This is a genomic window from Ensifer adhaerens (assembly GCF_000697965.2).
Classification (GTDB): Bacteria; Pseudomonadota; Alphaproteobacteria; order Rhizobiales; family Rhizobiaceae; genus Ensifer; species Ensifer adhaerens.
In genome coordinates, this window is sequence record NZ_CP015880.1 from 2,420,796 (window position 1) to 2,531,780 (window position 110,985).

General features: G+C 63.3%; 113 protein-coding genes, 1 tRNA gene and 4 pseudogenes (1 of these 118 cut by a window edge). 63 read left to right on the forward strand and 55 right to left on the reverse strand.

From position 1 onward, the window contains the following. The 3 genes from FA04_RS11705 to FA04_RS11715 all read left to right on the forward strand — a co-directional run. Positions 1–649, forward strand: partial view of a DUF1194 domain-containing protein gene (locus tag FA04_RS11705; protein ID WP_034791962.1) — the 3' portion only. Its footprint begins 146 nt before the window's first position; only the last 649 of its 795 coding nucleotides appear in the window; its start codon lies off the left edge, out of view; it ends in the stop codon at positions 647–649. A 104-nt stretch (positions 650–753) separates the two neighbouring features. Then, entirely contained in the window at positions 754–1,476 is a 723-nt protein-coding gene (locus FA04_RS11710; RefSeq protein WP_051659285.1) for a GntR family transcriptional regulator, read from the forward strand. Between the two features lie 245 nt (positions 1,477–1,721). Next, positions 1,722–1,961: a DUF982 domain-containing protein gene (locus FA04_RS11715; RefSeq protein ID WP_034791960.1), complete on the forward strand. Its 240-nt coding sequence runs from the start codon at positions 1,722–1,724 to the stop codon at positions 1,959–1,961. A gap of 158 nt (positions 1,962–2,119) precedes the next feature. Here the strand turns inward: FA04_RS11715 and FA04_RS11720 are convergent, their stop codons facing one another. Both FA04_RS11720 and FA04_RS11725 read right to left on the reverse strand, forming a co-directional pair. Continuing rightward, entirely contained in the window at positions 2,120–3,136 is a 1,017-nt protein-coding gene (locus FA04_RS11720; protein ID WP_051659238.1) for a glycoside hydrolase family 26 protein, read from the reverse strand. A gap of 186 nt (positions 3,137–3,322) precedes the next feature. Further along, complete coding sequence (locus tag FA04_RS11725; RefSeq protein ID WP_034791958.1) at positions 3,323–3,676, reverse strand: hypothetical protein; 354 nt, start codon at positions 3,674–3,676, stop codon at positions 3,323–3,325. Positions 3,677–3,718: 42 nt separating this feature from the next. Between FA04_RS11725 and FA04_RS35125 the strand changes: the two genes are divergently transcribed. Then, the gene (locus FA04_RS35125; protein ID WP_143106220.1) at positions 3,719–4,117 is read left to right on the forward strand and encodes a hypothetical protein; all 399 of its coding nucleotides are present in this window, start codon (positions 3,719–3,721) and stop codon (positions 4,115–4,117) included. A 389-nt stretch (positions 4,118–4,506) separates the two neighbouring features. After that, positions 4,507–5,696: pseudogene (locus tag FA04_RS11730) on the forward strand (glycosyltransferase family 4 protein). 74 nt (positions 5,697–5,770) lie between these two features. Here FA04_RS11730 and FA04_RS36685 read toward each other — a convergent pair. From FA04_RS36685 to FA04_RS11745, 3 genes and pseudogenes are all read right to left on the reverse strand, one after another. After that, positions 5,771–6,188, reverse strand: a pseudogene (locus FA04_RS36685) (hypothetical protein); the annotation flags it as partial. Positions 6,189–6,209: 21 nt separating this feature from the next. Then, positions 6,210–6,536, reverse strand: coding sequence for an ATPase inhibitor subunit zeta (locus FA04_RS35615; RefSeq protein WP_034803424.1), 327 nt, complete (start codon positions 6,534–6,536; stop codon positions 6,210–6,212). A gap of 200 nt (positions 6,537–6,736) precedes the next feature. Beyond that, a tRNA-Ile gene (locus FA04_RS11745) sits at positions 6,737–6,812 on the reverse strand. A 259-nt stretch (positions 6,813–7,071) separates the two neighbouring features. Here FA04_RS11745 and FA04_RS11750 point away from each other — a divergent pair. Then, on the forward strand, positions 7,072–7,812 hold the full coding sequence (locus FA04_RS11750; protein WP_034803426.1) for an SIMPL domain-containing protein: 741 nt from the start codon (positions 7,072–7,074) through the stop codon (positions 7,810–7,812). 749 nt (positions 7,813–8,561) lie between these two features. On the opposite strand, the gene FA04_RS11760 is transcribed toward FA04_RS11750, so the two are convergent. The 4 genes from FA04_RS11760 to FA04_RS11775 all read right to left on the reverse strand — a co-directional run bounded on the left by FA04_RS11760 (position 8,562) and on the right by FA04_RS11775 (position 10,763). After that, the gene (locus FA04_RS11760) at positions 8,562–8,948 is read right to left on the reverse strand and encodes a hypothetical protein (protein ID WP_034803430.1); all 387 of its coding nucleotides are present in this window, start codon (positions 8,946–8,948) and stop codon (positions 8,562–8,564) included. 407 nt (positions 8,949–9,355) lie between these two features. Further along, the gene (locus FA04_RS11765; RefSeq protein WP_034803432.1) at positions 9,356–9,760 is read right to left on the reverse strand and encodes a ketosteroid isomerase-related protein; all 405 of its coding nucleotides are present in this window, start codon (positions 9,758–9,760) and stop codon (positions 9,356–9,358) included. A 100-nt stretch (positions 9,761–9,860) separates the two neighbouring features. Next, positions 9,861–10,283, reverse strand: a complete 423-nt coding sequence (locus FA04_RS11770) for a secondary thiamine-phosphate synthase enzyme YjbQ (protein ID WP_034803443.1) — start codon at positions 10,281–10,283, stop codon at positions 9,861–9,863. Between the two features lie 126 nt (positions 10,284–10,409). Next, positions 10,410–10,763 carry a DUF1428 domain-containing protein gene (locus tag FA04_RS11775; protein ID WP_034803445.1) on the reverse strand — a complete coding sequence of 118 codons (354 nt, stop codon included), beginning with the start codon at positions 10,761–10,763 and terminating at the stop codon, positions 10,410–10,412. A 159-nt stretch (positions 10,764–10,922) separates the two neighbouring features. Here FA04_RS11775 and FA04_RS11780 point away from each other — a divergent pair, with 159 nt between their 5' ends. Beyond that, a complete protein-coding gene (locus tag FA04_RS11780) occupies positions 10,923–11,375 on the forward strand; it encodes a VOC family protein (RefSeq protein WP_034803434.1) in 453 nt (150 codons plus the stop codon). A 44-nt stretch (positions 11,376–11,419) separates the two neighbouring features. Here the strand turns inward: FA04_RS11780 and FA04_RS11785 are convergent, their stop codons facing one another. Then, positions 11,420–11,989, reverse strand: a complete 570-nt coding sequence (locus FA04_RS11785) for a transglycosylase SLT domain-containing protein (protein ID WP_034803436.1) — start codon at positions 11,987–11,989, stop codon at positions 11,420–11,422. Between the two features lie 251 nt (positions 11,990–12,240). Between FA04_RS11785 and FA04_RS11790 the strand changes: the two genes are divergently transcribed. Continuing rightward, entirely contained in the window at positions 12,241–12,654 is a 414-nt protein-coding gene (locus FA04_RS11790) for a lysozyme inhibitor LprI family protein (RefSeq protein WP_082572739.1), read from the forward strand. Beyond that, on the forward strand, positions 12,630–13,475 hold the full coding sequence (locus tag FA04_RS11795; RefSeq protein ID WP_051659655.1) for a DUF2066 domain-containing protein: 846 nt from the start codon (positions 12,630–12,632) through the stop codon (positions 13,473–13,475). Before FA04_RS11790 ends, FA04_RS11795 begins: the two co-directional genes overlap by 25 nt. 55 nt (positions 13,476–13,530) lie before the next feature. Here the strand turns inward: FA04_RS11795 and FA04_RS11800 are convergent, their stop codons facing one another. The 3 genes from FA04_RS11800 to FA04_RS11810 all read right to left on the reverse strand — a co-directional run bounded on the left by FA04_RS11800 (position 13,531) and on the right by FA04_RS11810 (position 16,882). Continuing rightward, the gene (locus FA04_RS11800) at positions 13,531–13,824 is read right to left on the reverse strand and encodes a GYD domain-containing protein (RefSeq protein WP_034803438.1); all 294 of its coding nucleotides are present in this window, start codon (positions 13,822–13,824) and stop codon (positions 13,531–13,533) included. Positions 13,825–14,017: 193 nt separating this feature from the next. Continuing rightward, complete coding sequence (gene rpoD / locus FA04_RS11805; RefSeq protein WP_034803439.1) at positions 14,018–16,075, reverse strand: RNA polymerase sigma factor RpoD; 2,058 nt, start codon at positions 16,073–16,075, stop codon at positions 14,018–14,020. Positions 16,076–16,537: 462 nt separating this feature from the next. Further along, positions 16,538–16,882, reverse strand: coding sequence for a GFA family protein (locus FA04_RS11810; protein WP_034803441.1), 345 nt, complete (start codon positions 16,880–16,882; stop codon positions 16,538–16,540). 217 nt (positions 16,883–17,099) lie between these two features. On the opposite strand from FA04_RS11810, the gene FA04_RS11815 reads away from it, so the two are divergent. Beyond that, on the forward strand, positions 17,100–17,558 hold the full coding sequence (locus FA04_RS11815; protein WP_034803450.1) for a GyrI-like domain-containing protein: 459 nt from the start codon (positions 17,100–17,102) through the stop codon (positions 17,556–17,558). 38 nt (positions 17,559–17,596) lie between these two features. Here the strand turns inward: FA04_RS11815 and tdh are convergent, their stop codons facing one another. The 3 genes from tdh to recQ all read right to left on the reverse strand — a co-directional run bounded on the left by tdh (position 17,597) and on the right by recQ (position 21,914). Continuing rightward, positions 17,597–18,631 carry an L-threonine 3-dehydrogenase gene (gene tdh, locus FA04_RS11820; protein ID WP_060611193.1) on the reverse strand — a complete coding sequence of 345 codons (1,035 nt, stop codon included), beginning with the start codon at positions 18,629–18,631 and terminating at the stop codon, positions 17,597–17,599. 11 nt (positions 18,632–18,642) lie between these two features. Continuing rightward, positions 18,643–19,830 carry a glycine C-acetyltransferase gene (locus FA04_RS11825; RefSeq protein ID WP_064817003.1) on the reverse strand — a complete coding sequence of 396 codons (1,188 nt, stop codon included), beginning with the start codon at positions 19,828–19,830 and terminating at the stop codon, positions 18,643–18,645. A gap of 206 nt (positions 19,831–20,036) precedes the next feature. Then, positions 20,037–21,914: a DNA helicase RecQ gene (recQ, locus tag FA04_RS11830; RefSeq protein ID WP_034788661.1), complete on the reverse strand. Its 1,878-nt coding sequence runs from the start codon at positions 21,912–21,914 to the stop codon at positions 20,037–20,039. 194 nt (positions 21,915–22,108) lie between these two features. Between recQ and FA04_RS11835 the strand changes: the two genes are divergently transcribed. After that, positions 22,109–22,948 carry a glycosyl transferase gene (locus FA04_RS11835; RefSeq protein WP_210338234.1) on the forward strand — a complete coding sequence of 280 codons (840 nt, stop codon included), beginning with the start codon at positions 22,109–22,111 and terminating at the stop codon, positions 22,946–22,948. A 52-nt stretch (positions 22,949–23,000) separates the two neighbouring features. Here the strand turns inward: FA04_RS11835 and dnaG are convergent, their stop codons facing one another. Further along, positions 23,001–25,013, reverse strand: a complete 2,013-nt coding sequence (gene dnaG / locus FA04_RS11840; protein ID WP_034788664.1) for a DNA primase — start codon at positions 25,011–25,013, stop codon at positions 23,001–23,003. 215 nt (positions 25,014–25,228) lie between these two features. Between dnaG and FA04_RS11845 the strand changes: the two genes are divergently transcribed. Beyond that, positions 25,229–26,134 carry a hypothetical protein gene (locus FA04_RS11845; protein ID WP_034788667.1) on the forward strand — a complete coding sequence of 302 codons (906 nt, stop codon included), beginning with the start codon at positions 25,229–25,231 and terminating at the stop codon, positions 26,132–26,134. A 6-nt stretch (positions 26,135–26,140) separates the two neighbouring features. On the opposite strand, the gene FA04_RS11850 is transcribed toward FA04_RS11845, so the two are convergent. After that, positions 26,141–26,590: a GatB/YqeY domain-containing protein gene (locus FA04_RS11850; protein ID WP_034789028.1), complete on the reverse strand. Its 450-nt coding sequence runs from the start codon at positions 26,588–26,590 to the stop codon at positions 26,141–26,143. Between the two features lie 326 nt (positions 26,591–26,916). On the opposite strand from FA04_RS11850, the gene carA reads away from it, so the two are divergent. Next, on the forward strand, positions 26,917–28,122 hold the full coding sequence (carA, locus tag FA04_RS11855; protein ID WP_034788670.1) for a glutamine-hydrolyzing carbamoyl-phosphate synthase small subunit: 1,206 nt from the start codon (positions 26,917–26,919) through the stop codon (positions 28,120–28,122). A gap of 82 nt (positions 28,123–28,204) precedes the next feature. Here carA and FA04_RS11860 read toward each other — a convergent pair whose 3' ends face one another. After that, a complete protein-coding gene (locus FA04_RS11860; RefSeq protein WP_034788672.1) occupies positions 28,205–29,095 on the reverse strand; it encodes a LysR substrate-binding domain-containing protein in 891 nt (296 codons plus the stop codon). 116 nt (positions 29,096–29,211) lie between these two features. On the opposite strand from FA04_RS11860, the gene FA04_RS11865 reads away from it, so the two are divergent. From FA04_RS11865 to FA04_RS11875, 3 genes are all read left to right on the forward strand, one after another. After that, positions 29,212–29,973 (forward strand): SDR family oxidoreductase, encoded by a 762-nt coding sequence (locus FA04_RS11865; protein ID WP_034788675.1) that lies wholly within the window; start codon positions 29,212–29,214, stop codon positions 29,971–29,973. Positions 29,974–30,011: 38 nt separating this feature from the next. Beyond that, positions 30,012–30,878 (forward strand): NAD(P)-dependent oxidoreductase, encoded by an 867-nt coding sequence (locus tag FA04_RS11870; protein WP_034788678.1) that lies wholly within the window; start codon positions 30,012–30,014, stop codon positions 30,876–30,878. Positions 30,879–31,043: 165 nt separating this feature from the next. Further along, the gene (locus tag FA04_RS11875; RefSeq protein WP_034788680.1) at positions 31,044–31,349 is read left to right on the forward strand and encodes a hypothetical protein; all 306 of its coding nucleotides are present in this window, start codon (positions 31,044–31,046) and stop codon (positions 31,347–31,349) included. Between the two features lie 128 nt (positions 31,350–31,477). Here the strand turns inward: FA04_RS11875 and FA04_RS11880 are convergent, their stop codons facing one another. Then, entirely contained in the window at positions 31,478–32,680 is a 1,203-nt protein-coding gene (locus FA04_RS11880; RefSeq protein ID WP_034788681.1) for a pyridoxal phosphate-dependent aminotransferase, read from the reverse strand. A 458-nt stretch (positions 32,681–33,138) separates the two neighbouring features. Between FA04_RS11880 and FA04_RS11885 the strand changes: the two genes are divergently transcribed. From FA04_RS11885 to FA04_RS11895, 3 genes are all read left to right on the forward strand, one after another. After that, positions 33,139–35,493 carry a marine proteobacterial sortase target protein gene (locus FA04_RS11885; protein WP_034788682.1) on the forward strand — a complete coding sequence of 785 codons (2,355 nt, stop codon included), beginning with the start codon at positions 33,139–33,141 and terminating at the stop codon, positions 35,491–35,493. Beyond that, on the forward strand, positions 35,483–36,151 hold the full coding sequence (locus FA04_RS11890; RefSeq protein WP_371273175.1) for a class GN sortase: 669 nt from the start codon (positions 35,483–35,485) through the stop codon (positions 36,149–36,151). The genes FA04_RS11885 and FA04_RS11890 overlap by 11 nt, the downstream gene beginning before the upstream one ends. An 84-nt stretch (positions 36,152–36,235) precedes the next feature. Continuing rightward, a complete protein-coding gene (locus FA04_RS11895; RefSeq protein WP_034788686.1) occupies positions 36,236–37,423 on the forward strand; it encodes a PQQ-dependent sugar dehydrogenase in 1,188 nt (395 codons plus the stop codon). A gap of 18 nt (positions 37,424–37,441) precedes the next feature. On the opposite strand, the pseudogene FA04_RS11900 reads toward FA04_RS11895, so the two are convergent. Further along, a pseudogene (locus FA04_RS11900) lies at positions 37,442–37,874 on the reverse strand (hypothetical protein). Positions 37,875–38,046: 172 nt separating this feature from the next. On the opposite strand from FA04_RS11900, the gene FA04_RS11905 reads away from it, so the two are divergent. Further along, positions 38,047–38,943: a DMT family transporter gene (locus tag FA04_RS11905; RefSeq protein ID WP_034788688.1), complete on the forward strand. Its 897-nt coding sequence runs from the start codon at positions 38,047–38,049 to the stop codon at positions 38,941–38,943. A gap of 198 nt (positions 38,944–39,141) precedes the next feature. Here FA04_RS11905 and FA04_RS35130 read toward each other — a convergent pair whose 3' ends face one another. Continuing rightward, entirely contained in the window at positions 39,142–39,414 is a 273-nt protein-coding gene (locus tag FA04_RS35130) for a hypothetical protein (protein WP_127889314.1), read from the reverse strand. Between the two features lie 207 nt (positions 39,415–39,621). On the opposite strand from FA04_RS35130, the gene FA04_RS11910 reads away from it, so the two are divergent. Both FA04_RS11910 and FA04_RS11915 read left to right on the forward strand, forming a co-directional pair. Continuing rightward, positions 39,622–39,837: a cold-shock protein gene (locus FA04_RS11910; RefSeq protein ID WP_034788690.1), complete on the forward strand. Its 216-nt coding sequence runs from the start codon at positions 39,622–39,624 to the stop codon at positions 39,835–39,837. 144 nt (positions 39,838–39,981) lie between these two features. Next, a complete protein-coding gene (locus tag FA04_RS11915) occupies positions 39,982–40,428 on the forward strand; it encodes a BA14K family protein (RefSeq protein ID WP_034788692.1) in 447 nt (148 codons plus the stop codon). A 76-nt stretch (positions 40,429–40,504) separates the two neighbouring features. Here the strand turns inward: FA04_RS11915 and FA04_RS11920 are convergent, their stop codons facing one another. After that, positions 40,505–41,146: an MBL fold metallo-hydrolase gene (locus tag FA04_RS11920; RefSeq protein ID WP_034788694.1), complete on the reverse strand. Its 642-nt coding sequence runs from the start codon at positions 41,144–41,146 to the stop codon at positions 40,505–40,507. 172 nt (positions 41,147–41,318) lie between these two features. Next, positions 41,319–41,486 (reverse strand): hypothetical protein, encoded by a 168-nt coding sequence (locus FA04_RS35620; RefSeq protein WP_089044992.1) that lies wholly within the window; start codon positions 41,484–41,486, stop codon positions 41,319–41,321. A gap of 148 nt (positions 41,487–41,634) precedes the next feature. Between FA04_RS35620 and FA04_RS11925 the strand changes: the two genes are divergently transcribed. Continuing rightward, positions 41,635–42,258 carry a DUF1236 domain-containing protein gene (locus FA04_RS11925; protein ID WP_034788696.1) on the forward strand — a complete coding sequence of 208 codons (624 nt, stop codon included), beginning with the start codon at positions 41,635–41,637 and terminating at the stop codon, positions 42,256–42,258. Positions 42,259–42,579: 321 nt separating this feature from the next. Next, positions 42,580–42,846: a hypothetical protein gene (locus FA04_RS11930; protein ID WP_034788698.1), complete on the forward strand. Its 267-nt coding sequence runs from the start codon at positions 42,580–42,582 to the stop codon at positions 42,844–42,846. Between the two features lie 79 nt (positions 42,847–42,925). Here FA04_RS11930 and FA04_RS11935 read toward each other — a convergent pair whose 3' ends face one another. Beyond that, positions 42,926–43,816, reverse strand: a complete 891-nt coding sequence (locus FA04_RS11935) for a branched-chain amino acid aminotransferase (RefSeq protein ID WP_034788707.1) — start codon at positions 43,814–43,816, stop codon at positions 42,926–42,928. A 268-nt stretch (positions 43,817–44,084) separates the two neighbouring features. On the opposite strand from FA04_RS11935, the gene FA04_RS11940 reads away from it, so the two are divergent. Genes FA04_RS11940 through FA04_RS11955 form a run of 4 tightly spaced genes read left to right on the forward strand, consistent with a single transcriptional unit; the run spans position 44,085 to position 47,285 of the window. Beyond that, complete coding sequence (locus FA04_RS11940; RefSeq protein ID WP_034788710.1) at positions 44,085–44,564, forward strand: MarR family winged helix-turn-helix transcriptional regulator; 480 nt, start codon at positions 44,085–44,087, stop codon at positions 44,562–44,564. Positions 44,565–44,609: 45 nt separating this feature from the next. Then, entirely contained in the window at positions 44,610–45,311 is a 702-nt protein-coding gene (locus FA04_RS11945) for a response regulator (RefSeq protein WP_034788713.1), read from the forward strand. A gap of 32 nt (positions 45,312–45,343) precedes the next feature. After that, positions 45,344–46,726: an ATP-binding protein gene (locus FA04_RS11950; RefSeq protein ID WP_034788716.1), complete on the forward strand. Its 1,383-nt coding sequence runs from the start codon at positions 45,344–45,346 to the stop codon at positions 46,724–46,726. Between the two features lie 55 nt (positions 46,727–46,781). Then, complete coding sequence (locus FA04_RS11955) at positions 46,782–47,285, forward strand: tetratricopeptide repeat protein (RefSeq protein WP_034788719.1); 504 nt, start codon at positions 46,782–46,784, stop codon at positions 47,283–47,285. Between the two features lie 5 nt (positions 47,286–47,290). Here the strand turns inward: FA04_RS11955 and FA04_RS11960 are convergent, their stop codons facing one another. The 6 genes from FA04_RS11960 to FA04_RS11990 all read right to left on the reverse strand — a co-directional run bounded on the left by FA04_RS11960 (position 47,291) and on the right by FA04_RS11990 (position 51,580). Continuing rightward, positions 47,291–47,854 carry a protein-tyrosine phosphatase family protein gene (locus FA04_RS11960; RefSeq protein ID WP_034788722.1) on the reverse strand — a complete coding sequence of 188 codons (564 nt, stop codon included), beginning with the start codon at positions 47,852–47,854 and terminating at the stop codon, positions 47,291–47,293. 5 nt (positions 47,855–47,859) lie between these two features. Then, a complete protein-coding gene (locus FA04_RS11965) occupies positions 47,860–48,201 on the reverse strand; it encodes a tRNA-binding protein (RefSeq protein ID WP_034789031.1) in 342 nt (113 codons plus the stop codon). Between the two features lie 38 nt (positions 48,202–48,239). After that, complete coding sequence (locus FA04_RS11970; RefSeq protein ID WP_034788727.1) at positions 48,240–49,199, reverse strand: LysR family transcriptional regulator; 960 nt, start codon at positions 49,197–49,199, stop codon at positions 48,240–48,242. Positions 49,200–49,550: 351 nt separating this feature from the next. After that, positions 49,551–50,369, reverse strand: a complete 819-nt coding sequence (gene proC, locus FA04_RS11980) for a pyrroline-5-carboxylate reductase (protein ID WP_034788732.1) — start codon at positions 50,367–50,369, stop codon at positions 49,551–49,553. Between the two features lie 2 nt (positions 50,370–50,371). After that, a complete protein-coding gene (locus FA04_RS11985; protein ID WP_034788736.1) occupies positions 50,372–50,872 on the reverse strand; it encodes a type III secretion system chaperone family protein in 501 nt (166 codons plus the stop codon). A gap of 447 nt (positions 50,873–51,319) precedes the next feature. Continuing rightward, positions 51,320–51,580 (reverse strand): accessory factor UbiK family protein, encoded by a 261-nt coding sequence (locus tag FA04_RS11990; protein ID WP_034789034.1) that lies wholly within the window; start codon positions 51,578–51,580, stop codon positions 51,320–51,322. A 216-nt stretch (positions 51,581–51,796) separates the two neighbouring features. Here FA04_RS11990 and lgt point away from each other — a divergent pair, with 216 nt between their 5' ends. The 6 genes from lgt (at position 51,797) to FA04_RS12020 (ending at position 57,966) form a co-directional block, all read left to right on the forward strand. Further along, on the forward strand, positions 51,797–52,633 hold the full coding sequence (gene lgt, locus FA04_RS11995; RefSeq protein ID WP_034788738.1) for a prolipoprotein diacylglyceryl transferase: 837 nt from the start codon (positions 51,797–51,799) through the stop codon (positions 52,631–52,633). A gap of 61 nt (positions 52,634–52,694) precedes the next feature. Further along, positions 52,695–53,798 (forward strand): class I SAM-dependent methyltransferase, encoded by a 1,104-nt coding sequence (locus tag FA04_RS12000; RefSeq protein WP_034789036.1) that lies wholly within the window; start codon positions 52,695–52,697, stop codon positions 53,796–53,798. Between the two features lie 151 nt (positions 53,799–53,949). Continuing rightward, a complete protein-coding gene (gene pgeF / locus FA04_RS12005; protein ID WP_034788741.1) occupies positions 53,950–54,744 on the forward strand; it encodes a peptidoglycan editing factor PgeF in 795 nt (264 codons plus the stop codon). 1 nt (position 54,745) lies between these two features. Continuing rightward, the gene (locus FA04_RS12010; RefSeq protein ID WP_034788744.1) at positions 54,746–55,897 is read left to right on the forward strand and encodes a M24 family metallopeptidase; all 1,152 of its coding nucleotides are present in this window, start codon (positions 54,746–54,748) and stop codon (positions 55,895–55,897) included. 89 nt (positions 55,898–55,986) lie between these two features. Then, entirely contained in the window at positions 55,987–56,826 is an 840-nt protein-coding gene (locus tag FA04_RS12015) for a hypothetical protein (RefSeq protein WP_034788747.1), read from the forward strand. A gap of 207 nt (positions 56,827–57,033) precedes the next feature. Then, the gene (locus tag FA04_RS12020; protein WP_034788749.1) at positions 57,034–57,966 is read left to right on the forward strand and encodes a ribose-phosphate pyrophosphokinase; all 933 of its coding nucleotides are present in this window, start codon (positions 57,034–57,036) and stop codon (positions 57,964–57,966) included. A 72-nt stretch (positions 57,967–58,038) separates the two neighbouring features. Here FA04_RS12020 and FA04_RS12025 read toward each other — a convergent pair whose 3' ends face one another. Further along, positions 58,039–59,067 (reverse strand): aldo/keto reductase, encoded by a 1,029-nt coding sequence (locus FA04_RS12025; RefSeq protein WP_034789039.1) that lies wholly within the window; start codon positions 59,065–59,067, stop codon positions 58,039–58,041. A 117-nt stretch (positions 59,068–59,184) separates the two neighbouring features. Between FA04_RS12025 and FA04_RS12030 the strand changes: the two genes are divergently transcribed. Next, positions 59,185–60,090: a LysR family transcriptional regulator gene (locus FA04_RS12030; RefSeq protein ID WP_034788752.1), complete on the forward strand. Its 906-nt coding sequence runs from the start codon at positions 59,185–59,187 to the stop codon at positions 60,088–60,090. Positions 60,091–60,099: 9 nt separating this feature from the next. On the opposite strand, the gene FA04_RS12035 is transcribed toward FA04_RS12030, so the two are convergent. The 3 genes from FA04_RS12035 to FA04_RS12045 form a co-directional block, all read right to left on the reverse strand. Beyond that, positions 60,100–60,498, reverse strand: coding sequence for a DUF779 domain-containing protein (locus tag FA04_RS12035; RefSeq protein ID WP_034788755.1), 399 nt, complete (start codon positions 60,496–60,498; stop codon positions 60,100–60,102). A 157-nt stretch (positions 60,499–60,655) separates the two neighbouring features. Continuing rightward, positions 60,656–62,164: an aldehyde dehydrogenase gene (gene adh, locus FA04_RS12040; RefSeq protein ID WP_034788758.1), complete on the reverse strand. Its 1,509-nt coding sequence runs from the start codon at positions 62,162–62,164 to the stop codon at positions 60,656–60,658. A 353-nt stretch (positions 62,165–62,517) separates the two neighbouring features. After that, positions 62,518–63,474 carry a helix-turn-helix domain-containing protein gene (locus FA04_RS12045; RefSeq protein ID WP_034788760.1) on the reverse strand — a complete coding sequence of 319 codons (957 nt, stop codon included), beginning with the start codon at positions 63,472–63,474 and terminating at the stop codon, positions 62,518–62,520. A gap of 249 nt (positions 63,475–63,723) precedes the next feature. Between FA04_RS12045 and FA04_RS12050 the strand changes: the two genes are divergently transcribed. The 6 genes from FA04_RS12050 (at position 63,724) to FA04_RS12075 (ending at position 70,999) form a co-directional block, all read left to right on the forward strand. Next, the gene (locus tag FA04_RS12050) at positions 63,724–64,905 is read left to right on the forward strand and encodes a benzoate/H(+) symporter BenE family transporter (RefSeq protein ID WP_034788762.1); all 1,182 of its coding nucleotides are present in this window, start codon (positions 63,724–63,726) and stop codon (positions 64,903–64,905) included. A 154-nt stretch (positions 64,906–65,059) separates the two neighbouring features. Further along, entirely contained in the window at positions 65,060–65,668 is a 609-nt protein-coding gene (locus FA04_RS12055) for a 50S ribosomal protein L25/general stress protein Ctc (protein ID WP_034788765.1), read from the forward strand. Positions 65,669–65,928: 260 nt separating this feature from the next. Further along, positions 65,929–68,313, forward strand: a complete 2,385-nt coding sequence (locus FA04_RS12060; RefSeq protein ID WP_034788767.1) for a putative bifunctional diguanylate cyclase/phosphodiesterase — start codon at positions 65,929–65,931, stop codon at positions 68,311–68,313. A gap of 113 nt (positions 68,314–68,426) precedes the next feature. Next, positions 68,427–69,161: a substrate-binding periplasmic protein gene (locus FA04_RS12065; RefSeq protein WP_034788770.1), complete on the forward strand. Its 735-nt coding sequence runs from the start codon at positions 68,427–68,429 to the stop codon at positions 69,159–69,161. Positions 69,162–69,228: 67 nt separating this feature from the next. Beyond that, on the forward strand, positions 69,229–69,948 hold the full coding sequence (gene pth, locus FA04_RS12070; protein WP_034789041.1) for an aminoacyl-tRNA hydrolase: 720 nt from the start codon (positions 69,229–69,231) through the stop codon (positions 69,946–69,948). Positions 69,949–70,006: 58 nt separating this feature from the next. After that, positions 70,007–70,999 (forward strand): hypothetical protein, encoded by a 993-nt coding sequence (locus tag FA04_RS12075; RefSeq protein ID WP_034788773.1) that lies wholly within the window; start codon positions 70,007–70,009, stop codon positions 70,997–70,999. A gap of 35 nt (positions 71,000–71,034) precedes the next feature. Here the strand turns inward: FA04_RS12075 and FA04_RS12080 are convergent, their stop codons facing one another. Continuing rightward, the gene (locus tag FA04_RS12080) at positions 71,035–71,664 is read right to left on the reverse strand and encodes a TetR/AcrR family transcriptional regulator (RefSeq protein WP_034788776.1); all 630 of its coding nucleotides are present in this window, start codon (positions 71,662–71,664) and stop codon (positions 71,035–71,037) included. A 118-nt stretch (positions 71,665–71,782) separates the two neighbouring features. On the opposite strand from FA04_RS12080, the gene FA04_RS12085 reads away from it, so the two are divergent. Both FA04_RS12085 and FA04_RS12090 read left to right on the forward strand, forming a co-directional pair. After that, positions 71,783–72,343, forward strand: a complete 561-nt coding sequence (locus FA04_RS12085; RefSeq protein WP_034788778.1) for a GFA family protein — start codon at positions 71,783–71,785, stop codon at positions 72,341–72,343. Further along, on the forward strand, positions 72,327–72,629 hold the full coding sequence (locus FA04_RS12090; RefSeq protein WP_034788781.1) for a DUF6958 family protein: 303 nt from the start codon (positions 72,327–72,329) through the stop codon (positions 72,627–72,629). Before FA04_RS12085 ends, FA04_RS12090 begins: the two co-directional genes overlap by 17 nt. 58 nt (positions 72,630–72,687) lie before the next feature. Here the strand turns inward: FA04_RS12090 and clpS are convergent, their stop codons facing one another. Then, positions 72,688–72,999 carry an ATP-dependent Clp protease adapter ClpS gene (clpS, locus tag FA04_RS12095; protein WP_034788786.1) on the reverse strand — a complete coding sequence of 104 codons (312 nt, stop codon included), beginning with the start codon at positions 72,997–72,999 and terminating at the stop codon, positions 72,688–72,690. 151 nt (positions 73,000–73,150) lie between these two features. Then, complete coding sequence (locus tag FA04_RS12100; protein ID WP_034788801.1) at positions 73,151–73,717, reverse strand: hypothetical protein; 567 nt, start codon at positions 73,715–73,717, stop codon at positions 73,151–73,153. Between the two features lie 189 nt (positions 73,718–73,906). Here FA04_RS12100 and ychF point away from each other — a divergent pair, with 189 nt between their 5' ends. Next, positions 73,907–75,010 (forward strand): redox-regulated ATPase YchF, encoded by a 1,104-nt coding sequence (ychF, locus tag FA04_RS12105; protein WP_034788804.1) that lies wholly within the window; start codon positions 73,907–73,909, stop codon positions 75,008–75,010. A gap of 59 nt (positions 75,011–75,069) precedes the next feature. On the opposite strand, the gene FA04_RS12110 is transcribed toward ychF, so the two are convergent. Further along, the gene (locus tag FA04_RS12110; protein ID WP_034788807.1) at positions 75,070–76,176 is read right to left on the reverse strand and encodes a hypothetical protein; all 1,107 of its coding nucleotides are present in this window, start codon (positions 76,174–76,176) and stop codon (positions 75,070–75,072) included. 188 nt (positions 76,177–76,364) lie between these two features. On the opposite strand from FA04_RS12110, the gene FA04_RS12115 reads away from it, so the two are divergent. From FA04_RS12115 to FA04_RS12125, 3 genes are all read left to right on the forward strand, one after another. Next, on the forward strand, positions 76,365–76,817 hold the full coding sequence (locus FA04_RS12115; protein WP_034789044.1) for a MaoC family dehydratase: 453 nt from the start codon (positions 76,365–76,367) through the stop codon (positions 76,815–76,817). Next, positions 76,817–77,287: a MaoC family dehydratase gene (locus FA04_RS12120; RefSeq protein ID WP_089045006.1), complete on the forward strand. Its 471-nt coding sequence runs from the start codon at positions 76,817–76,819 to the stop codon at positions 77,285–77,287. The genes FA04_RS12115 and FA04_RS12120 overlap by 1 nt, the downstream gene beginning before the upstream one ends. A 138-nt stretch (positions 77,288–77,425) precedes the next feature. After that, complete coding sequence (locus tag FA04_RS12125; RefSeq protein ID WP_034788810.1) at positions 77,426–77,638, forward strand: hypothetical protein; 213 nt, start codon at positions 77,426–77,428, stop codon at positions 77,636–77,638. A gap of 46 nt (positions 77,639–77,684) precedes the next feature. On the opposite strand, the gene FA04_RS12130 is transcribed toward FA04_RS12125, so the two are convergent. Then, positions 77,685–78,230, reverse strand: a complete 546-nt coding sequence (locus tag FA04_RS12130) for an adenine phosphoribosyltransferase (RefSeq protein WP_034788812.1) — start codon at positions 78,228–78,230, stop codon at positions 77,685–77,687. Between the two features lie 194 nt (positions 78,231–78,424). On the opposite strand from FA04_RS12130, the gene FA04_RS12135 reads away from it, so the two are divergent. Next, entirely contained in the window at positions 78,425–78,610 is a 186-nt protein-coding gene (locus FA04_RS12135; protein ID WP_034788815.1) for a DUF1059 domain-containing protein, read from the forward strand. A 45-nt stretch (positions 78,611–78,655) separates the two neighbouring features. Here the strand turns inward: FA04_RS12135 and FA04_RS12140 are convergent, their stop codons facing one another. From FA04_RS12140 to FA04_RS12150, 3 genes are read right to left on the reverse strand one after another with little or no spacing between them, the layout of a single operon-like run. After that, positions 78,656–79,915 (reverse strand): CCA tRNA nucleotidyltransferase, encoded by a 1,260-nt coding sequence (locus FA04_RS12140; protein WP_034788818.1) that lies wholly within the window; start codon positions 79,913–79,915, stop codon positions 78,656–78,658. Further along, positions 79,912–80,544: a CoA pyrophosphatase gene (locus FA04_RS12145; RefSeq protein ID WP_034788821.1), complete on the reverse strand. Its 633-nt coding sequence runs from the start codon at positions 80,542–80,544 to the stop codon at positions 79,912–79,914. The genes FA04_RS12140 and FA04_RS12145 overlap by 4 nt, the downstream gene beginning before the upstream one ends. Further along, on the reverse strand, positions 80,541–81,164 hold the full coding sequence (locus tag FA04_RS12150) for a DUF1285 domain-containing protein (protein WP_034788824.1): 624 nt from the start codon (positions 81,162–81,164) through the stop codon (positions 80,541–80,543). Before FA04_RS12150 ends, FA04_RS12145 begins: the two co-directional genes overlap by 4 nt. A 273-nt stretch (positions 81,165–81,437) precedes the next feature. Here FA04_RS12150 and FA04_RS12155 point away from each other — a divergent pair, with 273 nt between their 5' ends. The 6 genes and pseudogenes from FA04_RS12155 to FA04_RS12180 all read left to right on the forward strand — a co-directional run bounded on the left by FA04_RS12155 (position 81,438) and on the right by FA04_RS12180 (position 89,184). Continuing rightward, positions 81,438–82,451: an AAA family ATPase gene (locus FA04_RS12155; protein WP_034789050.1), complete on the forward strand. Its 1,014-nt coding sequence runs from the start codon at positions 81,438–81,440 to the stop codon at positions 82,449–82,451. 3 nt (positions 82,452–82,454) lie between these two features. Beyond that, positions 82,455–83,375, forward strand: a complete 921-nt coding sequence (locus FA04_RS12160) for a DUF58 domain-containing protein (RefSeq protein WP_034788827.1) — start codon at positions 82,455–82,457, stop codon at positions 83,373–83,375. Beyond that, the gene (locus tag FA04_RS12165) at positions 83,372–86,200 is read left to right on the forward strand and encodes a DUF4159 domain-containing protein (protein WP_034788830.1); all 2,829 of its coding nucleotides are present in this window, start codon (positions 83,372–83,374) and stop codon (positions 86,198–86,200) included. The genes FA04_RS12160 and FA04_RS12165 overlap by 4 nt, the downstream gene beginning before the upstream one ends. A gap of 10 nt (positions 86,201–86,210) precedes the next feature. Then, a complete protein-coding gene (locus tag FA04_RS12170) occupies positions 86,211–88,280 on the forward strand; it encodes a membrane protein (protein ID WP_034788833.1) in 2,070 nt (689 codons plus the stop codon). Continuing rightward, positions 88,277–88,756, forward strand: coding sequence for a GNAT family N-acetyltransferase (locus FA04_RS12175; protein WP_034788837.1), 480 nt, complete (start codon positions 88,277–88,279; stop codon positions 88,754–88,756). The genes FA04_RS12170 and FA04_RS12175 overlap by 4 nt, the downstream gene beginning before the upstream one ends. A 6-nt stretch (positions 88,757–88,762) precedes the next feature. After that, positions 88,763–89,184 (forward strand): annotated as a pseudogene (locus FA04_RS12180) (GNAT family N-acetyltransferase). 9 nt (positions 89,185–89,193) lie between these two features. Here the strand turns inward: FA04_RS12180 and FA04_RS12185 are convergent. Further along, complete coding sequence (locus tag FA04_RS12185; protein ID WP_034788838.1) at positions 89,194–89,739, reverse strand: GNAT family N-acetyltransferase; 546 nt, start codon at positions 89,737–89,739, stop codon at positions 89,194–89,196. 260 nt (positions 89,740–89,999) lie between these two features. Between FA04_RS12185 and FA04_RS12190 the strand changes: the two genes are divergently transcribed. After that, complete coding sequence (locus FA04_RS12190; RefSeq protein WP_034788840.1) at positions 90,000–90,977, forward strand: glutathione S-transferase family protein; 978 nt, start codon at positions 90,000–90,002, stop codon at positions 90,975–90,977. A gap of 26 nt (positions 90,978–91,003) precedes the next feature. On the opposite strand, the gene FA04_RS12195 is transcribed toward FA04_RS12190, so the two are convergent. After that, positions 91,004–91,471: an NUDIX domain-containing protein gene (locus FA04_RS12195; protein ID WP_034788845.1), complete on the reverse strand. Its 468-nt coding sequence runs from the start codon at positions 91,469–91,471 to the stop codon at positions 91,004–91,006. Between the two features lie 110 nt (positions 91,472–91,581). Between FA04_RS12195 and FA04_RS12200 the strand changes: the two genes are divergently transcribed. Then, positions 91,582–92,484 (forward strand): metallophosphoesterase family protein, encoded by a 903-nt coding sequence (locus FA04_RS12200; RefSeq protein ID WP_034788848.1) that lies wholly within the window; start codon positions 91,582–91,584, stop codon positions 92,482–92,484. A gap of 183 nt (positions 92,485–92,667) precedes the next feature. Further along, the gene (locus FA04_RS12205) at positions 92,668–93,216 is read left to right on the forward strand and encodes a tetratricopeptide repeat protein (RefSeq protein ID WP_082566327.1); all 549 of its coding nucleotides are present in this window, start codon (positions 92,668–92,670) and stop codon (positions 93,214–93,216) included. Between the two features lie 73 nt (positions 93,217–93,289). Here the strand turns inward: FA04_RS12205 and FA04_RS12210 are convergent, their stop codons facing one another. Then, positions 93,290–94,309: a DUF3313 domain-containing protein gene (locus tag FA04_RS12210; protein WP_082584603.1), complete on the reverse strand. Its 1,020-nt coding sequence runs from the start codon at positions 94,307–94,309 to the stop codon at positions 93,290–93,292. A gap of 285 nt (positions 94,310–94,594) precedes the next feature. On the opposite strand from FA04_RS12210, the gene FA04_RS12215 reads away from it, so the two are divergent. Both FA04_RS12215 and FA04_RS12220 read left to right on the forward strand, forming a co-directional pair. Next, complete coding sequence (locus FA04_RS12215) at positions 94,595–95,113, forward strand: RNA polymerase sigma factor (protein WP_034788854.1); 519 nt, start codon at positions 94,595–94,597, stop codon at positions 95,111–95,113. 3 nt (positions 95,114–95,116) lie between these two features. Next, positions 95,117–95,944: an anti-sigma factor family protein gene (locus FA04_RS12220; RefSeq protein WP_034788856.1), complete on the forward strand. Its 828-nt coding sequence runs from the start codon at positions 95,117–95,119 to the stop codon at positions 95,942–95,944. A gap of 83 nt (positions 95,945–96,027) precedes the next feature. On the opposite strand, the gene leuA is transcribed toward FA04_RS12220, so the two are convergent. Then, a complete protein-coding gene (gene leuA / locus FA04_RS12225) occupies positions 96,028–97,737 on the reverse strand; it encodes a 2-isopropylmalate synthase (RefSeq protein ID WP_034788858.1) in 1,710 nt (569 codons plus the stop codon). Between the two features lie 410 nt (positions 97,738–98,147). After that, positions 98,148–98,732: an ATP-dependent Clp protease proteolytic subunit gene (locus tag FA04_RS12230; protein WP_034788862.1), complete on the reverse strand. Its 585-nt coding sequence runs from the start codon at positions 98,730–98,732 to the stop codon at positions 98,148–98,150. 239 nt (positions 98,733–98,971) lie between these two features. Between FA04_RS12230 and FA04_RS12235 the strand changes: the two genes are divergently transcribed. Together FA04_RS12235 and FA04_RS12240 are read left to right on the forward strand one after the other, a co-directional pair. Continuing rightward, a complete protein-coding gene (locus FA04_RS12235; protein ID WP_034788864.1) occupies positions 98,972–99,550 on the forward strand; it encodes a HupE/UreJ family protein in 579 nt (192 codons plus the stop codon). 12 nt (positions 99,551–99,562) lie between these two features. Then, a complete protein-coding gene (locus tag FA04_RS12240) occupies positions 99,563–100,084 on the forward strand; it encodes a chloramphenicol phosphotransferase CPT family protein (protein WP_034788866.1) in 522 nt (173 codons plus the stop codon). A gap of 16 nt (positions 100,085–100,100) precedes the next feature. Here FA04_RS12240 and queF read toward each other — a convergent pair whose 3' ends face one another. The 3 genes from queF to FA04_RS12255 form a co-directional block, all read right to left on the reverse strand. Beyond that, positions 100,101–100,565, reverse strand: coding sequence for a preQ(1) synthase (gene queF / locus FA04_RS12245; RefSeq protein WP_034788869.1), 465 nt, complete (start codon positions 100,563–100,565; stop codon positions 100,101–100,103). Positions 100,566–100,709: 144 nt separating this feature from the next. Continuing rightward, positions 100,710–101,630, reverse strand: coding sequence for a cation diffusion facilitator family transporter (locus tag FA04_RS12250; RefSeq protein WP_371273174.1), 921 nt, complete (start codon positions 101,628–101,630; stop codon positions 100,710–100,712). 123 nt (positions 101,631–101,753) lie between these two features. Continuing rightward, positions 101,754–103,328 carry an MFS transporter gene (locus tag FA04_RS12255; RefSeq protein WP_051659140.1) on the reverse strand — a complete coding sequence of 525 codons (1,575 nt, stop codon included), beginning with the start codon at positions 103,326–103,328 and terminating at the stop codon, positions 101,754–101,756. Between the two features lie 179 nt (positions 103,329–103,507). On the opposite strand from FA04_RS12255, the gene FA04_RS12260 reads away from it, so the two are divergent. Next, complete coding sequence (locus FA04_RS12260) at positions 103,508–104,434, forward strand: LysR family transcriptional regulator (RefSeq protein WP_034788874.1); 927 nt, start codon at positions 103,508–103,510, stop codon at positions 104,432–104,434. An 88-nt stretch (positions 104,435–104,522) separates the two neighbouring features. On the opposite strand, the gene FA04_RS12265 is transcribed toward FA04_RS12260, so the two are convergent. From FA04_RS12265 to FA04_RS12270, 3 genes are all read right to left on the reverse strand, one after another. Beyond that, positions 104,523–106,712, reverse strand: a complete 2,190-nt coding sequence (locus FA04_RS12265) for an anthranilate synthase (protein ID WP_034788877.1) — start codon at positions 106,710–106,712, stop codon at positions 104,523–104,525. Between the two features lie 111 nt (positions 106,713–106,823). Further along, positions 106,824–106,868 (reverse strand): trpE operon leader peptide TrpLE, encoded by a 45-nt coding sequence (gene trpLE, locus FA04_RS35795; RefSeq protein ID WP_178385070.1) that lies wholly within the window; start codon positions 106,866–106,868, stop codon positions 106,824–106,826. A 124-nt stretch (positions 106,869–106,992) separates the two neighbouring features. Continuing rightward, positions 106,993–109,095: a TonB-dependent hemoglobin/transferrin/lactoferrin family receptor gene (locus FA04_RS12270; protein ID WP_034788880.1), complete on the reverse strand. Its 2,103-nt coding sequence runs from the start codon at positions 109,093–109,095 to the stop codon at positions 106,993–106,995. Between the two features lie 296 nt (positions 109,096–109,391). Here FA04_RS12270 and FA04_RS12275 point away from each other — a divergent pair, with 296 nt between their 5' ends. Further along, positions 109,392–110,300, forward strand: a complete 909-nt coding sequence (locus tag FA04_RS12275) for an extensin-like domain-containing protein (protein ID WP_034788882.1) — start codon at positions 109,392–109,394, stop codon at positions 110,298–110,300. A gap of 27 nt (positions 110,301–110,327) precedes the next feature. Here FA04_RS12275 and FA04_RS12280 read toward each other — a convergent pair whose 3' ends face one another. Further along, positions 110,328–110,780: a thioesterase domain-containing protein gene (locus tag FA04_RS12280; protein WP_034788886.1), complete on the reverse strand. Its 453-nt coding sequence runs from the start codon at positions 110,778–110,780 to the stop codon at positions 110,328–110,330. Positions 110,781–110,985 lie beyond the last annotated feature (205 nt).

Below are 110,985 nucleotides of genomic sequence, written 5' to 3' on the forward strand. Positions count from 1 at the left end.
CGGCTATGTCGAGGCACTCCGGCATCGCGACTTCCTTGATGCGGTCGAAAGCGGCCAGCTGGGCAAGATCGCCATCGGCTATTTCGAATGGGCCGGAACGGTGAACGAGTCCTCCGTTGTCGCCTGGAAGGTCATCGACAATGCCGCCGACGCCGACGCCTTCGCCAAGCTGATCGAAGCGCGGCCGGTCGGCACACGCCGCGGCACCTCCATCTCCAACGCCATCACCTATGGCACGGCGCTGATCGATTCCAACGCGTTCAGCGGCGTGCGAAGGGTCATCGACATCTCCGGCGACGGGCCGAACAACATCGGCCCGCCGGTGCTTCCAGCCCGCGAGATCGCGATCACGCGCGGCATCACCATCAACGGGCTTGCCATCCTCATCCGCCCGTCGGTTTCGACCGGCCCGCTTGACCAATATTATGCCGAATGTGTCATCGGCGGCCCCGGCTCCTTCGTGCTGCCGGTGCACGAGCCCGAAGATTTCTCCATCGCGATCCGCCAGAAACTGGTGCTCGAAGTCAGCGGCCTGCCACCACCGCCGACCATACGCTATGTCGATGCCTTCCCGGCGCCCGACTGCCTGATCGGCGAGAAATTGCGACCGGGCTTCCTCGACCGGGTCTATCCGGAGCTCGACAAGTAGCCTCGCTCGACCTGACGATGCCCCCGCAACCTTTGCGCGTCAGATTGTCGTTTCCCTTCGCTTCGTCCGACGATAAGATGGCGCGTTGCTTCGCGGATCGATTCATGTCCTTGACCACCACGCCCCATCAGGCCGAACTGGCCACAGACCCGACCACCGACACCGGCAGTCAGCACATCCGCGATACATTGCGCGATGCGATCGTCGAGCGGCGGCTTGCGCCTGGCACGAAGCTTTCGGAAAGCGACGTCGGCGAACTCTTCAACGTCAGCCGAACGCTGGTGCGCGCCGCCCTGCAGGCGCTGTCCTATGAGGGCCTCGTCAACGTCGAGAAGAACCGCGGCGCCTTCGTTGCGCACCCTTCGATCGACGAGGCGCGCCAGATCTTTGCGACCCGCCGGCTGATCGAACCCGGCGTCGTGCGCGCCGCCGCCGCCCAGATCGGCAAGGCGGAGCTTTCCGAACTCAGGCGCATGCTGGCAGCCGAGCGCCAACTGACCGAACAGCGCGGTCAATCGGCCCGTCGTGCGGAAATCAAGGCATCGGGCGATTTCCACCTGGCGCTTGCCGACCTCTCGGGCAACACCATTCTGCGCCGCTTCATGGACGAGCTCGTCGCCCGCTCCTCGCTGGTCATCGCGCTTTACGGACAATCGACCGTTTCGAGCTGCGGCCACAGCGAACACGACGAGATCGTCAACGCGATCGAGCGTGGCGACATCGACGCGGCCGCGCGGCTGATGATCCACCACATCGACCATATCGAAGCCGACCTCGACCTGCGCGTTCTGAAGTCGACCGACCTCAAGGCAGCGCTGGAACTCTAGTGCCGCCACCTGCGCCGGGCCTGGATTTTCAAAACTTTTCAACACCGGTCCGAGCTCGATGGAGCTCCCCGCCGCACCTCCCTTCGTCCGCCGTCGGCAAAAGCGACGCAACCAAAAGATCAGGTTCGCAAAGCCGGAGAGAACTCGCCTGCCGTCAGCGCGAATAAAATCGGTCGACAACATGGAACCATCCCGCTGCTCTCGCGTTGCCCTCTCGCTCGAAAAGACTGTGAACGAGGAATGCAATGAGCGAGAAACTCTTTCCCACTCCCATCCCCCTGAAACTTTCGGCACGACGGCAGACCGTGGTCAGAACGGTGTTCGAAGCCGTGGAACTGCTCAGGCAGTGGCCGGGCCGTCGTGGCCGGGAATATCGCGCAGCCCTCAGACGCTGCCTGGATGCGCTGGATGGATTGACGAGTACGGACCGGGCGAGCCGCTGCTTTGCCGCAGCCGCCCGGGAATCGGGCCTGTTGCTGGCCTGATCCGGGCGACCGGGATGATCCGGAACCGCAAAGGTGATCCGGGATATCAAGGGCTCGGAGTTTGAAGCTTTCACGATGCGCCGAAGGACGATCGGCGCATCGCCCCGACCGAAAGCACCTCAGCTGCGATCAGCAAGATTTCATGCCACGCGCGGCGATCAGTCGGCGAGTTCGGCCGCTTCCTTCGGTCCACGGTCGGCAAGCGCCTTGAGCGCCGCCTTGTCGAGCCGCCAGTCCGGCGCGCCGTAACCGAGCGGCCACTTGTACGGCTCCTTGTCGTTGAAGAAGACGACGGTCGTCAGAAGCGGGAAGGCCTGGCGGTAGGTCTGCTGATCCAGGATTTCGGCATACCATGCACGCTTGTAATCGGCCGAGCCGGAGACCCCGAGTTCGGCAACGATCACGGGCTTGCCGTAACGCGAAACGCGCTGGTACTTTTCCTTGAGCGCTTCGCCGAAGCGACGCTCGCGGCCCCAATAGTCGACGTCCATCTTCTGCAGGCCCCAGACCGGGATGCCGATCGCATCGACGACATCGTCGCCCGGATAATAGGCCGCGAGATTGCGATGGCCCTTCGGCGACCAGACGTAGCGGGCGGCCGGCGCGAGTTCCCGGCACTTGCTGACGAAGTAGCGGAACGCCGTCTTGTAGCCTTCGCTGTCGCGCCGCGCCCAGGGATAGCGCTCGCCGGGCTCTTCCATCTCATGGCCCCAGCGAATGTAGACCGGCCCGCGGAAGTCGGCGGCGCGCGTGCAAATATCGGTAATCTCGCGATCGAAGCGGCCCTTGCCGATATCGGCAAACAGCCGGTTGCCGCCGGCGCGCCAGTCGGCGGCATGGGTATAGGGCTCGACCGAAAGCATCAGCGCCCGCCCCTGTCGCGCGGCATTTGCGAACTTCCGTTTCAGCTGCGCCCGATCCGGCTTCTGCCAGTAGACGAAGACATGCTCGAGTGTCAGCGCGTCGCTGGATGCGACCGCATCATGCGGATCGTAAACACCGATTTCGACCGTGCGTGTTTCCCGCTCCCTTGCCTCAGGCGTGATGGCGGCGGTCGTCAGCGACCGGTCGATACCATCTACGGGATCCTGCGCGCGGCCCGGCGTGACACCGGCAACCGCCAGAAGCGCCAGCGCGCCAGCACCGAGGACCGATCTTGGGACAGCAATAGGCAACGATTTTCTCCGGCGTGCCACATCTGGCACCGCATAAAACCAGACATGGCTTGCTGCGCGCTGGAAGCCGGTGCGATCGCGAGGCCGTGGGCGTCATGCCCGGATGGCAAAAAGGCCGCCGCCAAGGCTGGCAACCGCCCCGTCTCCATGATCGATTGCGCCTGCCTTCCCGAACGCGACAGACTGTTAGAGCGAGGCTCTGAGGAAACAGTGCGACGTGCGCCCGAAGCCGCTCGGCGAGCAGATATAGGGCGCGCGGCCGAGGTAGGTTGCCGTGCGCCTGCGCGTCGGTGCCGGCTCGACGATGTCTTCATCCGCCTCGGCGATCTTCAGCTGCTTCTCTTCCTTGCGGACCTTGATCGAAGGGCTCGCATAGGCACTCGAATGGCCCGATGCAAACAGCGGCGTTTCGCTGACGACCGTCGACGAGCAGCCGGCGGACAGAAGCAGGAGGCTTAGAACTGATGTCGTCGGTACGAGAAACTTGAAACCCGAAACGGCGGTGCGGCCTACGCCGGCACATGCGGTTTTGATTCGCATAAACGTCCTTTCGAATAGCGGTCCAGCCGCCTGGGGCTTCCTTTGGGCGAAAAGGCGGCGATCTTCAACCCCCTTTTTCATTATTCATTGCTTAAATTAACAATTCCTTTCTTAGAGATTCCGCCATGGTTGTGCCGCCGCTTTCGCCCTGCGCTGGCGAACATCGACGCCATGCGGACGGCGGACGCAGGCATCGGCGCGGGCTATGAGCGAAACAAATACGGAAAAGCAAAGGCTTGCCGGGCCCCCTGTATCACGGCATCGGCGAACGGCGACCCGTCTCTGCCGCTTCCGCGCCACCACGCCCGGTGGCAATATCCGGCCGATGCTACGGCTGATGTCCCCGGACAAAAAAATCGACCCCACCCACCGGTTCTCCGCTGGAATCCGGACGGCGGCGGCTGGCGGGGACGACGGGCCGCTGCCATTCGCTATTTTTAGCTATCGCGCATTTACGGATCCTTGACCTCTGCCGGCCACCTTGGAGCGAGGCGCAACATGTTTGAGCGTATGCGCCCACTCCAAAACTGCCCGCCTCCCGCGGGCATTTTTTTGCGCGCACGGTAGCCCTGCGAGCACCAGCCGCCCGGTATTCCCAGAAACGACGCCTTCCCCCGCGCGCCGCTTCATCCCGCCCCATCCTCGACGCCCATTGCACGGGCTGAGGCCTTCCAACGTCTGGCCTCGCCTTGCCGATGGGACATGCGAACTGCGCGCCGGCCAGCCGCGATCGGCTGCTCGCCAGCGCGTTTACCACACTGCGAAAGTCCCATTGCGCGAATTTAAGGAGTTGTTAATAATAGAAAGCGGAGAGCGAGGGGCAATCCAAATTGGATCAAGATACAGGTGCCGACATCGTCGGAGCCGCCGGCATCGCTGGCGCGCGCATAACCATCATTGTTTCTGCACTCGGCGCCGGGGGTACCGAGCACGTCGTCAGTCTCGTTGCCAGCCACTGGGCCCGCCTCGGCTGCACGTCACGGTCATTACACTCGAAGCGCCGACCTCCGAACCCTATTACAGGCTCGATCCGCGCGTCACCATCGAGCGGCTCGACGTGCCGGTTCAGAAGGCTGGCAAGCTGCGGGCCGCCTGGCTGGTGGCAAGGCGGCTCTACCGACTGCGCTCGACGATCAGCCGCACCCGTCCCGACTTCGTGCTGAGCTTCCTGACGCGCACGAACGTGTTGACGCTGCTCGCAACACGAGGCCTCAGGCTCCCGGTGATCGTGTCCGAGCGCAACAACCCGGCGGTGCAGCCCTTCGGCCCCTTCTGGAAATGGCTGCAGCTTCGTCTCTACCCGCGCGCCTTTGCGCTGGTGACGATGACCAAGGGCGCGCTGGACTATTTCCCGCCGAATGTTCGCCGCTCCAGCCGGGTGATCGCCAATGCGATCAATCTGCCCGACGGCTGGCAAAAGAAGCGCGGCAACAATGTGCTCACCGCCGTCGGGCGCCTGACTGAGCAAAAAGGCTTCGATCTGCTGCTCGAAGCCTTCGCCAAGGTGGCCAGTGACCACCCCGAATGGAAGCTCGTCATCTGGGGCGAAGGCGAGGCGAGAAAAGCGCTGGAAGCCCAGCGCAATGCGCTCGGATTGGCCGACCGGGTGGAAATGCCCGGCGTCACCGCGAAACCCGGCCTCTGGGTCGAAACCGCCGACCTCTTCGTCCTGTCATCCCGCTACCAAGGCTGGGGCATCGCCCTGCTTGAAGCGATGGCCGCAGGCCTCCCCGTCGTCTCCTTCGCCTGCGAATGGGGCCCGACCGACATGATTGCCAACGGCGACGACGGCATCCTCGTCGAAAACGGCGACATCAACGCCCTGGCCGAAGCCCTCTCCAACCTGATGGGCGACGAGACCCTGCGCGCCCGTCTCGCGGCCAACGCCGAAGCCAATGTCCGACGCTACGACGCCGAACATATCCTCTCCCAATGGGACGCCGTGGCGCTCTCGGCACTGGAAAACTCGAGCACCCCGAGGGCCACGATGAAGCCCCGGGCCATCCCCGCTTCCGGCTAAGGATCTGGCCGCGTTGGCGGAGACAACTGCGAACGTGGCCTCGGAAAGGGTATGTCCTGTCAAACCGGTCGCGACAGGCGAGCGCTTTGTAGACCAATGCTGGTCAGCGTGCCGCCATAGTTGAAGACCCGGTAGATGCCGGCGCCGAAGCTGCCGCCGGAGGAGACGGAAACGTTGAGCGTGCCGTCGAGCACCAGGTTGCCACCGACATCGACAAGATCGTTGAGCGCGCCACCGGCGACATTGGCCTGGCCGAATTCGAAATCGACGATGGAAGCGGCAGCGAGCGACAGATTGCCATTGATCGTCAACGTTCCGGGCTGTTGCCGAGCGCCAGCGTGCCGCGTCGTTCACGACGACGCTGCCGCCGATCGTGCCGTTGCCGCCGAGCACGGCGCCAGAACCAACCGTCGTCAGTCCGGTTGCAATCGACTGGTTGCCGTTGACCAGCAGCTTGCCGGCATCGACGTTCGTGGCACCCGAATAGCTGTTGCGCCGGAGAGGATCCGTCGCTCACGATCCTTGCATGAGGTGACGTGCAATCTGCACCAGCGCTGCATCGCTGCCGTCTGACCCCTTTGTTCGTTTTCCCGCCTCCAGCCAGCAAACGTTCATGACCGCCAGAATGTCGTCATCCGACTGGACCACGCCTGCCGCGTCAAAGTCTCTTCGAATGATCGCAAGAATGTCGCTGCGTTCGACCTCCAGCGCCGCCATCGCAAGACCATCCGAGTAGGTCTTGGCATTTTCGCCGGCAAGGGCCAGTTTCTCCGCCGCCCAAAAGCCAACCAGCTTGTTGCGACGTACGATTCGCACCATTTCCGCGCCCGGACCAGCCATCGAAATTCTCCATTGCCGCCTGGCCGGCCATCCTAGCAGAAACCACGAGGAAGAGGGTTGGATTATCCGACGTTGGCGGAACATGCCGTGCGCAATTTCGCGTCGTGCAAAGTCGCTGGAAGTGTCCCCAACCTGCGCGCACATCAAATCTGGGCAAAAATCAGCCAGAAAACCTAGAAAACTCAATGTTCGCAAGTGACTGGTGGGCCCGGAGGGACTCGAACCCCCAACCAAGCGGTTATGAGCCGCCGGCTCTAACCATTGAGCTACAGGCCCACTCTGGATCCGCTCCTGTCCTTAAACCGTAACGGTCCAGGGATAAGACACGGGGCAGCAACTTTAAGTGCTACGGTGGCCTTTGCGCTTCTGAACGAGGCGTGGCACCGTCGTGATCCAGGCCCGCGAACCAATGGCAGTTTGCGGGTGGCCAAGGCTCTAGCGGAAAACCTTTTTGCGGACAAGCCATTGCCGCAATGCTCACACAATCGATAGCCAAGAAGACGCTTGGGACGGAACAACCGGAGAGACATTGAAGATGATTTCCACACGCACTGCCCGCACGCTTTCGATCGCCGCCTTCGCTGCGGCTTTTGCTGGCGTTGCCGCCGCTCAGGCGCAGGAGACGGACAAGGACAAGGCCACCATCGTCGTTGCCGGCGAAGGCCGCGCGACGACCGCGCCGGACATGGCAGTCCTGCAGCTGAGCGTCGTCAAGGATGGCAAGACCGCGCGTGAAGCGCTGGACGCCAACAACAAGACCATGGCCGAAGTGCTGAAGGCGCTGAAGGACGGCGGCATTGCCGATCGCGACCTGCAGACGAGCGGCTTCATGCTCAACCCGCAATACAGCTACCCGACCAACACCGACGGCAGCAACCGCGCGCCGGAGTTGATCGGCTACCAGGTGACGAACGGCGTCAGCGTCCGCGTTCGCGATCTCGCCAAGCTCGGCGAAGTGATCGACAAGTCGGTTTCGCTCGGCGTCAACCAGGGTGGCGGCGTACAGTTCACCAACGACAAGCCGGAAGCCGTGATCACCGAAGCGCGCAAGGCAGCCGTTGCCGATGCCGTTGAGAAGGCCAAGGTGCTGGCCGAAGCGGCCGGCGTCTCGGTCGGCAAGATCGTCAACATCTCCGAGCAGGGCTTCCGCCCCGAGCCGGTGCCGATGATGCGCGCCGGCATGGCCAAGGAATATGCCGCCGACGCCGTTCCGGTCGCAACCGGCGAAAACAGCTACAACGTGACGGTCAACGTGACCTTCGAAATCAAGCAGTAAGGCTTGTCAGCAACGCCCGCGGCCAAGCGCGGGCGTTCAGCGATCGAACGCCCCTGGTGCCAAGGATGGGTGCCGGGGGCTTTTCTTTTGGGCGCTGGTGCTCGCGATGCACTCGACTAAGACCGGGCCCGGCGCTGAACGCCGTCCGACCTCCAGGCTTAAATTTGCCGGCACCTGCTTTGACATCGCTTCCCGCGCGCGATTTGCTGCCGCCCCTAGCCCTTCGGCATCGCCCGCGACCGCTCCGCGATCTCCGCCTGGCGTCGCCCTCGCCTCCACGTCCTCGTCATCTTCGCCGCTAAAGCGGACCTCCAGCCACATCGCATGGATCGTTGGTCCCGAGTGTTCGGTCGAGGAGATCCTTGGCAGGTATTCCGGGCGATGGCTGACACATGGGCTGGATCTGGTCTGAAGAAGATCAGCCGATGCCTAGGCCGCAGATGTCCGCGATGGAATTGCGCCGCGCGTTCATTCGTCTGGCAATGCTAGAGGGCAAACCGGCCGGAACCTTGCCGTCGGTTCGGCAACTACGGTGCCTGACACGACGATCGCCCGAGCGGACGATTCGCACGTGTGGACCGCGCTGTCGGCCTGATCCACTTCGCTTCGTTCACGCGTCCCGACCAGGACTGCGCGCAACCGGCGCCCCTTGGTCGCTGCGGCGTCAAACAAAAAGCCCCCCATGCCTTGGCATGAGGGGCCATTCTTCCGCCGGCCGGGGGAGACGAGGCGGGAAGATTGCTTAGGTGTTACCAGCGGCCGATCGTCGGGCAGCCGCGGGCGTTCGCAAACACGATCGTCTGGCGTTGGCCGTGGCGACGGCCTTCGACGACGACGCGGCGCGAAGAGACGTCGGCGACATAGGCGCGGCGGAGTCCACGATCGCGGGCCTTGTCGACGGCCATCCAGGGCGCGCAACGGCCGCGGCGGTCACGGTCCCAGTGGCGGTCACGGCCGCGACCCCAGTCGCGCTCGTCACCGTAGCCGCCGTCGTAGTCGCGATACTGGACATCGACGCCACCGCGCGGGCCGAAACCGAATTCGATCGATTCCGCCGAAGCGGTGGAGGCGGCACCCAGCAGGCCGGTAAGTCCGATGACGGCGGCGGCAGCGGCGTTAAAAAGGCGGTTCTTCATAAGATCTCTCCAAGCTTGAAGGGTTCGAGGGGCAATCACCGTCCCAAGCGATTGATCAGAGAATAGGGTCGCCAAGCTGAACGACAGCGGAACCCGATGTTCATGGGACGTTCAGATTGCCAGAACGTGATGACCACACGCGCGTGGAGGAGACTTTCGTGCAAGTCACAGTCGATAAGGCATTGCTTATAAACAAGTATTTCGAAGGGCTTTGACCGCGGCCAAGGCGCTGGGACGCGCCTTCGCCTGCGCTTGGACAAGCGGCGAATCAGCCGCCGTCATCGGCGTGCCAGAGGTGATTCGCGCCCGTATTTTCCCGATCAAGACATGATCGGTCATCCGGCGGTCAGTAAGAAAACTTGAAAATGAAGGGGCGCGACCGTCAGGAGCGGTCGGCTACGCGTCGCTCAGCCGGCAAGCGCCCGCTCAAAGACGCGAATATTGCGATAATGGCTGAGGCGGGTGATGGCGCCGTCCTCGATCTCGAAGACGAGCACGCTGGGAATGGAGTAGCTCTGGCCAGTCGCAGGGGGAAAGCCTTCCATGGTCTCGCGGTAGGTGCCCCGTACCGTCAAATCGGCGGCCACGCGCTGGCCGAAGGCATCGCGCATCAGTACCACGTCTCCGAACTGCTCGTCGAATCGGCGCAGATAGTTCATCAGCCAGGCGCGCAAGGGGCCGACGCCGACGGTGCGTTGACCGGTCAGCGAATCGAGTTCGATGTCCTCATGCACGAGCCGCGCCAGCGCCTCGAAATCCCGCTGGTTCAGCGCCTCGATAAAGCCGCTGGCAATCGTCTGTGCATCGGTCATTCCGGTTCCTCCCTAGCCTCGAAGGCCGGTTCCCAAGCCCTTGCTCTCGCCCCTTTATCTAGAACCCTTGCGCCGCCGTTCAATCGTCGGCGCCGGCCAATCAGGCGGAAAGATGCAGGACGATCTCGCGGCGATGCGGGCGGTCGCGATGCTCGAAGAGGTAGAGCCCCTGCCAGGTGCCGGTGAGCATCCGGCCACCACTGACGGGAATGCCGAGCGATACCGGCGTCAACGCCGCCTTGATATGTGCCGGCATATCGTCGGGGCCTTCCTGGGTGTGCACGATCCAGCGCATGGAGGGATCCGAGGACGGCGGCACGAGGCGGCGGAAAAAGGCGTCCAGATCGCGCTTCACGTCCGGGTCGGCGTTTTCCTGGATGAGAAGCGAACAGGAGGTGTGCCGCACGAAGACCGTGAGCAGCCCCTCGCCTGCCGCGTTGGCGCGCACGAAGGCCGCCGCCTCGTCGGTAAATTCATAGAGCCCCTGGCCATGGGTGGCGATGGTGATGCGCGTTTGCGGCATGAAGGCCTCCGGCAGGCGGTCGCATCCGCCCGAGAGGCGGTGCGACCCGTTGATATGCCCAATGCTTTTATCCCCGGACCGTTCCCGGTCCAAGGCGATCTGCCGCAATCCGTCGCGGTGGCGTGCCTACATCTCCAGGAAGGTCTCGAAGCCGCCATAGATCATGCGCTTGCCGTCGAACACCTGCTTCCAGGCATCGCCCTGCAGCCGCGGATCGGCCATGACCTTGGCAACGATCGCGTCGCGCTCGGCGCGGGATTTGTAGGTGATCCAGGAGAACACCACCGTCTCATCGTCCTTGGCCTGCACCGAGCGGGGAAAGGACGTCACTTCGCCATAGGGCGCGTCATCCGCCAGGCATTCGGTGTAGGCGAGCGCGCCGTGCTCCATCCACACCGCACCCGCCGCCTTCGCCATCGCCTTGTAGGCCTCGATATTCGCCTTCGGCACGGCAACGATAAAGCCATCCACATAGGTCATCGACATAGTCTCCTCTGTTCGTTCTACGAGCATAGGACGCAGGACGGCCAAGAGTTCCGACATCGGGACGGAATTTTCTTTCAAGTGCGGCGCTGCTTTTGTCGGAACCGCGCTTCCCCGTTCGTCCTTGGCCGGTAGCATCCAAATCGGGAGACACCCATGCAGAAGATCACGCCGTTTCTCTGGTTCGACGATCAGCTGGAGGACGCCATCGCTTTCTACACCGCCATTTTCCGCAACAGCCGCATCACCGACGTGAAGCGGGGCCCCGACGGCAGGGCCTTTACCGCGTCCTTCGAGATCGAGGGGCAGCACTTCATGGGGCTCAACGGCGGGCCGCATTTCAAGTTCAGCGAGGCCGTGTCGTTCTTCCTACGCTGCTCCGACCAGGCGGAAGTCGACTACTTCTGGGAAAGGCTCTTGGACGGCGGCACGCCGCAGCATTGCGGCTGGCTGAAGGACAGGTTCGGTCTTTCCTGGCAGATCATCCCGGACGCCCTGATGCGTCACCTCGGCGATCCTGATCCGGCGCGTGCGGCCCGCGCCCAGCAGGCGATGATGGGCATGGTGAAGATCGATGTCGCGGAACTTGATCGCGCAGCCGCTGGTTAAGCGGAAGAACGGTCCCCTGGCGCCGGCTCAACCGGGCTGCGGCGTCAGCTGCCGCAGCCTCTGAGCTGCTTGCTGTAGACCTGGGCCATGCCGGCCGCCCGCTTGGCGCCGTTCTTGGCCGTATCGCTCCAGTTGCCTCGGGAATAGCCGCCGTGGCCATGGTAATAGGCGATGTAGAGCCTGTAGGCGTCGTTGAGGGCGATGCCGTTCCGCTGGGCACTTTCGCGATGGTACCAGGCGATGAAGCGGATCGCGTCGCCGAAGTCCGAACGCCGCGCTGCCCAGCGGCCGGTCTCGCTCTGATAGCGCGCCCAGGTGCCGTCGAGCGCCTGGGAATAGCCGTATGCTGTCGAAGCGCGCGTCCAGGGGATGAAGCCGAAAAGCTTGGTGCGTGGCGGACGGGCATTATGGCGGAAGCCGGATTCGGTGTAGATCGTCGCCATCAGGATCGGCACGGGCACGCCGTATTCACGCTGGGCGCTATAGGCTTCCCGGCGCCAATTGTTGAAAAGGCCATCTTGCTGCTCGAAAACCGCGCAGGCATTCCGGGTGTCTCTCGGCACCGTTCCGCAGCCGGCCAGCAACAGGAGGACGACGACAAATACGCAACGCATCGCAGAACCTCTTGCTTCCCCGCAGCACGGCGATTGCGCGCAAGGCAATGCCGCGGGAAAAATGCTCGAACACCACGGGCCGCCCGTCGGGGCCGCGGCGCTCCAGAGATTGATAAAACGTAAACCTTAAGGATCTCTTTTGATTCAAAGGAGAACCATCGAAGGCCCGGCCATTGAACTTTCGCCACCGGAGGTTTTACGATCCACGGGAGACATGCAGCGCCAGCCATAGGGCGCAAAGGAGCGTATCGATGAAAATATCCGCCTTGATGGTGCTCGCCTTCACGGGCTTGTTCGCCGCGACTGGCCTTGCGCGCGCCGACGAATGCGCCGATGCGAGCGACCAGGCGACGATGAATGTCTGCGCCGACAAGGCGCTGAAGGCCTCCGACGCCGAACTGAACGCCCTTTACAAGCAAATCCAGGGACGCCTGAAGGACGATGCCGACAAGACGAAGCTGCTGGTTGCCGCGCAAAGGGCCTGGATCGCCTATCGCGATGCCGAATGCGATTTCGCAAGCTCGGGCGTTGCCGGCGGCTCGGCCCAGCCGATGATCACGCTTGAATGCCGCGACGATCGCACACAGAAGCGCGTCGCCGACTTCAAGACCTATCTGAGCTGTGAGGAGGGCGATCTCAGTTGCGTCCTGCCGCCGGCAAACTGATCCGGAAAAGAGCGACGGTCACGGCGCTCGTAGCGGCGCTTCTCTGCCACGCCGGCAGCAACGCCGGGGCGGCAGATATCGACGCGCTTTATCGCAGTGACGCGATCGTCACCGGCACGGGTGAGGCCAACCGTGCTATCGGTTTTCGCGAATGCCTGCGTGAAGTGCTCGTCAAACTATCCGGCGATCCGATGATCACAGAGGCGCCTCGGTTTGCTGCAGCGGAGGCCAAGGCCGGCAGCTTCGTCTCGACCTTCTCCTACCGCGATCGCCTCGAAGGCATCCCGATCCATGACGAACAGGGCACGCACGACCGCCCGCATGACCTCACCTGCCGGTATCACCCGGCAACGCTGGACCCGCTTCTCGCAGAACTCGGCCGCAAGCCATGGCTCTCCCCTCGCCCGGCGATCGCCGTATGGCTGGCGGTCAAGGACCAGAAGCGCCGCTTCGTGCTGACACGCGACAGCAGTGAAAGTCCCTATATGGCGGATTCGCTTGAGGCAGCTGCAAAGCCGCTGGCGCTTTCGACCGTGCTGCCGGATGCGGCGACCGTAACCGCCCGGAAACCCGCGCTCGACACCCTGCCGCAAGCGGATCCGGCGCAGCTCTTTTCACCCGTGACACAAACCGACGGCGACGTGCGGCTCATCGGCACGCTCGTCTGGTCCGACGCCGCCCGTGGCTGGATCGCCCAATGGCAGATGGACGCGGGCGGCAAGCGTTACCGTTGGCAGTTGAGCGGCATCAGCTTTGACGACGCCTTTCGCAACGCCATGCGCGGCGCGGCCCGCATCCTCTCGGGAAACGGTGCGCCGTGAACGAGGCATCTGGCGTTGTGGCCGCGATTATCCTCACGGCCGCAACACCGGCTGTTCATCCAAGCGAGGCAATCAGTTCGCGATAGGCAGCCTCAGGGAAGGCTTTCAGCGTCGTCGAGCGCACATTGCCGGCCATGCCAAGCGTGAGCGCGAAGCGTGCGGCCACCGCATCGTCAGGCGCTTCGACGATGGCCACCATGTCGTAGTCACCCATGGTCAGGAAGAAATGCTTGAAGGAGCCGCCCATCTCGCCGAGCACATTCCGTGCGAGGTCGAGCCTCTTCGGGGAATCACGCACATTCTTGACGCCCTGCTCGGTCCAGTTGAGGAGCATGACATACGTCGTCATCTGACACCTCCACGGGGGCACGCTTCACGCCCGCGGTGCGATTGCTCCCGCGTACAAGACGGGGTGCCCCAGATTACTGCGAAGGGGCGACTATACTCCCCGGCGAAAGCGCCCACAATAAATCGCATGGGTGAGGCGGAAACGAAAAAGCCGGGCACGTGGCCCGGCTTTCGATCTTTCCATGTACCCGACTTTAGCTGTCGAGGAAGCTTCTGAGCTTCCTGGAGCGGCTCGGATGCTTGAGCTTGCGGAGCGCCTTCGCCTCGATCTGACGGATACGTTCGCGGGTAACCGAGAACTGCTGGCCGACTTCTTCGAGCGTGTGGTCGGTGTTCATGCCGATGCCGAAGCGCATGCGCAGAACGCGCTCTTCGCGCGGCGTCAGCGAGGCGAGAACGCGGGTGGTTGTCTCGCGCAGGTTCGCCTGGATGGCGGCGTCGATCGGCAGCAGTGCGTTCTTGTCCTCGATGAAATCGCCGAGGTGCGAATCCTCTTCGTCACCGACAGGCGTTTCGAGCGAGATCGGCTCCTTGGCGATCTTCAGGACCTTGCGGACCTTTTCGAGCGGCATGGCGAGCTTTTCGGCCAGTTCTTCCGGCGTCGGCTCGCGGCCGATCTCGTGCAGCATCTGGCGCGAGGTGCGGACGATCTTGTTGATCGTCTCGATCATGTGCACCGGGATGCGGATCGTGCGGGCCTGGTCGGCGATCGACCGGGTGATCGCCTGACGGATCCACCAGGTGGCATAGGTCGAGAACTTGTAACCGCGGCGGTATTCGAACTTGTCGACCGCCTTCATCAGGCCGATGTTGCCTTCCTGGATGAGATCGAGGAACTGCAGGCCGCGGTTGGTGTACTTCTTGGCGATGGAAATGACGAGGCGCAGGTTCGCTTCGACCATTTCCTTCTTGGCGATACGCGCTTCGCGCTCGCCCTTCTGCACCATCGAAACGATGCGGCGGAACTCGGCGATCGAGATGCCGGTTTCCGTGGCCAGATTCTGGATCTCCTGGCGGATGTCGCGGATCGTCTGGTTTTCGCTCTTGGCGAATTCCTTCCAGCCCTTGCCGGCCAGGTTGCTGATCGACTTCATCCAGTTCGGATCAAGTTCGGCGCCCGAATACTGCTCCAGGAACGAGTCGCGCTTGACGCCGTAGGATTCTGCGAGACGCAGCAGGCGGCCTTCGTTCTGCATCAGGCGCTTGGAGATGTCGTAGAGCTGCTCGACCAGGCTGTCGACGCGGTTCTGGTTGAGCGACAGCGACTTGACCGCCTTGATCAGCTCGTCCTTGAGTTCCTTGTAGCGGCGCTCCTGGGCGGGCGACAGCGTGCCGGTGGCAGCAAGGCGGGCTTCCACCTGCTGGTCCTGCAGCTTGCGCAGCTTCTTGTAGGTCTCCGCGATGATGTCGAGGGTTTCCATGACCTGCGGGCGCAGTTCCGCTTCCATGGCGGCGAGCGAGAGGTTCGACTCGTCGTCGTCTTCCTCTTCCTCCTCGGCCGGCATGACGTCGCCGCCGACATTGGTGATGTCGTCGTCGTTGGCAGGCGAGCGAACCTTGCGGGTCTTTTCCTTTTCCTCGGCAGCCTTGCGGTCGGCCTCGATCTTTTCCGGGCTCTGGAACTGCGGAGCAGCCTTGGCCTCGGGACCGGAATAGGTGGTCTCGAGATCGATGATCTCGCGCAGAAGCGTCTGGCCTTCATTCAGTTCGTCGCGCCAGATAATCAGCGCCTGGAAGGTCAGCGGGCTCTCACAGAGACCGGCGATCATTGTCTCGCGGCCAGCCTCGATGCGCTTGGCAATCGCGATTTCGCCTTCGCGCGACAGAAGCTCGACCGAACCCATTTCGCGCAGGTACATGCGAACCGGGTCGTCAGTGCGATCGGTCGGTTCCTTCTTCTTGCTGGTCGCAAGCGAAGTACCGCTGGAAGGGGCCAGTTCGCCGCCTTCGCTTTCGTTATCGTCGTCGCTGGCCTCATCGTCGCCGCCGCCGGCAGCTTCTTCGGCTTCCTCGTCCTCGATCACGTTGATGCCCATGTCGGACAGCATTGCCATCGTGTCTTCGATCTGTTCGGAGGTGACTTCCTCGGACGGAAGGACCGAGTTCAACTCGTCCATCGTCACGTAGCCGCGCTTCTTGGCGGCCTTGATCATCTTCTTGACAGCGTCATCGGAAAGATCGAGAAGCGGGCCGTCCGGAGCGCCTTCGCGTTCTACGTCAGCTTCTTCGTTTTCTTTGACTTTGGTTGCCATTTAGTTCGTCGCTTTCCTTGTCGCAACCGGCGTGAGCCCGGTGCCAATGCCGCTCGAAGGTCCGGGTGCGCCGCGCACCCGCCACCGAATCATTTCCCCTGACGTAACGGGATGATGTTTAATTCCTGTTTAACCACGAGTGTACTCGTGGCAAAGCGGACAAGCTCCGACAGTCCTGCCACTGAAACGTCTCTGGCATGATTCCCTAACCGCCGTGTCATCTCGCCATTTCTTATTCGGAAATGGTGATTCCCAGAATTTTCGATCCCGTCAAGCATTTCCGCTGAAAAACCGGATGATTCGATAAAAATCACCGTTCCTGTCGCTTTTTGGGGTTTATCAGCTTCCGCTGAAGATGTAGGCGCTGCCCGCCAAAAGACAAGGGTAGCAACAATTTAATCGGCAAGGTCTCGTTGTGCCATATGCGCACGCGCAACCAGGACTGAATTTTTCGGTCCGGTGCTAAACCGATCGGCCGTCGTATTTGACGACTTTCACCGCCTCGATATCGAACTCCGGCAGGCAGCGCAGGTTGATCGCCGCCATCTTCCCATGCGGCCCGTCGCCCTCACCGAATGGCGCGATTCCGCAGGTGTCGCAGAACCGGTGCTGGATCACATGCTTGTTGAAGACATAGGTCGAGAGGTCCGCTTCCGGCGTCGTCAGCGTCAGCTTGTCGCGGGCAACGAAGGCGAGCAGTCCGCCGCGACGACGGCAGAGCGAGCAATTGCAGTCGATCGCTTCGCCAAATTCCCCTTCCACCTCGAAGGCGATCTTGCCGCAATGACAGCTTCCCTCATAACGCATGCATGCATCTCCTCTACTTCCCGGTGCGACGACGTCGCCACTGCCATCAAGATAGAGCCTCCCTGCCCTCAAGCAAGCGCAGGCGGCAGCCAGGCATGTGCACGCAAAACGATTCCCGAAGGAGCCCATTGTCGAGGAAAAATCGCAAGATTATTCCGGCTTTTTGCTTGCGCTTGACCTGATCGCGCAGGACCTTCGCACCGAAACGGAGGCTCGAATGCTCATCAAGGAAACCGACGCCATGCGGGTGTTATCGATCGGTCGGCGGCTCACCATTCCAGACGTCAAGACGGAGAGCGCCATACTGGCGCCTCTCATCGAGGCGGAGATGGAACGTGCAGGCATGATGCCCGCAGGCCCCTGGATCTTCATCGCGAACGATCTACCGAAAAACGCCAAGACGCCGTTCGACTGGCGCATCTGCCGCCCGGTCACGGGCGGCAAGGATTATCGCGGCGCGCTCGATCTGATCGAACTGGAGCCGATCATGGTGGCGTCCACGCTGCACCAGGGTCCGATGCGCAGCCTTTTCACCCAGGGTTACGCGCCGCTGGTCGCAAAGATCGAGATGTCCAGGCACAATTTCTCCGGCGAGAGCCGCGAGATTTACCACCGCTGGGCGGGCCAGGGCGCCCGCTATCACGAGATCGAGATCCAGTTCGGCCTCGCCAACTGAGCCGCCGACCCTCAAGGGGTACGCCGGCCCTTGCGGCCCTACCAGTCCATGACGACCTTTCCGGAATTGCCGGAGCGCATGGCCTGAAAGCCGTCGCGGAACTCGTCGATCTTGATGCGGTGGGTGATGACGGGGGCAAGGTCGAGCCCGCCCTGCACGAAGGCGATCATCTTGTACCAGGTCTCGAACATCTCGCGGCCATAGATGCCCTTGAGGTTGAGCATCTTGAAGATGACCTTGTTCCAGTCGATCTCGAAGCCGGCCGGTGCGATGCCGAGAATGGCGATCTTGCCGCCATTGTTCATCTTGTCGATCATGTCGCGGAAGGCAGGGGCCGCTCCCGACATTTCCAGCCCGACGTCAAAACCTTCGGTCATGCCGATCGCCTTCATCACGTCGGCAAGGTTTTCCTTCGAGGCATCGACGACATGGTCGATGCCGACGCTTTTGGCGAGCGCGAGCCGCGTCGGGTTGATGTCGGTGATCACCACCTTGCGCGCGCCGGAGCGCTTGGCAACCAGCGCCCCCATGATGCCGATCGGACCGGCGCCGGTCACAAGCACGTCCTCGCCGACGAGATCGAAGGAGAGTGCTGTGTGCACCGCATTGCCGAACGGATCGAAGATCGCCGCGATCTCGTCGGGCACATCCTCTGGGATCGGCACGACGTTATACTCCGGCAGGCAGACGAACTCGCCGAACGAGCCCGGCCGGTTGACGCCGACGCCGAGCGTGTTGCGGCACAGATGCCCGCGGCCGGCCCGGCAGTTGCGGCACTTGCCGCAGACGATGTGGCCCTCGCCGGAGACGCGCTCGCCGACATGGTATTTGGTGACGGCCGATCCGACCTCGGCGATCTCGCCCATGAACTCGTGACCAACGACCATCGGCACCGGAATGGTTTTTTGGGCCCACTGGTCCCAGTTCCAGATGTGCACGTCGGTGCCGCAGATCGCCGATTTCTTCACCTTGATCAGCACGTCGTTCGGGCCGATCTCCGGCACCGGCACGCGCTCCATCCAGAGGCCCTCTTCCGGCTTCGACTTCACCAGCGCCTTCATCATGTTCGTCATCAGTCTCTCCCTCAGATCACACCGAGGTCGCGGCCGACCTCTTCGAAGGCGGCGATTGCCCGCCGGACGTCCGCTTCACTATGCGCTGCCGACATCTGCGTGCGGATGCGCGCCTGGCCCTTCGGCACCACCGGGAAGGAGAAGCCGATGACATAGACGCCCTTCTTCAGCATGCGCGCCGCCATCTCCTGGGCGAGTGCGGCATCACCGAGCATCACCGGGATGATCGGGTGGCCCTCACCGGCCAGCGTGAAGCCGAGCTTCGACATCTCGGTGCGAAACAGCGCCGCATTGGCATAGAGCCGCTCGCGCAAGGCATCGCCGTTGTCGATCAGGTCGAAGACTTTGAGCGAGGCGGCGGCAATGACCGGCGCCAGGGTGTTGGAAAACAGATAAGGGCGCGAGCGCTGCCTGAGCCAGTCGACCACTTCGGCCTTGGCCGAGGTGTAGCCGCCCGAAGCGCCGCCGAGCGCCTTGCCGAGCGTGCCGGTGATGATGTCGATCCGGCCCTCGACGCCACAATGTTCGGCCGAGCCGCGGCCGTTCTTCCCGACGAAGCCGACCGCATGGCTGTCGTCGACCATGACCATGGCGCCATATTTGTCGGCGAGGTCGCAAACGCCCTTAAGATTGGCGATGATGCCGTCCATCGAGAACACGCCATCGGTGGCGATCAGCTTGAAGCGGCTGCCCTCGGCCTTCTTCAACTCCTCCTCCAGCGCCGCCATGTCGTTGTTGGCGTAGCGGAAGCGCCTGGCCTTCGACAGCCGCACGCCGTCGATGATCGAGGCGTGGTTGAGCGCATCGGAGATGATCGCGTCCTCTTCGCCGAGCAGCGTCTCGAACAGGCCGCCATTGGCGTCGAAACAGGAGGAATAGAGGATCGTGTCTTCCAGGCCGAGGAAGGACGAAATGCGTGCCTCCAGCTGTTTGTGTTCCTCCTGCGTGCCGCAGATGAAACGCACCGAGGCCATGCCGTAACCGTAACGGTCGAGCGCCTGCTTGCCGGCCTCGGCCAGCTCTTCACTGTCGGCAAGGCCAAGATAGTTGTTGGCGCAGAAGTTGAGCACCCGCTCGCCCGAGGCGACCTTGATTTCGCCCGCCTGCTTCGAGGTGATCACACGCTCCGACTTGTACAACCCGGCCGTCTTCAGGCCCTCGAGTTCTAAACGGAGATGGGTGAGGAAGGCTGAAGTCATGGCGCTCTCGCTTCAAGAAAACATCGCGTGCCTGACGAGTATCATGACGGCTTTTGACTTGCAGCAAAATCCGGCGCTCGGCCGCATCCAGCGTAAAAACGACAGGCCATTTCAAGGCGCGATGGCGGGCCGGACATATTATGTCGCGAAGCGCTTCGCCACAGACATTTTCCGACGACGGAGACGCGGGGGCCGGCCTACCGCCTTCACCCGTCGAGATACCCGTCGATGACCGCCAGAAATGCCTCGCCGTAGCGTTCGCGTTTGCTTTCGCCGATACCGGGAATGTCGAGCAGTTCATCGAGGTCACGCGGGCGTTCCTTGGCAAGCGCAATCAAGGTCGCATCGGGGAAGACGACATAGGGCGGGACGTTCAGATCCTTGGCGATCGAGAAGCGCTCGGCGCGCAGCAGTTCGAAAAGTTCGAGATCGGACCCGGCCAGATCGGCCCGTTCGCGCTGCGATCCCGACTTGGCGCCGCGCGCCGCCTTGCCCGAGGTCGGGCGGTCCTTGCGGAAAAACACCTGGCGCTCGCGCTTGAACACCGCACGCGCCTCCGCCTCGAGCTTCATCGCGCCGAAGGCGGCATGGTCGACGCTGATCAGGCCCGCCGCCAGCAATTGCCGGAAGACCGATTGCCAGGTGCGAGCCGGCAGGTCCTTGCCGGCGCCGAAGACGGGCATGTCGACATGGCCGAAGCGCTCGGTCTTCTCGTTGACCGTGCCCATGAGCACATCGACCACGTGGCCGGTGCCGAAGCGCTCGCCGGTGCGATAGACCGCGGCCAGCGCCTTGATCGCCGCTTCCGTCCCGTCCCAGGTCTCGACCGGCTTCAGGCAGGTGTCGCAATGGCCGCAACGGCCGGGATGGGCCTCGCCGAAATGCGCAAGGATCGCCTGGCGGCGGCAGCCGGCCGTCTCGCAGATCGCCAAGAGCGCATTGAGCTTGCCGCGCTCGATGCGCTTGATGTCATCCGCCGCTCCACCCTCGTCGATCATCCGGCGGCGCTGCAGCACATCGGCCATGCCATAGGCCATCCAGACCTCAGAGGGCTGCCCGTCACGACCGGCGCGGCCGGTCTCCTGGTAATAGGCCTCCACCGATCCCGGCAGGTCGAGATGCGCGACATAACGCACGTCGGGCTTGTCGATGCCCATGCCGAAGGCGACGGTCGCAACGAGGCAGAGGCTCTCTTCTTTCAGGAAGGCGTCCTGATGCCTGTCGCGGAGCGCGCGGTCCATGCCGGCATGATAGGGTAGCGCCCGGATGCCTTGCGCGTTCAGCCATTCGGCCGTGTCCTCGACCTTGGCGCGCGACAGGCAATAGACGATGCCGGACGCCCCTTTGAAGCGGGAGAGAAAGCGCAGCAGTTGCTGGCGCGGCTGGTCACGCTCGACGATTTCATAGGCGATGTTCGGCCGGTCGAAGCTGGTGGTAAACACCTCGGCATTGCTGAGCGCCAGCCGCTCGACGATGTCGTCGCGGGTGTGCGGATCGGCGGTGGCAGTGAGCGCGATGCGCGGCACGCCGGGATAGCGCTCGGCTAGTAATCCGAGCGCGCGGTACTCGGGGCGGAAATCATGGCCCCATTGCGAAACGCAGTGCGCCTCGTCGATGGCAAAAAGCGCGATTCGGGCATTGCCTATGAGATCGGCGAAGCCGTCGGTGACGGTCCGCTCCGGCGTCACATAGAGAAGGTCGAGCGTGCCGTCGTGGATCTGGCGCCTGACCGCAATCGCCTCTTCGCGCGTCAGCGACGAATTCAGCGCAGCCGCATTGACGCCAAGCTGTTTCAGCGCCTCCACCTGATCGCGCATCAGCGCGATCAGCGGCGAGACGACGACACCCAATCCGGGCCGGCAGAGCGCCGGGATCTGGAAGCAGAGCGACTTGCCGGCGCCAGTCGGAAAGAGAACGACGGCATCGCCGCCAGCGGTCACATGCTCGACCACTGCCTGCTGCTTGCCGCGAAAGGCAGAATAGCCATAGACGCGTTTCAGCACGTCGAGCGGTGCCTGGCCGGCTTCGTCGAAGAGCTTGCTGGCAGCGCTTCTTGAGGGCGTCGCCCTTTCGACGAACTCCATCACATCTCCTTCGGGAATCAGCTTAGGCCATCATGGCCAGATGCGCAGGCAATGCCATAGCCCTTGCCGCAACTGAAGAGACAAGGGCTGTTTTTCCCCGCAGGCCCTGCTGCGCTTCACCGGGGATTGCCCCGACAGCTTGACCTTGATAACGCATCGGTACTTTAGTGGCGCGCAGAAATCGGGACGTGATTATGGCAAATATTCTAGCGGCGAGCGGCGGCGTCAAGCAGATCATCTGCATCAACTGGGGTACGAAGTACGGCGCACCGTTCATCAACCGGCTCTACGCCATGGTGGCGCGCAACATCACCCCGCCCTTCACCTTCACCTGCTTTACCGACAATCGCGACGGCCTGCGTCCGGAAATCCTGTGCGAGGATTTGCCGCCGCTGGACATCGGCGAAATGCCCAAGAACACGCCCGGCATCTGGCAGAAGTCACGGCTGTGGGGGCCGAAGCTCGGCAATCTCAAAGGCCCCGTCCTGTTCCTGGACCTCGACCTGGTCATCGTCGGATCGCTCGATGGTTTCTTCGAGGAGGGAGAACCGGACGACGTCATCCTCGCCCGTAACCAGACGACGCCGTTCGAGCGCCTCGGCCAGACCTCGCTGTTTCGCTATCCAGTCGGCAAGCTGGTGCCGTTGCAGGAGAAGTTCCGCGCCGACCCGCAAGGCATTGCCGACGAATACCGTTTCGAGCAGCGCTTCGTCACGCGCAATGCGCCGGGCGGGACCAAACTTTTCCCCCGCCGCTGGGTCCTGCATTTCCGGCAGGACTGCCGCCGGCCGTTCCCGCTCAACTTTTTCCTGGCACCCCGACTGCCCAAGGACGCGCGCGTCGTGCTGTTCCCGCGCAACCTCCTGCCGCAGCATGCGATCGAAGGCCGCTTCGGCAAGAAGGACAAGGTCTCCACCCCGCTTGGCCATATCCTCGGGCTGTTTGCATCCGACCGTTACGAGAAGAATGCGTTTCGCTATCTCCGGCACTACCTTCGCCCATCGCCATGGGTGGCCGATCATTGGCGCGAATAGTCGAGACTTCGCCGAGAACAGGCCTGCTTTCGCTGCGGGGAAAACCCAGCAGCTAGCGCGCCGCCGGCCCCTTCACGCGGCCTGAAAGCACGCCAAAGCCTTCGATGATCGCTTCCTGGTTTTCAAGCCGCGTCACTTCGTGCTGCACTTCCTGAAGCGTGCGCAAAAGCTGTGGCACGGCTTCGAGGTCGCCCTCCTCGGTCGCATGGGCCAGTTCGCGTTCGAGCTCGCGCACCTGCCAGTGCAATGCCTTCGAGCGCTGGTGCAGTGCCAGCGCCTGCAGATATCCTTCGCGGGCGTCCTCGGGCGCGGCCGCCGTTGTCGCGGTCCAGAGCCGCGCATAGCGGATCTGCTGGTCGATCGCGGCAATCAGCGCACCAAAACCCTCCGCCTGCAATTGTTCGAGCAGATCCTCGCGGTTCAACCGCGGCCCCTGCGCAGCCGCAGCGTTCAGCACCGCCGCCCAGCAGCGCTGCAGCTCGCGGTGGTCGAACTCGATCGTCGAGATCTCGTCATATTCGTCGAACAGCAATTGCGGATGGTTGACGATGGTGAGTGCCAGAACGCTCTCTCTCAGAAGCGGCGCCACCTGCTGTCCGCTGACCAGTGTCGAGCGCGCCAGCCGGTCGGAGATTGCCGTCGGCCCGCTCGCATTCGGCCCCCGTGGCTGACCAGCGCCGCGTGCTCCGCCGCCACCGCCCTGCCGGCCGCCGCGTTCAAACGGACGCCGCTCGCCCCGCCCTGCCCCTGAGGATTGCAGGAAGGCGTGAAGCCGGTCGCGCATGTCCTGGCCATAGTGCCGGCGCACGCTTTCGTCGGCGATCACGGATGTCACCTGCTTCAGCCGTGCTTCGAGCTCGGCGCGCTTTTCCGGCGTGTCGAAAGCGCCGCCCTGGATCTCGCGCTGCCAGACCATCTCGGCGAGCGAACGGGCGTTGGCGAGCACCTTGTCGAAGGGTCCACGGCCCTCCTGACGCACGAGGTCGTCGGGATCCTTCCCGTCCGGAAGCATGGCGAAGCGGACCGAACGGCCGGGCTTCAGATGCGGCAGCGCCAGGTCGACGCCGCGGTTTGCGGCACGAATGCCCGCCCCATCGCCGTCGAAGCAGAGCACCGGCTGCGACGTCATCTTCCACAAGAGATCGAGCTGGTTTTCGGTGAGCGCCGTGCCGAGCGGCGCAACGGCGTTTTCGACGCCCGCCTGATGCAGCGCGATCACGTCCATGTAGCCTTCGACGGCGATGATCGTTCCGGCCGCATCGTCCTGCCCGACGTCACGTGCGGCTCCTTGCGAAGCACGGCGCGCGCGGGCGAAATTGTAGAGCACGTTGCCCTTGTGGAAGAGCTCGGTCTCGTTCGAGTTCAGATACTTTGCCGGTGCGTCCGGCGACATGGCGCGGCCGCCAAACGCGATGACCTTCTCGCGCGACGACAGGATCGGGAACATGATGCGGTCGCGGAACCGGTCGTAGGAAACCGGCACGTCCGGCCCGTGCACCACGAGGCCGCAGGCCTCGATCTGTTCCTTGCCGACACCCTTGCCGGCGAGATGTTCCTTGAGCGCATTGCGGCTGTCGGGCGCGTAGCCCAAACGAAAGGTCTCGATCGTGCGCCCCGTCAGCCCGCGCTCGCGCAGATAGGCGCGCGCCTTGGCGCCGTTGGCCGTCTGGAGTTGGTCCTCGAAGTACGCGGTCGCCAGCTCCATCACGTCGAGCAGGCTTGTACGTTCCTTCTCCCGGCGCTCTGCCTGCGGATCCGGTTGCGGCATGGCAACGCCCGCCATGTCGGCGATCTGCTGCACGGCTTCGGGAAAGCTCAGGCCTTCGAGATCGGTGAGAAAGCGGAAGTGGTCACCCGAGACACCGCAGCCGAAGCAATGGTAGCGGCCCTTGCGGTCCTCGCAGTGAAAGCTCGGCGACTTCTCGCCGTGAAAGGGGCAGCAGGCCCAATAGTCGCCGCGCGAGACGTTGGTCTTGCGCCGGTCCCAGCTAACGCGCTTGGCAATCACGTCCGAAATCGGAACGCGATCGCGTATCTCGTCAAGAAAGGACTGTGAAAAGCGCATGGATACCTCTGGTCGATCCTCCATATAGGCGGCATGGCCGGCGGGCGCTACAACAGTGATCCTGCTTGCACGCTATTCACAGGAGCGAAACGGGAATCGCACGCCGGACGCCCAATCAAAAGTTGTGTATGAATATTTTCTGAAGACCAAAAGTAGCACTTGACACCCCTTTGACGAAAAGGATCAATTCGCCGTCTCGAATTGGATCACTTGCCATGGCCATTTCCGTCAAAGTGCTCGCCTCCAGTCCGGCTTTCTTCGGCGCGGTGCTGAGCTATGCGCGCGGCATGGTGGAGATGTATGCGGCAAACCCGCGGCTCGCCTCGATCTTTGCCTCGCAGCAGCGCTGGCTGATGGCCCAATCCGGGCTTGCACTTTATCACGACCGCGATCCGGATGATCCCTCGAGCGGTCTCTACAGCGGCCGTTTCATCAACTATGCCGTCATGCACGGGATCGCCAGCCGCAACACCGCGGCATCCTTCGTGCAGGAAATGGTTACCTACCGCTTCGCCCGCTACATCACGGTGCAGCCCGACAAGCGCAGCCGGCCGCTGGAGCCTACCGAGGCAGCGCTCGACTATGTCTGGAAATGGATGCAGTCCCATCTGGCCATCCTCGACGCCTTCGATGGCCAGTCGCGGCTGGCACGCCTAGGCGAAGAGCAGGACCAGTTCGGCCGGCTGCAGGCCGCCGTCGCCCACGCGCTTGTCGGCAACGACACGGTCCGTCGTCCAGGCCCGACCTTCGATCTCTTTACCTGGGTCAATTCCGGGGGCGTGGTGATGGACGATCTCTTTTCCCGCCTCGGCGCCTTCGACCCCGAGGCAGAGCGCCTCGCCATCGGGCCGGTTTCGCCGAGCGATCTCAGCGAACGCTTCATCATCTCCAAGACCCACCTCAAGCGGATCTTCGACAAGGCAGCCCTTTTGGGCAATATGGGGTGGGAGCGGTCGCCCGGACGCGGCGCGGTCTGGCTGTCCAAAGCCTTCATCCGTGAATACTGGGATTATCAGGCGGAGAAGTTCGCGCTCATCGATCGCGCATTCGAAGCGACGTTTCCGGCGAAAGCCGAGGTGGCGACGCCCGTCTTATCGCAACGGGCGGCGGCACTGACTTGAGCGGAGCTACTTGAGCAGTTCCTTCACCAGGCCGGAGGCCTTGGCGAAGTCCATCTGGCCGGGATAGCGCTCCTTGAGCACGTTCATGCACTTGCCCATATCACGCAGGCCATGTGCGCCGGTTTCGGCGATGACCGAGGCGCAGAGTTCCTTCACCTTTGCCTCCGGAAGCTGGGCCGGCAGGAACTGGTTGATGATGACGATTTCCTCACGCTCCTGCGCGGCAAGCTCCGGCCGGCCGGCGTCGTCGTAGATACGAGCCGATTCTTCGCGCTGCTTGATCATCTTGGCGAGGATCTGCAGGATGTCGTCATCGCTGACCGGGTCCTTGCCGAGGCCCCGATTGGCAATGTCCCGATCCTTGATCGCCGCCTGGATCAGCCGCACGGTCGAGGTACGCCGTGCGTCCTTGGCTTTGAGGGCTTCCTTCAGTGCGTTAGCGAACAGGTCGCGCATGTCCATACTCCATGTCAAAACCGGCCCGCGGTGCTCTGCCCGGAACCGGTTCGAAACCATCATTGTTATCGTCGTCTTAAACCAGTGTGACAGGCGCAATCAAACGGAATACGCAACCGCTTGAATTATAAGGAATTTTATTTCCCGACAATTCACAGCGGCCGGTTGACCCGGGTAAGCGCTTTGGGTATTTTCCCGCACCTGCACAACATCGGCATGAGAGCACTTTTCCGCGGGGTTTCCGCGCGTCCATGCCTGAGCAAAGAAATGGCGATCGACTGCCGGGCTTTCAAGCCCCCGCTTCGCGCCGCAACGGGATAGGAACGATGACCGCGACACCCGCATGGACCACTGAAAAACCAACCGCACTGCTCGTTCTGGCCGACGGCACCGTGATCGAGGGCAAGGGCATCGGCGCGACCGGCAAAGTGCAGGCGGAGGTCTGCTTCAACACGGCGCTGACGGGCTACCAGGAAATTCTGACGGACCCCTCCTATCTCGGCCAGATCGTCACCTTCACCTTCCCGCACATCGGCAACATCGGCGCCAATGACGAAGACATCGAAGACCTGACGCCGGCAGCACGCCACGGCGCGGTCGGCGTCATCTTCAAGGCCGACATCACCGAGCCGTCCAACTACCGCGCCGCCAAGCACCTCGACGCCTGGCTGAAGGCCCGCGGCATCATCGGCCTTTGCGGTATCGACACCCGCGCGCTTACTGCCTGGATCCGAGAAAACGGCATGCCGAACGCCGTCATCGCCCACGACCCCTCGGGCGTCTTCGATATCGAGACGCTGAAGAAGGAAGCCAAGGCCTGGAGCGGCCTTGAGGGCCTCGACCTTGCCAAGGTCGCGACCTCCGGCCAGTCGTCGCGCTGGGACGAGCAGCCGTGGGTCTGGAACGAAGGTTATTCGACGCTCGGCGAAACCGATGCCGCCTACCATATCGTCGCGCTCGACTACGGCGTGAAGCGCAACATCCTGCGCCTCTTTGCCGGCCTCAACGCCCGCGTCACGGTCATGCCGGCCACGACCAGCGCCGACGAAGTGCTGGCGCAGAAGCCGGACGGCATCTTCCTGTCGAACGGCCCCGGCGACCCGGCAGCAACCGGAAAATACGCCGTGCCGGTCATCCAGGACCTGCTCAAGACCGACATCCCGGTCTTCGGCATCTGCCTCGGCCACCAGATGCTGGCGCTGGCACTCGGCGGCAAGACCGAAAAGATGCACCAGGGCCACCACGGCGCCAACCATCCGGTCAAGGACCACACCACCGGCAAGGTCGAGATCGTCTCGATGAACCACGGCTTCGCGGTGGATTCGAAGTCGCTGCCGCAGGGTGTTGATGAGACTCACATTTCGCTCTTCGACGGCACCAATTGCGGCCTGCGCGTCGCCGGCAAGCCGGTGTTCTCGGTCCAGCACCACCCGGAAGCCTCTCCCGGCCCGCAGGACAGCCACTATCTCTTCCGCCGCTTCATGAACCTCGTGCGCGAGAAGAAGGGCGAACCGGCGCTCGCAGAGCGCTAAGCGACCGACCGAGACAAGCTTCGAAGGCCCGCTCCGAGCGGGCCTTTTCTTTTCGAGCATGCGCCTTCGCTGCCGCCCGGCCTCACTCTCCTGGCAGATGCGTGACGATGAAGTCGACGACGGCGCGAACCGACGGCAGTTGCCCGCGCCGATGCGGCATCAACAGCGTCGTCGTCACGCTGCCTGCCTCCCAATCGGCAAGCACACGCACAAGACTTCCAGCCTCGATTGCCGCCCGACAGATCTTTCTCGGTAGCGCGGTGATGCCAAGACCGGAGACGGCGGCCTCGAGCAACACGCTGGATTCGTCAGCGAGGAACCGCGGCATGGGGCGCACCCTGACGACCACGCCCGCGTCGTTGCGCATCGTCCATCCCTCCGAGGCCAGGGAGGCCAGCAGCCCGTCGTGGCGCGAAAGGTCGCTCGGTTCGCGCGGGTGCCCGCGATTTTCCAGGTAGGCGGGCGCTGCCACGAGCAGGATGGCATCGTTTGCCACCCGCCGCTGCACCATGCCGGAATCGGGCAGCGGTGCGAAGTGATCGCGCACCGCGATGTCGAAGCCCTCCTGCACCACATCGACGAAACGGTCCGTCGCGTGCAGCATCACCCGCATCTTGGGATAGGCCTGCGCCAGCGGCGGCAGCAGCCCCGCCAGCATCATCTGAGCCGTCGGCACAGAGGCGGTGATCCTCACCGTTCCGCTCGGTTCGGCAAGGCGCCCCTTGACGATGGCTTCGGCCGCCTCCGCCTCTATCAACATCGCCGAGGCATGCCGGTAGAAATCCTCGCCTATCTCCGCCACGGTGAAGCGACGCGAAGTTCGGTTGATCAGCCGGACGCCAAGCGTCTTTTCCAGCTCGGCCACGCGCTTGCTCAGCGTCGATTTCGGCACGTTCAGCGCCCGCGCCGCCGGCGCGAACCCCTTGTGATCGACCACATGGGCAAAGACGATGAAGTCGTTGAGATTGCGCATCGCGGGCCTCCAATGTCTACAAGCGTGGACGATACATCCACGTTTGCCCGTCTTACGCAATATCGTCCACGAAATTATCTCTTCCTCATCGAAGCCTGATATCGAAGGAAAAGACAATGGGTATCTATCAAAACAAGAAAGCCGTCGTCATCGGCGGCACGCATGGCATGGGTCTGGCGACGGTCGAGCGGCTCGTCGACGGCGGCGCCGAGGTGCTTCTGACCGGAAACAACGAAGAGAACCTCGCCCGGATCCAGCAGCGCTTCGGCGACCGCGTTCATGCGGTAAAGTCAGATATCGCCGATCTCGGCGAGATCGCTGTGCTCGGGGCGACGGTCGGGCAGAAACTGGGTTCGATCGATCTCCTGCACGTCAACGCCGGCACATCGCTGCTCGAGCCATTCGACCAGGTGACGGAGGCCTCCTACGATCGCCAGTTCACCATCAACACCAAGGGTGCCTTTTTCACCGTCCAGCGGCTGGCGCCTCTGATCCGCGACGGCGGCTCGATCGTCTTTACCTCGTCGGTTGCTGATGTCGGCGGCCATCCGGGAATGGCGGTCTATAGCGGCAGCAAGGCGGCGCTGATCTCGTTTGCCTCCGTCTTTGCCGCCGAGCTTCTGCCGCGCCGCATAAGGGTCAACTCGGTCAGCCCCGGCTTCATCGATACGCCGACCAAGGGCGTGGCGGGCGTCACCGACGCCGAACGTGCCGAGTTCAAGGCGCTCGGCGATGCGATCACCCCGATGGGCCGCAACGGCACGGCGGACGAAGTCGCCCGCGCCGTGCTGTTCCTCGCCTTCGATGCCACCTTCACCACCGGCGCACGCCTCACCGTCGACGGTGGCCTCGGCCAGCAATTGTCGCCGGCGGCCTGAAGCGGGCCAGAGCGGGGAACCAGGAGCGGAGAATCACGATGTCCAAATCCATCGCCATCATCGGCCTCGGCGCCATGGGCACGGCACTTGCCAAAACCCTCATCGACGCGGGCAACACCGCCACCGTCTGGAACCGTACGTCCGCGCGGGCCGACGCGCTGGTTGCCCGCGGCGCTCGCCGGGCAGCAACGGTCACCGAAGCCATTGCGGCCAGCGATATCCTCATCCTATGCCTCACCGACTACGCCGCTGTCGAAACGACGCTGGCAGATGTCGGCCCCATGCTCGCAGGCAAGACCGTCATCAACCTCACCAACGGTCGCCCGGATGAAGTCCGGGCGGTCGCGGCCCGCCTTGAAGCGTACGGCGCACGCTATCTCGACGGAGGAATCATGGCGACGCCGCCGATGATCGGCACACCGGATGCCTTCATTCTCTGTAGTGGCAGCGCCGATGCTTTCGAAAAAACCAGGGAGCAATTGGCCGCCTTCGGCCAGAGCCACTATCTCGGCGAGGATCCTGTTCTCGCCGCGGTCAGCGACCTCGCCTTGCTGTCGGCGATGTACGGTCTCTTCGGCGGCTATCTGCACGCAACGGCGCTCGCCGGCAGCGTCGGCTTCACCGCGAAGCAGTTCCTGCCGCTGGTCGAGCCCTGGCTTGCCGCGATGATGACGGCGCTGCCTGATTATGCCGAACGGATCGACAGCGGCGACCACGGCCGCGACGTGATGTCGAACCTCTCAATGCAGTCGGTGGCGATCACCAACATCGTTGCCGCAAGCCGCAGCCTGGGCATCGATCCGGCCTTCATGGAGCCGATCGAAAGGCTGGCAAAAAAGCGCCTCGCCGCCGGCTTTGGCGGCGACGAGGCCTCCGGCCTCATCGAGGCGATGCGGGGCAAATAGAGGGCGGCCCCAGCGGTCCGGATGCAAGCGCACGCCGATGATGCTCGCCAGCGCGCCGCAAGCAAACAACAAGCAGATGGCCCGCGGTCGAAACGCCGCGGGCCATCTGCTTGTTGTTGACCCTCGGCCACCCTTCGCGCATCCTCACCGCAACTGGAGGTGACGATGATTACAGGTCCACAGTGCCGCGCCGCCCGGGCGCTGATCGAAATTTCGCGCGAAATGCTTTCGAGCTTTTCCGGCATCGACGAGGAGACGATCCTCAAGTTCGAGCGCAAGCTGGAGAAACCCGGCGACGCCGTGATCCTCTCGTTGAAGCATGCGCTCGAAAATGCCGGCGCGGTGTTTCTGCCGGAGGGCGAACGCGGCATCGGCGTACGGCTGAAGTTCACCCGCTCCGAGGCCCGCCGCCTCTCGATCCTCGAAAGCGAGGGTGGCATCGTTGGCGACGACGAGGTTCCCGGCGCCTGAGAATGAGCCCTAATTTCAAGACCTTAGCCGGCTGACTTGAATCAGGATGACCAACGGTTGAATCGCTTTACGAACGAAAAACCCGCCGTTGCCGGCGGGTTCTTTTTTTGAAAGACGGTCGCCCGCGCTTACTTGCAGGCGGCGCAGAAGCGCTGGATGCGGCGGCAGGCTTCCTCGAGCTGGGCTTCCGAGGTCGCATAGGAGATGCGGAAGTTCGGGCCGAGGCCGAAGGCCGAACCGTGGACGACGGCGACGCCTTCGGATTCCAGCAGTTCCGACACGAAGTCTTCGTCCGTCTCGATGACCTTGCCCGACGGCGCGGTCTTGCCGATCAAGCCGGCGCAGGACGGATAGACGTAGAAGGCGCCTTCGGGCGTCGGGCACGAAATGCCCTTGGCCTGGTTCAGCATCGACACGACGAGATCGCGGCGGCCTTCGAAGATCTTCTTGTTTTCGGGAATGAAGTCCTGCGTGCCGTTCAGCGCCTCGACGGCCGCCCACTGGGCGATCGAGGTGGCGCCCGAGGTCTGCTGGCCCTGGATCATGTCCATGGCCTTGATCAGCTGCAGCGGGCCGGCGGCGTAGCCGATGCGCCAGCCGGTCATGGCATAGGCCTTGGAGACGCCGTTCATCGTCAGCGTGCGGTCATAGAGACCGGGCTCGACCTCGACCGGGGTCGCGAACTTGAAGTCGCCATAGGTCAGGTGCTCGTACATGTCGTCGGTGAGGATCCAGACATGCGGGTGCTTCATCAGCACATCGGTCAGCGCCTTCAGCTCGGCATGGCTGTAGGCGGCACCCGACGGGTTGGACGGCGAGTTGAAGATGAACCACTTGGTCTTCGGCGTGATCGCCTTGTCCAGATCTTCGGCCTTGAGCTTGAAGTTGTTCTCCTGCTTGGTCGAAACCGTCACCGGCGTGCCGCCGCACAGCGCCACCATTTCCGGGTAGGAAACCCAGTAGGGCGCCGGGATCACGACTTCATCGCCGGCGTTCAGGGTCGCCATGAAGGCGTTGAAAAGAATCTGCTTTCCGCCGGTGCCGACGATCGTCTGGGCGGCGGTGTAGTCGAGGTTGTTCTCGCGCTTGAACTTCTTGGCGATCGCTTCGCGCAGTTCCGGGATGCCGGAGACCGGCGTGTACTTCGTCTCGCCGCGATTGATCGCGTCGATGGCGGCCTTCTTGATATTGTCGGGCGTGTCGAAGTCCGGCTCACCGGCGCCAAGGCCGATGACATCGCGGCCTTTCGCTTTCAGCTCACGGGCTTTCTGCGAAACGGCGATGGTGGCGGAAGGCTTTACACGGGAAAGGGCATCGGCAAGGAAGGCCATGGGTGAAGGTCCTGATCGTTTCGAGACGAGGTGATCGCTACGGAACGAAAAGGCAGGCTCCATAGCGGTTAGGTCTATGTCGAAAGACGCCCGGTCTTGCAAGCGCCGGATAGGCAAAAACGCCGGAAACGCGGGCAAAAAGCGTCACCATGACAAAGTTTCATGAATGCGATCAGCATCGTCGATCGGAGGTCGCGATACCGAGCGATGCATCACCGTCCGTCGAGCGCCGACAATACGGATTGTGGCACCCGTTCGAACGGCCACGAAACGTAACGGCCAGAAACGGTTGGTGATCGCGATTTATTCAAAAAAATCAGCGCAATCCCGCAATTTTTCAAATGCCATAATTTAGCCACCACAACTGTCGCGGAACGCCGCAATTCCGTCCAGCAACAGCCGGTTTCCGGGCATTTCCTTCGATGATCCGAACACATTCGCATTACGGGGGTTATGCAATGTTTCTCGACGACGAAATCGCTTCCATGAAGACACGGCAGAACGAAGCACGCTGGGGCATGTACCTGGCGATCGCAGCCCTTGCCGCCTGCATCCTGATGTTCATCGGCCTGATGACCCAGGCGACCGCGCAAACTGCTGATGCCAAGCCGCGGCAGCTGGCGGGCTACGTTCGCCCCAACGACATCGGCACCGGCGCCCTGCTCTTTCCGTCGAAGGAGCCGGGCTATTTCGTCGAGGCGCCGCGCCTTGCGACCGACGTTCAGATCGACGTCAACGGCCCGATCATGCGCACCCGCGTCACCCAGCGCTTCGAGAACCCGAGCAAGGGCTGGGTTGAGGGCACCTATGTCTTTCCCCTGCCCGAGGATTCGGCCGTCGACACGCTGAAGATGCAGATCGGCGACCGCTTCATCGAGGGTGAGATCAAGGCGCGTGAGGCGGCCAGGGAGATTTACGAGCAGGCAAAGGCCGAGGGCAAGAAGGCCGCACTTCTCGAACAGCAGCGCCCGAACATCTTCACCAACCAGGTCGCCAATATCGGTCCCGGCGAAACGGTCGTCGTGCAGATCGAGTACCAGAGCGCGGTCCGCCAATCGAACGGCCTCTATTCGCTGCGTTTCCCCATGGTCGTGGCGCCGCGCTACAACCCGCAGCCGATCGTTCAGACCGTCGATCTCGACAGCCGCACCGGCTATGCCGTCAGCGACCCGGTCCCCGACCGCGAGAAGATCGAAGCGCCGGTCCTCGACCCCAAAGAGAACGCCAGGATCACCCCCGTCACACTGACGGTGAACCTCAAGGCCGGCTTCCCGCTCGGCGAAGTGAAATCAGGCTACCACGACGTCGATATCGCCAATCTTGACGATCTCAGCCGCCGCGTGACGCTGAAGGGCGACAGCGTGCCTGCCGATCGCGACTTCGAGCTCACCTGGAAGGCGATCGAGGGCAAGAGCCCCTATGCCGGCCTGTTCCGCGAAACGGTCGGCGGCAAGACCTATCTGCTTTCCTTCGTCACGCCGCCGGCAGCAGCAAATGAGGCCGACGCCAAGCCGGTCAAGCGGGAGATCGTCTTCGTCATTGACAATTCCGGCTCCATGGCCGGCCCGTCGATGGAGCAAGCCAAGGAGAGCCTGGCGCTCGCGATCTCGAGGCTGAAGCCCGAGGACCGTTTCAACGTCATCCGCTTCGACGACACCATGTCGGTGCACTTCTCCGAGCTGGTCGAAGCGACACCGGACAAGCGGGAGGACGCAATCGTCTATGTGCGCGGCCTGACAGCCGATGGGGGCACCGAGATGCTGCCAGCGCTGGAAGCGGCCCTTCGCACGCAAGGACCGGTCCAGGCCGGCGCGCTTCGCCAGGTGGTGTTCCTGACCGACGGCGCGATCGGCAACGAGACGCAGCTTTTCGAGGAGATCCAGAAGAACCGCGGCGAGGCTCGCGTCTTCACCGTCGGCATCGGCTCTGCTCCGAACAGCCACTTCATGACCAAGGCGGCCGAATATGGCCGCGGCACCTTCACGCTGATCGGCTCGGAGAGCGAGGTCGCCGCGCGCATGGGCGAGCTTTTCACCAAGCTCGAGAGCCCCGCAATGACCGATATCGCCGCGAGCTTCGAGGGCGCCTCGGCGAGCGACATCACCCCCAACCCGATGCCCGATCTTTATCGCGGCGAGCCCGTGGTGCTGACGGCCGAACTCGACGGCACCGCACCCGAAGGCAAGCTGCAGATCCTCGGCAAGGCCGGCGACCAGCCGTGGCGGGTGGAGATGGACATCGCCAAGGCCTCGACCGGCGAAGGCATCGCCAAGCTCTGGGCGCGCCGCAAGATCGACGACCTCGAGGCGAGCGCGTCGACGATCGCCGACCCGGCGACCCTCGACAAGCGGATCGAGACGGTGGCACTTGCCCACCATCTGGTCTCCCGCGTGACCAGCCTCGTTGCCGTCGACGCGACGCCGTCGCGGCCCGCCAGCGAGAACCTGAGCGAAACGAAGCTGCCGCTCAATCTCCCCGCCGGCTGGGACTTCGGAAAGGTCTTCGGCGAAGCCCCTGTCGAGACTGTCCCCGGCAAAGTCGACGAACGTGACGCCGCGCTCGAAAGCCGAACCAAGCTTGCGATGGTCACGGCCGACCGCATGCTGGCCGCACCGACGGCGCGGGCGGCAGGTCTGCTCGCGGAAGCCAACAACCAGGTCGCCCTGCCGCAGACGGCAACGGAGGCCGACAAGCAGATCCTGATCGGCCTGATGCTGCTCGTCTTCGCTCTGCTTGCCGGCACGACCTTTGTCTACTGGCGGGCGCCGATCGCCGCCGTCGTGCTTGCCGGAGTGCGCCGCCGTGGCCGCTGACAAGGATCAGTCCGAGCCACGGCCGGGCTTTCTCGCCCGCCTCTCGGCGGTCGAAACGATCGTGCTCGCGATCATCTCGCTCATTGCCCTTGCCGGTCTGCTTCTGATCGGCAAGGGCTTCTATATGAAAGCCAAGGCCGAGGTCTCGCAGGTGCTGTTGAAACGCACCTTCGAGGCGCAGCTGCACGGCAACCCGGATGGCAAGCCCTGGCCCTGGGCCGATTTTCAGACAGCCGCGGAAATCTCGGCGCCACGGATCAACCGCTCGGCGGTCGTGCTTCAAGGCGCAAGCGGCGAAGCGCTCGCCTTCGGGCCCGCCTGGCTGACGACGACGCCACTGCCCGGCGACGAAGGTACCTCGGTCATCGCCGCCCATCGCGACACGCATTTTCGCTGGCTGAAGGAGGTCAACCCCGGCGACCTTCTGGTGCTGACCCGCAAGGACGGCCGCCGCTTCCTGTTTAGGGCCGGCGAAAGCCGGGTTGCCCGCTGGGACGAAAGCGGCATCAACGCGTCCGCCAGCGGCCACCATCTGGCGCTCGCCACCTGCTGGCCCTTCGACGCGATCGAGCAGGGACCGATGCGCTACATCGTCGACGCAGAACTCATCGGCGAGCAGCGTCCGGTGCCGCTGACGACAGGCTCGATCTCGAAATAAACCGCTTTTGATCGGATGTGACTTGAACCGCTCCGTCGATCGCCCCAGCTTGCCTGCTGAACGAGTCGGTGTGGGAGAAACGGAATGCGGCATACGGGCGCTGGAACATCGGGACGGGCGGGCAAACGGTCGCGTGCGGTCGGAATCCTGGCCGTGTCCGTTGCGCTGGCACCGTTTGCTCCTCCGAGCGCCGGGGCACAGGATTCCCGCGAGTTTCCGAGCGAGCACGGTACCGTGCGTGTCGAGACGCTCGCGACCGGGCTTGAACACCCCTGGTCCGTCGAGGCACTCCCCGATGGCGGCCTGATCGTCAGCGAGCGGCCGGGTCGGCTGCGGATCCTGCGCGACGGCAAGCTCTCGAAACCGCTGACGGGCGTGCCCGAGGTCGCCGAGCGTGGCCAGGGCGGCCTGCTCGACATCGCGCTCGATCCCCGTTTTGCAGAAACCCGGACGCTCTACTTGACGATGGCTGCCAACGGCAAAGGCGGCTACGGCACCGTCGTCGTACGGGCAAAACTCGCCGCCGACGGAACCGGGCTTATCGACGTCAAGGAGCTCTTCCGGATGAGCAAGTTTACCGGCAAGGGCCAGCATTTCGGCTCACGCATCGCAATCGCTCCCGATGGCAGCCTTTTCTTCGGCATCGGCGATCGCGGCGAAGGCGACCGGGCGCAGGACCCGCGCGATCATGCCGGCGCCATCCTGCATATCAATGCCGACGGCAGCGTTCCCGGATCGAACCCTTATCGCGGCGGCACCGGCGGCCTGCCGGAGATCTGGTCGAAGGGCCACCGCAATCCTCAAGGGATCGCCTTCGATCCGAAGGACGGCACGCTTCTGACGGTCGAGCACGGCGCGCGCGGCGGCGACGAGATCAACAATCCGAAGCCCGGCCACAATTACGGCTGGCCCGTCATTACCTACGGCAAGGACTATTCCGGCGCCGAGATCGGCGAAGGCACGGCGAAAGAAGGCCTCGATCAGCCGCTCTTCTATTGGGATCCCTCGATCGCGCCTGGCGCGCTTGCCGTCTATCGCGGCGAGATGTTTCCCGAATGGGATGGCGATCTTCTGGTGGCGGCGCTGAAGTACCAGTTGCTCGCCCGGCTCGAACGCGACGACAGCGGCGCGATCGGCTCCGAGGAGCGGCTGTTCGACGGCGAATTCGGCCGCATCCGCGACGTCGTCGTGGCACTCGACGGCGCCTTGCTGATGGTGACGGACGAGGAAGACGGCGCCGTGCTCAGGGTCTCCAAGGCGGCGACGCAATAGCCGGCGCGCGCCGCACGTTCACGATAACCGATCGCGAACCTCGCGCCGGAACATGAATTTCAGCCCGGACCAGACGGGATCGACCGCGCAAACCTTCACGTCGACAAGGCCGAGCGGCAGGAAGATTTCACGCAAAACGTCCTCGGTCAGTGTCGTCGGCCGCTTCGACGCCTTCTTTGGCCAGGAGACCCACAGCATGCCGTCCGGCTTCAATCTCGCAGCCAGCTTCGGCGCGAGGCTCTTCCAAGGCCGATCGCTCCGTTTCGAACACATGCGCATAGTCAATGTCGCGCGCGGCCACGGTGCCGATCTCGGTCTCGCTGGCCCGAAAGCCGGAAAAACCGCTGATCGCATCGAGCCCGGCTGGAACCCCGAGAAGCAGGGCCCGCTGCCCGTCTTTCAGCCCCAGCTTGCGCCCGAGCGGCGTGCCGGAATAGCCGGCATCGCTCATGGTCGCCGATCTCCGATGGGTGATAGGAGCTGAGCTCCCTCCTCGGCGCCCTCTCCCGGCACCGTGTCTCCGGCCGTTTCCATCGACAACAACTCCGCCCAATCGCGGCGACGATGAGCCTTGCCCGGCGAAAACGCAACTGCTAGACGCGCCTGTCCGAGGAGAGAACGACATGCCGCGCATTCAGGCCAATCTGCTGCTTTTGATTTCAGGCGCCATCTGGGGCGCCGGCTTCGTTGCACAGTCGACGGCGATGGATGCGATCAGCCCGCTGTGGTTCATCGCGCTTCGTTTTGCGATCGCGACACTGGTCGCCATGCCCTTGGCCATCATCGAAACGAAACGCGCGGCCGAACCCATCAAGCTGACGACCGTGCGCAATTTCATCTTCATCGGCCTGGCGCTCTTTGCCGGCGCCGTGACGCAGCAATTCGGCCTGCTCGACACCAGCGTCACCAATTCCGGCTTCCTCACCGGTCTCTACGTCGTCTTCGTCCCGGTCTTGACCGTGATCTTCTTGCGCCGCAAGCCGCATTGGGTGATCTGGCCGGGGGCGTCGATGGCGCTGTTCGGCATTTTCCTCTTGAGCGGCGGCACGCTGTCGACGCTGACGGGTGGCGACTACCTGACCGTGGTCTGCGCCCTGTTCTGGGCGGTGCAACTGCTGCTCATCGGCCTGTTTGCCCCAAGCAGCGGCCGGCCGATGCTGCTGTCGATGACGCAGTTCGCCGTCTGCGCCGTGCTCGGCTTCGCCCTCGCCGTCACGACCGAGCCGCTGAGCTTCGCTGCCATAGAGGGCGCGCTCTTCGAGATCCTCTATGCCGGCATCTTTTCGAGCGGCCTTGCCTTCATTCTTCAGGTCGTCGGGCAGCGCTACACCACGGCGCCGCAGGCTGCGATCTTCCTGTCGAGCGAAGCACTCTTTGCCGCCCTCTTCGGCGTTCTCCTGCTTGGCGAAGTCATCACGCCGATCGGTTATGCCGGCTGCGCCATCATCTTTGCCGCCATGCTGACGGTAGAGATCGTGCCGGAACTGACGAAGGGCCGCCGCGCCCCAGCACCTGCCTGAGGGCTCCTCAAGAAACTATAGGCACCCCACCGCCAAGACGCTGGACTGAGGCTTTACTTGCTGTTGTTCAGGCAATAGGCCCGTTGCTTCGCAACGAAGGCGTAGCTTTGCCCTGCGTTTTCGACCCGGCCCGAGAGCTCTGGATTTTCTGCAAGAAATCTACGTAAGAAACCGCCGACGTGAGAAGCCTCAAACATATCAGGGAGTTGCCGACGGCACGCATCCCAAGCGATTGGCCTGCTTTACGCGCCGCGCACGAGAAATCGGCGAAAACCACTCAATTTTGCAGCAATTGTTTTCAAAAAGCTGTGATTTCAACAGCTTGCGATATATTTTGCGCAGCGCCCCACAAAGCCGCAAATGACCGATTTTTGAGCAATGACAAGACGCAATACCAATCCCGAAAAGTTTTGCTTGCCAATTCAAAATAAACCCATCAATCTTACTTTCGTTCGGGCAATCTGCGAACATGGGAAGATCTTGAAATAAAAGCGGGCCGGAGACGCAAAAACTCCGGGCGGCCAGACCGATGGGAAGCAGAGATGCGGCCCTTCCAATGGCTGGCTGCGGTAACCAGGACCCTTTCCTCAAACGTCGAGAACTGCCTGCCAACGCCCATCCGGGCACATTGCAATGCTACCCGTCCGTCAAACGGGTGGAGAGAAAAGGACCTGACGCATGGCCGAAACTGGCACTGTAAAATTCTTCAACACCGACAAGGGCTTTGGTTTTATCAAGCCTGACAACGGTGGTGCAGATATCTTCGTACACATTTCCGCGGTCCAGGCTTCCGGCCTGACCGGTCTGACGGAAAACCAGAAGGTAAGCTTCGACACCGAACCGGATCGCCGCGGCAAAGGCCCGAAGGCGGTCAACCTGCAGATCGCCGGCTAACGCCGTTATCTGCTGACAGATTCCAGTTGAAGCCCGGCATTCTTGCCGGGTTTTTTTGTTCAGGCTCGGTTCAGTTTGGCCGCGTTAACCTTCCTCCATCATGAAGGCCGGGTTGATCCGGTCCATGCGAAGGATTGAAGCCAAATGAACAAGTTCATCAAAGCCGCCGTTCTCTCGATCGCCGCAGCCGCTATGGTCATCCCGACCTTTGGCGCCGCCGAGGCAGGCGGCAGGCATCACCACAACAATGACGATGCATGGGCAGCTGGTGCAGCAGGTCTCGTTGCCGGCGCTCTGATCGGCGGCGCGATCGCTTCGCAGCCGCGTTACAACGGCGGCTACAACGAGCGCGTCTACATCGATCCGGAACCGGAATACGACTATTACGAGCCGCGTCCGGCCTACCGCCCTCGCCCGGTCTACCAGGCACGCCCTGTCGTCGTCGACAGCTATGGTGGCGGTTACCGCTCGCTCGAGCCCTGGACCCCGTCCTGGTACCGTTACTGCGCGCAGCGTTACCGCTCGTTCAACCCGGATAGCGGCACCTTCCGCGGCTACGACGGCCGCAGCTACTTCTGCACCGCCGGCTAATCAGGTTCGGCGTAAGAATCGAAAAGCCCATGTCTTGATAGAGACATGGGCTTTTTTCGTGAGCGTGTGTGGTGGCTCAGAGCCCGCGCAGATAAGGATTGGTGCGGCGCTCCTCGCCGATCTGACCACTCGGGCCATGTCCGCAGATGAAGCCGACGCTATCGCCGAGCGGCAGGATCTTGTCGCGGATCGAATCGAGCAATTGCTGGTGATTGCCGCCGGGCAGGTCCGTGCGGCCGATCGAGCCGTGGAAGAGCACGTCGCCGACATGGGCGAAGTTCTGCGCCCGGTTGAAATAGACGACGTGTCCCGGCGCATGGCCCGGGCAATGCAGGACTTCGAAGACATGGTCGCCGAAGGAGACCGTGTCGCCTTCTTCGAGCCAGCGATCGGGAATGACGTTCTGAACCTTCATCGCCAGACCGAAGCGCTCCGCCTGGCTTTCGAGGCTTTCGAGCAGCGGCAGGTCGTCCTTGTGCGGACCGATGATTTCGAGCCCGAGGGCGTCCTTCAGTTCCTTGGCGCCGCCGGCATGGTCGATATGGCCGTGGGTGATCCAGATCGCCTTCAGCGTGATGCCGTTTTCGCGGATGGTCTGCAGGATGAGATCGACGTCGCCGCCGGGATCGACGATCACGCCTTCCTTGGTCTCGCTGTCGAACAGCACGGTGCAGTTCTGCTCGAAATGGGTAACCGGGATGATGCCCGCCTGTAACATGCGCGTCTGCCTCTCTAGAGCATGTCGCGCAAAAATTTGGGAGCGGTATTGCGATAACGACATGCGACAAATCCAGAACCTAAAGCGTAGGAAGCGAATCTGGAAGATCGCAACGCGCTCTAGGATCTCGTCATCTTCCTATAGCGGCAATTGGCGGCGGTGACAGCGCCAATCAGCGAAGCGAGGCTATTTGCGGTGCAGACAGCTGCTGGGGTGCCGGCCACTGCACGGTGGTCATCAGCAGCGCCGAAATCGCGATCTCCGCGGCGACGACGATCCGAACGACCGGCTTGAGGCTGCGCGCGGCGACGTTGTTCTGATCCGGCTGAGCATTCTGCATTTTGTCCCTCTCCCGTTGCCTTTCTCCTGGCGTGTCCTGCCCTCGGCAACGGCTGGAGAATGTCACAGCGTCACATTTCGTGACGTTCCCGGGGGAACATCCGCGCGCTTGCTGGCGTTTGGCCCTCGTCAATATAAGGAGAAACACGATGGTGAAGCTTACCCGCCCCCTGTTGCGAGCCGCTACGGCCGCGGGTTTGGTGTTGGCGATCGGTACGCCGTCCGCCTTTGCAGCCATGACCGCGACCACGGTGACGGACCTTAACATCCGCACAGGTCCGGGCCCTCAATATCCGACAGTCGGCCTTGCGACCCGCGGTAGCACCGCGGTTATCGACGGCTGCATCGAAGGCAGCAAGTGGTGCCGCATTGACGTCGGCGGCGTGCGCGGCTGGGTCTATTCCCAGTATCTGACGACGGATCTTGGCGGTTCTGCCGTCGTGGTCCAGGAGCGCCGGGCCGACCTGGCCATTCCTGCCGTCACCTATGAAGTGCAGCCCAATGACCCCGTGATCGTCAGCAGCGGCGACGAATTGATCGGCCCGGTCGAACAGATCGACCCGATCGTGCCGCCGGAGAATGTGCGGACCTACGTCACGTCCAACCCCGGCGAGACCGTCTATCTCGATGGTGAAGTCGTCGTCGGTGCCGAACTGCCGCAGACCGTGGCCGTTCAACGCGTTCCCGACTACAGCTACGACTATGTCAGCATCAACGGCCAGCCCGTTCTGGTCGAGCCGGCAACGCGACGCATCGTCTACGTCTATCGCTAACAATCGAGACCCCCGGCAATCATTCGGTTGCCGGGGGTTCCCGACGTGCCTGCATTACCCTCCCTCGCTCTCCCGACGGCACGAATCATGCGCGGCAAGGTCATTCCCTCCAGCCGCCCCTGCCGCCGGCTTCGTTTTCCCGCTTTGCCTGTAAGAGGTTGCCTCTGCCTAAAATCGAGCCATTTCAATTGGCTACGAAGCGGGCGCCGCAACGTCATTTCACTCAAATTGACAATAATCCGGAATAGGCTTCAACCTATTGATGCCGGCTCATCGGCTTTTAGTGGCGCGTCCACGACGAGCCACGACACGGAGGGATCAATGGAAGCATTAATGCCTATCATTACCCAATTGATCGCGGGGGCCGCCGGCGGGAACGCGGCCAGCGCAGTGTTGAAGCAGCAGGCATTCGGTGTCGTCGCACGGACCATCGTCGGCGCCATTGGAGGCCTTGGCGGCGGGTTCCTCATTCAGATGCTCGGCGGAGAAGCAGCCGCGACCGGTCTCGCCATGCAAGCCATCGGCGGCCTTGTCGGCGGCGGCGTACTGAGCGGAATCGTCGGGCAATTCTTGGGGAAGACCGCCTAACTCTGCGATCATATCCGTAGCAAGACAAAAGGCGGCCCGGGGGCCGCCTTTTCTGCTTTCGAGAGCATTCCGGATGCCGTTACTCGGCTGCCGCGGCAACCGGATAGACTTCCTTCATGTAGTCGTTCATCAGCGTTTCGCAGATCGTCGCCGGCGTGAAGCGGTAAGGACCGATTTCGGAAACCGGCGTCACTTCGGCGGCCGAGCCGGTGAGGAAGCATTCGCTGAAACCGGACAGTTCCTCCGGCATGATCGCCCGCTCGACCACTTCATAGCCGCGGCGCTTGGCAAGCTCGATCACCGTGCGACGGGTGATGCCGTCGAGGAAGCAATCCGGCACCGGCGTGTGGATGACGCCGTCCTTGACGAAGAAGATGTTGGCACCGGTCGCTTCGGCCACGCGGCCGCGGTAATCCAGCATCATCGCGTCCGCATAGCCCTTGGCCTCGGCCGCATGCTTGGAGATGGTGCAGATCATGTAGAGGCCGGCGGCTTTCGACTTCGAAGGTGCCGTCTGCGGATCCGGGCGGCGATATTCTGCGATATCGAGCCGGATGCCCTTGAGCTTTTCGGCCGGGTTGAAATAGCTGCCCCACTGCCAGATGGCGATGGCGACGTTGATGCGGTTGTTCTGCGCCGAAACGCCCATGCTCTCGCTGCCGCGCCAGGCGATCGGCCGCACATAGGCCTCGGAGAAGCCCTGACGCTTCAGAAGCTCGACGCTGGCTGCGTCCAGTTCCTCCACCGAATAAGGGATCTTGAAGCCGAGGATTTCGGCGGACTGATGCAGGCGCTGGTTGTGCTCGGTCAGCTTGAAGATGCGCCCGCCATAGGCGCGCTCGCCCTCAAAGACCGCGCTGGCATAGTGCAGGCCGTGGGTCAGCACGTGAATCTTGGCATCCTTCCACGCGACGAACTCGCCGTTGAACCAGATCTGTCCGTCCAACTGATCAAAAGGAACCGCTGCCATGGTGTCATCCTCCGGCGCATGCGCGCCATTCTTAGTTGATTATCGCCCTGCTTTCAGTCTATCGGCAAACTGATTGAGGGAAAATTCAATTTCGTGATTTTGGATTTGCGATCGGAACGGCACGGCATATCCTTTCAGATGTTGCCAACGCCAAATGTCTCGCTTACCGAGCATGGACGCTAATGCTATGGTAAAAATATGTCAACAAAGCTGACATATTTTTTCGAATGTTTCGCAAGTTGCAATCAGGCTGAAAGGAAATGACCGCGTGGCCGGCCAATCCAAAGAGAACACCCGGTATCTGAACGATGCCGCCGCCGATGACGATACGATCGATTTCGAGATCATCGAGCTGCTCTTCTTCGCCTATCGCGACTTCACCTCCGACCCGGATGCGATCCTGGAAAAGAGCGGCTTCGGACGGGCGCACCACCGCGTCGTGCACTTTGTCGACCGCGAGCCGGGCATGACGGTCGCCGACCTCCTGGACACGCTGAAGATTACCAAGCAGAGCCTTGCCCGGGTGCTGAAGCAACTGATCGACTCCGGGTATATTCGCCAGGAAACCGGCCCTGAAGACCGGCGCCAGCGTATGCTCTACACGACGGAAGAAGGCCAGGCGCTGGCGCGTGCGCTTGCCGAGCCACAGTCCCGCCGCATAGCCGATGCATTGGCAAGAACCGGTCCGGGCGCGCGCGAAACGGTCAAGCGCTTTCTCGCCGGGATGAAGAACAACGCCGCAGACTGACGCCCGCCGTAGCGCGGGTCTGGCCTGCAACTTGGGAAGCGTGGAATGACGACAAAAGCGACTGTCTCGGACGATGCGGCTCACCTTCTGGTCGTCGACGACGACCGGCGCATCCGCGATCTGCTCAACCGCTACCTGGTCGAACAGGGTTTTCGCGTGACGACCGCGTCCGATGCGGACGAAGCCCGCCGCAAGCTCGTCGGCCTCGACTTCGACCTTCTGATCGTCGACGTGATGATGCCCGGCGAAAGCGGCATTTCGCTCACCCAGAGCCTCAGGCAAATCAAGACCGTGCCGATCCTGATGTTGACGGCGCTGGCGGAATCCAACTCCCGCATCGAGGGTCTCGAGGCCGGCGCCGACGACTATCTGTCGAAGCCCTTTGACCCGCGCGAACTGGTGCTGCGCATCAACAACATCCTGCGCCGCAACCAGCCGGCCCAGACCCCCAAGGTCGACCAGGTGATCTTCGGTCCCTACACCTTCTCGGTGGTGCGCAAGGAGCTGCGTCGTGGCGCCGATCACATCCGCCTGACGGACCGCGAGCAGGAGATCATGACACTCTTTTCGCAACGTGCCGGCGAAACGATCCCACGCCACGAGTTGATCGGCGACGATGCCGAGGTCGGCGAGCGCACGATCGACGTGCAGATCAACCGCCTGCGCCGCAAGATCGAGGACGACCCGTCCAACCCCGTCTGGCTGCAGACGGTGCGCGGCATCGGCTACCGGCTGAGCGTGGACTGAAATGGCAGCCCTTCCCATGAGCGCGGCAAACCATGGCAAGCTTTGACGGCATAGAGCACGGCGCATCCGGGGCGAACGACAATGCCTGGAGGCGGTTCACCCGCTGGCTGCGCCGTCGCCTGCCCATGGGGCTTTACGCCCGCTCGCTGCTGATCGTCATCATTCCCATGGTGCTTCTGCAGTCGGTGGTCGCCTTCATCTTCATGGAGCGCCACTGGCAGCTGGTGACGCAGCGCCTGTCGGCCGCCGTCACCGGGGACATTGCCGCGATCGTCGATCTTATCGACACCTTCCCTGCCGACCGCGACATCTCCGAGATCATCCGCATCGCGCGCGATCAGCTCGATCTCAGCATCTCCGTGGACCCGCCCGGCGAACTGCCGCCGCCGCGCCCCAGCCCCTTCTTCGAAATCCTCGACCAGATCCTCGGCGAAGAGATTTCCAACCAGGTCCGCCGCCCCTTCTGGATCGATACGGTCGGCAACTCCAAGCTCGTCGAGATCCGCATCAAGCTCGATGACGGCCGCATCCTGCGCGTCTATGCCCGGCGCAACCAGGCCTACGCTTCCAACACCCACATCTTCCTCGTCTGGATGGTGGCGGCCTCGCTGGTGCTGCTGACGATCGCGGTGCTCTTCCTGCGCGGCCAGATCCGCCCGATCCTGGCCTTGACCAAGGCGGCCGAAAGCTTCGGCAAGGGCCAGAAGATCGACGACTTCGCGCCGCGCGGCGCCGATGAAATCCGCCGCGCCGGCCTCGCCTTCATCCAGATGCGCGAGCGCATCGAACGCCAGATCGAGCAGCGCACCGCGATGCTGACTGGCGTCAGCCACGATCTTCGAACCATCCTCACCCGCTTCAAGCTGCAGCTGGCGCTTGCCGGCAACAACCCCGATCTCGAAGGCCTGAACCAGGACGTCGATGACATGCAGAACATGCTGGAAGGCTATCTGGCCTTCGCCCGCAGCGAAGCGGAGGAGGACGTCGGCCAGCTGAAACTCAGCGACCTGATGACCCGGCTCGCCGCTGAAGCCGAACTGCTCGGCAAGACCCTGACCACATCCATCGAAGGGGAAGACGATATCCGCGTGCGGCCAAACGCCTTCACCCGTCTCGTCGCCAACATCGCCTCGAACGCCTACCGCTACGCCAACACTGTCAAGATCGATGCGCGCCACAGTGCCAAGTGGCTCACCATCACCGTCGACGATGACGGCCCAGGTATTCCCGAACGTTCGCGCGAGGATGTGTTCAAGCCGTTCTTCCGCCTCGACGAAGCCCGCAATCTCGACAGTTCCGGCACTGGCCTCGGGCTGGCGATCGCCCGCGATATCGCCCGCAGCCACGGGGGCAACGTCACGCTTGGCGACAGCCCGCTCGGCGGCCTCAGGGCAACGGTGCGCGTCCCGGCTTGACGTTCCCGCGCGGGCGGGCCACTTCTGGCCACGAATGGGCTAAGGGGAACGGGCCATGGTAGACGCCATCGATTGGGCTGACTGGGAGCGACGGCTGGCCGAACTCTGGGCAACCTTCGACCCGACAGATAGCGAAGCCTTTATCGCCCGCATCGATGCCCTTGCCGCCGAACTGCCGGCAGGACATGCCATCGGAGTGTTCGAAAGAGCCTCGGCGCAGGATTCGACCGGCCATGAGATGAAGGCGGAGCCGCTCTACCGGCAGGCGCTGGAAAACGGTCTTCAGGGAATTCGCCGCCGACGGGCCACCATCCAGCTCGCCAGCACCCTGCGCAATCTCGGCCGCGCCAAAGAAGGTATCGCCCTGCTCACCGCCGAGCGGGACAAGCCATCGGACGAACTCGACGATGCGGTCATCGCCTTCCTGGCGCTCTGCCTCGTCGATACTGGCCAGGCGCAACAGGCGGCCGCACTCGCGCTCGCCAGCCTGTCACGGCACCTCCCCCGCTACAACCGCTCACTCAAGCGCTACGCCGAGATGTTGTTGCCGGAGAGTTGAGCGTGTCAGCGCTGGTAGATCGAGGTCAGGCCGCGTCGTTCGTTGAAACGGTGCCAGGCGTCGATACGGCGCGGATGACGGGCGCGCATGACATCGAGCGGCGCGAGCAGCCGGCCGCCGCGGCCAAGGGCGGCATCGAGGATCTCGATGATGCGACGGTTCGGCCAGGGCTTGCGGGTGATCGCCAAGAGCGCCCGGAAGGCTTCGTCCTCTCGCCCCGCGCCGAGTTGATGCGCAATCAGACCATAGGCAAAGGCCGTCGAGCGGCTGACGCCGGCATGGCAATGCACGAGAATGCGGCTCTCAGCATGCTCGGCCGCCGGGCGCATCGCCTCGAAAACTTCGAGCACCAGATCCGGGAAATGCTGGGTGGCGGTCGGGTTTTCCTGGTCGCGCATGCGCACGACCCGGTGGCTGGCGTCCGCAATCACGGGCACGTTGGCATCCGGCAATTCGGGATCGAGCAGAGACAGCACATGACTTGCGCGCCAGTCGCGCGCGGCATCGGCGGCGCGCCAAAGGCAGGACACCTTGACGCGCTCGGGGATCACTTCGAAAGCAATGTTCATGGGGATCACATCAATTTCTTGCCGTTGGGGACCGGCCGTTCGGTGGCAGCCAGCACGATCGCACCGGCCTCGTCTGCAAAGCCCAGCGTCAGCACTTCAGAGCGCACAGGCCCGATCTGGCGCGGCGGAAAATTGACCACGCCCAGCACCTGCCGCCCGACGAGATCCTCCGGACGATAATGCACCGTGATTTGCGCTGATGACTTTTTTATGCCGATTTCCGGGCCGAAATCGATTTTCAGCTTGATGGCCGGCTTGCGCGCTTCCGGAAACGGTTCGGCCTCGACGATGGTGCCCACGCGAATGTCCACGCGCTCGAAATCAGCAAATTCAATAGTTTCAGCCATCGTCATTCCCTATGTGAAATCTTATCCGAGGAGGTGGATTAAAGCATCGGGCGAGATTTCGGAAGCACGGCGGCCTCGGCGGGCTCCCCGCGAAATCTGGCCTCCTCCCATGGGCGACGCGCGAACTGCTCGGCAAGGAAATCGACGAAAACACGCACGCGTGGCGGCAAGAATCGCCGGTGCGGATAGACGACCGTGATCGGCTCTGCCTCGGCATAGTTGCTGCCGGTCAGAAGCGGCACCAGCAATCCCGCCTTGATATCTCCGCCCACGAGCAGTTCGGAAAGGCGCACGATGCCGATGCCTGCGAGCGCAAGCCGTCGGAGCGCTTCGGTGCTGTTGGCTTCGACGGAGCCACAAACACGGATCGCACGCCGGCCGTCGCCATCCTGAAATTCCCAAACGTTGAGACGGCCGCGGGCGGTGATGGCAAGGCAGACATGCCGCTGCAGGTCGTCAGGCGTTTGCGGCGCGCCGTGCCGCTCGAGATAGGCGGGTGCGGCGCAGATGACGCGACGGTTTGGTGCGAGCCGCCGCGTCACCAGCGTGCTGTCGCTCTGTTCCGCGACCCGCAGCGCAACATCCGCCTCACCGTTCATGAGGTCGACGACCGCGTCGCTGAAATCGAGTTCCAGGTCGATCTCCGGAAACCGTTCGATGAAATCAGGCAGCATGGGCACGATCAGGCGATGACCGAAGGCGCTGGGCAGGCTCACCCGCAACCGCCCGCGCGGCACCGCCCCCGGTTGGATCGCAACCTCCGCATCTTCCATGTCGCCGAGGATGCGGCGGCTCGATTCCGCATAGGCGCTGCCTTCGCTCGTCAGGCTGATGCTGCGCGTCGAACGCTGCAGCAGGCGTACGCCAAGGCGCGCCTCCAGCCGGCCGACGATCTTGCTGACCGCCGATGGCGTCATGCGCAACCGCCGCGCCGCCGCCGAGAAATCTCCCTCCTCGACGACAGCGAGAAACACCGTCATGGCTTCCTGTCGATCCATCCATCTATTCCATTTCGTCACAGATAAACGGAATTTAACATGGATTATCGCCGCGAGCGACAGGCTGTAGCTTGGACCGGAACTCAGACAGCGAAGCTTGAGGGGTAACGGAAATGGGCAAGCAGCCGAGCAGCAGTCTGCCGATGAGTTATGAGCTGCATTCCTGGGCTCGGCGTCAACGCAGCATTGCGATCGGCAACCTCTGCCGCCGCGTGATCGGCACAATCTGGAGAAGTCTCGTCAATCGCCAGCCAAGCCGCGATCATGGGGCCTGCGCCGGCGCTTCCCCGGCGCGAAACCCTTAGGCCAGGCGCCATGCCGGCCCAACATGGGGCCAGCCGCATTCAATATTCAGCCTGCGAGTTCTTCCGCGCGCTTGCGCGCCGCAGCGATCGCCTTGTCAAACAGCGGCTGCATGCCGTCGTCGGCCATCAGCACGGACAGTGCCGCAGCCGTCGTGCCGCCGGGCGAGGTCACGTTCTGGCGCAGCCGCGCGGCTTCGTCAGGCGACTGGTGCAAAAGTTCGCCAGCCCCAGCGACGGTTTCCCGCGCGAGCCGCATGGCGAGGTCCGCCTCAAGGCCGGCCTTGCGGCCCGCCTCGGCCATGCATTCGACGAGGTAGAAGACATAGGCCGGACCGCTGCCCGAAACGGCGGTGACGGCATCGATCTCGGCTTCGGTGCGGACCCATTCGACCGGACCGCTGACCTTCAGGAGATCATGAACGTGAGCGCGCTGCTGATCGCTGACGCGGGCATTGGCAAAGGCGCCGGTGACGCCGCGGCCGATCATGGCCGGGGTATTCGGCATGGCGCGCACGGTCGCCGCGGCACCGAGATGGGCTTCGATGAAGGAAAGCGTCTTGCCTGCAGCAACCGAAACGATGACGGTATCCGGGCCGACGAGAGATTTCAGCGGCGGCAAGACGGCGTCCATCACCTGCGGCTTGACCGCAAGGAAGATCACACCCGCCTGGACACCCAACGGTACCGAGGTCGCATGCGTCACGCCGTTGTCGGAGATCAGCTGCGCCATGGCCGGCGGCGGGCCGGGATCGACGACGAGAACGTCTGCGCCTTTAACGCCGCTCTTCAGCCAGCCCGAAAGCATGGCGCCGCCCATATTGCCGGCGCCGACGAGCACGATGGGACCGGAAGCGGCGTTCGTCATGATCAGGCTTCTCCAACCGTTTCGAACAGGACGGCATCGACGGCGCGCTGCGCGTCCATGCCGGACCAGACGACGAATTGAAACGCCTGATAATAGGATTCGCAAGCGTCGAGTGCGCTCGAAAGCAGAACTTCGACCTGCTGGTTGGTGGGCTCGGCGCCGCCGGCAAGCAGCAGCGACTGGCGGAAGATCACCACTTCCTCCTGGCGCCACAGATCGAAGTGGCCCATCAAAACCTGCCCATTGATATGGGAGAGCAGACGGATGACTTCGTTGACCCGGCTTTCCGACACCTTGATGTCGAAGGCACAGGCCAGGTGCAGCGCCTCGAATTCCTCCATCCAGGAGAAGGAAACGTGGTAGTCCGCCCACTTGCCTTCGACCGTCATGGCGATTTCGTCTTCGCCGGATCGTTCGAACGACCAGTCGTTATTGGCAGCCACGAACTCGATCATATCGACCGGGTTGGATTGGCGCTCGACTTCCATTTCCAAAAGGCTCATGCATCACCCTGCATAGGTGTGGCACGGGCATGCGTCATCACGCTCACAAGACGCAACGCCGCAAACCCAACACCGATTACAAACACGTATGATTGCTGAACTCACATCCATCCTGGCTGACTTACCCTGCCCGGAGCTTACGTGGTTCGTTTCGAATCATCATTTAAAATCAGTGTATAATGGCGGAGTCAGGCTGCCAGCCCCTCGGCCCAAAAATAGCCGTGAACAATCGCGTCCACGTTGTCATGTGAATGAAGCGGTTGAGCTTAACTGACTCTGCCATAAGGGTTTTTTGGCAGTGTCCACAGGTGGAAAACTTTTCAGGTTTTATTAACCACCCATCATGCCGTTTCGGACCTATGCGGCTGAACCACAGCAAAACGCCCGCAGATGAGGTCCGCGGGCGAAGTAAAAACGCTGAAATGCCGTTATTTCAAGGGAATCGCGTTACTTGCCCGTATCGACGAGACGCGCTTCGAGAGCCTCAATACGGGCCAGAAGCGCATCGTTTTCCTCGCGCGCCTTGATGGCCATTTCCTTGACCATTTCGAACTCTTCGCGCTTGACGACGTCGAGCGAATTCAGCGCCCGCTCCGCCTGCGCCCGGAAGGCCGTTTCAACCTCGCGGCGCACGCCTTGAGCGGCGCCGGCAGCATCGGTCATCAGCTTGGCAAAGTCATCCAGGATGCGGTTGGTGCCTGTGCTCATCGTCGCGATCTCCATATCAGCCATCGCCTCTAAAGGCGCGATGCGGTCCATGGGTTTCAGGTAGGGTCACCGGCCGCGCGATGCAAGAAAAATCACGCGCGCCATCACGGCTCCCTTCACGACCCTGTGTCCGGGGCGCGCATTGCCGCCCTTGACCGAGGTGAAATCGCTCGCCATGGTCCGCCGAAACAACCGGCCCGGCACGAGAACAATAAATTGGAAACATTAGCGACCCGCCTCGCCATCCTCCCCTTCCCCGAAATCGACCCCGTTATCGTCCAGATCGGCCCGCTGGCCATCCACTGGTACGGGCTCGCCTATGTGGCGGGCATTCTGCTCGGCTGGTTCTACGCCCGGCGCCTGGCGATGAACGCCTCGCTCTGGCGGGACGACAAGCCGGCCATCACGCTGCAGCAGCTCGACGACTTCCTGCTGTGGGCCGCCGGCGGCATCGTGCTCGGCGGCCGCATCGGCTACATTCTCTTCTACGATCTCGGCTCAGTGCTCGCCAATCCGATCCGCGCGCTGGAAATCTGGAACGGCGGCATGTCGTTCCACGGCGGCTTCCTCGGCACGACACTCGCCATGATCCTGTTTGCGCGCAAGAACAAGATCGCCATCTGGAGCCTGTTCGACATTGTCGCCGCCGTCGTCCCGATCGGCCTGTTCTTCGGTCGTATCGCCAACTTCATCAACGGCGAACTCTGGGGCCGCCTCTCGTCGATGCCCTGGGCGATCGTATTCCCGACCGGCGGTCCGTTCGCCCGCCACCCGAGCCAGCTCTACGAGGCCGCCCTTGAAGGTATCGTCCTGCTCTCCGTCCTCGCCTGGTTCATCTATCGTCGTCACGCGTTGAAATCCCCGGGGCTCGTCACCGGCATCTTCGTGCTCGGCTATGCCCTGAGCCGCATTTTCGTCGAATTCTTCCGCGAACCGGACGCGCAGATCGGCTATCTTGTCGGTGGCTGGCTGACCATGGGCATGCTTTTGTCGCTGCCAATGGCGCTCGCCGGCATCTGGGCCATTGCCCGGGCGCGGCGCGCAGCCACCTGAGAGCGGATGGGGCAAGGGCGCGCGGCTATTCCGGCCGCCGCCCCGCGAATTGGACGAAGGCATGACGACACCACTTGCGGACAAGATCAAGGCGCTGATCAAGACCCACGGGCCGATCAGCGTCACCGATTATTTCTCGCTTTGCCTGGCGGATCCGGAGCACGGCTACTACCGTGTGCACGAGCCCTTCGGCAAGGAAGGCGACTTCACCACGGCGCCGGAGATCAGCCAGCTCTTCGGCGAGATGATCGGCATCTTCCTCGTCCATGCCTGGCAGCAGCACGGCAAGCCTGAGGGCGCCGTGATTGCTGAAATCGGCCCCGGCCGCGGCACGATGATGGCCGACATGCTGCGCGTCGTGCGCCGCCTGGCACCTGATCTCTATGCTTCCGCCGGCGTGCATCTCGTCGAAACCAGCGAACGGCTGCGTAAGGTGCAGTCGGAAACGCTCGCCGCCCATGGTCACAAGGTCGAATGGCACACGAGCTTCGAGACCCTGCCGGAAGGCTTCCTGCTGCTTGCCGCCAACGAGCTTTTCGACGCCATTCCGATCCGGCAGTTCGTGCGCACGGCGCAAGGCTTCCGCGAGCGCATGGTCGGGCTTGATGCCACGGACGAACTGACCTTTGCCGCCGGCGTTGCCGGCATCGATCCCGAGCTTCTTCCGACGCCGGCGCAGGGTGTTGCCGAAGGCACGATCTTCGAGATTGCTCCCGCCCGCGACGCTGTCATGTCGGCCCTCTGCGAACGGTTGAAGATCAGCGGCGGCACCGCCGTGATCATCGACTATGGCCATATGGCCACCGGCTATGGCGATACGCTGCAGGCCGTGCGCGATCACGAATACGATCCGCCGCTCGCCAGCCCCGGCCGCGCCGATCTCACCAGCCACGTCGATTTCGAGCAACTCGCCCGCCGCGCCAAGACGGACGATGTGCAGATCAACGGTCTTGCCCACCAGGGCGATTTTTTGGTCGGCCTCGGTCTTCTGGAACGCGCCGCGGCCCTTGGCCGCGACAAGGATGCGCTGACGCAGGAAACCATCCGCCAGGACGTCGAGAGGCTTGCCGGCGCAGGCGCCGGAAAGATGGGCGAACTGTTCAAGGTCCTGGCCGTCAGCAGCCCGCCGGTGCCGCTCTCGCCGTTCCGCAAACCGAAGGCTTGAACCTCCACCCGACGGCACCCCTGCCGTTCGGGAATTGACAGCCCTGCCGTCGCGGGTCAACATCGCGCCGGCAAATCAAGAGCCAGTCGCCGGGCCGGAGCGCGCGCCCAAACCCATTGATTTTCCTGATAAAGCAAAGGCGAATATACCAATGCAGCATGACGCCGCGCTCTCTCCTGTGCAAAGCTCGCTTTTCAGCGAGAAGGCCGGACCGGCAATCGCCCATGGCTATTTCACCCGAACAGGCGGCGTTTCCGAAGGGATCTATCGCGGCCTCAATGTCGGGCTTGGCTCCAAGGACGAGCGTACCCATGTCAACGAGAACCGCGCCCGCGTCGCCCGCTGGTTCGGCGCCTCGCCAGAGCGCCTGGCGACCGTGCACCAAGTCCATTCCCCAGACGCCGTGGTGGTCGACGAAAGCTACGACGGCGCCCGCCCCGAGGCCGATGCGCTGGTGACGGCAACGCCGGGCATCGTGCTCGGCGTGCTCTCGGCCGATTGCGGCCCCATCCTCTTTGCCGATGCCGAAGCCAACGTCATCGGTGCCGCGCATGCCGGCTGGAAGGGCGCGCTCGGTGGCGTGCTCGAAAGCACCATCGACACGATGGTTTCGCTCGGCGCGCAGCGCGAGCGCATCGTCGCCTGCCTCGGCCCGTCGATCAGCCGTCGGAACTATGAGGTCGGCTCCGAGTTCGTAGAACGCTTCGTCGCGGCGAACGAAAGCTACGCCACTTTCTTCCGGCCTTCGGAGCGCGACGGCCATGCCATGTTCGACCTGCCAGGGCTGACGATCAAACGGCTGGTCGAAGCGGGCGTTGCCGCCGAGAATCTCGACATCTGCACCTATGCCGACGAGGAGCGTTTCTTCTCCTATCGGCGCACGACCCACAGGCAGGAACCGGACTACGGCCGACAGATTTCCGCCATTTGCATACGAGGGACCTGACATGGCGCTTCACTTTGCCCAGGAAGAATATGCAAGCCGTCTCGAGCGGCTGACGGAGAAGATGCGCGAGGAGAAGCTGGACGCGGTGCTGCTTTTCGCCCAGGAGAGCATGTACTGGCTGACCGGCTACGACACCTTCGGCTACTGCTTCTTCCAGACGCTGGTCGTCAAGAAGGACGGCTCGATGGTGCTTTTGACGCGCTCGGCCGACCTGCGCCAGGCCCGTCATACATCGAACATCGAGCGTATCGAGATCTGGGTCGACCGGGCCAATGCCGACCCGACCATGGATCTCAAGAACCTCTTGAGCGAACTCGACCTGCTCGGCTGCCGCATCGGCATCGAATACGACACCCACGGCATGACCGGCCGCGCCGCGCGGCTGATCGACCGGCAGCTACAGACCTTTGGCGAGCTGATCGACGCCTCGCATCTGGTCGGCCGCCTGCGCCTGATCAAGAGCGAGGCGGAAATCGCCCATGTCGAAAAGGCCGCAAGCCTTGCCGACGACGCGCTCGATGCCGCCCTGCCCCTCATTCGTCCTGGCGGCAACGAGGCCGACATTCTGGCCGCGATGCAGGGAACGATCCTTGCCGGCGGCGGCGACTATCCGGCCAACGAGTTCATCATCGGCTCCGGCGCCGATGCGCTGCTCTGCCGCTACAAGTCCGGACGGCGCCTGCTGGACAGCCAGGACCAGCTTACGCTGGAATGGGCCGGCGTCAGTGCTCACTATCATGCGGCGATGATGCGCACCGTCGTCATCGGCGAGCCGACCAATCGCCATCGCGAACTCTACAGCGCCTGCCGCGAAACCATCCAGGCGATCGAGATGGTGCTTCGCCCCGGCAACACCTTCGGCACCGTCTTCGACGTGCACGCCAGGATCATGGACGAACGCGGCCTTGCCCGCCACCGGCTGAACGCCTGCGGCTATTCGCTCGGCGCCCGCTTCTCCCCCTCCTGGATGGAGCAGCAGATGTTCCACCTCGGCAATCCCCAGGAGATCGAGCCGAACATGTCGCTGTTCGTGCACATGATCATTATGGATTCCGACAGCGGCACCGCCATGACGCTTGGCCAGACCTACCTCACCACGACAGACACGCCGCGCGCGCTGTCGCGTTACGGCCTGGACTTCATTTCTGCTTAGGGAAATCCGCCTAGACTTGCGTTCGTAATGGCAGACGACAGGAGACGTTTCAGGAAACTGCCGCGAAGAAACGGACGGACGGTTTGAACATGCGAAAGCTCACCACGCCCATCGTAGCTCTTGGCCTCGCCATTGCGCTCGCCGCCTGCAACAGCACCGAGATGCTGACGCCACAGGTTGACGTCGGCGGGGGAACTTTCCGCTCGCCGCCGGTGACGCAATCCGACCTCGACGCCATGTCGACGCAGACGGCGATGGCGCCGGTGCAGCGCGAACCCGTCAGCCAGACCACCGCCTATTCGCCTCAGCCGGCTCCGTCGAACACACCGACGGCCTATGCCACCGGCGACGCGACCTACACCGATCCGGCCGGCACCTTCGAGGGACAGGCAAGCCGGCTTGCCGCCGGTTCCGAGCCCGTCCAGAACACGATCGAGAGCCGCCAGGCACCGGTGGAACAGGCGCCAATACAGCACACGCCCGTCCAGCAGGCGGCGGCCGCAGCCGAAGAAATCCAGAGCCAGCCAACCGTCGCCGCATTGCCGAAGGCAAGTGCTGCCGCGAGCGGCACGATCCGCTTCCTGCCGATCATCGGCGCACCGGTCCAGGCGGTGACACCGCTTTCCAAACAGCTCGGTGCCGACGCTCGCGCCCGCGGCCTGACGATCAAGGGCTCGGCCGACGCCAGCAGCGAGCATATCCTCAAAGGCTATTTCTCGGCACTGAAGGACGGCGACAAGACGACGGTCGTTTATGTCTGGGACGTGCTCGACGGCAGCGGCAACCGCCTGCACCGCATCCAAGGACAGGATCAGGTTTCCGGCGGCGGCACGGATTTGTGGAGTGGCGTTCCGGACACAACCATGCAGGGAATTGCGACGAAAACCATCGACGCCTATCTCGAATGGCGGCAATCTCAAGCCGGTTGACACAAAGTTTTTAGGATATTGGCCTTCGCGGCGCAGCATTCCCCTTGCATTCAAGTTCAGTCTCGCTAAAAAGCGGCCGATCAGCTCTGAACGGCGGCCATCCGCAAAGAATGACCGCGATTGGAATGGCTCTCGGAATCTGCGCGGAAAACACCGCTGCCGGAAAAGTACCGGACGGTGACCGCGCCAGCTCAAGGCGGTCCGTCAATGAAGGTTTTCGCAGGTAATTCGAACCGGCTTCTGGCCGAAGCGATCTGCAACTATCTCAACCTGCCTCTCGGCAAAGCGACGGTACGCCGTTTCGCCGATCAGGAAATCTTCGTCGAGATCGGCGAAAACGTACGCGGCGAGGATGTCTTCATCATCCAGTCGACCTCGTTTCCCACCAACGATCACCTGATGGAACTGCTCATCATGATCGACGCGGTGCGCCGCTCCTCCGCTCGCCGGATCACCGCCGTGCTTCCCTATTTCGGCTATGCCCGCCAGGACCGCAAACCCGGTCCGCGCACGCCGATCTCCGCCAAGCTGGTCTCCAACTTGATCACCGAAGCCGGCGCCGACCGCGTGCTGACCCTCGATCTTCATGCCGGCCAGATCCAGGGCTTCTTCGACATCCCGACCGACAACCTCTATGCGATCCCGATCCTGGCGCGCGACGTCAAGGAAAACTACGACCTGAAGAACGTCATGGTCGTTTCGCCGGACGTCGGCGGCGTGGTGCGCGCCCGTGCGCTCGCCAAGCGTCTCGACTGTCTGCTGGCGATCGTCGACAAGCGCCGCGACCGTCCGGGTGAATCCGAAGTCATGAACGTCATCGGCGACGTGAAGGGCAAGGACTGCCTGCTGATCGACGACATCGTCGATTCCGGCGGCACGCTCTGCAACGCGGCCGAGGCGCTTTTGAAGAACGGCGCGACGAGCGTCACCGCCTACATCACCCATGGCGTTCTTTCCGGCGGCGCGGTTGCCCGCGTTACCTCGTCGATGCTGAAGGAACTGGTCATCACCGACTCGATCCAGCCGACGACCGCCGTCCAGTCAGCCCACAATATCCGCGTCATCTCGACCGCGGGCCTGCTCGGCGAAGCCATCAGCCGCACGAGCCAGGAAGAGTCGGTATCGAGCCTCTTCGACTGAGGTCGTCCGGAACGCCCGAATTTCCAAATCGCCGGCGCCATACGCGCCGGCGTTTTTCGTTGCGGGACGCGGTTACTCCCCGAACGCCTGGGCCAGCGGCTGGTCGACGAGATTGTCGATGAACCAGTTGGGATAGACAGGCGCCGGCACGGTCTCGGCATCGAGCGCCGAGATCTCCGCCGCCGTCAGAGCAAGATCGGCGGCGCCAAGATTGTCCTTCAACTGGTGGGGCTTGGAAGCGCCGAGCAGCACACTGGTCACCGCCCTCTTCGAAAGCAGCCAGGCGATCGCCACCTGGGCGACGCTCGCCCGATGTTCGCCGGCGATGCCGCGCATGCGCTCCACCAGCTTGAAGCCCTGCTCCTTGTCGAAGGGCAAAATGTCGAAGCCGGAATAGCGGTTGTCCGGATCGCCGAGATTGTCGCGAGTGTACTTGCCCGAAAGGAAGCCCGAAGCGAGCGGGCTCCAGACCGTCAGCCCCAACCCATAGCGCTGCATCATCGGAATGACGTCACGCTCGACGTCGCGGCCGAGCAGCGAATAGTGCATCTGGCCATGGGTGAAAGGTGCCAGTCCGTTGGCCTTCTGGATTTCGAGGGCCGCTGCCACCTTCCAGGCCGACCAGTTCGAAAAGCCGATGTAGCGCACCTTGCCCGAACGCACGACCGCATCGAGCGCTAAAAGCGTCTCTTCGAGCGGCGTATGCGGATCCTCCTTATGGACGATATAGGCGTCGATCCAGTCGGTTGCGAGCCGCTTCAGGCTCTCGTCAACCGACCAGAGAATGTGACGGCGCGACAGACCGGCCTGGTTGAGCGACGTGCCGGTGCGGAAACCGACCTTGGTGGCGATCACCACCTCGTCGCGACGGGACTTGAGCGCCGTACCCAGGATCCGCTCCGATTGGCCGGAGGCATAGGCGTCGGCCGTGTCGAAGAAATTGATGCCGGCATCGAGCGCCTGCCCGACGAGGGCGTCGGCAGCTTCGGCATCGGTCTTGTAGACCGCGCCGAGGCTGCGGTCGCCGGCAGTAAACGTCATCGCCCCGAAGGCGATGCGCGAAACCACCAGACCGGTATTTCCAAGCGTCGTATATTGCATGTCGATCTCCATCCTCTGAAAGACAGGTTGCAGTTGGACAGATCATGCCGAAGTGGATTGCTATGAAAAACCACCGCTCTCTTGATAGGCTTGGAAGAATTGCTTCATAATCGACGGATGGCGAACGACCCTTTCAACGGACTGAGAGAGTTTCTGGCGGTGGCAGAGGCAAAGAGCTTCACCGCAGCAGCGGCGACGCTCGGCGTCACGCCCAATGCCGTCAGCCAGACGATCAGGGCGCTCGAAGCCCGTCTCGGCCTCCAGCTTTTCGTGCGCACCACCCGGCGCGTTGCTCTGACCGAGGCGGGCCTCGCCTTCCTGAAGCGCGTACGTCCCGCCGCCACCGAGATCGCCGACGCCTATGAGTTGCTCGGCGATTTTCGCGACCGGCCGATGGGCAATCTCCGGCTGACCGTGCCGCGCATGGCCATCCCGCTGGTGCTGACGCCCCTCCTGCCGCGGTTTCGCCAGGCCTATCCAGACGTTTCCGTCGAAGTCTCCATCGACGATGCGGCCGTCGACATCACCGAACATGGCTTCGATGCCGGTATGCGCATCGGCGAAGCGGTCGAGCGCGACATGATTGCCGTCCGGCTGACGCCTGACATCACGTGGGCCGTGGTCGGTTCGCCCTCCTATTTTATCAAGCACGGGCGGCCGTCGACACCCGAGGACGTGACGCGCCACGAAGCCGTCCGCTATCGTTATCCGGGATCCGGCACGATCTACCGCTGGGAGTTCGAGCGCGAGGGGCGCGACGTCTCGGTCGATGCTCCGGGCGCCCTCACCGTCAATGATTTTCAGATGCTCATGGAGATGGCGGAGGCCGGCACCGGGCTTGCCTATCTGCCGGATCTTTCGGTGCGCGACGCCGTTGCGAGCGGCCGCCTCGAACGGGTGCTCGAAGCCTATCTGCCGACGTCGCCAGGTCTTTTCATCTATTTCCCCGCCAAGGCCCAGACACAGCCAAAACTGCGGGCCTTTCTGGACCTGGCGGCAAAAGTCATGCGGGAGCGGACATAGTTCCGCAGCTCACCGTCCACGGAAAACCACGGCACAGGCCTCGCCGCTGCCAAAGAGCCGGGAACGCGTCAGGAAACGTCTCTCCCGTCCGTTGTCGAGCGAAAACATGCCGCCCCTGCCCGGCACCACGTCGATGATCAGTTGCGTGTGTTTCCACACTTCGAACTGGCTGGCGCTGATATAGACAGGCACGCCGCCGATCTCGCCGAGCTTCACGTCATTGTCGCCGACGATGTAGTCACCGGCCGGATAACACATGGGCGACGAGCCGTCGCAGCAGCCACCGGACTGGTGAAACAGGATATCGGGGTGATCCCGCCGGATTTCGGCGATGAAGCCGAGCGCCGCATCGGTTGCAAGCACGCGGGGTTCGCCGATTCCGCTGGATCCTATGAGTTCAGTGGACATTCGCGAGCCTCACTGTTCGAGAGCATTCTGCAAAAAGCCGGCTGAGGCGCGGGTGGAGAGCACGCCTCAGCCGTTGATCGAGCGAGAGGGAAAGGAGGAGAACACCCTCCCTCCCGCTCCTGTCGCCTTCCCCAGGCGGCGGGGAAGGCAGATCCGATCAGAAGAAGCCGAGCGCCTTGGGGCTGTAGCTCACCAGCATGTTCTTGGTCTGCTGGTAGTGATCGAGCATCATCTTGTGCGTCTCGCGGCCGATGCCGGACTGCTTGTAGCCGCCGAAGGCCGCATGCGCCGGATAGGCGTGATAGCAATTGGTCCACACACGCCCGGCCTGGATCTCGCGGCCGAAGCGGTAGCAGCGGTTGGCATCGCGGCTCCACACACCGGCCCCGAGGCCATAGAGCGTGTCGTTGGCGATCTCCAGCGCTTCGGCCTCGGTCTTGAAGGTGGTGACCGAAACGACAGGCCCGAAGATCTCCTCCTGGAACACGCGCATCTTGTTATGCCCGCGGAAAACGGTCGGCTTGACGTAGAAGCCTTCCGACAGCTCGCCTTCGAGCACATTGCGGCCGCCGCCGGTCAGCACCTCGGCGCCTTCCTGTTTGCCGATATCGATGTAGGAGAGGATCTTTTCGAGCTGTTCGCTCGACGCCTGCGCGCCGATCATCGTGGCGCTGTCGAGCGGATTGCCCTGGCGGATCGCCTCGACGCGTTTTACCGCCCGTTCCATGAAGCGGTCATAGATGCTCTCCTGCACCAGTGCGCGGCTCGGGCAGGTGCAGACCTCACCCTGGTTCAGCGCGAACATGGCAAAGCCTTCGAGCGCCTTGTCGAAGTAGTCGTCGTCTTCGGCGAGCACATCGGCGAAGAAGATGTTCGGCGACTTGCCGCCGAGCTCCAGCGTCACCGGAATAAGGTTCTGGCTGGCATATTGCATGATCAGCCGCCCGGTCGTCGTCTCGCCGGTAAAGGCGATCTTGGCGATGCGCGGGCTGGTGGCGAGCGGCTTGCCGGCTTCGAGACCGAAACCATTGACGATGTTGAGCACGCCGGCCGGAAGGAGATCGCCGATCAGTTCCGCCCAGACGAGGATCGACGCCGGTGTCTGCTCGGCCGGTTTCAGCACGACGCAGTTGCCGGCCGCAAGTGCCGGCGCCAGCTTCCAGGCGGCCATCAGGATCGGGAAGTTCCAGGGGATGATCTGACCGACGACGCCGAGCGGCTCGTGGAAGTGATAGGCGACCGTGTCATGGTCAATCTCGCCGATCGAACCTTCCTGGGCGCGGATGCAGGCGGCGAAGTAGCGGAAATGGTCGATGGCAAGCGGAATGTCGGCGGCCATGGTCTCGCGGATCGGTTTGCCGTTGTCGAAGGTCTCGGCCCGCGCCAGCAGTTCGAGATTGTCCTCCATCCGGCCGGCGATCTTCATCAGGATGTTGGAACGCTCAGCGGCCGAGGTGCGGCCCCATTTCTCGCGGACGGCATGGGCAGCATCGAGCGCCAGCTCGATATCGGCGGCATCCGAGCGCGCCACCTGGCAAAGCACACCGCCGGTCACCGGCGTCGTATTGTCGAAGTAGCGGCCGGCCACCGGCTCGCGCCATTCGCCACCGATGAAGTTGCCGTATTTCTGTTTGAACGGGCTTTCGACGATCTTCTGATGCAACATGGTCATTCCTCCCTGAGACCCAGCAATGGAGCTGTGAGGAGGAGCGTGGAGCGGTTCGGTTGTCTTCGATAGTGAGGCGTGATCGCCCGCGACGGGATCTGTTTCAGAATTGAGACAGCCAGGCGCCAGCTACTGTGCTGCAACGCAGCAAACGGGAACGGACACGATCAGAAGCTGCACCTCATCCCCCTGCCGGGACCTTCTCCCCGCGAGCGGGGAGAAGGGGCAAGCGGCAGCCCCCACGTCCCAATCAACGTAGTCACCCAAGCACGAAGACCGCCGTAAGGCACGTCCCCTCTCCCCGTATGCGGGGAGAGGGCTATGGTGAGGAGCAGATCGAGAATGTTGTGCGGTCAGTTGACCTGAAGCCGCTTCATCTTGCGGTAAAGCGTGGCGCGGCTGATGCCGAGCAGATCGGCCGCCATGGAGACATTGCCGTTGGCGCGCGAGAGCACCCGTCGAAGCGCAGCACGCTCCGCATCGGGAAGCTCGCCGGCATCACCCGACGTATCTTCCCGCAGAAGGTCAGAGGCCGGAACTCCGGCGGCAATGCGTTTGTCGTCGAGATCGAGCCATTGCCGGGCTGCACGCGTTGCGCCTAGCACGAGGTCGTCGCGGTCGACGGCGAGAAGCGCCGGCCCGGCGCGATCGACCGGGACCAGCACGATGCGCGCGCTGGCAAAGGCGCGACGGAAAAGGCCTGCCTCGATGCGCGCAGCCGCGTCGCGCACCGCCTGCGACAAGAGCGACATGGTCATTTCGGAGGCGTCCGAGCGGCAGGTGGAGATATCGATGGCCGCGGCCAACCTGCCGAGATGGTCGCGGATCGGCGCCGTGGTGCAACTGAGGCCGATATTGCTGCTGAGGAAATGCTGGTCGCGCTGGATGACGACGGCGCGCTCGTCGGCGATCGCGGTGCCGATGCCGTTGGTGCCGACGCTTGCCTCGCTCCAGACCGTACCCGACCAGAGCCCGACATCGCGAAAATCGGCATCGTCGCCGACGGCGCCGCGGCGTTCCAGCGCCACGCCCTTGTCGTCGGTCAAAAGCAGGCAGCAGCCGGCCCGGCCGACGGTGGCGAACAGCCGGTCGAGTTCACCGCCCGCTTCCAGGATCAGCTCGGCCGACCTCTGCCGGGCAAGCTCGAACTCCATGCCGGACAGTCTGAGCGGCTGACGCCCCTCCTCAGGTGCCAGCCCATGCAGCGTCATGCACCGGCGCCACGAAGCGGCGATCGGCGAACTGGCAGCCGCCGACGGCTGGTGCGCAACCTTGTAGACATAGTCCGAATGTTCCCTGACGGCAGCCATCGGCTTCCTCCCTGAAAGCGTCGTCCGGCGAAATGTCGACACGGCCGATCTCCCAAGCGAGCCGCATCCACGGGCGCCACTATAGCCGTCGTTTTCCGCGAAGGTCCAGCCAGACGAAGGTTCGAGAGCCGGCGTCCGTCAACGAGTTTGATCGGTGGATCACGCCGCCGATATCGACAGAGCGCCCGAATGTGCTACGCGAAAGGATCAAATTGCCGCGACTCAACCTCACAACAGCCGGTTGCCGCCATGCTTCGTGCCTTTTCGCTCCAGAGCCTGTTCATGGGCCTGCTGATCGCCTTCGTCGGCTTCGCCAGTTCCTTTGCCGTCGTGCTGCACGGGCTCATCGGCGTCGGCGCCAGCGAAGCGCAGGCAGCCTCCGGGCTGATGGCGCTGTCGATCTCCATGGGCCTTTGCGCCATCGTCATCAGCGCCGTGACGCGGCTGCCGGTCAGCATTGCTTGGTCGACGCCGGGCGCCGCCTTGCTTGCGAGCGCCGGCATCGTCGAAGGTGGCTTTAATGCCGCTGTCGGCGCCTTTCTCGTCTGCGGCCTGCTCGTCGTCGTCGCCGGCCTCTGGAAACCGCTCGGCCGCCTGGTCTCCTCCATCCCGGCGCCGCTCGCCAATGCGATGCTGGCCGGCGTGCTGCTCAGCCTCTGCTTTGCCCCTGTCAAGGCGATCGCCTTCAATCCGCTTTTCGGCCTGCCGATTCTCATCGCCTGGGCACTCGTCGGCAGCATCAACAAGCTCTATGCAGTGCCCGCCGCGCTGATCGCCTTCATGCTGGTCATCACCTTCGGCGTCGAAATCCCGGCCGGCGCCTTTTCCGCCCTCTCCTCGGCGCTGGTACCGACCGTGGAATTCGTGATGCCGCAGTTCAACGTCGCGGCCATGATCAGCATCGCCCTGCCGCTCTTCATCGTCACCATGGCCTCGCAGAACATTCCCGGCATCGCCGTGCTGAAGGTCAACGACTATCACCCGGAGCCGGGACCGCTGTTTGCGACGACCGGCGTCTTTTCGATGTTGAGCGCCCCCTTCGGCGGCCATGCGGTCAATCTGGCTGCAATCACGGCCGCCATGTGCGCCGGCGGCGATTCCCATCCGGATCGCAACCGGCGCTACTGGTCGGCGATCAATGCCGGCGCCTTCTACATTCTCTTCGGCCTGCTTGCCGGCGTCGTCACCACCTTCGTCAGCCTTGCGCCGTCGATTCTGATCGAGGCTGTGGCGGGCCTTGCCCTCGTCGGTGCCTTCGCCGGCTCCGCCATGGCCGCCTTTACGGACCCGAAGACCCGTGAGGCGGCCGCAATCACCTTCCTGGTGACCGCGTCCGGCGTCAGCTTCGGCGGTGTTTCTGGCGCCTTCTGGGGGCTGATTGCCGGCGGTGCCATGCTGGCGCTCGCACGTTTCACCGGTAAAAAGAGCTGAAACCGCGGCAAAGCTTGCATTTGCGGGGGATCTCGTCTATGGAGCGCCCGTCCGCGTAGACACCCTTGGAGGCAACGCGGATGAAGTCCTTGCGGCTTCAGTTCTTCCGCATGGCGGTCGAACTCTCCAGCATTAGACACAGAAAGGTCTATCCATGAGCCACGCATCCTACGAGCTCAAGGCCGAGACGCGCGAACGGGTTGGTAAGGGGTCCTCCCGTGAACTTCGTCGCAACGGTCTTATCCCGGCTGTCATCTACGGTGACAAGCAGGCCCCCCTTTCCATCGCGCTCTCCACCAAGGAAGTGACGATGAAGATCCACGCCGGCGGTTTCATGACCACCGTCGCAACCATCGACGTCAACGGCGAAAAGATCCGCGTCCTGCCGAAGGACTACCAGCTGGATCCGGTCCGTGACTTCACGATGCATGTCGACTTCCTGCGCGTCTCCAAGGACAGCCAGGTTACCGTTGCAGTTCCGGTTCACTTCGAAAACGAAGAGAAGTCCCCGGGCCTCAAGGCTGGCGGCGTTCTCAACATCGTTCGTCACGACGTCGAACTCAACGTTTCGGCTAACGACATTCCGGAATTCCTGACCGTTGACCTCTCCGGTCTCAAGGTCGGCGACGCCATCCACATCTCCAACATCAAGCTGCCGAAGGGCGCGACCCCGGTTATCACCGATCGCGACTTCACCATTGCAACGATCGTTGCACCGGCCGGTGGCGTGAAGGAAGAAGCCGAAGGCGAAGCAGAAGCCTGATTGGCCTCTGGGCGACCGGCGAAAGCCGGTCCCGCCGCACTTCATCGAAAGCCCGTCCCATTCGTTTGGGGCGGGCTTTTTGCATTGGCGGCTGCCCGCCGGCACTCGGCCGCATCGATGCCGCGCCCCACGAATTATCATGAAGCGATTTCAGCAACATTTAAGATTTTGATGATGTTCTTCTGACGGGGAAAAATGGGCTTGTCTGAAGAGAATTCTGATATGAGATGGGTGGCAGCTGCTTCTGAGGCGTGCATGCGATGATGCACTCCGTGGAGAACCGGTTTATTGCGATTGTCTGCGGCGCGATGCTCGTCTTCATTGCCCCGCTGCTTGCACTCTTTCTCAGCATCTCCAGCGATCGCATTGCACGCGAGCGCCTGCACAACATCGAACTGTTGATGGCCGCGAGCGCCGAGGCGCTCGGCAAGCCCATCTGGGACTTTGACAGTGACGCCATCAAGCACATCGCCCGTTCGCTGATAAACGGCACCGACATCCTCTCCGTCACCATCCGCGACCAGTCCGGATCGATCCTCGCGCAGATGCCGCTGGGCGGCGTGTTGCCGAGCACCAAGGACCGGGTCCTCATCCTGCCCATTTCCTATCAGTCGGTCGATGGCATGAAAGAGGTCGGACGCATCGAAGTCAGGGTCCCGACGCCGGGTCTGCTGTCGCAATTCAGCAAGGACGAACTGGCGATTCTCGCCATCCTGCTTTTTGCGGTCGCGATCGTCTTTGCCGCTGCGCTCGTCGGCAATCGCTTTACGGTGATGCGCCCGCTGATGCGCCTGACCGCCGCGATCGAGGCTACGCGCCGGCTCGGGTCTCGCCACCGCGTCGACTGGACCTCCGACGATGAAATGGGCGCACTCGCCGCCAACTTCAACGAGATGCAGGACCGCCTCGAGCGCGAAGAGACCGAGCTGAAGAACGCCCATGAGCGCGTCACCGACATCTACAACCTGACGCCGGCGATGCTGTTTTCGCTGGATGTCGACGGGCGCCTGCTCGCCGTCAGCGACTATTGGCTGCTGGCGACCGGCTACAGCCGCGACGACGTCGTCGGGCGCGACTTCATCGATTTCTTCGATCCGCACTGGCACGAAACCTATCGCAGCCACGCCAAGACGATCGCCGTTGCCGATCACGCCATCCGCGAAGTGACCGTTCCCTTCCGCAAGGCGGATGGCGAAGCGATGACCGTGCTGATCCAGGAGACGAAGGCGACCGGCGAGAGCAGCCTGTCGCTCTCGGTCATGACCGACGTGACCGCGCTGAAGCAGGCGGAAAGCCGCAACCACACCCAGGCGATCACCGATCACCTGACCGGCCTGTTGAACCGCCAGGGTTTCGAGGCCGCGCTCGACGAGGCGATCACCGAGGCCGATCAATGCGGCATGCAGCTCGGCTGCCTGTTCATCGACCTCGACCGCTTCAAGTGGATCAACGACAATTTCGGCCATGCCGCCGGCGACGAAGTGCTGCGCCAGACGGTCGAGCTCATACAGGCCGCCCTGCCGCCCGGCGACATCATGGCCCGGCTCGGTGGCGACGAATTCGCCATCCTGCTTTCCGATCCGAACGCCGGGAACCTTGCGGCCGAGATCGGCGAGCGCATCGTCACGGCGCTGCACGAACCGATGGCGATCGCCGGCAACGAGCTTTTCGTCAGCGCCAGCGTCGGCATCGCCGTCTACCCGACTCATGCCGAAAACGCCTCCGACCTGCTGCTGAAGGCGGACATGGCGATGTATGCGCGCAAGCACGACGGCAAGAATGGCCTGCAGGTGTTCGACGCCGGCATGCTCGACGCCTCGCGCGAGCGCCACGAGATCGAGCAGTGCATCGAAGCCGGCCTGAAGGACGATCACTTCGAAGCCTGGCTGCAACCGATCGTCAGCCTCGCCGATGGGCAGATCGCCGGCTTCGAGGCGCTGATGCGCCTCAACCACCCGGAAAAGGGCCTGATGGCGCCCGGCAAGATCATCGGCATCGCCGAAGAAACCGGCATGATCGCCCGCATCGGCGACCAGATCCTTGAAAAGGCAATCCGCCATCTGGCAGCGATCTCCGAGCTCGACGGCACCCAGAACACCTATCTCGCTGTCAACTTCTCACCGCTGCAGTTCGAACTGACGCTGCCGCACAAGCTCGCGGCCCTGCTTCTGAAGCATCATATCTCGCCGAGCCGGATCGTCGTCGAGATCACCGAAGCGGTGCTGATGCTCGACAATCCGGAAGTTCACTCGGTGCTGAAGCAGCTCAACGAATTCGGCTGCCGCATCGCGCTCGACGATTTCGGCACCGGCTATTCGTCGCTGAGCTATCTCAACCGTTTCCCGGTCGATATCGTCAAGGTCGACCAGTCCTTCACCCGGTCGCTGAGCTCCGGCACCGCCGATATCCGCCGCAAGAGCCGCATGCTGATCAAGGGCATCCGCACGATCTCGCACCAGATGGGCTGCACCGTCGTTGCCGAGGGCATCGAGACGAAGGAACAGTGGCAGCTGCTGCGCAAGCTCGGCGTCGATTGCGGCCAGGGCTATCTCTTCAGCCGGCCGATGCCGGTCGACCGGATGCTGGCCATGCTCGAAAGCGACTCCGAGGCAAAAGCGGCTTCCGCACCCAGCATGCGGGCATGAGTTCACCCACCTGGTTCCCTGGGGCGCGGGAGAGCTTTAGGGCCTAAGGTCGGGCACAGGCCGGGGATAGAAAAGATCCGTCGCAAGGCGGACGCAGAAGAGGAGGAAAGGATGTGAAGGCGCTGATCGCAGCATTATTCCTTGGTCTTGCAACGACGGCCGAGGCTCAGACGATCAAGTTCGTCACCGAGGAGTATCCGCCTTACAACTTTTCGACCGGGGCCGGCCCGAGCGGTGCGGCCGTCGACCAGGTCAAGCTCATCATGGAGCGCCTGAAGCTGCCCTATACGATCGAGGTTCTACCCTGGGCGCGGGCTTTCATGCTGGCCGAGACCGATCCCGCCTATTGTGTTTTCACCACCGGCCACGACGCCGAGCGCGACCGAAACTTCCAGTGGGTCGAGCCGCTGCTGATCGACCACATGGTCATGGTCCGGCAGGCCGGATCCGCCATCGCGCCGGCATCGCTGGAGGACGCGCACCAATATACCGTGGGCACGCAGCGCGAGGATTTTTCGGCGTCCTATCTCAAGGAGCACCGCTTCCCCAAGATCGACTATGCGGCCAATCTCGACTCCAGCCTGAAAAAGCTGCTCGCCGGCCGGGTCGATCTTTTGATGACGTCCGAAAAGACCTTCGAAAGCATGCGCAGCGAAGGCAAACCGGTGGAGGCCGCGCTGGTGCTGGAAGGCAAGCTTTACGGCATCGCCTGCCATCGCGACTTTCCCCGCGATATCGTCGCCGCCATGCAATACGAACTCGACCGGCTGATCGGCAACGGCACCCAGGATGTGATCTTCAAGCAATATGGGCTCAAGCCCAATGCCAGCCTGCAGGCGGAGAAATAGGCGTTGACTTCCGGGGGGTGCGGTGTTTTTGGATGGCATCACCCCGAAATCATGAATGCGCAGCACCATGTTGATCATCGTAGGGCTTGGCAATCCAGGTTCGAAATACGCCGCCAACCGGCACAATATCGGCTTTATGGCGGTTGATGTCATTCACCGCCGGCACAGCTTTTCCTCCTGGTCGAAGAAGTTCAAGGCCGAGATCGCCGAGGGCGACATCGGCGGCGAGCGCGTTCTGTTGATGAAACCGCAGACCTACATGAACCTGTCCGGCGAAGCGGTCGGCGAGGCCATGCGCTTCTACAAGCTGCAGCCGAAGGACATCACCGTCATCTATGATGAACTCGACCTGCCGTCTGCCAAGGCGCGCATCAAGGTCGGCGGCGGCCATGGTGGGCATAACGGCATCAAGTCGATCGACGCCCATTGCGGCAAGGACTATCGCCGCATGCGGCTTGGCATCGGCCATCCCGGCGTCAAGGATCTGGTGCATGCCCATGTGCTCGGCGATTTCGCCAAAGCCGACCAGGCCTGGCTGGTGCCCCTGCTCGACGCCATCGCCGACAATGCCGACATGCTGGTGCGCGGCGAGGATTCCCAGCTTCTGAACAAGATCGCGCTCGCGACCGGCGGCAAGCCGGAGGCGGAAAAGGCTGAAGGCCCGAAGAAGCAGGGCGCGCAATCACATATCCGCCAGGCGCGCAATTCCGCCCAGCCGAAGAAGCTTCCGGCAACCGGCCCAATGGCCGACATGCTGAAGAAGATGTTCGGCTCGAAGAACGACTAGCTTCCCCAATCCGGAACGCGCCCTAGCTTGTGCAATCGAAACGGGTCAGATCGACCCGATGGCACAAGCCTGGAGCACGCCCGTGACCGACCCGGTGATTGACTGGCTTCTCGCATCGGATCCCGCAATTCGCTGGCAGGTGATGCGCGACCTGCTGGACGCCCCAGAGTCTCTATGGAAAGCCGAACGGGCCAAGGTGGACACCGAAGGCTGGGGCGCCAGGCTTCTCTCGCATCAGGATGACGATGGGCAATGGGCGGCAGGCGCCTTCATTCCCGCCGGTTTCGACGCGCACGAGTGGACCGAGCACGGCCAGCCCTGGACGGCAACGTGCTTTTCGCTGTCGCAGCTGCGGGAGTTCGGTCTCGACCCTTCGTCCGATCGGGCCCGACGAACCGTCGACCTGATCGGCGCCAATTCGCGCTGGGACGAAGGCGGCCAGCCCTATTGGCAAGGCGAAGTCGAGGAGTGCATCAACGGCCGCACCGTTGCCGACGGCGCCTATTTCGGCGTCGACGTTTCGCGGATCGTCGACAGGCTCGTCGGCGAGGCCCAGGCCGATGGCGGCTGGAACTGCGAACGGGCAAACGGTTCGCTCCGGTCCTCCTTTGCCACCACCATCAACGTGCTCGAAGGCTTGCTTGCGTTCGAAAGGGCGACCGGTGGCACGCCACAGTCCAAGGTGGCGCGCCGGGCCGGCGAGGACTATCTGCTCAAGCGCCATCTCTTCCGCCGCCTGAGCACGGGCGAAGCCGCCGACAAGCGCTTCCTGTGCCTCTGCCACCCGAGCCGCTGGCGATACGACATCCTGCGGGCGCTCGATTACTTTCGCGCCGCGACGCTCCTTTGCGGTGCGGCACCTGATCCACGGCTCAGCGAAGCGATCGGCCATCTGCGTTCGAGGCGGCTCGAAAACGGCGCATGGCCGCTCGACTGGCGCCCCGCCGGACGCGTGTGGTTCGACGTCGATGACGGGGTCGACGCCCCTTCGCGATGGGTGACGCTCAAGGCGATGCGCGTGCTCAAATGGTGGGACGCCCACTTGCCGTGAAGGCGGCGCGGCTGAGCACAGTCCGTATCCATCCATCACCCGGGCCTATGGGCCGCCAGAAAGATCCGCACCGCCTCCGACGCATGGGCTCGGAGAACCTCCGGCGTCGGAATGGCGCTATCTCCGAGCAGCATGGCGTCATTTACCGGCCCGCCCATGACCAGCCAGTTGAAGAACCCGCCGGCGACCTCGGCGTCCTTCACCCGAATGTCGCCCTTCTCGCCATAGCGCCTGAAGGCGACCGCCAGCCGCCGGATCGAGCGCATCGGCCCGCGCTCGTGCAGCGCTTCGCCAAGCTGCGGAAACCGCTCCACCTCGGCGATGACGAGACGGCGAACCTGCATCAGCCGCGGCGTCATCACGATCGTCAGCAACTGCGTGGCATAGTCGAGCAGGAAGTCCTCGATCCGCTCGTCGCCATCGGGATCGGCCACCTGCTCCTGGAATTCGTCGCCTGCTCCCCCCGTCATGCTGCGCACGACTTCGAGAAACAGCGCCTCCTTGTTCTGGAAATGGGAATAAACCGTCTGCTTCGAGACCTCCGCCGTCGCGGCGATCTCGTCCATGTTGGTGCCGAGAAAGCCGTGCTTGAGAAAGAGATCACTGGCTGCAGCCACGATCAGTTTGCGGGTGCGCTCCATGCGCGTCTTTGCGCCATTGCTCAAACCTGCCCCCCCTTGCCGTATCTCACCAAATCACTTGGCTTACAGAATAGGCCAGTCGGATTGACAAATCAAACTGGACGGTCCAGTCTAGTTAGCGAAGTCGGATCAGGAGATGGCCATGGCCAAACCACAGGAAAGACATCGCATTGCCACCTGCCGCTGCGGGTTAGTTGCCTTTGAAGCCGCCGGCGAGCCGATCGTCGGCGCCGCCTGCTACTGCACCAGTTGCCGCACCGCCGGCGAGCGTTTCGAGGCCTTGCCGGAGGCGTCGCCGGTCATGGAAGCCGACGGCTCGACGCGGTTTGCGCTCTACCGCAAGGACCGGATCCGCTGCGTCAGGGGCAGCGACCTTCTGCGCGAACACCGGCTGACGCCGGAAGCGCCGACGCGCCGGGTCATCGCCAGCTGCTGCAACTCGGCCATGTTCCTGGAATTCAAGGGCGGTCACTGGCTGAGCGTCTACAATCAGCGTTTTGCCCGGGACGAACAGCCGCCGCTCGAAATGCGCACGATGACGAAGGATCGCAAGGCCGGCGTCGAGTTTGCCGACACGCTGCCGAGCTACAAGACACATTCGGGCCGCTTCATGTGGCGGCTTTTGACCGCCTGGGCGGCGATGGGATTCAAGGCGCCGAAGATCGACTATGTGAAAGGCGAGGCCAATGGCATCCCAGGCTGAGAAGATCGAGATCGAAAACATCGTCTCGCCCGGCCACAAGTACCGCGTCGACCGGATGAAATACGAGGCGATGCGTGAAGCCCTGCTCGCGGTGCTGCCGCCCTCAGCACCGGGCCTGACCGTGGCGGACGCGAAGGAGCAGCTCCTGCCCTTGCTGCCGCAGGACCTTTTCCCCGGCGGAGCGAAGGCGGGCTGGTGGCTAAAGGCTGTACAGCTCGATCTCGAAGCCAAGGGCACGATCGAGCGCGAAGCGAGCAAGCCGCTTCGCCTGCACAGGAAGCCATGAGGCAGGCCGATGGCCGCCGGGCATTTCCCCGGCCGCCGCCAACTATTCATGAGGCCTGCTAGTCCTCTGGTTCGGTGGTGAAAAGCAGCGGGAAACCCGCTTCCTTGGCGAGATCGGTTGCTTCCTTGGCCTTGGTTTCGGCGATGTCGCGGGCGCAGACGACCACCACGCAGCTCCCCATCTTGTGGGCCGTCATCATCACCCGGTAGCCCGCCTCCTCGCTCATATGGAACACGGCCTTGAGCACGCCGACGACGAACTCGCGCGGCGTGTAATCGTCATTGAGCAGCATGACCCTGTAAAGCTTCGGCCGATCGAGCTTCGGCTTCACCCTCACTTTGACTTTTCTGGCAACCTCGTTGTCACTCATCGGAACCACCCCGTTGATGACAGATTGGCCGGCACCACCGCGGGGCAGAACCGCCTCGGCGCACCGTCAGACGCACCGGCGCCGAAGGCGCACTATCCTACGGGCGCAGGTGCCGATCAAGCAAAAGCAAGCGCACGGACGCAGGCGGAGATCAGCGCCTCCCCCAATGGCCGACGAACATCGCTGCTGCTTCGTCATAGGAGCGGGCTTTTTCCAGCGCCGCCCTTGCCTCTTGCTTGCGCGCCAGCAGCGCATGGAAGAAGCAATGCACGAAAAGCGGCGCGTCCGCCCCCTCCGGCGAGCCGTCAGGCGCAACGTAGAGGGCCGCCCCTCCCTTTTTGACAAAGGCATCGCCATAGCGCTTGCCACCGGTCTCGCAGCAGGTGCTGAGCACGATCTTGCCGTCAAGCCTGGCATGTTCGGCGATAACGGCGGGCGGCAGGCTGCCCTCGATGAGCATCGAGGTGTCGATTTCCTCGATGTATTCGCCAAAGACGAAGCCGTTCTCGTCGCCGTGGCCGGAAATGATCAGGTGCTGGTGAACGAGCTCGCCGCCAGCGAGCAAGGTCAGGAAATCGCCTGGTGTCCCCGGCAGATGCAGCGTGACGACGGCGCCCATGCTTTCGAGCGTCGCGCGGATCAACAGCGCCTCGAGTGTGTCGCCAATATCGACGACGGCAACCGGCACGCGCGGAAACAAGAACTTCTGGTCGATCAATGCGGGGCTCCTCAATTTCTTGGCCGCCGAACAGGGCCGGCGGAAATCCGAGCGCATATGCGGCCCGAAGAGCACGCGTTCAACGGCCTCGACCCCTTATTTACCGTGAACAGGGCCTGCGCCCTTGACCGGGGAGCGCCCTTCCCGCATAGCCACGCCAACGGAATTTTAAGATACGGACGAGACCCCATGGGCTTCAAATGCGGTATTGTCGGACTGCCGAACGTCGGCAAGTCCACGCTCTTCAACGCACTCACCAAGACGGCAGCGGCGCAAGCGGCCAACTATCCCTTCTGCACCATCGAGCCGAACACCGGCGAAGTGGCGGTGCCGGATCCGCGCATGCGCAAGCTGGCCGACATCGCGAAGTCGAAGGAAATCATCCCGACGCGCATCTCCTTCGTCGACATCGCCGGCCTGGTGCGCGGCGCATCGAAGGGCGAAGGCCTCGGCAACCAGTTCCTCGCCAACATCCGCGAAGTGGACGCCGTGGTTCACGTGCTGCGCTGCTTCGAGGATGACGACATCACCCACGTCGAAGGCCGCATCAATCCGGTCGCCGATGCCGAGACGATCGAGACCGAGCTGATGCTCGCCGACCTCGACAGCCTCGAGCGCCGCACCGAGCAGACCCGCAAGCGCGCCGGCGGCAAGGACAAGGATTCGATGGCACAGCTTCCGATCATGGAAGCCTCGCTGAAGCTTCTGCAGGACGGCAAGCCGGTCCGCACGCTGCTTTCGACGCTCGATGCCGAAGAACTGCGCATCCTGCAGGGTCTCAACCTCCTGACCGCCCATCCGGTTCTCTATGTCTGCAACGTCGCGGAAAGCGATGCCGTCGACGGCAACGAACACACACGCGCGGTGGCCGAAATGGCCAAGGCGCAAGGGGCGGAAAGCGTCGTGATCTCCGCTGCCATCGAGTCGGAAGTGGCGCAACTGCCGGAGGAAGAAGCCAAGGAGTTCCTGAGCGCGCTCGGTCTCGAAGAAGCCGGTCTCGACCGACTGATCCGTGCCGGCTACAAGCTGCTCGACCTCATCACCTATTTCACCGTCGGCCCCAAGGAAACGCGCGCCTGGACAATCCAGCGCGGCACCAAGGCTCCGCAGGCCGCCGGCGTCATCCACACGGACTTCGAGCGCGGCTTCATCCGCGCCAACACCATTGCCTTTGAAGACTACATCGCACTTGGCGGCGAAGTGGGCGCCAAGGAAGCCGGCAAGGCCCGCGACGAAGGCAAGGAATACGTCGTCCAGGACGGCGACGTCATCCACTTCCGCTTCAACACGTAAGACCTGTCGGTCTGATCCCGCACTCAAGGCGCGGGATCGGAGCACATCAGAACTTGATACTACGGCGCGGCATGCAACCGCGCCGTTATCGTTTCCGGCAAGAGGTCGATGACCATGCGGCGCAGCCGCTGCCAGAAAATGCCGATGAACAAGACCGTTACCCCGACGACCGCCAAGGCTATGAAGACGTAACTGTCGAGCGATGCATTGGTCTTGCTCAGCACGGTCCAGATCGCGCCGCCCAGCGACAACAGCCCCGATGTGACGAAGGCGCGGCGGTCGATGACGAGCCCGACCAGCATGAACACGGCGACGATCACAATGGCGGAAGCGGCCTGATTGAAGCTCGCCTGTCCGTCCCACCACGTTGCACCGCCATTGACCAGGAACACCAGTCCCATCAGCGAGTAAAGCAGAGCCGGCGCGGCTGCGAGATGCAGCCAGAAGGCGATGTCCGAACGGGTGGTGAGCCGCTGCGGGTCCGAAACGTCGTAGCGCATGGCGATCGCGAAGACAGCCAGTGCCCCGACGAGCAGGGTCAATGGAAGCAGCAGGACGTAATCGGGGTTGGCCACGTCGATACCGAGGACCCTCTCGAATGCGAGCAGGACCGCCACCACGCAGGTGAGCGCGATCGACAGCACCAGACCGGCCAGCGCAAGCGGAACGCGATAGCGCCAGTAGAACAGCGCCAGCGGGATCGGGAAGGTAGCAACGTAGACCAGGGTGAAGGTAAGCGGGTGCCAGGTGTCCTCATGATCGTCCACCAGCCACATCGACGTCATTGCGACCCAATGGACGAGCGCGAGCGTCAGCACCACCGAAGGCAGCGCCAGACGCTGGCGCCGCACGAGAATTTCCGCAAGCACGAGAATGACCGGCAGCGTTGCAAGCGGACCGGTCAGGCCCCACAGGCCGATGAGCACGACCACGATGCCGATGGTGATCAGGATGTCGTGAAAGCCTCTGATGAAGCGCGGCTGTTCGCTGTCTTCCGCCGCCCGCGCATCGAGCGCGGCGTCGGCCCTGTCGGCCGCGGCATCCGATGCCGCCGGTCCGAAACGGAAGCCGCGATCAGCCAGATAGACTTCGAGATCGCGCACCTGATGCGCGGATATGATGCCTTTTTCGGCTGCGCCCGCGAGCGCTCTGTTCAGTTCGGTCACGCGCTTTCCTCAGTCAAGACACGAGCGGATGGGACGGATTATCAGCTGGTTGCATGGACAAGAGCCAAGCGCAACCGCGAAACGTCGCGAGCGACCCGCGATGTTGCGCATCTCCGCGCAAATCGATTCCGCTTCCGGAAATTATGCAGTAGGTAATGCGGCAACAAATCAGACGGGACAAGGCAAGCATGCTCTACTTCGAGGATTTTTCCGAAGGCCGGCGGTTCGACTACAAGCCGGTCGAGATGAAGCCACCGGAGATGATCGCGTTTGCCAACGAATTCGATCAGCAGCCGATGCACCTCGACGAGGAAGCGGGAAAACGCAGCATTCTTGGTGGTCTCGCCGCCTCCGGCTGGCACACCAGCGCCATCGGCATGCGCATGATGCTCGATGCCTTCATGGGAAATTCCACGTCCCAGGGCTCGCCCGGCATCGATTTCATGGATTGGAGGAAGCCGGTCATTGCCGGCGACGTGCTCTCGGGCTTCAGCCTCGTGCTGGAGGCGCGCCGTTCGAAGTCGAAACCCGATCTCGGCATCGTCAAATTCCGAAACGAAATCAATAACCAGGCCGGTGAACCCGTGGCGGTTTCCGAATGCTCGGTTCTCTTTCGCTGCCGCGACAAGGGCAAAGCCTGATGATGACGATGGAAGAATTCTACGCGGCCAAGAGCCGGACCGTGATCGGCAGCCTGACCTTTACGGCCGAGGACATCATCCGGTTTGCCACCGACTTCGACCCCCAACCCTTCCATCTCGATGCGGAAGCGGCGCGGCATTCGCTGTTTGGCGGCCTTTGTGCCTCGGGCTGGCATACCTGCGCCGGGTGGATGCAGTGCTTCGTCAAGTTCTGGCGAAACGAGCAACGCCGGCTTGCCGCGGAAGGCCTGAAGGCGCCGAACCTCGGCCCCTCGCCCGGATTTCGTGACCTGAAATGGCTGAAGCCCGTCTATGCCGACGACACGGTCACCTACTTCGTCACGTTTCTTGAAAGCCGGTCGCTTGCTTCAAAGCCCGGCTGGCGGGTCAACACGATCCTGTGCGAAGGCGAAAACCAGCACGGCGAAGCGGTGATCCGTTTCGAGAGCAAGGTCATCGAGTTCGTCTGACCGGACGAAACCGGCCAACCACCATCATTTCTTAAAATCGCCTTTCGCCGGGTGTACACTCTCGGGCTACAGGTTGCGCGCCCTTGGCCGCGCTCAAGCGGCTTGCGGGCAGCGACCATTGCTAGCGGAGGAGCGGCTATGGAAAAAACCCACGTCCGCGAACTGGCGGACGAATATCTGCGTCTTGGCGGTCACCGTCGCGTCGTCATCGATGATAACGAAACATCGGTCAGAAGCTGGGAAGACGAGCCGCCGGAAGCCGAAAAATTCTGGCTCACCGAAGTGGAGACATTGTCGCCGGCAGCCCAGCGCGAAGTGCAATTGATGCTGCGGACGATCAACCGCATGTAGGCCTAAGGAAGGGCGCGGTTCTCCGCACCCATCCCGCAACGACCGATCAGTGGCCCTCGAACTCGATCAGCGTGCGGACATTGACGCCGAGCGCTTCGAGTTTCTTGCGGCCGCCGAGTTCAGGCAGGTCGATGACGAAACAGGCGGCGACGATCTCGGCGCCCATCTGCTTCAAGAGCTTGGTGGCCGCTTCCGCCGTGCCGCCGGTCGCGATCAGGTCGTCGACCAGGATCACCTTTTCGCCTGGCTGGATCGCATCCTTGTGCATCTCCATCTCGTCGACGCCGTATTCCAGGCTGTAGGCGATGCGCACGGTGTCGTGCGGCAACTTGCCCTTCTTGCGGATCGGCACGAAGCCCGACGAGAGCTGATGCGCGATCGCGCCACCGAGGATGAAGCCACGCGCCTCGATGCCGGCGATCTTATCGATCTTGGTGCCGGCATAGGGATGCACCAGTTCGTCGATCGCGCGGCGGAAGGCGCGCGGATTGCCGAGCAACGTGGTGATATCGCGAAACATCACGCCCGGCTTCGGATAGTCAGGAATGTTCCGGATGGCGGCAATCAGTTCCGATTGAACGGTGGAGGTCATGGGCAAAAGGGCCTTTGCGTCTCTTGTTACCGCAAACCCATAACACCATCGGCCCGCTTGTCTATAACGGTTTCTTGTCGCGCGTTCGGTGGGAACAATTGGCCGTGCCGGGGGTTGATGCTACTCTGACCGTGCGGTCGCCCGACCGGCGCGCCGCGCTCTCGCATCAAACTTACACAGGGAAGGAAGCAACCATGCGCCTGTTTGAATGCGGTTCCCTCGTCCCGGGTTGCGAATGGCACACCCGAGCCGACAACGATGCCGAAATCGTGCGCCGCGTCGTCGACCACATGCGTGAAACGCATGGCGAGACCGTCATCCGCGAAAACATGATCGACAACATCAAGGCCCGGATCACCGACGAGTCCAAGGCGGCCTAGCCGTCCGGCCAAGGCGGCTTAAGCCGTCCGGCCAAGGCGGCCTGATCAGGACGGCTGCACCATGGCTTCGAGCCGGGCGACGAGGTTTGCCCGGTCGAGATTGAAGTTGCGCTCGATCCAGAGATTTTCGAGTTCGCCGAGGATTTCCCCCACACGCGGGCCGGCCGGCACGCCGGCCTTCAGCACGTCACCGCCATTCAGCGGGAAGCTTGGCCGCTTGAAGGCCTCGGCCCGTGCCAGGAGCCGCCGCAGCGAAGCGGTCTCGGACAAAAACGCCGGGTCGCCTTCCGACTTGCGCCGCGCTGTTGAGAGCGCCAGTCGCAGTCTTACGACGATCCCTTCCACGCCATGACGATAGAGCAACCGATCGAATGCCGTGTCGACGATCGTCGCCGGGACCGCAGGCGCCTTCGCCCAGCGGCTGAAATAGGCAGCCTCCGCCTTCGAGACACGCAGACGCTCTGCCATCGCCTCCAGACGCTCCTCATCCGGCGGCACGATCGCGGAAAGGCGCAGAAGCGGGTCCGGCTTCCAGCCGAAGGCCCGCTCGGCGGCAACGAGTTCCGGGATTGCGTCGATGCCCCATTTCTCGGTTTCCGGCAGGATTTCGGTGAGCACGCCGGCCTGGCGCATCCAGAGCAGCGCGCGGCCGGGATCATCGGCCGAAAGCAATTTCTTCGTTTCCGCCCAGACCCGCTCGGCCGAAAGCGTTGCAAGCTTCGAGCGCGCACGGGCACAGGCACGCAAGCCGTCGGCATCCGGCCGGCCGCGGCCGTAATGGGCGAAGAAGCGGAAGAAGCGCAGGATGCGCAGATAGTCCTCGGCGACACGCTCGCTGGCATCGCCGATGAAGCGCAGCGTCCGCGTTTCGATGTCGGCGAGCCCCCCGACATCGTCGAAGACGTCGCCGCGGTCGTTGGCGTAGAGTGCGTTGATGGTGAAGTCCCGCCGCTCGGCATCGGCCTTCCAGTCGGTGCCGAAGGCCACTTCCGCACGGCGGCCATCGGTCGCAACGTCACGGCGAAGCGTCGTGACCTCATAGGGCGTGCCGTCGATGACGAGCGTCACCGTGCCATGGTCGATGCCGGTCGGCACCACCTTGATGCCGGCCGCCTTCGCCCGCTCGGCGACTTCGTCGGGGCGCCAGGTGGTCGCCATGTCGATATCGCCGGCCGGCAAGCCCATCAAGCTGTTGCGCACTGCGCCACCGACAACCCGGACTTCGCCGCCGTCGACATTGAACACATCGAAAACGCGACGCAGAGAAGGCGTCGAGAACCAGCCTTCGCCAGCAACCGAGGTCATGCATAAAGCCTTTCATAGAGCATGCGCAGAATTCCGGCGGTGATACCCCAGATGTTGCGGCCGCCATAGGGCATCCGGTAGAAATGCCGTTCCTCGCCCTGCCAGTGGCCACTGCCGCGATCGTGATTGCCGGGGTTCATCAGGAACGACAGCGGCACCTCGAAGACGCTTTCGACCTCTTCCGGGTTGGGCACGAGCTCGAAACCCGGCTTGACCACCGCCAGCACCGGGGTGATGCGGAAACCGGACATGGCCATGTAATGCGGAAGCCGGCCAATGGTTTCGACGAAGCGCGGATCGAGCCCGATCTCTTCCTGCGCCTCGCGCAGCGCCGCCACTTCGACCGACCGGTCTTCGGGGTCCACGGCACCGCCCGGAAAGGCGACCTGGCCGGAATGCTTGCGCAGGCTGGTGGTGCGCTGCGTCAAGATAACCGTCGCATCGTCGCCATCATCAACAACAGGCACCAGGACCGCGGCATCCTTGAGCTTCAGCGTCTCCAGATAGGGCACGATGCCCGGATTGAGCAGGAAGTCGCCGTGCTCGCGCCAGGAGGTCTCGATCGGCCCACCCATCTGGGTCAGCGCCCGACGACGAAACTCGTCGGCTGAGAAGGGATGCGCATTCATCGGGAAAGCGCTTCCAACTCGGCTGCCGGCATGATCGGGAAGACCGCACCGCCCGAGCGCACGCAGAACATCTCGGTGCCGTCGATCGCAACCGTCTCGCCGAGCTCGACGATGTCATACATGACCGGCCGCGACACCAGGGCTTCCAGCCGCCCTCGCACATGCAGGTAAGGCTTCAGCTCGCGGTTCTCGCCATGTATGACGAAGCGGAGCGGATGCTCCGGCCCGGCTTCGACCACGTCGCCGACATTGGTGCGGAAGGTCAGGACCTGCCCCTCCTCCCCCTCGGTCACGCTCATCTCGACGGCGACAAAGGGCGCATCGACGATGCGGATGCCGACCTTTTCCACAGGCGTGACGAGATAGGTGCGCCCATCCTCGTCCTTGCGCAAAACGGTGGAAAACAGCCGCACCAAGGGCTGCCGGCCAATCGGCGTGCCCAGATAGAACCAGGTTCCGTCGGCGCGGATCTCCATGTCGATGTCACCGCAAAACGGCGGATTCCAGCGGTCCACCGGTGGCAGGCCGCGCGCTTTTTCGCCGGTCTGCCCGGCGGCACGCGCAATCAGGGCCGCCAGTCCGGCCGCATCGCCGGTTTGCTGAATTTCGGCTTCTGCCATTGTTCCGTCCCGTTTGACCTCGATTTTGCATCGAGACCTTTGATATCTCACGAGATAGTGCGTCGGCGCCGACTTGTCAGCCGTCCGGCAGGGTCTAAATTGGATTTTGGCGACTGAAATCCAGGCTACCGCATGATTCCTTGTATCGGGATCGATCCAAGGACAGGCGTCATGCGGCGGCTCAATATTACAGCGAGCCTGGCGCGCTCTATAAGGACGCGCGGCGCTGTAGGAGCGATTCGGTTTAACAACGGGCGACCGGGGAGTATGACCATGAGTGTGATGAAGGGCGCGGCTGACGCGATCGACGAGAAGGCGATTGTCGCTGCGGCCGAAAGTGCGCTGGGCGAAATCGCCCGGGTGCGTGCGGAAGTCGGCAAAGTCATCTTCGGCCAGGAAAGCGTCGTCGAGCAGACCCTGCTCGCGGTCCTCTCCGGCGGTCACGCGCTGCTCGTCGGCGTTCCCGGCCTTGCCAAGACGAAGCTCGTCGCCACGCTCGGCACCGTGCTGGGGCTCGATTCCAGCCGCGTACAGTTCACGCCCGACCTGATGCCCTCGGATATTCTCGGTTCCGAAGTGATGGACCAGGACGGGGCCGGCCATCGCTCGTTCCGCTTCATTCCCGGCCCCATCTTCACGCAGTTGCTGATGGCCGACGAAATCAACCGCGCCTCGCCGCGCACCCAATCGGCACTGTTGCAGGCCATGCAGGAGTACCACATCACGGTTGCCGGCGCCCGCAAGGACCTGCCGGCGCCCTTCCATGTGCTCGCGACCCAAAACCCCCTTGAGCAGGAAGGCACCTATCCCCTGCCCGAGGCGCAGCTCGACCGCTTCCTGATGCAGGTCGACGTCGGCTATCCGGACCTCACGGCCGAGCGGCAGATCCTGCTCGAAACCACAGGTGTCGGCGAAGCGACCGCCCACCCGGTCATCGATGCCGCCCGGCTGCTGCAGATCCAGAGCCTCATCCGCCAGATGCCGGTCGGCGAGAAGGTGGTCGACGCGATCCTTTCGCTGGTGCGCTCCGCCCGTCCGGGCAACGGTAATGCTGCGACCGACAAGAACGTCGCCTGGGGGCCAGGCCCGCGCGCCGGCCAGGCGCTGATGCTCTGCGCCCGTGCCCGCGCGCTCTACGACGGCCGTCTGGCGCCTTCGATCGACGATATCCTGGCGCTGGCCGAACCGGTGCTTCAGCACCGCATGGCGCTGACCTTCGCCGCCCGCGCCGAAGGCATGACCGTGCGCGACGTCGTCGCCGATCTGGTGAAGCAGGCCAGAGGCTGACGCATGGCCACCGTCGGGCACATAGTCTCGCGTACTCCCGCCAGTGAAGTGCTTTCACGAGCGCAGCAGCGCGCCATGCTCGTACCCGATTGCCTGGTCGAGGCGCGACGGATCGCCAACACCGTAATTTCCGGCTGGCATGGCCGGCGCAAGCGCGGCATCGGCGAGAATTTCTGGCAGTTCCGGCCCTATTCGGACGGCGAGAGCATGTCGCGCATCGACTGGCGGCGTTCTGCCCGTGACGACCATACCTACGTGCGCGACCGCGAATGGGAAGCCGCCCACACCATCTGGCTGTGGGCCGATCTTTCGCCGTCGATGATGTACAAGTCGAAGCTCGGCACCGTGTCCAAGGAGAGCCGTGCGCTGGTACTGATGCTGGCGCTCGCCGAAATCCTCGCGCGCTCGGGCGAGCGCATCGGCTGCCCGGGCATCATGGAGCCGGTCTCGGCGCGCAACGCCGCCGAACGGCTGGCGACCGCCATCATGCTGAGCCCACTTGCCGAGGGCCTGCCGGAAACCGGAATGATCCGCAGCGCCAGCGACCTCGTGCTGATCGGCGATTTTCTCGATCCTGCCGAAAAGATCATGGACCGCCTCGGCCCGCTGGCCAGACGCGGCCTGCGCGGCCATGTGGTCGAGATCGCCGACCCGGCCGAAGAAGTGTTTCCCTATTCCGGCCGGACCGAATTCACCGACCCGGAGACCGGCGAGAAGCTGACCGCCGGCCGCGCCGAAGTGCTGCGTGAAGACTATCAGCGCGCCTATATTGGCCGCCGCGACACGCTGGGCGTGACGCTGCGCCATCTCGGCTGGACCTTCACCCCGCACAAGACCGACCGGCCCGCCTCCGAGGCGCTCGTCGCCGTGCACACCTATCTCTCCGGCATGCCGGGACGCGCGACCCACGGAGGCCAGCTATGAGCGGCCTCGCCTTCCTCTTCACCAATCCGGCCATCCTTGCCGCCCTGGTTGCCCTGCCGGTCATCTGGTGGCTGCTGCGCATGACGCCGCCAAGGCCGTCGGCCGAAGTCTTCCCGCCGCTGCGCATCCTCGCGTCGGTGATGAAGCGTGAGGAGACCCCGGCGCAAAGCCCGTGGTGGCTGACGCTGTTGCGCATGCTGATGGCCGCCGCCCTTATCCTTGCGATCGCCGATCCGGTGATCAACCCGCGGCAGAACACGCTTTCGTCAGCCGGTCCGCTTGCCCTCGTCATCGACAATAGCTGGGCGACGGTCTCCGACTGGAACCAGCGGGTCGAAGCCGCCGGTGCGCTGATCGACGACGCGGAAGCCAAGGAGCTTCCCGTTTCGATCGTCTTTACCACCGACCGCCAGCACGACGCGACGCCCGCTTCCGCCGCCGCGGCGCGCGACCGCCTGGCCGCCGCCCAGCCGCAACCGCTGCCGGCCGACCGAGAGCGGGCACTCGCTGCCATAAAGGCCGCGCTTGCCGGCTCTCCGCCCGGCACCCTCGCCTTCCTCAGCGACGGCATCGAAGCGTCGAATGGCGGGACGATGCAGCAGATCGCAGAGCTCGGCGCTACGAATGTCCGCCGGGTCGAGGGCAATGCGGAAAGCGCCATCGCGCTAACGGCAGCGACCAACGAAAACGACGGAATGCGGGTTACCGCCTCGCGCCTGCCGCTCGGCGAGCCACGCGCCTATTACGTGCTTGCCCGTGACATTCGCGGCACGGCGATCGCCGAGGGCGAGCTTCGCTTCGCGACGGGCGCCACGACGGCGGATGCCTTGCTGAAGGCGCCCTTCGAGCTGCGCAACGACTTCGCACGTCTGACGATCGAGGGCCAGGCGACGGCCGGCGGCCTGCACTTGCTCGATGACGGCAACCGCCGCCGCCGGGTCGCGCTGCTCAGCGGCGAGGTTCATCAGTCGCAGCCGCTGCTTTCGCCGCTCTACTACATCAAGCGCGCGCTCGAGCCGCATGCCGACCTGATCGAACCCCGCGAAGAGGCGGTCGGGAAGGCAATCGCCGAGCTTCTGGCGCAAAATCCGTCGATCCTCGTCATGGCCGACGTCGGCCGTCTGCCGGACGAAAGCTACCCGCTGGTCACACGCTGGCTGGAAAATGGCGGCATGCTGGTGCGCTTCGCCGGCCCGAGGCTCGCCGGCGCGCCCGCCGACGACCCGCTCGTACCGGTCGTGCTCCGGCAGGGCGAGCGTACGCTCGACGGCGCGCTTTCCTGGTCGGAACCGCAGCCGCTTGCCGACTATCCGTCCTCGAGCCCCTTTGCCGGACTGGAACGCCCGCGTGACGTGCTGGTAAAGCGCCAGGTGCTGGCGCAACCGACACCCGATCTCACGGAGCGGACCTGGGCCAACCTCGCCGACGGCACACCGCTGGTGACGACCGCCGAGCGCGGCCGCGGCCGCATCGTGCTCTTCCACGTGAGCGCCGATCCGAACTGGTCGAACCTGCCGATCTCCGGCTCGTTCGTCGACATGCTGCGCCGCTCCATCCAGCTGTCGCGCGCCGGCGGCGTTGCCGGCGATCAGCCAAGCAAGGCACAGACGTTGCCCCCCTATCGCCTGGTGAGCGCCCGCGGCGAACTGACCGGCGACACCGGCAGCGCTCGACCGCTCGAAATCGCACCCGGCATCGCGCCCACCGTTTCCGCCGACACCCCCCCCGGCCTCTACGGCTCGGAGGAAGGTTTCGTCGCCAACAATCTGCTGCCTGACGGCGGCAAGCTCACCCCGATTACAGGCAATCTCGTCGGAGCGCGGGCCGAAGGACTGGAGGGCGCCCGGCCCTTCTCGATCCGACCCTACCTCTTCGGGCTGGCGCTGGCGCTCTTCGTCCTCGATACGCTGATCGTTCTCTACATGGCCGGCGGTCTCGCCGGGCTGCGCCGGCGCGCAGGCCGCGGCGCCGCGACCGCGGCACTGGTCGCAACCCTTGGCCTTGCGACGCTCGGCCTTGTAGCCGCTCTCGCCCCGGCGATCGCACATGCGCAGGACAGCCAGCCGAGCGACGAGCAGACGCTGCAGCGGCTGGACACGACCCATCTCGCCTACGTCATCACCGGCGAGCAGGAGGTCGACCGCCTCTCCGAACAGGGCCTCATCGGCCTCAGCAACTATCTGACCTACCGGACGGCGCTCGAACCAGGAGCGCCCGTCGGCGTCGACCTCGAACAGGACGAACTGGCCTTCTATCCGATCATCTACTGGCCGGTTTCGGCCACCGCCCCGATGCCGAGCAGCCGGGTCATGAGCCGGATCGACGCCTATATGCGCAACGGCGGCACCGTGCTCTTCGACACGCGCGACCAGTTTTCCTCGCTGACACCGTCGGACGCCGGCGACAGTCCCAACGTGCAGCGCCTGCAGGCGATGCTGAGCGGGCTCGACATTCCGCCGCTGGAGCCGGTGCCCTCCGACCACGTGCTGACGAAGGCCTTCTATCTGCTTTCGAACTTCCCCGGGCGCTATGCGGAAAGCCAGCTCTGGGTCGAGGCCGCCCCCAATGACGACGAAGACCGCAGCAATCGCCCCGTGCGCGGCGGCGACGGCGTCACGCCGATCATGATCACCGGCAACGATTTTGCCGGTGCCTGGGCCGTGGACGTCAATGGCGCACCGCTCCTGCCGACAGTGCCGCCGGACGAGATGCAGCGCGAATATGCCTACCGCGCCGGCGTCAACATCATGATGTATATGCTGACGGGCAACTACAAGGCCGATCAGGTTCACGTGCCGGACCTTCTGCAAAGGCTTGGACAGTGAGGGCCGATCGATGACCTATGGCTTTGCCCCGCTGATCCCGTGGATCTACTTCGTCCCGCTGCTCGCAATCGCGGCGCTGTTCATCGCCTATGGCCTCTGGCAGAAGGTGCGCGGCGCCTGGCTGCGCCTGGCCGCACTCGCAGCGCTCGGACTGGCGATCGCCAACCCCTCCATTTTCGTGGAGCTGCGCGATCCGCTCTCGACCATCGTCGCCGTCGTCGTCGACCGCAGCCAGAGCCAGCGGAACGGCGACCGCACCGCGCAGACCGATCGCGCCGTCGAGGGCCTGAAGGAACGGCTGGCGGCCATACCGCTGATCGAGCCGCGGATCATCGAGGCAAACACCGATCCGGCAGATGTCTCGCCGTCGACCAATCTCTTTGGCGCGCTTGCCTCCTCGCTGTCTGACGTTCCCCCGGCGCGCATCGGCGGCGCCATTTTCGTCACCGATGGCCAGATCCACGATGTGCCCGATGTCGCTCGCGCGCTCGGTTTCGACGCGCCCGTGCACGGGCTGATCACCGGCAAGCCCGATGAATTCGACCGGCGTGTCGAACTGATCAACCCGCCGCGCTTCGGCATCGTCGGTGAGGAACAGAAGCTCTCGTTCCGGGTGGTCGACGACGGGGCGGCACCCGGCGGCAGCGCCGAAGTCACGATCCGCCTCAACGGCAACGAGATCGCCCGCGAGCGCGCCGAGCCCGGCACGGACGTCCCGTTCGCCTTCAACGTTCCGCGCGGCGGCAACAACGTGCTCGAATTCGCCGTCGATGCCGTTCCGGGCGAAGTGACGACGGCCAACAACCGCGCGGTCCACGTGCTCGACGGCATTCGCGAGAACCTGCGCGTGCTCTTGGTCTCCGGCGAGCCGCATGCCGGTGAACGCGCCTGGCGCAACCTCTTGAAATCCGATGCGGCCGTCGATCTCGTACATTTCACCATTCTGCGTCCGCAGGAAAAGCAGGACGGCACGCCGATCAACGAGCTATCGCTGATCGCCTTTCCGACGCGCGAACTCTTCGTCGACAAGATCAACGAGTTCGATCTGATCATCCTCGACCGCTACCAGCACCGCGGTCTGTTGCCGATCCTCTACTACGACAACATCGCGCAATATGTGGAGAACGGTGGCGCGCTGCTAATTGCGGCAGGTCCCGAACATGCCGGTGACGATTCGATTGCAGCGACACCGCTTGAGGCAGTGCTGCCGGCCGCGCCGACGGGCGTCATGAACGAAAAGGCCTTCTTCCCGCGCCTGTCGGAGGAAGGAAAGAAGCATCCGGTGACCCGCGGTCTGGAAGGCTCCGACAGCGAGCCGCCGCATTGGGGCCGCTGGTTCCGCACCGTGGACGTCAACCGACCGCAGGGCCATACGGTCATGGAAGCGGCCGACGGCAAACCGCTGCTGGTGCTCAACCGTGTCGGCAAGGGCCGCGTCGCCATGCTGCTCTCCGATCAGGGCTGGCTCTGGGCTCGCGGCTTCGAAGGCGGCGGACCCCACGTGTCGCTCTATCGCCGCACCGCCCATTGGCTGATGCAGGAGCCCTCGCTCGAAGAAGAGGCGCTAACGGCACGCGCGCGCGGCCGGACGCTCGAAATCACCCGCCAGACGATCGATGGCGATCCGGGTCCGGTGACGCTGGTCGCTCCCTCCGGCGGGAAGCAGGACGTCAAGCTGACCGAACGCCAGCCGGGCCTCTACTCGGCCGAAGTCGCCACCACGGAAACCGGGCTCTTCGAGATGTCGAACGGCGACCTCACGGCTCTTGCCCATGTCGGCGACCCCAACGCTCCGGAATTCAAGGCCGCGATCTCGACCGAGGACAAGCTGCGTCCCTGGGCGGAAAAGACCAAGGGCATCGTGCGGCGCCTCGCAAGTGCCGATGGACCGCTCGACCTGCCCACGGTTCTGCCGGTCAGGGGCTCGATCCGAGCGGCAGACGACCAGCGGCTCTCGATCCGCATGACCGACGAAACCGTGCTGAAGGGCGTCAATTCAGTGCCGCTGTTTACCGGCTTCCTTGGTCTTGCGGCGCTGCTGCTGCTGATTTCCGCCACCTGGTATCGCGAGGGACGATGAGCGACAGCAGCATGGTCGTCAGCGACCTTCGCGACGCACCACATTTCTTCGATGCCGTGGCCGACCGCGTCTGGCGCGCCTGGTGGGAACCGCATGGCTTTCCGCTGGAACACATTACCGGCCTGCTTCAGGCGAGCCTTGCCGACGGTGCCGAGCCGCTGTGTCTGGTGGCGCATGCCGGCGACCGTTTCGTCGGCACCGCCTCGGTCATCGCCTCCGATCTTGAGGAGCGACCGGATCTCACGCCGTGGGTCGCTGCCGTCTGGGTCGATCCGCCGTTCCGCGGGGCAGGTATCGGCGGCGACATCGTGCTGAAGGCAGCGCAGGCGGCGCTCGATACCGGCGCCGAAGCCGTGCATCTTTGCGCCCTCTCGGGCAAGCGCGCCTTCTACGAGCGTCTCGGCTGGCAGCTCGACGAGACGGATGTCGGCGAAGACCGCCTGGATGTCTTCAGCATGCGCCGTGTCGAAAGGTAAAGGCCGATGTTCGTCGTCACCGACGCCCCGCCGCCCGAGGCGATCGAAGCAATCGGCAACGGTCTTGCAGCCTTCAACGCCGCCGACGTCGGCCCGTCGGAGCGACGCCCCCTCGCCGTCCTTGTCGGCGGCCCCGAGGCACAGGGAGCCTGCGGCGGCCTGAACGGCTAACCGGCTGGGGCTGGCTATTCGTGCAATGGCTGTGGTTACCGGAAGATCTTCGCGGACAGGGGCTTGCCGGCAAGTTGCTCCAGGCGGCCGAGGACGAAGCGCGCAATCGCGGCTGCCACAGCGCCTGGATCGACACCTTCAACCCGCAGGCCCTGCGCGCCTACGAGCGTCAGGGCTATGCGGCCTTCGGTGAACTGCCGGATTTCCCTGTTGGCCGAACCCGGGTGTTTCTGAAGAAATCGCTCGTCGCGCGATAAGGTCCGGGATCAGACGGCCAGCGGCAACGCAATCGGCTCCGCCTGCATCAGCCTATCATCCCGCCAGGAGATAACGCCGGCAAGTCCGGCATGCACACCCTCTGCCATCGGCACGACGAGCACCCGCGCCGGGTCGACCGGCCCAGGGAACTCGAGTGCCGCGTAACGCACCTTCTCGAAGCCGAGCGGCTGGTAATAGGGCGGATCGCCGACAAGGATCACCGCGTGTGAGCCCTTGCGCCGCGCCGCCTCGACCGCGATACGCACCAGTTCCCGGCCGATGCCCTGGTTCTTGTGCGACGGCCTGACGGCGAGCGGTCCGAGCAGGTGGCCCTTGATCGAGCCCGCCATGACCGGCGTCATCCGGACCGATGCGATCGTCTCGCCATTGTCGGCGCAGATGAAGGACAGCGACCGGTCATGCGGCCCCTGCTCGCGGATGCGCGCGGCCGCCCGGGCAAACCGGCCGGGGCCGAAAGCTTCTTCGTTGATGATTTCGATGGCTGCGTCATGGGACGCGTCTTCGGTCAGATAGACGAGATCGTGCTTTTTCATGAGATCGAGAAACCAGGCATGCGAACAGACATAGGGATGGCTTCGCCCGATGAGGGCGTTGGCAGCATCAGCGTCGTCGCAGGTTTCCCGAGAACATCATCTGTGCGGATTCTTCCAGACACGAAAAAAGTTGTGAAATCGCCGATAGCAGAAATTTGCCCTCTGTCAAAGCCTAAAACGCACTGTTCCGATTTCGCCACCTATCGAATGTCGCTGGAAGCGCTATCTATTGACGCAACGATCACGAAGGAGTTTGTCCGATGGGCAGGTTGGTAGATGGCGTCTGGCAGGACGTCTGGTACGACACGGTGGCAACGAACGGCCACTTCAAGCGCAGCGCTTCGCAGTTCCGCAACTGGGTGACGGCGGACGGGTCGGCCGGCCCGAGCGGCGACGCCGGCTTCAAGGCCGAGGCCGATCGCTATCACCTCTATGTTTCGCTCGCCTGCCCATGGGCCCATCGTACACTGATCTTCCGCAAGCTGAAAAAGCTCGAGGACCTGATCTCCGTTTCCGTAGTCGATCCGCTGATGCTCACCCAGGGCTGGGAATTCAAGGACGGCGGCATCGGCACCGGCGATCATCTCTTCGGCTCGAAGGCGCTGTGGCAGGTCTATACCCGCGCCGATGCCAACTATTCCGGCCGCGTGACCGTGCCCGTCCTCTGGGACAAGAAGCAGAACACCATCGTTTCGAATGAATCCTCCGAGATCATCCGGATGTTCAACTCCGCCTTCGATGGCCTGACCGGCTCGACGCTCGATTTCTATCCGGAAGAGCTCCGCGGCGAGATCGATGCGATGAACACCGACGTCTACAACGACGTCAACAACGGCGTCTACAAGGCAGGCTTTGCCACCACGCAATCCGCCTACGAGGAAAGTGTGACGGCACTCTTTGCCCGGCTGGACAAGCTGGAAGAGCGCCTCGGCTCGCACCGTTACCTCACCGGCAGCCGCCTCACCGAGGCCGACTGGCGGCTATTCACGACGCTGGTGCGCTTCGATCCTGTCTATGTCGGCCACTTCAAGTGCAACATCCGCCGGATCGCCGACTATCCGAACCTCCAAGGGTATCTGCGGGAACTCTATCAGGTGCCGGGCGTGGCCGAGACGGTCGACATGCGCCACATCAAGGAGCACTACTACCGCAGCCACACGACCATCAACCCGACCGGCGTCGTGCCGGTGGGCCCGGTGCTCGACCTCACCGCCCCGCACGGCCGCGAGGCGCTGTAACACTGCACTGAAAGGGCAATCGATCGCTACCAGTAGCGATCGATTGCGATGCCGCCGGCAAGTTCCGCAAGCCGGCGGCGTGTTGCCGGCGTGGTGTCGTCAGGCAGCGCGTCCAGTGCGAAGAAGCCACTTTCGGAAATCTCGAGATCGGGCGTTTTCGGCGCGCTCTGGCTGACACCGTCACAGCGGTAGAAGACGACGTGGTCGCGGCGGCTCGTGCGCCTGTTGTAGTAGACCTGGATGAGCACCGGCGGCGCCGAAACTTCGAGGTTCCCCTCCTCGCGCAACTCCCGCAGCAAGCCGTCGATCGAGGCCTCGTCGCGGTCGAGCCCTCCGCCCGGCAGGTGCCAGCCCGGCAGGTAGGAGTGGCGGACGAGGAAAACGCGGCCCTCGCCATCGAAACAGGCCGCCCGCACACCCATCGTCATGCCACGCGCAACAGCGTAATAGCCATGCGCAAGCCACATCAGCAGCCGGAGATACCAGCGCCGCATCTCCGGTGGCCGATCTTGTTCCAGGCGTTTTTTCCTTCCTCGTCCCGGCCACACGCGATTCATCGGGCGACCTGATTCCCCTCGGCCGGAATATGCGCTAGACGGGGTCGATGTTCAAACTCGCCCATATTTCCGACGTCCACCTCGGGCCCTTGCCCGAGCTATCCCTCAGGGAACTCGCTTCCAAGCGCATCACCGGTTTCGTCAACTGGCACCGCAACCGCAGCCGCCATCTCTTCACCGGTACGCTCGACACCCTGCTGGCCGACATCGAGAAGAAGGATCCGGACCATCTGGCGATGACGGGCGATCTCGTCAATCTCGCCTCCTCGCTCGAGATCAAGGCGGTCACCGAATGGCTGGAGGATGCGGGCAAGCCGGAAAACATCTCCGTCGTTCCGGGCAACCACGACGCCTATGTTCCGGGCGCCTACGAGAAGACCACCCGTGCCTGGTATCCCTATATGCGCGGCGACGATGCGCCGGCGCATTGGCATGACCGGCACCGCTGCTTTCCCTACATGCGCGTGCGCGGCCCGGTGGCGCTGATCGGCTGCTCGACCGCCGTTGCGACCCCGCCCTTTGCCGCCAGCGGCTATTTCGGCCAGCGCCAGGCCCGCGCCACCGTCAATCTGCTGAGACAAGCCGGCGAAGCCGGGCTCTTTCGCATCGTTATGATCCACCATCCGCCGATCCGCGGCGCAACCTCGATGCACAAGCGCATGATCGGCATTCGCCGCTTTGCTGCGACGATCTCGTCCGGCGGCGCCGAACTCGTGATCCACGGCCACACGCACCTCAACACTGTCTATTGGCTGAAGGGCCAGCATGCCCCTGTCCCGGTTGTCGGCATCGCCTCGGCCTCGCAAGGTCCTGGCGGCCACAAGCCGCCGGCAGCCTACAACCTGTTCACCGTCGCCGGTGAAGCCGGGAACTGGCACCTGACGCGCGAGCGCTACGCCCTGAACGACGATGCCACCACGGTGTCGCTCGCCGAAACCACACGCTTCTAGGCGAACGCAGCCTCCCTCCGCAGAAAATTCATCGCCCGGCGAATAAACCCCGGCCCTGCTGCGTCATACTCCGGTCCGCCGCCGCATGGCAGCGCGCCCGCCTCTGCGCGAATGCAGGACACGCAGTCGTTTGAAACAGCGCGAGGCTTTCGCGGTCATGCGCCAGCAATGGGAGATGGCATGATGAACCACAAGAACCTCGTTTTCGCCCTGTTTGCCGCCGGGGCAACCAGCTTCATGGCGCATGCGGTGATGGCCGCCGGCGAGGATACGAGCGAACCGCCGAAGAAAACCAAGACGACCAGCGAATGCACCGACGGCAAGGTGTGGGACGCCAAGAAAAAGGCCTGCGTTGACGCCAAGAAGAGCGACCTTGGCGACGATATCCTGTTCCAGGCTGCCCGCGAACTCGCCTATGCCGGCCAGTATGAAAATTCGATCAGGGTGCTCGGCGCCGTCAAGGACCAGCAGAGCGCCCGGGTGCTCAACTACCTCGGCTATGCCAACCGCAAGGCCGGGCGCATGGAACTCGGCATGCAGTACTACAAACGCGCGCTCCAGGCTGACGAGAACTACATCCTCGCCCGCTCCTACATGGGCCAGGCGCTGATCGAACAGGGCCGCGTCGAGGAAGCGCGTGTGCAACTCGTCGAGATCCGCGACCGCGGCGGCGAAAACACCTGGGCTTACCGCGCCCTGCTGCAGTCGCTCGGCGGCGTCCGCCAGTACTGACCGGGCGGTAACATGGACGGGCGGCGCCAGGCGCCGCCCTCGATCCGACGTGCCACGGACACGCACTGGGACGCTAGGTTTTCTTCGACCCGCTTGCCGCCGGCCCGTTCTTTTTGGGCTCGCTTGCCTTGGCTGCATTTCCCTTCGCCCCGCCTGCTGAGGGACCGCTTCCCGTCGTGCCGTCAGCAATCGACTTTGCCTCGTTCTTCTTCTCCGACCATTCCGGCGGCAGGCCGAGCGCGCCGCCGGCGATGCCGCCGAGACCGGATCCCTTGCCGAACACGGCGCAATCCGGATCGGTGGGTTTGCCGGTGACGGCATAGGCAACGCTGTTCTTGACGCTCTTCATCGACGGCAGCTCAAAATCGGACTTCATCGGGTCACCCGATTTTTCGAGCAGCGCACTGAAGTCGCTTGAGAAGTCGCCTGCAAGCTCGAAGGCGTCGGCGGCCGTCGAGGCGCGGGACCCGTTGGTGAGGATGTTGGCGCCACGCGCCCATGCCAGCCCGGCGATCTGCTTGCCCATTGGGTCGAATGCCTCCGCCTCGACCGCGAGACTTCCAAGGCCGATGGGAATGCGCGGAACCGGGATCGGAGCGACGGCCGAGGTGACGGTCGACACGCCGGCGACGACTGCATTGGTCGATTTGACCTTGCTGATCACGGAGCGCACCGCCATGTCGGCGGGCTTGGAGATCGGCACGACGTCGAATTGCTCGCTCAGGGCTTCGCAGAGCGACCGGTCGATCGCCGTGGCCACCAGCTTCTTTTGCGGATCCCCGAGCTTGTCGAGATCCGCGGTGGCGGCAAAGGTCGTCGGGATCACATGCACCGTCTTGACGTTCTTGGTGGCAGCAGAATCCACCCGGTACTTCGTCTTGGTCACCATCCCGTCGCTGGCAACGAAATCCTTGTAGGACGATAGAGACCCCGTTTCCATGACCTGGGCGCTCTGGCAGGCGGCGAGCCCCGCAAACAAAGGCACCAGCGCTGCCGTGCGAATGACGGCCGCACCTCCCCGAATGCGGCGTCCGCCACAATGTCTCCCGACAAACCTGACAATACTCATGCCATTGCGATGCTGTGCGTTCATTGGCGTATCCCCGACGTCGACCTGCAGTTGTGCATGAGGTCCGGCCAGATTCGGGCCGAACTTTGACGCGATCTCCGGCCACCATTGCAGTTAACGGTAACGAAACGCGTGATTAACGGCCGCGGGCAAGCGAAAGCTTTTTGGGAAAAGGCGCCATGAAGCAGCAGAATTTGCTTTCCGTTCCGGGACTTCCCTTGCAGACTAAGGAGCAAATGTTTCATATCATCCGCTCGTGCGCAGCACGGCGAATAAATGCATGATCCGGCACGTTTCATTGGAAGAGAAATGCGTCCAGCGGCAGAAACGAAGGACTTCAGACGCGACTTGGTCAGCCTGCTGCCCAAATTGCGCCGTTTCGCGATGACGCTGACGCGTAATGCCAATGACGCCGACGACCTCGTCCAGGAAGCCTGCGAGCGCGCGATCACCCGCAGCCACCTCTGGAACGGAGAGGGCCGGCTGGAAAGCTGGGTCTACGCGATGACGCGCAATCTCTGGGTCGACGAAATCCGCAAGCGCAAGGTTCGCACCGGCAGCGGCACCGTCGATGCGCTCGGACATGACGAACTCAGCATCGAGCCGTCGGCCGAAAAAGCCGTCTACGCCAATCAGTTGCAGAAGATGATCCTGTCGATGCCCGAGGGACTGGCGAGCGTGTTCCTGCTGGTTAATGTCGAAGGCCACAGCTATCGCGAGACCGCCGATATCCTGGGCATTCCGATCGGCACAGTCATGAGCAGACTGTCGACCGCGCGCCTCAGGCTCGCGGCGATGATCTCAGAGAATACCGAAAGGAGGGCCTGACCGTTGCAACAGACAAGGGGTCAAGCGCTCGAAGTGCGCCTTTCTGCCTATATCGACGGCGAGATCGGCGAAGCTGAACGAACCGAACTCGACGCGATTCTCGCCCGCGACGAGGACGCCAAGGCGTTGTTCGAGAGGCTGAAGGCCGGCAGCAGCTTCGGCGATACCGCCTTCGAGGATTTCCTGCACGATCCCGTGCCGCTCGCTCTTGTCCGGCAAATCAAGCAGGGTCCAGGGGTCAATCCGAAGACCGAGCGGATTGCGGCAACGACGACCACTGTCCGGCACGCGCGGGTCTGGCCGCGCATGCTTGCCGCATCGGTGGCCCTGCTGCTGCTCGGCGGCGGCGCCGGCTTCATCGTCGGGACGGCGAACACCGGGAGCGAGCCGACCAAGCTCGCCGCGGCGCGTGGCTGGCTCGACGACATCGCCGACTATCACCGCATCTATTCGCGGCAGAAGGAGCATCTGGTCGAGGTCCCGGCGACAGAGGGACCGAAGATCGAGACCTGGCTTGCCGCAAGCGTCGGCGTTCCCTTCAAGGTCCCGCAGCTTTCCGGCAAGGGCCTGACCTTCGAGGGCGCCCGGCTGCTCGTCGCCAACGGCAAGCCCGTGGCGCAGCTCGTCTACCGAAGCACCGAAGGCGAAATCTTCGCGATCTGTTTCCTCAAGAACACCACCGGCCCGCAGGCGGAGCAGTTCGACGAGAGCATCCGCGACGATCTCGGCATGGTCTCCTGGCAGCGAGGCGGCGCCTCGTTCGTGCTCGTCGGCCCGTCTTCCCATGTCGGCATGCAGGACATCGCCGAAGCCGTCGCCGCGACGATCTGAGATCGACGGCATCCCCTACCCCTGAAACGAAAAGGCCGCGCCGGGTTTCCCCGACGCGGCTTCATTCGTCACGCTAAAGCGTATCAGCCGCGCTTCATCTCGAGTACGCGGTTTGCCGCCGAAACGATCGCTTCGAGCGAGGCGGCAACGATGTTGGTGTTGATACCGGTGCCGAACAGCTTGCCACCCGGGTGCTCCATCTCGACATAGGCGATCGCGGCTGCGTTCGAGCCGTGCTGCAGCGAGTGCTCGGAGTAATCCGCAACCGAGAGGTCGATGCCGAGATAGATCGACAGCGCATTGATGAAGCCGTCGATCGGGCCGGTGCCCTTGCCTTCGATGCGCTTGACCTCGCCATTGTCGGTGATCTCGGCCGCCACCACGCGCACGCCCTTGTGCTCGCCCACCGGATAAGTGTGATGGTCGACGAACTTGATGCGCGCGCCCGGCTGCTCGACGTAGCGCTCGATGAAGCGCTCGTAGATGCGCTTGGACGGCAGCTCCTTGCCTTCCTCGTCGGTGATGCGCTGGATGTCCTCGCGGAACTCGACCTGGAGGTTGCGCGGCAGGTTGATGCCGTAGTCTTCCTGCAGGATGTAGGCGATGCCGCCCTTGCCCGACTGCGAGTTGATGCGGATGATCGCCTCGTAGGAGCGGCCGACGTCACGCGGATCGATCGGCAGGTACGGCACTTCCCAGAGCGGCTTGTTGGCGGTCTTGATCGCCTTCATGCCCTTGTTGATCGCATCCTGGTGCGAGCCGGAGAAGGCCGTGTAGACCAGTTCGCCGACATAAGGATGGCGCTCGGGAATGACCATCTGGTTGGAGTATTCGTAGACTTCCTTGATCCGCTCGATATCGGAGCAGTCGAGCTGCGGATCGACGCCCTGCGTGAACATGTTCAGCGCCAGCGTCACGACATCGACGTTGCCGGTGCGCTCGCCATTACCGAACAGCGTGCCTTCGACGCGGTCGGCGCCAGCCATCAGGCCCAATTCGGTGGCGGCGATGCCGGTGCCGCGGTCGTTGTGCGGGTGCAGCGAGATGATCAGGCTTTCGCGGTTGTCGAGGTTGCGGCACATCCATTCGATCTGGTCGGCATAGATGTTCGGCGTCGCCATCTCGACGGTCGAGGGCAGGTTCAGGATCAGCTTGTTGTCTGGCGTCGGCTTGACGATCTCGGTGACGGCGTTGCAGATCTCCAAGGCCACTTCGAGCTCGGTGCCGGTAAAGCTTTCCGGCGAATACTCGAAGCGGTAGCCGCCGCCGGCCTTGGCCGCCATGTCGGTGATCATCTTGGCGGCGTCGGTCGCAATCTGCTTGATGCCGCGCACGTCCTTGGCAAACACCACGCGGCGCTGCAGTTCACTCGTCGAATTGTAGAAATGCACGATCGGTTGGTGCGCGCCTTCCAGCGCTTCGAAGGTGCGGGTGATCAACTCGGGCCGGCACTGCACCAGCACCTGCAGCGACACATCCTTGGCGACATTGCCTTCCTCGATGCACCAGCGGGCAAAATCGAAATCGGTCTGCGAGGCCGAGGGGAAACCGATTTCGATTTCCTTGAAGCCCATGTCGAGCAGCAGCTGGAACATGCGGGCCTTGCGATCGTGCCCCATCGGGTCGACCAGCGACTGGTTGCCGTCACGCAGGTCGACCGAGCACCAGATCGGCGCCTTGGTGATCGTCTTCGACGGCCAGGTGCGGTCGGTGAGCGCGATCTGCGGATAGGCCTGGTACTTCACCGCCGCTTCCGGCATGCCAATCTTAACGGGATGGGATTTCTGGATCATTGCAGCTTCTCTTCATCACTGGACGTCCTGGCCGCCTTGCCATACCCGATCGGGGATCGGATTGCGATGGCTAATGCCGCGCCGAACGCGCCTTTATCCTAAAACACTTGATGGGGTCGAGGAGCATCCGCCGGCGTGGCTTTTCGGCCGCCGGGCGCTCCTCAGCGAACCCGGCAACCGCGAGTAAGGCCGAGAAGAAGAAGCGAGGCGAAGGCGCGCGACGGCGCACGATTGGTATCGTGTCCGGCGGGGATCGAGGCGATCCGATATGCGTCAGCCTTGGTCATGCTCAAAGCCTATACACGGCTTGCCAGAGTGGAGCAAGCCACGCGATGGCAAGGATCACCGCAAAAAGAAAAGGGCACCGGCGAAATGCCGATGCCCTCCAAATCCTTGACTTGCTTGCGAACTCAGATGTCCGCAGCAGACGAGATGATCCGCGAAACGAGGCCGTAGGACTTCGCTTCCTCAGCAGAAAGCCAGTAATCGCGGTCCGTGTCCTTGGCGATCTTCTCGACCGGCTGGCCGGTTGCGTCGGCGAAGATCTTGTTCAGGCGATCGTTCATCTTGATGATTTCGCGTGCCTGGATCTCGATGTCCGACGCCATGCCGCGGGTGCCGCCCGACGGTTGGTGAAGCAAGAAGCGGGTGTTCGGCAGGCAAATGCGACGCTCCTTGGGAGCGCCGACAAAGATCAGCGCGCCGGCGGAAGCGACCCAGCCGGTGCCGATGGTCCAGACCTTCGGCTTCACGAACTTGATCATGTCGTGGATGCTGTCGCCCGATTCGACATGGCCGCCCGGCGAATTGACGAAGATGCGGATGTCTTCGTCGCTGGCGGCGGCAAGCGCCACGAGCTGCGAGCAGACCTTCTGCGCCAGTTCCTGATTGATCGACCCGTAGATGAAAATCGAACGCGACTTGAAAAGGTTCGCCTCCGTTTCCTTGCCGAGCGGCAATTCGGTCTTCTTGTCGTCCTCGTCGTCGTTCATCATCCGTTTTTCTCCGGCGTCTCATGAAGTCTTCAGTCAAAGTCAGATAATGCGACTCGACCCCGAAGACAATGCAACAAACCGAAGCGGCGACAAAGCAGCAAGGTCGACTATGCTTATGGTAAAAACACCTACCGCCAAATGCCGTATAGACAGGGGGACGGAGGCCAATAAGATCGGTCGCGTCAAACACTCAAGAGTGGGGCCAGCCTCCCAGGTCCCGCCGATCCATGGGGACACGCATGAACAGACGCATCCTGATCGCCACTGCCGCGCTGATCGCCTCCGCCGCACCCGCCTTCGCCCATCTCAATCCGGCAGAGCACGGCTCGTTTGCCGCCGGCTTCTCGCATCCGCTGTTCGGACTTGACCATATCCTCGTCATGGTCGCCGTCGGCCTCTGGGCGGCGCAGATCGGCGGCCGGGCGCTCGTCGTCGTGCCGGCGGCCTTCGTCGCGATGATGGCAGCGGGCTTCGCGCTGGCGGTTGCCGGTGTCGGCCTGCCCTTCGTCGAGCCGGCGATCCTCGCCTCGGTGGTGGCACTCGGCCTGCTTGTTGCCATGGCGGTGCGGCTCGACACGGCAGCATCCGCTGCGATCGTCGGCGTCTTCGCCCTCTTCCACGGCCATGCCCATGGCGGCGAACTCGGTAGCGCCGGGGCGCTTGCCTTCTCGGTCGGCTTCATCCTCGCCACCGCCGCGCTGCACGTGGCCGGCATCGGCCTCGGCATCGCCCTTCAGCGCCTCTCCGGCGGCGGCCTGCTTGCCCGCGTCCTCGGCGGTCTCACGGCTCTAGCCGGCGCTGCCTTGATCTTCAGCTGAAATCAAACGGGCATGCAGCACGGACGAATTATCTTTCTGAACGGCACGTCGAGTGCCGGAAAGTCAACGCTGGCAAAGGCGCTCCGGGAAATCCTCCCGGAGCCCTTTTGTTACTATGCCTCCGACCAGCTTGCCGACGCCGGATTTCGGGTCCTTAGGCGCGGCATGCATCCTGGAATGCGCGGCGAACGCGCGAGGTTCTTCGACGGATTTCATCGCTCGATCGCAGCCTTCGCCGAGGCCGGCAACGACCTGATCGTCGAGCACATCGTCGAGGAGAAGAGCTGGGCCGACGATATCAGAAGGCAAACCGCGCATCTGGACATCTTCTGGGTCGGAGTGCACGCGCCCATCGAAGACCTGGAGCGTCGCGAGCGCGAGCGCGGCGACCGCACGATCGGCGAAGCCCGCTTTCACCTGAAGACGCACGATTACTGCGCCTACGACCTAGAAGTGGACACGCGCGACCCGACCGATCAGGTTGCCGCGCGCATCGTTGACGCCTGGCTCAAACGCCAGTCACTCAGGCCGTAGCGGGGGATCTCCCGCTTTAGCCGCGGCCTCGATAGGTCGGCACGCCCTGGTCGGGCAGCCACAGGCCCTCGGGCGGCTTGCCGGTCTGCCAGAAGACGTCGATCGGGATGCCGCCGCGCGGATACCAATAGGCGCCGATGCGAAGCCAGCGTGGCTGAAGCAACGACACCAGCCGTTGGGCGATCTCGATGGTGCAATCTTCGTGGAATGCGCCGTGGTTACGGAAGGAATGCAGGAACAGCTTCAGCGACTTCGATTCGACCAGCCATTCGTCCGGCACATAGTCGATCACGATATGGGCGAAATCCGGCTGGCCGGTCATCGGGCAGAGCGAGGTGAATTCCGGCGCGGTGAAACGCACCAGATAGTCCTTGCCCTTGTTGCCGCTCGGGACCCGCTCCAGCACCGCGTCTTCCGGGCTCTGCGGCAGGTCGACCTTTGCGCCCAGTTGCGAAAGGCCGGATACGTCAGTCTTGCTCATATGCCTGTTGCTCCATGAGAACATCCGCGCGTGGGTGCGGTCGACTGGCCTCTGCCCTCGTCGGCCCGCTCCGTTTGCGGCCCTTAAATCAGAACTGCCTCAAGAAGGAAACCTCGTCACGGTTGAAGTGCCGTCGACCTTGAATCAGTGGCGCCCGACCGTCGTCTTGACGCGCACACCGTGCGCCTTCTCACCTTCGGGCTCCACATGGATCGCGATCTTGGCACCGGGATGCACGTCCCGGATCGCATCCTCGATCCGGTCGCAGATGTCATGCGCCTCGCCGACCGGCATCAATTCCGGCACGACCATGTGGAAATCGACGAAGATCGCCGGACCGGCCTGACGGGTCTTCAGATCGTGCACGCCGAGCGAACCCGCGGCGTTGGCGGCGATCGCCTGTTTGATCGCGTCTTCTTCCTCACCCGAGACGGCCCGGTCCATCAGCCCGTCGATCGAGCGCGAGATCACCATCCAGCCCTGGTAAAGAATGTTGCAGGCGACAATGACGGCCAGCAGCGGATCAAGGATCGCGTAGCCGGTGGCGATCGCAAGCACGAGGCCGACGAGAACGCCGATCGAGGTGACGACGTCCGACAGGATGTGGTGGCCGTCGGCGCTGAGTGCCGGCGAGCGGTGCTTGCGGCCGGCGGTGATCAGCACATAGGCCCAGATGGCGTTGATGACGCCGGCGACGAAGTTGATCGCCAGGCCCAGAGCCGGTGCTTCCATCAACACTGGCGCCATCATTGCCGGCACCGCCTCCCAGACGATGAGCAGTGCCGCAACGACGATCAGAACGCCTTCGATAACGGCCGAGAAATACTCCGCCTTGTGGTGACCGAAGGGGTGCCCGGCGTCGGCCGGCTTGGAAGCATAGCCGATCATCAGATAGGCGATGACCGCCGCGATCACGTTGACGGTCGACTCCAGCCCGTCGGAGAGAAGCGCGATCGAGCCTGTCAGCCACCAGGCAAGCAGCTTCAGGCCGAGCACAGCGAGCGAGAGCGGTATGCCCCAGAAAGCAAGGCGGAGCACGGTGCGGTTTTCGGTTCCAGTCGTCATTGTCATTCCTCGTGCAGATGCAAACGAGTTGCAAACGCAAGCCCATTCAAACGCAAAACCGCCCGCGCGAATTTTCGCGCAGGCGGTCGATGGACAAGCATATGCTGGATTAAGCGGCGCTTGTCAAAGATTGGATCGGCCGGTTCCGGTTTCTCCGCAGGCAATCGCCTCGAAAGGCAGAGCACCGGCTTCGATCTCCGCATCACCGGCGGCCTTATCGCCCCTGCCGATGAAGAAGAATACCACGGCCGCAGTTGCGACAGTGATGCCGGTCAAAACCAGAAGCAGGACGCTGAACGCGTCGCCATAGGCCTGCAGCAGCGCGGCGTGCGATGTCTCAGGGGCAAGCTGCATCGCCGCGGGCAGATTGCCGGTGACGATGCGCTGCGCCATGGGAGCCGCAGTGGCGCCGGCTTCCGATCCGAGGTTCCAGGCCGTAAGCGCAGAGAGGATGGCGGTCACGATCGCCAGCGCAATGCCCTCCCCGGCCACGCGCGTGGTGCTGAAGATGCCCGTCGCCATCCCGGCGCGCTCCTTCGGCACGACACTGACCGCAAGCCCGTCCATCAGCCCCCAAGGCAAGCTGATGCCGAGACCGATCATCATCAGTGGTGCAAGCAGCGTGGCCGGCCCTGACCCCGCCGGAAACAGACTGAGCCAGAGGAGCCCGGCCGCCGATATCAGCAAGCCCACACCGCAGATAACCGCCGGCGTGAACCAGCGCGTCAGAAGGCCCGCCGCGATCGGCAGGATCAGAAGCGGCGCGGACATGGCGATCATCATCTGCCCGCCCGCGACGGCGCTCATGCCTTCGATACCGATGAAGCGGACCGGAAGCAGGATGAGCAGCACCACGAAGCCGTAGGCGGGGGCTGCCGCCAGCAATTGCACGCCGACAAAACGCGGATATCGAAACAGCGTCAGATCCAGCATCGGCCGCGCGACCGAACGCTCGATCCGCCAGAAGGCCAGGAAGAAGAACACCGATGCCGCGAGCATCGCGAGCACGAGCGGATGGCTCCAGCCGTTTTCCGGACCCTGCAGAATGCCGAAGGTGAGTGCGGTGAGCGCCGCCGTGAAACTTGCCGCTCCCTTCCAGTCGAGGCCAGCAGCGTCCGGATCGCGTGTTTCCCGCAGGAAGACCGCACCGAGTGCCAGAGACAGGCCGGCGAGCGCCACGACCAGGACGAAGATCGCCGGCCAGCCGAAGGCCTCGACCATCAGGCCGGAGGCGATCGGCCCAAAGGCAAGGCCGACACCGAAGCTGGCGCCGACCAGGCTGAAGGCCCGGAGCCGCTCGTTCTCGTCGAACTCCTGTGCGAGCGAAGCCATGCCGCCGGAAAAGGCGGCGGCTGCCCCAATACCCTGAAGCGCTCTCAGGGCATCGAACCATAGGATATCCCGAGCGAAGGCGAGCCCGGCCGAAAACAGCAGGAAGGCCGCAAGACCACCCAGGAACACGCGTTTGCGACCGAAACTGTCGGCAAGCGCACCGGCCGCCATCAGCGAACTGCCGAAGGTCAGCATGAAGGCGTTGGTGACCCAGTTGAGGGCAACTGGATCGGCGCCGAGGCTGCGACTGATCGACGGCAGCGCCACCGCCGGTCCGGTGAAGGTGAGCGGCATTGCCGCGGCGGCGCAACAGACCGCAAGAAGGACGAGCCGGCGCCCGCGCGGTTCTCGAATTTCGGTTCTCATTCCCCGTTCCATCCGTTCGAGCAAAGGGGATACCCGCGCAGGCCCGGTAGGACCTTGCGTCTTGAGGTCGACACTTGCCGGGTATCGATTGACGAATGCAGGATAGTTTCGACATAATTCGATGAGAACGGCATCAATGCTCCGATCATACCGGAACAAAACGCTCGAATGGAGGTAGCATGGATCGCTTGAGCGGCTTGACCGCCTTCGTCCGCACCGCCGACCTCGGCAGTTTCGTCGCCGCCGGTCGCGTGCTCGGCCTGTCCGCTTCCGCGGTCGGAAAGGCTGTTACCACTCTCGAACGAGAACTCGGCGTCCGCCTGCTGCAGCGCTCGACCCGTAGTATCCGCTTGACCGAGGAGGGACGCCTCTTTCACGAGCGCTGCCGCCGCATCCTCGATGATCTCGACGACGCCGAGGCGTCATTGGCGGACGCCGTGGCGACGCCGCGCGGTCGGCTGCGCGTCAGCGTGCCGATCGTCAGCTACCACCTGCTGTTGCCGGTGCTGCCGGAGTTCGTACGGCGTTATCCCGAAATCGAACTCGACCTCGACTTCAACGACCGCATCGTCGACCTGATCGACGAGGAAGTGGATGTCGCAATCCGCAGCGGCGTGCTGCCGGATTCACGACTGATGACGCGCGCGCTCAGGCCGTTCCAGCTTCTGCTCTGCGCTGCTCCGTCATACCTTCGAGAGCATGGCAGGCCCGAATGCCCCCGCGACCTCGAAGGACACCATGCGGTTCGTTTCCGCTTTCCCAACAGCCGCAAGCTGCAGGAATGGCCGATCACGCTGCCGCCTGAGGGAAAGGAGCCGCGCCTCAAGACCGTGCTCAACTGCAACAACATGGAAGCGCTCGGCGGCGCCGTGCTTAGCGGCCTCGGCATCGGCTGCCTGCCGGACTTTCTCGCCCGCCACCATCTTCGCGACGGCAGACTGCACACAGTGCTCGACGCCCATCTCGACGCGCCCGGACAGTTCCACCTGCTGTGGCCGTCGAACCGTCACCTCTCCCCCAAGGTCCGCGTCTTCGTCGATTTTCTGAGCGAGCGACTGTTTGCCGATCGCTGCGAGAATGTGCCGGCCATTCAGGCGGCACAGTAGGAACAGAAAGGGCCGCCTCCACGGTGGAAGCGGCACCTTGTCTTCGTCAACATCTGCTCCATCCCGGAATAGGGGATTGCCGGGCTAATCAGGCGGCCTTGATCTTGGCGCGCTTGGCGAGGTGCGCCACGACGTTCTCGATCATCCGCATGCCGGCGTCGCCGCCGAGCGTCATGATCGATTCCGGATGGAACTGCACCGCCGCCACCGGCTCCTTCGTGTGCTCGATGCCCATAATTGTGCCATCTTCGCTTTCGGCGGTGATCATGAACTCCGCGGGCAGGCTCGCCGGATCGGCAAAGATCGAATGGTAACGACCGACGGTCACTTCCTTGCCGAGGCCGGAGAAGACGATTCCGGGCTCCAGCACGCGGATGCGCGACGGCTTGCCGTGCATCGGGATCGCCAGTTGGCGGAGATCCCCGCCGTAGGCTTCGGCAAGCGCCTGCAGCCCGAGGCAGACACCGAAGATCGGCAGGTCGCGCGCCCGCGCCTTCTTGATCGTCGCCTTGCAGTCGAAATCCTTGGGATTGCCAGGTCCGGGCGAAAGCACGACGAGATCCGGCTTCACCCGATCGAAGATCTCTTCGGCCACCGGCGAGCGCACCGTCGTGACGGTCGCCCCCGTCTGGCGGAAATAGTTCGCAAGCGTATGGACGAAGCTGTCCTCGTGATCGACCAAGAGGATGTTGACGCCGGCGCCAACAGCGGCAACGTCGCGACCGGCCTTGCCGGCATTGGCGGATCTCGCATCGCGAATGGCAGCGATCATGGCGGCGGCCTTCAGTTCGGTTTCGGCTTCTTCTTCTTCCGGATTTGAATCGTAGAGCAGCGTCGCCCCTGCCCTCACCTCGGCGATACCGTCCTTGATGCGAATCGTGCGCAGCGTCAGGCCCGTGTTCATGTCGCCATTGAAGCCGACCATGCCGATCGCGCCACCATACCATGCGCGCGGGCTCTTCTCATGGCTTTCGATGAAGCGCATGGCCCAGAGCTTCGGCGCACCGGTGACGGTCACCGCCCAGGCGTGGCTGAGGAAGCCGTCGAAGGCGTCCATGTCGTCGCGCAAGCGTCCCTCAATATGGTCGACCGTATGGATCAGGCGCGAATACATCTCGATCTGGCGGCGGCCGATGACCTTGACCGAGCCCGGCACGCAGACCCGGCTCTTGTCGTTGCGGTCGACGTCCGAGCACATGGTGAGTTCGGATTCGTCCTTCTTGGAGTTCAACAGCTTCAGGATCTGCTCGCTGTCGGCGATCGGATCGTCGCCGCGCTTGATCGTGCCCGAGATCGGGCAGGTCTCGATGCGGCGGCCGGAAACACGCACGAACATTTCCGGCGATGCCCCGACGAGATATTCTTGGTTGCCGAGATTGATGAAGAAGGAATAGGGCGACGGATTGATCGCCTTCAGCCGGTTGGAAATCTCCGACGGCTTGCTCTCGCAACGCTCGAAGAATTTCTGGCCGGGCACCACTTCGAAAAGGTCGCCGCGGCGGAAGCTCTCCTTCGCCTTGACGACGAGTTCGGCATATTCGCCCGGGTGATGGTCGCCATGCGGCGGAATGCTGTCGACGGTCTTGAAGGGTTCGCTGGCGATCTCTTCCGCCTTGCCCTCGGTGGTCTTGCCGTCCTTAGCGAAATCGTAGCGGTCGATCCAGGCCTTGGCGGCATAGTGGTCGACGACGAGGATTTCATCCGGCAGGAACAGCACCATGTCGCGCTGGTCGTCGGGACGCTTCAGCTTCAGGTCGATCGCATCGAACTGGAAGGCGAGATCGTAGCCGAAGGCACCGTAGAGCCCGAGGCTCGCATCCTCGGCCGAATGGAAAAGATTGGTGACGGCGCGCAGCACGCTGAACACCGTCGGCATCTTCGAGCGCTCTTCTTCCGTGAAGACGCGATCCGGCGCGTTGATCGTCAGGTCGAGGCGACGGCTGGTCGAAGCGCCGAGCGTGATGTCGGCGACGGTCTTCAGATGCTCGGCGATGATCGCAAGCAGCACTTCGCCGCGGCCGTTATAGGCTTCAATCCAGAGCGAGCGGCCGAAGGAGGAGATGCCGAGCGGCGGGTCGACGACAGCCGTGTCCCAACGAGTGTAGCGGCCGGGATATTCGTAGTTGGAGGAGAACACTGCACCGCGGCGTTCGTCGAGCTTGTCCACATAGCTCGCGATCGCCTGGCCATAGGACGCTTCCCGCCGCCGGCGCGTCACCGTAATGCCGCCCTTGGTGGTGTAGCTCTCCGAGCCGTCCTCGAGAATTACCGTTGCCATTCGCCTCGCTCCGTAAAAGCCCGGTCCTTGAGCGGCCTGGATACAAAAAAGCCGCCTCGAAATCTCCGGGCGGCTTCATCTCTCAATCACGCATGACTGGTCAAGGCCGCTTCAGCGAGCCCACCACCAGATCGAAATGTTGCGTGCGTTTTCCATGGGCGAAAGTGTTAGCTCGGGTTGCGGACTTGCGCAAGCGGGAAAGCGGCGCGCATCGTCACGGTTGCGCCAAAAAAAGAGGCGGCCCCAAAGAGCCGCCCCGACTGGAATTGATCTGATCCTATCAGAACTTCGCCTTCGCCGTCACCAGGAAGGTGCGGCCGCGGCCGGTATCGATCGTGCTTCCGGCAATGGTGCTCGAAGACGGCGTATAGGTCTTGTCGAACAGGTTCGTGACCTGAGCCGTGACTTCAAAGCCGTTTTCGAACTTGTAGTTGGCGAAGAGATCGACGAGACCGTAGCCCGGAACGTTCGGCGGCGTACGATTGATTTCGCCGACAAACGCGTTCGAAACGGCGTAGAGGCGCGTACCGACCGTCAGGCGCTGGTCTTCGAGGAACCGGGCGCCAAGCGTTGCGCTGACAATGTTTTCAGGCAGGTAGCTCTGCACGCCGAAACCATTGATCTGCGACGGCAGATCGCTCTCGGTGTAGGTGTAGGCAAGGTCGCCGAAGACGTATCCGGCGTCATACGCCGCCTGCAACTCGAAACCCTGGACCGTCGAGATCCCGGGATTGTTGACGAAGAAGATCTGACGACCGCCGTTGAGCATCGCTGCGGTGATGTAGTTGTCGACGCGGTTATGGAAGTAGTTGGCCTTGACCCGCAGGCTGTCGCTGGGATCGAGCAGCCCGTCGAAGGCGAAGTTCGCACCGATTTCCCAGCCCTTGGAGGTCTCCGGCTCAAGAAATGGATTGGGGAAGAACGACTGGCCCGACGGTCCCGGATGTGTGCCGCCGGCGAAGGTCTCGTTGACCGTCGGCGAACGCGAGGTTTCCGCGTATGTAACGTATGGCTGGAACCACTCCGTCGGGTTGAGCGCGACCGTGATGCTCGGGTTGAGGCGACCTTCGGACTTATCGACGGTGTAAGGGCCGGCCGGCAGACCGATCGGGTTGCCGGCAACGACAGCGCCGGAGCCATCGAGGCTGAAGTGATCCCATCTCAGGCCTGCCGTCAGATCCAGCATGCCATAGGTGAAGGTCGTATTGCTGAAGACGCCGGTGGTGGCATTGGTGCCGCTGCCGTTGACGCCGGCCCCCGGCCGGGCCGTGCTGTTGATGACATCGTAGTCGTCGCGGAAATACTCGACGCCGTAGTTCGCCTTGACGGCAACGTCGCCAAGGTCGAACAGAGAGGTGTTCGAGATGTCAAAGCCCTTACCCGTGTCGGTGATGCGCCGACCGGCCGCCGTGCCGCCACCGCGAATGTCGGTGTCGTACTTCATCTTTAGCCGGTTCCAGTAGGCGTTCGCACGGAAATCGATGAGTTCGTTGTCCGGCGTGTAGGAATAGCTTGCAGAAACCGTCTGGTTCTTCACGTTCTGGAAGTAGGAGTTCGCGAAGAAGTCGTTGTCATAGGTGAGGCCGGTGAGCTTGAAGGTGTGATCCTTGTCCGGCGTCACTTCGAACTTCAACAGGCCCGACAGAAGGTCTTCCTCGGTGAAGGGTACCTCGACCCCGTTGCCGTTGTCATAGTTGCCGGGATCAGCCTTGCTGATGCCGCCGAGCACGGAGAAGACGTCATTGAAACGGTAAGCGCCGATCAGTGATTCCGACCAGCCGGCACCGTTTGTGCCGTACGTAGCCGAAGCAATGCCACCGTAGTTCTTGCCGTCCTGGATCAGGTCTTCGACATCATAGGTCCGGAAGTTGACCGAACCGGCCAGTGCACCGCCGCCAACCCCGGTCACGGCGCCGCGGGTCACATCGATTTCGGAAAGGAATGCCGGATCGAAATAGGCAAAACCCTGGGCTTCGTGGCCGGTGAAGCGGAAGTTCTGGCGCACGCCGTCGATCATCATGTTGACGCGGCCGGAACCCTCGAAACCGCGGATGTTGACCGCGACGCCCGGGTTTTGCGGGTTGTTCGCGGTCGAGGTGCCGGGAACGCTGCGCAACAGGTCGTCAGTCTCTTGCCCCGATTGCAGATCGATCTGGTCCGTCGTGACGACGCTGACGGGGCCGGGCTTGGCATAGGGGTCAGCGGTGCGCCCGCCCTTGGCAACGATCGGCGAGAGGTAAGTTTCGCCCTTCTTTGTCTCCTCGGCCTTCTCTTCCGACTTAGCCTGGGTTGTTGCGCTTTGCGCGAATGCGACGGTAGCGACTGAAATTGCAAGAGTTGTCGTGCAAGCCAAAAGAGCCAGGCGACGATGCCGGGTGAGCATGGACCAATCCTTTGATTTTCGGAGGCCGGGCTTGCTGTTGAGCGGCAAACTCAAGGGGCTGGCTGGGCGGTAGATTCTAGAGCGGCGCGACATGTCGTCGCCTCATTTAAGCCGCATAAAAAACATGAGTGTTCTTGTCAACATACAAAGGCAGTCCCCACAATTTATGGGGTCGTGCCAATTCGAGGCGTTGCTAAACTGCAACGCTTTTGCCGAAGGCCGGATGAAACCAGATCCGGTTCCGTGCGTTCCCTCCCTTCCAGGCCCCGCTGCGGGGGCAATGCGAAAGGACCCGGATGCGTCGCTCTTTTCCCTTGATCCTGCTGTCACTCCTGATCCTCACCGGCGCCAGCCTGCCGAAATCCGGACCGATCCCGCTAAAAAAGCCGCCGAGCGAGGCGGGAGAGAAAGAGGCTGCTCCCACACCCGAAGAGAAACCGGCGACGCCTACGGACGGTGGCAAGGCCGATCAGCCAGAGGTGCCGACTGGCGACGAACAGCCCGTGCCGCAGCCAAAGCCCAAGGACGGGAGTGAAGGAGCGGCGAAGGATCAAAAGCCGGCCACAGGCGAAAAGGACCAGCCCGTCGACGACAAGAAAGAGGAAAAGCCGGCACCGATCGTCTATCCGCCGGTCGAAGCAGAGGACGCCGCCGACTACGCAAAGTGTGTCGCCGACCTGAAGGCGATCGGAGCGACGTTTGTCGAAGCCAAACGCATCGACGACGGCAAGGGCTGCGGCATCGACAAGCCACTGGAGGTCACGAGCATCCTGCCCGCCGTCACACTCGCGCCTAAGGGGCTTATGCGGTGCGAAACGGCGCTGGCGCTTGCACGCTGGACCAAGGAGACCGCCCAGCCGGCCGCCGAAGTCGCCTTCGACAAGACCATCAAGATCAAGGCGCTGAACCAGGCATCGACCTATATCTGCCGCCTGCGCAACAATGCGACGACGGGCAAAATCTCCGAGCACGCCCACGGCAACGCCGTCGACATCGCGTCCTTCACGTTAAGCAACGGCGCGACGATCGCCATCCAGCCGCGCGACGAGGATGGCACCATGGACGGTGCCTTCCAGCGCGCGGTCACTGCGTCCGCCTGCCTCTACTTCAAGACTGTGCTCGACCCCGGCAGCGACGCCGCCCACGAAACCCACCTGCATCTCGACGTCATCGAGCGCCGCAACGACTACCGCTACTGCCGCTAGGAATGAGCCTCCTTGCGCTGGCGCTCGTCAGGCGTTGTCGTAGCCAAGGGCGACAAACTCGCCCTCGAAGCGACCGGCCAAGGTGTCGCCGTCGAGGAGGTCGGCAACGACCACGGCGCGCGCCCTGCCCCGACGTTCGAGCAATCGCAGAAAGCCCGGCCATTGCCCGGCATCCGCCAGCGACGAGCGTGCGGCGAAAGCGCCGGCGACCGGCTTCAGATAATCCATCCGGTTGCTCTGGATCACCAGGCGCGCCGCAACGCCGCTTTTGCGCATGCGCACATGCAGCAGCGACCAGGCCGACAGGATCGCGAGCGCCGAGGCGCTGCCGCCGAACACCGTGTCACGGTGGTTGATGTTGGGTGCAAGCGGCGCCGAGAGCAGCACATGATCGTCGCTCACCGCATCCGCGCGGACCTGCATCGCCGCTGACAGCGGGATGTGGTTATGAAGATAGGACTGGAGTTCCTCTGGCGTCATCGTGGCATCCCTGATGCGTTCCTGCGCGGATCAGTGCACGAGACCACATGTCCTGACCAGAGCAAGGCGCCTGCGTCCTGTCGTCTCCCGCAGGCCCCTCGTAGCCCAAAAGATACCGGGCTGCGCGCCTTGCAGGAGCCCGCCCCGGCTCCCAAATACGGCGCGAGGAAAATCCACCCGCTTTGCGCCTAATCTCAAGGAAATC

Excerpts from the sequence above, each read along its gene's own strand:
- FA04_RS12090 (WP_034788781.1), top strand. The coding sequence starts at position 72,327 with ATGGCATCCCAGGCTGAGAAGATCGAGATCGAAAACATCGTCTCGCCC.
- FA04_RS12135 (WP_034788815.1), top strand. The coding sequence starts at position 78,425 with ATGCGCCTGTTTGAATGCGGTTCCCTCGTCCCGGGTTGCGAATGGCAC.
- FA04_RS12250 (WP_371273174.1), bottom strand. The coding sequence starts at position 101,630 with ATGACGACTGGAACCGAAAACCGCACCGTGCTCCGCCTTGCTTTCTGG.
- FA04_RS11845 (WP_034788667.1), top strand. The coding sequence starts at position 25,229 with ATGGCCATTTCCGTCAAAGTGCTCGCCTCCAGTCCGGCTTTCTTCGGC.
- FA04_RS12060 (WP_034788767.1), top strand. The coding sequence starts at position 65,929 with ATGATGCACTCCGTGGAGAACCGGTTTATTGCGATTGTCTGCGGCGCG.
- FA04_RS35130 (WP_127889314.1), bottom strand. The coding sequence starts at position 39,414 with ATGTTCGCAGATTGCCCGAACGAAAGTAAGATTGATGGGTTTATTTTG.
- FA04_RS12045 (WP_034788760.1), bottom strand. The coding sequence starts at position 63,474 with ATGGCTGCCGTCAGGGAACATTCGGACTATGTCTACAAGGTTGCGCAC.
- FA04_RS11810 (WP_034803441.1), bottom strand. The coding sequence starts at position 16,882 with ATGCGTTATGAGGGAAGCTGTCATTGCGGCAAGATCGCCTTCGAGGTG.
- FA04_RS12200 (WP_034788848.1), top strand. The coding sequence starts at position 91,582 with ATGTTCAAACTCGCCCATATTTCCGACGTCCACCTCGGGCCCTTGCCC.
- FA04_RS11870 (WP_034788678.1), top strand. The coding sequence starts at position 30,012 with ATGTCCAAATCCATCGCCATCATCGGCCTCGGCGCCATGGGCACGGCA.
- FA04_RS11925 (WP_034788696.1), top strand. The coding sequence starts at position 41,635 with ATGGTGAAGCTTACCCGCCCCCTGTTGCGAGCCGCTACGGCCGCGGGT.
- FA04_RS11875 (WP_034788680.1), top strand. The coding sequence starts at position 31,044 with ATGATTACAGGTCCACAGTGCCGCGCCGCCCGGGCGCTGATCGAAATT.
- FA04_RS12190 (WP_034788840.1), top strand. The coding sequence starts at position 90,000 with ATGGGCAGGTTGGTAGATGGCGTCTGGCAGGACGTCTGGTACGACACG.
- tdh (WP_060611193.1), bottom strand. The coding sequence starts at position 18,631 with ATGACGAACATGATGAAGGCGCTGGTGAAGTCGAAGCCGGAAGAGGGC.
- carA (WP_034788670.1), top strand. The coding sequence starts at position 26,917 with ATGACCGCGACACCCGCATGGACCACTGAAAAACCAACCGCACTGCTC.
- FA04_RS12120 (WP_089045006.1), top strand. The coding sequence starts at position 76,817 with ATGATGACGATGGAAGAATTCTACGCGGCCAAGAGCCGGACCGTGATC.
- FA04_RS11825 (WP_064817003.1), bottom strand. The coding sequence starts at position 19,830 with ATGACTTCAGCCTTCCTCACCCATCTCCGTTTAGAACTCGAGGGCCTG.
- FA04_RS12175 (WP_034788837.1), top strand. The coding sequence starts at position 88,277 with ATGAGCGACAGCAGCATGGTCGTCAGCGACCTTCGCGACGCACCACAT.
- proC (WP_034788732.1), bottom strand. The coding sequence starts at position 50,369 with ATGACGAACGCCGCTTCCGGTCCCATCGTGCTCGTCGGCGCCGGCAAT.
- FA04_RS12055 (WP_034788765.1), top strand. The coding sequence starts at position 65,060 with ATGAGCCACGCATCCTACGAGCTCAAGGCCGAGACGCGCGAACGGGTT.
- FA04_RS12075 (WP_034788773.1), top strand. The coding sequence starts at position 70,007 with ATGGCACAAGCCTGGAGCACGCCCGTGACCGACCCGGTGATTGACTGG.
- FA04_RS11920 (WP_034788694.1), bottom strand. The coding sequence starts at position 41,146 with ATGTTACAGGCGGGCATCATCCCGGTTACCCATTTCGAGCAGAACTGC.
- FA04_RS12115 (WP_034789044.1), top strand. The coding sequence starts at position 76,365 with ATGCTCTACTTCGAGGATTTTTCCGAAGGCCGGCGGTTCGACTACAAG.
- FA04_RS12280 (WP_034788886.1), bottom strand. The coding sequence starts at position 110,780 with ATGACGCCAGAGGAACTCCAGTCCTATCTTCATAACCACATCCCGCTG.
- queF (WP_034788869.1), bottom strand. The coding sequence starts at position 100,565 with ATGAGCAAGACTGACGTATCCGGCCTTTCGCAACTGGGCGCAAAGGTC.
- FA04_RS11715 (WP_034791960.1), top strand. The coding sequence starts at position 1,722 with ATGAGCGAGAAACTCTTTCCCACTCCCATCCCCCTGAAACTTTCGGCA.
- FA04_RS12025 (WP_034789039.1), bottom strand. The coding sequence starts at position 59,067 with ATGCAATATACGACGCTTGGAAATACCGGTCTGGTGGTTTCGCGCATC.
- rpoD (WP_034803439.1), bottom strand. The coding sequence starts at position 16,075 with ATGGCAACCAAAGTCAAAGAAAACGAAGAAGCTGACGTAGAACGCGAA.
- FA04_RS12240 (WP_034788866.1), top strand. The coding sequence starts at position 99,563 with ATGCAGCACGGACGAATTATCTTTCTGAACGGCACGTCGAGTGCCGGA.
- adh (WP_034788758.1), bottom strand. The coding sequence starts at position 62,164 with ATGTTGCATCAGAAGATCGTCGAAAGCCCGTTCAAACAGAAATACGGC.
- FA04_RS12185 (WP_034788838.1), bottom strand. The coding sequence starts at position 89,739 with ATGAAAAAGCACGATCTCGTCTATCTGACCGAAGACGCGTCCCATGAC.
- FA04_RS12230 (WP_034788862.1), bottom strand. The coding sequence starts at position 98,732 with ATGATGAACGACGACGAGGACGACAAGAAGACCGAATTGCCGCTCGGC.
- FA04_RS12050 (WP_034788762.1), top strand. The coding sequence starts at position 63,724 with ATGCTTCGTGCCTTTTCGCTCCAGAGCCTGTTCATGGGCCTGCTGATC.
- FA04_RS12215 (WP_034788854.1), top strand. The coding sequence starts at position 94,595 with ATGCGTCCAGCGGCAGAAACGAAGGACTTCAGACGCGACTTGGTCAGC.
- FA04_RS11780 (WP_034803434.1), top strand. The coding sequence starts at position 10,923 with ATGCAGAAGATCACGCCGTTTCTCTGGTTCGACGATCAGCTGGAGGAC.
- FA04_RS11880 (WP_034788681.1), bottom strand. The coding sequence starts at position 32,680 with ATGGCCTTCCTTGCCGATGCCCTTTCCCGTGTAAAGCCTTCCGCCACC.
- FA04_RS12235 (WP_034788864.1), top strand. The coding sequence starts at position 98,972 with ATGAACAGACGCATCCTGATCGCCACTGCCGCGCTGATCGCCTCCGCC.
- FA04_RS35615 (WP_034803424.1), bottom strand. The coding sequence starts at position 6,536 with ATGGCTGGTCCGGGCGCGGAAATGGTGCGAATCGTACGTCGCAACAAG.
- FA04_RS11775 (WP_034803445.1), bottom strand. The coding sequence starts at position 10,763 with ATGACCTATGTGGATGGCTTTATCGTTGCCGTGCCGAAGGCGAATATC.
- FA04_RS12260 (WP_034788874.1), top strand. The coding sequence starts at position 103,508 with ATGGATCGCTTGAGCGGCTTGACCGCCTTCGTCCGCACCGCCGACCTC.
- FA04_RS12255 (WP_051659140.1), bottom strand. The coding sequence starts at position 103,328 with ATGAGAACCGAAATTCGAGAACCGCGCGGGCGCCGGCTCGTCCTTCTT.
- FA04_RS12035 (WP_034788755.1), bottom strand. The coding sequence starts at position 60,498 with ATGTCCACTGAACTCATAGGATCCAGCGGAATCGGCGAACCCCGCGTG.
- FA04_RS11985 (WP_034788736.1), bottom strand. The coding sequence starts at position 50,872 with ATGAGCCTTTTGGAAATGGAAGTCGAGCGCCAATCCAACCCGGTCGAT.
- FA04_RS12020 (WP_034788749.1), top strand. The coding sequence starts at position 57,034 with ATGAAGGTTTTCGCAGGTAATTCGAACCGGCTTCTGGCCGAAGCGATC.
- recQ (WP_034788661.1), bottom strand. The coding sequence starts at position 21,914 with ATGGAGTTCGTCGAAAGGGCGACGCCCTCAAGAAGCGCTGCCAGCAAG.
- FA04_RS12265 (WP_034788877.1), bottom strand. The coding sequence starts at position 106,712 with ATGGCAACGGTAATTCTCGAGGACGGCTCGGAGAGCTACACCACCAAG.
- FA04_RS11835 (WP_210338234.1), top strand. The coding sequence starts at position 22,109 with ATGGCAAATATTCTAGCGGCGAGCGGCGGCGTCAAGCAGATCATCTGC.
- FA04_RS11885 (WP_034788682.1), top strand. The coding sequence starts at position 33,139 with ATGTTTCTCGACGACGAAATCGCTTCCATGAAGACACGGCAGAACGAA.
- FA04_RS12085 (WP_034788778.1), top strand. The coding sequence starts at position 71,783 with ATGGCCAAACCACAGGAAAGACATCGCATTGCCACCTGCCGCTGCGGG.
- FA04_RS12010 (WP_034788744.1), top strand. The coding sequence starts at position 54,746 with ATGGCGCTTCACTTTGCCCAGGAAGAATATGCAAGCCGTCTCGAGCGG.
- FA04_RS11970 (WP_034788727.1), bottom strand. The coding sequence starts at position 49,199 with ATGGATCGACAGGAAGCCATGACGGTGTTTCTCGCTGTCGTCGAGGAG.
- FA04_RS11960 (WP_034788722.1), bottom strand. The coding sequence starts at position 47,854 with ATGAACATTGCTTTCGAAGTGATCCCCGAGCGCGTCAAGGTGTCCTGC.
- dnaG (WP_034788664.1), bottom strand. The coding sequence starts at position 25,013 with ATGCGCTTTTCACAGTCCTTTCTTGACGAGATACGCGATCGCGTTCCG.
- FA04_RS12000 (WP_034789036.1), top strand. The coding sequence starts at position 52,695 with ATGACGACACCACTTGCGGACAAGATCAAGGCGCTGATCAAGACCCAC.
- FA04_RS11910 (WP_034788690.1), top strand. The coding sequence starts at position 39,622 with ATGGCCGAAACTGGCACTGTAAAATTCTTCAACACCGACAAGGGCTTT.
- FA04_RS11770 (WP_034803443.1), bottom strand. The coding sequence starts at position 10,283 with ATGCCGCAAACGCGCATCACCATCGCCACCCATGGCCAGGGGCTCTAT.
- FA04_RS11760 (WP_034803430.1), bottom strand. The coding sequence starts at position 8,948 with ATGAAGAACCGCCTTTTTAACGCCGCTGCCGCCGCCGTCATCGGACTT.
- FA04_RS11955 (WP_034788719.1), top strand. The coding sequence starts at position 46,782 with ATGGTAGACGCCATCGATTGGGCTGACTGGGAGCGACGGCTGGCCGAA.
- FA04_RS11930 (WP_034788698.1), top strand. The coding sequence starts at position 42,580 with ATGGAAGCATTAATGCCTATCATTACCCAATTGATCGCGGGGGCCGCC.
- FA04_RS11950 (WP_034788716.1), top strand. The coding sequence starts at position 45,344 with ATGGCAAGCTTTGACGGCATAGAGCACGGCGCATCCGGGGCGAACGAC.
- pgeF (WP_034788741.1), top strand. The coding sequence starts at position 53,950 with ATGCAGCATGACGCCGCGCTCTCTCCTGTGCAAAGCTCGCTTTTCAGC.
- FA04_RS11935 (WP_034788707.1), bottom strand. The coding sequence starts at position 43,816 with ATGGCAGCGGTTCCTTTTGATCAGTTGGACGGACAGATCTGGTTCAAC.
- FA04_RS11815 (WP_034803450.1), top strand. The coding sequence starts at position 17,100 with ATGCTCATCAAGGAAACCGACGCCATGCGGGTGTTATCGATCGGTCGG.
- FA04_RS12195 (WP_034788845.1), bottom strand. The coding sequence starts at position 91,471 with ATGCGGCGCTGGTATCTCCGGCTGCTGATGTGGCTTGCGCATGGCTAT.
- FA04_RS12130 (WP_034788812.1), bottom strand. The coding sequence starts at position 78,230 with ATGACCTCCACCGTTCAATCGGAACTGATTGCCGCCATCCGGAACATT.
- FA04_RS11865 (WP_034788675.1), top strand. The coding sequence starts at position 29,212 with ATGGGTATCTATCAAAACAAGAAAGCCGTCGTCATCGGCGGCACGCAT.
- FA04_RS35620 (WP_089044992.1), bottom strand. The coding sequence starts at position 41,486 with ATGCAGAATGCTCAGCCGGATCAGAACAACGTCGCCGCGCGCAGCCTC.
- FA04_RS12125 (WP_034788810.1), top strand. The coding sequence starts at position 77,426 with ATGGAAAAAACCCACGTCCGCGAACTGGCGGACGAATATCTGCGTCTT.
- FA04_RS11710 (WP_051659285.1), top strand. The coding sequence starts at position 754 with ATGTCCTTGACCACCACGCCCCATCAGGCCGAACTGGCCACAGACCCG.
- FA04_RS11765 (WP_034803432.1), bottom strand. The coding sequence starts at position 9,760 with ATGACCGATGCACAGACGATTGCCAGCGGCTTTATCGAGGCGCTGAAC.
- FA04_RS11785 (WP_034803436.1), bottom strand. The coding sequence starts at position 11,989 with ATGCGTTGCGTATTTGTCGTCGTCCTCCTGTTGCTGGCCGGCTGCGGA.
- FA04_RS12155 (WP_034789050.1), top strand. The coding sequence starts at position 81,438 with ATGAGTGTGATGAAGGGCGCGGCTGACGCGATCGACGAGAAGGCGATT.
- FA04_RS11750 (WP_034803426.1), top strand. The coding sequence starts at position 7,072 with ATGATTTCCACACGCACTGCCCGCACGCTTTCGATCGCCGCCTTCGCT.
- FA04_RS11905 (WP_034788688.1), top strand. The coding sequence starts at position 38,047 with ATGCCGCGCATTCAGGCCAATCTGCTGCTTTTGATTTCAGGCGCCATC.
- FA04_RS12210 (WP_082584603.1), bottom strand. The coding sequence starts at position 94,309 with ATGAACGCACAGCATCGCAATGGCATGAGTATTGTCAGGTTTGTCGGG.
- FA04_RS12170 (WP_034788833.1), top strand. The coding sequence starts at position 86,211 with ATGACCTATGGCTTTGCCCCGCTGATCCCGTGGATCTACTTCGTCCCG.
- FA04_RS12160 (WP_034788827.1), top strand. The coding sequence starts at position 82,455 with ATGGCCACCGTCGGGCACATAGTCTCGCGTACTCCCGCCAGTGAAGTG.
- FA04_RS12140 (WP_034788818.1), bottom strand. The coding sequence starts at position 79,915 with ATGACCTCGGTTGCTGGCGAAGGCTGGTTCTCGACGCCTTCTCTGCGT.
- FA04_RS12030 (WP_034788752.1), top strand. The coding sequence starts at position 59,185 with ATGGCGAACGACCCTTTCAACGGACTGAGAGAGTTTCTGGCGGTGGCA.
- FA04_RS11790 (WP_082572739.1), top strand. The coding sequence starts at position 12,241 with ATGAAAATATCCGCCTTGATGGTGCTCGCCTTCACGGGCTTGTTCGCC.
- FA04_RS11895 (WP_034788686.1), top strand. The coding sequence starts at position 36,236 with ATGCGGCATACGGGCGCTGGAACATCGGGACGGGCGGGCAAACGGTCG.
- clpS (WP_034788786.1), bottom strand. The coding sequence starts at position 72,999 with ATGAGTGACAACGAGGTTGCCAGAAAAGTCAAAGTGAGGGTGAAGCCG.
- ychF (WP_034788804.1), top strand. The coding sequence starts at position 73,907 with ATGGGCTTCAAATGCGGTATTGTCGGACTGCCGAACGTCGGCAAGTCC.
- FA04_RS11990 (WP_034789034.1), bottom strand. The coding sequence starts at position 51,580 with ATGAGCACAGGCACCAACCGCATCCTGGATGACTTTGCCAAGCTGATG.
- FA04_RS11965 (WP_034789031.1), bottom strand. The coding sequence starts at position 48,201 with ATGGCTGAAACTATTGAATTTGCTGATTTCGAGCGCGTGGACATTCGC.
- FA04_RS11850 (WP_034789028.1), bottom strand. The coding sequence starts at position 26,590 with ATGCGCGACCTGTTCGCTAACGCACTGAAGGAAGCCCTCAAAGCCAAG.
- FA04_RS12165 (WP_034788830.1), top strand. The coding sequence starts at position 83,372 with ATGAGCGGCCTCGCCTTCCTCTTCACCAATCCGGCCATCCTTGCCGCC.
- leuA (WP_034788858.1), bottom strand. The coding sequence starts at position 97,737 with ATGATCCAGAAATCCCATCCCGTTAAGATTGGCATGCCGGAAGCGGCG.
- FA04_RS12150 (WP_034788824.1), bottom strand. The coding sequence starts at position 81,164 with ATGGCAGAAGCCGAAATTCAGCAAACCGGCGATGCGGCCGGACTGGCG.
- FA04_RS12145 (WP_034788821.1), bottom strand. The coding sequence starts at position 80,544 with ATGAATGCGCATCCCTTCTCAGCCGACGAGTTTCGTCGTCGGGCGCTG.
- FA04_RS11725 (WP_034791958.1), bottom strand. The coding sequence starts at position 3,676 with ATGCGAATCAAAACCGCATGTGCCGGCGTAGGCCGCACCGCCGTTTCG.
- FA04_RS11860 (WP_034788672.1), bottom strand. The coding sequence starts at position 29,095 with ATGCGCAATCTCAACGACTTCATCGTCTTTGCCCATGTGGTCGATCAC.
- FA04_RS11915 (WP_034788692.1), top strand. The coding sequence starts at position 39,982 with ATGAACAAGTTCATCAAAGCCGCCGTTCTCTCGATCGCCGCAGCCGCT.
- pth (WP_034789041.1), top strand. The coding sequence starts at position 69,229 with ATGTTGATCATCGTAGGGCTTGGCAATCCAGGTTCGAAATACGCCGCC.
- FA04_RS11945 (WP_034788713.1), top strand. The coding sequence starts at position 44,610 with ATGACGACAAAAGCGACTGTCTCGGACGATGCGGCTCACCTTCTGGTC.
- FA04_RS12275 (WP_034788882.1), top strand. The coding sequence starts at position 109,392 with ATGCGTCGCTCTTTTCCCTTGATCCTGCTGTCACTCCTGATCCTCACC.
- FA04_RS11800 (WP_034803438.1), bottom strand. The coding sequence starts at position 13,824 with ATGACGACGTATGTCATGCTCCTCAACTGGACCGAGCAGGGCGTCAAG.
- FA04_RS12015 (WP_034788747.1), top strand. The coding sequence starts at position 55,987 with ATGCGAAAGCTCACCACGCCCATCGTAGCTCTTGGCCTCGCCATTGCG.
- FA04_RS12270 (WP_034788880.1), bottom strand. The coding sequence starts at position 109,095 with ATGCTCACCCGGCATCGTCGCCTGGCTCTTTTGGCTTGCACGACAACT.
- FA04_RS12205 (WP_082566327.1), top strand. The coding sequence starts at position 92,668 with ATGAACCACAAGAACCTCGTTTTCGCCCTGTTTGCCGCCGGGGCAACC.